Genomic DNA, 110,017 nt, shown 5'->3' on the forward strand with positions numbered 1-110,017 from the left:
GACCTGGCCCATGGCATGCACGCCGGAATCGGTGCGCCCGGCGCCGCGGATGGAGACGGTTTCTCCAGTCAGCGACAGGATCGCCTGCTGCAGGGCCGCCTGCACAGATTGGCCGTTTTCCTGCATTTGCCAGCCGACATAGGGCGTGCCGTCATATTCAATGGTCATCCGAAAACGCGGCATCAGAACCTCGTCCCGGCAGCCAGAGGCGTGCCACGAAGGAACTCTGCTGCGGCGAGCGGTTTGCCGCCCGCCTTCTGGAGCTTCGTCAGCCGGACAGCGCCCTCGGCGCATGCCACCGTCAGCCCGTCGTCCAGCACGGTGCCGGCTTGGCCGCTGCCGTCCGAAAGCTCGCTGCCAAGCACTTTGATACGCTCCTGGCGGCCGTTGATCTCGGCCTCAAACCAGGCGCCCGGGAAAGGCGACAGGCCGCGAATGTGGTTGTGAACATCGCGAGCCGGCCTGGAGAAGTCGATGCGCGTCTCGCCCTTGTCGATCTTGGAGGCGTAGAGAACGCCTTCCTCCGCCTGCGGCGTCAACGGCAGGTCGTCGGCCTCGAGCTTCTCCATCGCCTCGACCATGGTGCGGGCGCCGACCAACATCAGCTTGTCGTGCAACTCGCCAGCGGTCATGTTCGCGCCGATCTCGACTTCTGCCGTGAGCGCGACAGGGCCGGTGTCGAGGCCCTTCTCCATCTGCATCACCATCATGCCGGTCTTTGCATCACCCGCCATGATGGCCCGCTGGATGGGTGCAGCTCCCCGCCAGCGGGGCAGAAGCGAAGCATGGCCATTGTAGCAGCCAAGCCGCGTACCGGTGAGGATCGCTTCGGGCAGCAGCAGGCCATAGGCCACAACGACGGCCACATCTGCCTTAAGAGCCCGGAAGGTTTCGCGGTCCTCCTCCGCCTTGAAGTTCAGCGGCGTGAGAACGGGAATGCCGAGGAGTTCGGCTGCCTGGTGCACCCGCGACTTGACGAGATCGAGGCCACGCCGCCCGCCCGGCCGCGGCGGCTGGGTGTAAACCGCGACGATCTCATGGCCGGCGTGCTTGAGGCTTTGCAGCGTCGGCACGGAAAAGTCGGGCGTGCCCATGAAGATGATGCGAAGTGACATGGACCATCAGCGCCCTGAAGCGCCCCTCATTCGTCGGACAAGCGCGGGAAAGGCTTAAACAGCCTTTGCCTTGGCAGCCTTCGTGAACTTCTTGATCACCATTTCGCGCTTCAGGCGCGAGATGTGGTCGATGAACAGGACACCGTTCAGATGGTCGATCTCGTGCTGCAGACAGGTCGCCAGCAGGCCATCCGCTTCAACAAGGTGCTCCTTGCCGTCGCGGCCGATATGCTTGACAGTGACCGTCGCCGGGCGCTCCACCTCGGCGTAATATTCCGGGATCGACAGGCAGCCTTCTTCATAAACCGAGCGCTCGTCCGAAGACTTCACGATCTCTGGATTGATGAAGACCTGTGGCTGCTTTTCCTCGTCCTCGCGGGCAACGTCGATCACCAGGATGCGGCGAGGCACGCCGATCTGGATGCCGGCAAGGCCGATGCCCGGCGCATCGTACATCGTTTCCAGCATGTCGTCGGCCAGCTTCAGAAGCTCGTCGTCCACCCGTTCAATGGGTGCCGATACCTGGCGCAGAATGGGGTCGGGAAGAATGATCAGCGGCTTTATCGTCATGGCCTCCCCATAACGCATCTTTATTTTTGAAGAAACAGAAAAGACCAAACACTCCCGCCTCGTGTTCACGTTTTGATCTTTCCAATCCAGCCATTTCTGATAGCTTGCGCACCATGACCGATCTCCTAGACCGCGTATCGCTTGTTCTCAGCAACCAATCCGCCCTTGCCATCGCAGGGATCCTCGCGTGCGTTCTGTTGTTGATCGTCCTCCTCTGGCTGCGGTCCAGTGCAAGCCGGCAGGAGGAGATGAGGCAAGCGGCGCTCGATTCGGAGTCGCGGCTGGCGGAGCTTATCCGGGCGCAGAACGAGATGCAGGGTCGCCTCGCTGCGATGACCGAGGCGCTTTCTGCGCGACAGGCCGAACTCAACCACGCTGTCGGCCAGAGGCTCGATGGCATGACGCACCGCATCGGTGCGACGCTGACCGAGCAGACGAAAACGACGCACGAAAACCTGCGTCGCCTGCAGGAGCGGCTTGCGGTGATCGATGCAGCGCAGAACAATATCCAGACCCTTGCCAAGGACGTCGTGGGGCTGCAGGCGATCCTTTCCAACAAGCAGACGCGGGGCGCTTTCGGCCAGGGACGCATGGAGGCGATCGTTGCCGATGGCCTGCCCCTCGGCGCCTATGAGTTCCAGGCGACGCTCTCGAACGGCAACCGCCCGGACTGCACCGTGAAGATGCCGAACGGCGCTCCGCCGCTGGTGATCGACGCCAAGTTTCCGCTGGAAGCGTGGAACCGGTTCCGGGAGGCTGCGGCACCCGAGGCACGACGCGCCGCAGCGCAATCCTTCAAGCGCGATCTGGAAGTTCACATCCGCGATATATCCGAAAAATATTTGATCCCAGGCGAGACGCAGGAGATGGCCTTCCTGTTCGTGCCGTCGGAATCGATCTTCGCGGAGATCCACGAGCATTTCGAAGCGGTGGTGCAGAAGGCGCAACGGTCGCGGATCGTCATCGTCTCGCCGTCGCTGCTGATGCTGTCGATCCAGGTCATCCAGGCGGTGCTGAAGGACCAGCGCATGCGCGAGCAGGCTCACCTGATCCAGGGTGAGGTAGCGCTGCTGATGGACGATCTTGGTCGCCTGGATGACCGGACCCGCAAGCTGCAGGCACACTTCCTCGCGGCTCAGAAGGATGTCGAGCAGATCGTCACCTCCAGCGAAAAGCTTGGCCGCCGTGGGGCGAAGATAGCCGCGCTTGAGCTGGAAGCTCCACCAGAGCCGGAAAAGCCAAGCCATTCGTCAAGTAGTCACTATGCCGAAAGCCGGACGGGGCTTCTGAAGCTGCGAGTGGTTGACGAGGAATGATCTGGGCGGCAGTGTCGCGCCACTCCAGATCAGGAACAGGCTTGTCATGATTACTATACTCGGCTCCATAAACATGGATCTCATTGCCACCACGGCGCGCTTGCCGGAGCCGGGGGAAACCGTGCCGGGCACCGGCTTTGCAACGGCAGCCGGAGGCAAGGGCGCCAATCAGGCGCTGGCAGCGCGTCGCGCCGGAGGCGAGGTCGCCATGGCTGGCGCCGTCGGACGCGATGACTTTGCAGCGCCTGCGCTGGCACTTCTGGATGAAGCCAAGGTCGACCTCTCGGCCATCGCTCGGGTCTCGGATCCGACGGGCACCGCGCTCATCCTGGTCGGCGGCGACGGCGAGAACATGATTGCCGTCGTTCCGGGCGCCAACGGCACCGTCAGCGAAGAACAGGCAAGACAGGCTGTCGGCAAGATGAGCCCCGGCGACATCCTGATGCTGCAGCTTGAGATCCCGACGGCCACCGTTCGGACCGCGCTGGAAGCTGCCGGGCAGCGTGGCGTCACCACCCTGATCAATACGGCGCCGCTTCTTCCCGAAGCCGCTGAACTCGTGGCGCTCGCCGATATCGTAGTGGCGAACGAAACGGAGTTTGAGCTTCTGTCGGGCCAGACGATCTCTGATAATGCCGGGCGGCTCGACGTGATGAAGGCGATGCACACCAAGACAGGCCAGACCTTCGTGGTGACGCTGGGGGAAGAGGGCGTCGTGGCGATCCGCGATGGCGAGGTGTTCGAAGCGAAGGGCCTGAAGATCGAGCCGGTCGATACCGTTGGTGCCGGCGACACGTTCTGTGGTTACCTCGCCGCCAGCCTCGACCAGGGGCTCGATTTCCGCTCTGCCCTGCGTCGCGCGGCGGTCGCAGGTTCGCTTGCCTGCCTGACGCCGGGCGCACAGCCGTCCATCCCGCATGCGCAGGCGGTCGACAGCCAGATCTAGCCTGTCTTCACCTGCCTAGTGTTCTTGCGCGCGCGGCCGGATATCCCCATATAGAGTTACCAGTCGGCGCGCCGTTCGTGGGCACCGACATAGTCGCTTGTTTCAAGGACTGGACGATGACTCGAATGACGCCGTTCGCGAGCCCGCTTCTTCTGGGGTTCGACGCCATGGAAAAGACCCTCGAGCGCCTGGCAAAGGCGAATGATGGCTATCCTCCTTACAATATCGAACGCCTGGCGCCGCAGGACGGCGCTCCGGAGCGGCTGCGAATCACGCTCGCGGTTGCCGGTTTCTCTGAATCGGAGCTCGAGGTCACCACGGAGGAAACGCAGCTCATCATCCGTGGCCGCCAGCAGGAGCAAACCGAGCGGGAATATCTTTACCGTGGCATCGCAGCGCGCCAGTTCCAGCGGATTTTCGTGCTTGCCGATGGCATGCAGGTGTCCGGCGCCTGCTTGAGAAACGGTCTTCTTTCGATCGACCTCATTCGCCCCCAACCGGAACGCATGGTGCGAAAAATTAACATTTCCGTCTCAGAGTAGGTCAACGGCGCCAATGCCGTTGCATCCAAAACTGGAGGCTGGAATGCTGCTGAAAGAAGCGAATACGCGTTTGACGCAATCCGAACTGGCTCATCTCGGAACGGGGGAAGTTGGTTATATTCGCAAAATGCGGTCTGACGAAGTGTCCCGCTGTTTCCCCGAAGCGCCCGATGTCGATCCGACGCTTGATCTCTGGGCTCTGTTCGGTGCGGACGGCACCCCAATCCTCCTGACGGACAATCGCTCCAGCACCTTCTTCAAGGCTGCCGAAGACGACCTCAAGACAGTTACCGTACACTAAGTGCTTTCAGGCCTTCCTGAACGTCAGGTAGGCCGAAGAACGACCTTCCCGCCGGGCCTTGTTCTCGTATCGCGTACCCGGCCAGTTGGCGAAGGGCGTCAGCCAGTCCGATGACTGTGCAGCCTGCCATTCGAAGCCGCCATGGTCGCGGCAGTGCTGCAGCGTCCAGTTGACATAAGTGTCGATGTCGGACGCAAAGCAGAACAGGCCGCCCGGCTTCAGCACGCGGTGAAAGCGCTGCAGGTTGACCTGCGAAACAAAGCGCCGCTTCCAATGCTTCCGCTTCGGCCACGGATCCGGATACAGCAGGTCGATGTGATCGATCGAGCCCTCCGGCAGCCAGTCCAGCACCTGCGTGGCGTCGTCATCATAAACCCGCACATTGCGCAGCCCGACATCCTCAACCCGCGACAACAGCTTCGCCATGGAGTTGACGAAGGGCTCGACGCCGATGAAGCCCGTCTGGGGGTTCTCCTGCGCCCGGTGGACGAGATGCTCCCCTCCCCCGAAACCGATCTCCAGCCGCAACTGCTTCACCTCGTCCGGGAATAGCTCGGCGAGCGAAGCGGGTGCCGGCGACTGCAGGTCGAGCTTCAGCGCCGGCAGCAGCGACGCCATGCCTTCAGCCTGCCGCTCGCGAAGGGCCTTACCCTTGCGGCGTCCAAAAAAGGCTTCGGTAGCCCGGCTCGGGCGCTGTTCTGTCATGTCGGTCTCGTCTTAAAGCAAAAGCGGGTGCCAATGAGGCACCCGCTTTACAGTTGTCGGAAGCGGTTCGTAAAGGCCGATCAGGCGGCCTTCAGCGTTTCCTCTTTCAGGGCGTCCTTGAGCGGCTTCACCAGGTCGGTCTTTTCCCAGGAGAAGGAACCGTCGCGGCCGGCCTTGCGGCCGAAGTGACCATAAGCCGAGGTCTTGGCATAGATCGGCTTGTTGAGGTCGAGGTGGCGGCGGATGCCCGAGGGCGACAGGTCCATGACCTTGCGGATCGCGGCTTCGACCTGGTCTTCGCTCGTGCCGTTGCTGGTGCCGTGCAGGTCGACATAGATCGACAGCGGCTGGGCGATGCCGATCGCGTAGGAGAGCTGGATGGTGCAACGGTCGGCGAGGCCGGCGGCAACCACGTTCTTGGCAAGATAACGGGCGGCATAAGCGGCCGAGCGGTCTACCTTGGTCGTGTCCTTGCCGGAGAAGGCGCCGCCACCGTGTGGGGCCGCGCCACCGTAGGTGTCGACGATGATCTTGCGGCCGGTCAGGCCTGCGTCACCATCCGGGCCGCCAATGACGAACTTGCCGGTCGGGTTGATGTACCACTTGCAGTCCTTGTCGATCGGCAAGTCGCCGAGCGCCTCACGGATGTAGGGTTCAACAACCGCGCGGACCTTCTTGGAGTCCCAGCTTTCATCAAGATGCTGCGTGGACAGGACGATCGAGTCGACGCCCGCCGGCTTGCCGTCCACGTAACGCACGGTCACCTGGCTCTTGGCATCGGGACCGAGCTTGCCGGCATCGCCTTCGCCCTTCTTGCGGGCGGCAGCAAGCAGTTGCAGGATCTTGTGGGAGTAATAGATCGGTGCCGGCATGAGATCCGGCGTTTCCTTGCAGGCGTAACCGAACATGATGCCCTGGTCGCCCGCGCCTTCGTCACCCTGCTTGTCGGCAGCGCTGTCGACGCCCTGGGCGATATCGGCAGACTGCGAGTGCAGCAGCACGTCGATCTTCGCAGTCTTCCAATGGAAGCCGTCCTGCTCGTAACCAATGTCACGAATGGCCTTGCGCGCAGCGGACTTGAACTTCGACGGGTTGATGACGTCGTTGCCGTTCTTGTCCTTCTTCATCAGGCTCGGCGGAAGGCGAACTTCGCCGGCGATGACGACGCGGTTGGTGGTCGCGAGAGTTTCGCAGGCAATGCGCACAGTCCACGGATCAACGCCGGTCTTGGCAGCCTCGCGGTAAACGAGATCGACGATCTCATCGGAAATACGGTCACAAACCTTGTCGGGATGGCCTTCGGCAACCGACTCGCTGGTGAACAGGTAACTTGCGCGCATTACGGGATTCCCCTCAAAGAAATAGACGAGCTTGTTTAGTGCTTCGCCCCGTCAAAGACAAGCACACAACGACATAAATATATCTTTATGTCTACAAGTTAGCAATCTGGAACAGACGCGCAGGCATAAAAAAAGCGGCCCGCAGACCGCTTGATCGGTACTTGCGGCGCTTATTCCGCCTCTGCGTCAGCCGCCAATGCCTTGACCAGGTCGACCAGCCGGCGGCGCACCTTTGGATCAGCGATCTTCACGAAAGCGCGGTTGAGCTGCAAACCTTCGGAAGACGACAAGAAGTCGACCACATAGTTGGAGCTTGAGGCTTCCGCCATGCCGGCTGCAGCACCTGCCTGTTCGCCTGGCGCATCTTCGAAGAAGAACGAGACCGGCACGTTGAGGATGCTGGAAATGTTCTGCAGGCGGCTCGCACCAACGCGGTTGGTGCCCTTTTCGTATTTCTGGATCTGCTGGAAGGTGATGCCGAGGCTTTCGCCCAGCTTTTCCTGGCTCATGCCCAGCATGGTCCGGCGAAGGCGAATCCGGCTGCCGACGTGGATGTCTATCGGGTTCGGCTTCTTCTTGTTCTCAATCATCATGTTGTCCTGCGAAATTCTCTATTGTTTATGCTCACAACCCGGGTCTGCGTGTGGAGATACTTCGCGTGGTTGGGTCACAACAGGCTCAACGTAGGAAGCATGTGGCGCGACTAGAGGCTGAACCACTATGCATTTTTAGGGGTTTTTGGTCAATTCTCCCCGAAATTAAAACCCATGCGCGAAATCGCTGCAATCAAGAACGCTGCGCCGACGAGAAACCAGAAGTTATTCTGCCGAGAAAAGCTATCAGAGTGGGCCACACTTCCGCCCCTCCAAGTTGCATCTATCACACCTTTTTGATCAAATGCTAACCCGATCATAGTGCGACCAAATGGGTCTATGAGCGCGGAAATTCCGGTGTTGGCCCCGCGAATCATGAAGCGGCCGTTCTCTACGCTCCGGACGCGCGCCTGCTGGAAGTGCTGGTAGGGGCCAGGGGTTGCACCAAACCACCCGTCATTGGTGACGTTGAGCAGCGCGGACGTTCCTTCTATCTGTTCACCGATCTCGTCGGCGAAAATCGCCTCGTAACAGATCAGCGGATAGAAGCTCTGTCCGCTCGGCAACGTCAGCATCGTCTGCGAGGGGGCGGCGCTGAAGCCGCCCGGCATGGCGATGGCTTCCGGAATGCCGAGATTGCGCAGCAGGTCCTCGTAGGGGACATATTCGCCGAAGGGCACGAGATGCACCTTGTCGGACGCGGACACGATCTGGCCCTGGCTGTCGATGACATAGATCGAATTGTAGAAGCGTGGCGCCATTCCCGGCCCCGCCTCTTCCGAGCGCACGGCGCCGGTTACCAGCACCTGACCGTCCTCCAGTACATCGGCAATGCGCGCCAGCGCATCCGGGTTCTGCGTCAGGATGAAGGGAACGGAGGTTTCCGGCCAGACAATCATGTCAGGGCGCTTGCCACCTTCGTTCGGAGGCTGGGCGGAAAGGCTCAGGTGTTCTTCAAAGATCGCTGTGCGCTCGGCATCATCGAGTTTTCTCGCCTGGTCGATCAGCGGCTGGACGATGCGCACCGTCGTTTCCTCGCCCGGGATCTGCGCCAGCGCGGTATCGGCGCCGTTCAGCCGCCAGGCGCCATATCCGACGTGAGCCGCAAAGAGGAGCAGTGCGAGGCTCAAGCCTACCCGCATTCCCTTTTTAGTGCCAAGCAGCGCCGGCGCCGAGAAAACGAAGACGGCGAGCACTGTGACGCCGGAAATGCCGATCATCGCCGCCGACTGCATCATCAGCGGAACCGGCATGGCGCCATAACCGATCGCGTTCCAGGGAAAGCCGGTTGCGACGAAACCGCGCAGCCATTCGCCAATGCCAAAGCTGAAGGCGAGGGCAGCGAGCCTGCCCATGCCGTCCGACCAGAACAGCCGCGCCACGGCGGCGGATAGCCCATAGAAGATGGCGAGATAGGCCGGCAGGCCCAGCACAGCGAGCGGCAGCGCCCAGGCGAACTCATCCGCCTCTACCAGCAGGGCATTACCCAGCCACCACAGACCCGCCACGAAATAACCGAAGCCGAACAGCCAGCCGATCCAGAACGCAGAGCGGAACCGCCCGAACCAGCCGGAGTCAGGATCGCTGGTGATGCCGTCCAGCAGCCAGACGAGCAGCGTAAACGAGATGAAAAGCGTCGCGAAGAAGCCGAAGGGCGGCAGGGCGAGCGCGCCGATAGCACCTGCGAGAATGGCGATGGCCGCTCGAGGAAATCCCCAGAGAAGCATGATCCTGCCCGCCAGCCGCTCCATTGAATCCCCTTCCGCGCCCCGAATCACCGGGGGCAGTCTTCCAAAAATGCGCGGCGTTGTCGCGCGTCCAAACGACGCGCGAATTTTCAGCCCTTGCGGCGGCTAGTGGTTGGGGCGCTCGCCATCCTGGCCGGGTGGCGGCAGGAGGATCTGGGGCGTCTGGTCGGTAATGGCCATGTCGCCCTCACCCCGCGTTGCCCGGCGGCGGGCCAGGGCACGTTTGCGCATGATCCGGACGCGCTTGATGCGACGCGGATCGGCATCCAGGATCTGGAATTCAAAGCCAGGCACGGCCTGAACCACCTCGCCGCGGACCGGGATGCGGCCGAGTTCGGAGAAGATCAGTCCGCCGAGCGTATCGACGTCTTCGAGGCGCTCCTTGATGTCGAAGTCCGGGCCGATCGCCTTGGCGATCTCTTCCAGTTCGATGCGAGCATCGGCAACGAAGACGTCCTCGCTGGTACGCGAGAACATCACCTCGTCATTGTCGTGCTCGTCCTCGACGTCGCCGATCACCATCTCGACGATGTCCTCATGCGTGACGAGGCCGTCGGTGCCGCCGTATTCGTCGATAACCAGCGCAAGCTGTGTGCGCGCCGCCTGCATGCTCTGCATCAGGTCGGACGCCAGCATGGACGGCGGAACGAACAGGATCTTGCGGATGAGACCGGCCTCTTCAACCGTCTGCTCGAGATCAACGCGGCCAAGATCGAATGCCGGCCGCGGCATGCGAACCACCTTCTCGGACTTCTCGGTCTTCTCGTTGGCAAGCGGCATCGGCTGGGCGGCAGAAGCGCGCGATGTCGCGGCCCGTGCGCCGGTGCGCCGTTTGTTGCGGGCCTGTTTGGCAAGGTAGGACAGCAGGTCGCGGATATGGACCATGCCACGCGGGTCATCCAGCGTGTCGCTGTAGACCGGCATGCGCGAACGGCCGGTTTCTTCGAAATGGATCAGCAGTTCGCCGATCGTCATGTTCATGTCCACGGCTTCGATATCGGCACGCGGCACCATGATGTCTTCGACGCGGATTTCGCGGAAGCGCAGGATGTTGTGCAGCATCGCGCGTTCCTCAGGCGAGAAGGCGCTGCTGACATTGGTGTCTGCCATCAAGGCATCTGCCAGGTCTTCGCGAAGCTGTTCACCCTGCGAAGGCCGAAGCAACCTCAAGGCGCGCGACCAGAATGAATGGTGGGATTTGGAGGTTTGTTCCGGTCGTAAAGGACTATTTCCCTCGTCCGACGAGGAGGTGTCCGAACCATCTTTGCCCTCGCGGGCAACACTGCTCGACATATCGTTCATGAAACCATCTTACACTATCGGGTCTTGCCCTGCATAGGGGTCAGATAGGCCGAGCTTCGCCAAAATACGAGTCTCGAGCGCTTCCATTTCTTCCGCTTCGTCGGTTTCCATGTGGTCATAACCGAACAGATGCAGGAAACCATGGACGAGAAGATGGGTCAGATGTTCGTCAAAAGGCTTCTCAAGATCACCCGCTTCGCGCTCCACGGTCTCCCGCGCTACGACGATATCACCCAGCATCGGGCCTGGGTTGCCACCTGGCTCAAGCGGGAATGCCGGGAATGACAACACGTTGGTCGGCTTGTCCTTGCCGCGCCATTCCGCATTGATTTCGCGGATCGCTTCGTCGTTGGTAAAGACCAACGAGAGTTCGGGCGCCATCTTCGGGAAGGGTTGGTCCTCCTCGGCGGCGAGATAATCGGCTGCAGCAGCAAGAACTTTGGTCGCAAGCTCGGTGAGGCGGGCTTCATCCGCCCAGCCTTCGTCTTCGACGCTGATCTGGATATCAAGGTCCGGCATGGTAACGGTCGACCGCCTTTAGCGGTCGTCCTCGCTTTCCTCATGAACGGCATATTGCGCGTCATAGGCACGCACGATACGGCCGACCAACGGATGGCGCACGACGTCGACATCCTTGAACTGCACGACCGAGATGCCCTCGACGCCCTTCAGGATCTGCAGCGCTTCCACAAGACCCGACTTGACGCCCCGCGGCAGGTCCACCTGACTGGGGTCGCCGGTGACGATCATACGGGCGTTTTCGCCAAGACGCGTCAGAAACATCTTCATCTGCATCGAGGTGGTGTTCTGCGCCTCGTCGAGAACGACGGCGGCGTTCGACAGCGTGCGGCCACGCATGAAGGCAAGCGGTGCAATTTCGATCACGCCGGCGGTAATGGCGCGATCGACCTTGTCGGCGGGCATCATGTCGTAAAGTGCATCATAGAGCGGCCGGAGATAAGGGTCGACCTTCTCCTTCATGTCGCCGGGCAGGAAGCCCAGACGCTCGCCGGCTTCCACGGCGGGGCGGGACAGGATGATCCGGTCTACCGCGCCGCGTACCAAGAGAGCGGCTGCATGGGCGCAGGCGAGATAGGTCTTGCCCGTTCCGGCTGGGCCGACCCCGAAAACGAGTTCGGCCCGCTCCAGCGCGCGCATATAGGCGTCCTGCGTCGGCGTGCGGGCGACGATCGTCTTCTTCTTCGTCGAGATCTGGCTCATCGTGAGCTTTGCCTTCTTCTCCAGGGTGGGCAATTGAAGCTGGTCATCTGCCGCCTGGGCCATGCGGATGGCGCCTTCGACATCCGACGCCTCGACAGAGCCGCCCTTCTGGAGCCTTTCATAAAGAAAATCGAGCGCACGACGCGCCTGGTTGGTGGCCGTGACATCGCCGGAGATTGCGACGGAATTCCCACGCGGACGGGCATCGATGTGCAGCCGCTCCTCGATGAGCTTCAGATTCTGGTCGAATTGGCCAAAGAGTTCGCTTGCAAACCTGTTGTTCTCGAACGTCAGGACGAAATGATTGGCATCGGTCGCAGCGGATCGCGGTTGGCGCGCGGATGAAGAAACCGATTCACGTCCGTTCAAGTAGGCAAGCTCCCAACTGCAGTTCAGGCCCTCATTAAACGCTCTGCCGGTTCGGCAAACAAGCTGTTTGGGCCGGTTCCGATGATTCGTACCGGGATAATGTCACCGATTTGCGATGTTTTCGCATCAACATTGACCGACTGCAGCCACGGCGACCGACCAATGACCTGCCCCGGCATGCGACCCGGCTTTTCCAACAGCAGGTCGATGACTTTTCCAACGCAAGATTTGGCGAAGTCGGCCTGCTGTTTCAAGAGCAGCGCCTGCAATCTTTCTAGCCGCTCCGACTTTACGTCCTCGGGCACCTGATCACCCAGTTCAGCGCCGGGCGTGCCCGGGCGGGTTGAATACTTGAAGGAGTAGGCCGAGGCGTAGCCCACTTCCTCGACCAGGCGAAGCGTGTCTTCGAAGTCTGCATCGGTCTCCCCCGGAAAACCGACGATGAAATCACCCGACATGGCGATGTCTGGCCGGGCCGTGCGGATCCGCTCGATCAGGCGCAGATACTCGGCTGCCGTGTGGCGCCGGTTCATGGACTTCAGGATCCGGTCAGAGCCTGCCTGCACCGGCAGGTGGAGATACGGCATCAGGGATCGCAGGTCGCGATGCGCCTCTATCAGCTTGTCGTCCATGTCCCGCGGATGGCTGGTGGTGTAGCGCAGGCGCGCCAGACCCGGCACGTCCGCAAGCCGGTAAAGAAGGTCGCCGAGGCTCCATTCGCGGCCATCCGGTCCCTCAGAGCGCCAGGCGTTGACGTTCTGCCCGAGCAGGGTGATCTCGCGCACGCCAGCATCCACCAGGCGATGCGCCTCATCGAGGATCTGGGCGAGCGGCCGGGATACTTCCGAGCCACGCGTATAGGGCACGACGCAGAAGGTGCAGAACTTGTCGCAACCTTCCTGCACGGTCAGGAACGAGGTGACACCGCGGGCGCGAGTCGCAGCCTTCTCCGCCTTCGGCAGGTGCTCGAACTTGTCCTCGACGGCATATTCGGTGTCGACAACCCGCCGCCCGGTCCGCGCTGATTTCAGCGCCTGCGGCAAGCGGTGGTAGGTCTGCGGCCCGATGACGACGTCGACGGCCGGCTCGCGGCGGACGATTTCCTCGCCCTCGGCCTGCGCCACGCAGCCGGTCACGCCGATCATGAACTCGCGGCCTTCGGCAGCACGCGTCTTCTTCATCTCGCGCAGGCGTCCCAGCGCCGAATAAACCTTGTCGGCAGCCTTTTCGCGGATATGGCAGGTGTTGAGGAGCACGAGATCGGCGTCCGCCATCTCTTCCGTCGTCACATAACCTTCGCTCGCCAGCGCATCGCCCATGCGAACGGAGTCATAGACGTTCATCTGGCAACCATAGGTCTTGATGAAGACCTTGCGGCTGTTGGGACGCTGGGTAGCCTCTTCGGCCGGGACGGGAAGCGAGACGTGTTCGTTCATGGCGGCCTGCATACTCCAAGATGTCCCGGAAATGAAGCTTTTCCTAAAGCGCCTCGTAGCTGCGACCCCGCAGGTGATCGATCAGCATGCGGCGAATGCGCATCGTGACGGTCAGGCTGAGTTGCTTGCGGTTGTCACCGGTGCGGAATTCGACGGCCTCGCCGAAGGCCACGACGACATCGAGCGCTCCCTCCTTGAGCACGCCCATGAGATGCGGCACGAGCTCGATATCGCCCGGCCAGGCTGCGATCGGCCGATGGTAACGGCCCATGGCCATGCCATGCACGCGGGTGTAGGCAAGCGCTACCGGCTGGACATGCACGACACCATCCGGCGTATGCGGGACGGCTGCAGCAGCCGCGCCGAACAGCGACGACTTGATTTCCAGGAGCCGGTTACCGTCCGATGTCGTCCCTTCCGGGAACAGCACGACGATCTCGCCGGCCTTCATCCGCTCGGCGATCTCGTTGACCTGTTCGCCCGCTTTGCGCTTCTGCTCGCGCACCACAAAGATGCTCTTCTGCAGCTTGGCCAGCGTGCCAAAGATCGGCCAGTTCGCAACCTCCGCCTTGGCGATGTAGACGACATCGGCAACGGCGCCGAGAACAAGGATATCCTTCCAGGAAACGTGGTTGGAGGCGAGCATCAGCGGCCGGCGCCGGTCAAGCTCACCATATACACGGATGCGGATGCCAAGCAGGAAGCAGGCGGTTTTGTGCCAATAACGCGGGATGTAGCGGCGGATCTTCAGGTCAAAGGCAAGGCCGATCAACTGGAACGGCAGAAGAACCAGTGTGACGACCAGCAGCAGGACAACGATCAGCGCAATCCTGATCCAGGTGATCACTGATCATCCTTCGAAGACTTGGCGTCCTTGCCTTCGACATCGTCCTTGTCGAGCGGGATGCCGTAAAGCTCCAGCCTGTGACCGACGAGGCGGAAGCCATGCTCGCGCGCGATCCGCTCCTGCAGGGCCTCGATCTCGGCCGAGCGAAACTCGACTACGTTGCCGGAGCTGACATCGATCATGTGGTCGTGATGCTCTTCCGGCACGGTTTCGTAACGGGAGCGGCCGTCGCGGAAATCGTGCTTCTCGATGATGCCTTCGTCTTCGAAAAGCTTCACCGTGCGATAAACCGTCGAGATCGAAATACGCGGATCAACCTTTGAGGAGCGGCGATATAGCTCCTCAACATCCGGATGATCGTCAGAATCCTGGAGAATGCGCGCGATCACCCGGCGCTGGTCGGTCATTCGCATGCCTTTTTCGGCACACAGCTCCTCCAGGGTTTTGGAAAGCTCTGTCATGTCGTATCGGCCTCGAATATCGCGTATAAGGAATGGGACTAACGAAGAACGCGGCGCATGACAAGCGCGGAGGTCTTCTTGCCATCCGGACCTGCATAATATGCCGGGCGTTCTGCGACCTTCTGGAATCCCAACTTGGTGTAGAGATCCACTGCCGGCCGGTTCTGTGCCTCGACCTCCAGGAACATGCTCTCACCGCCGCGCGCGCCGGCTTCGCGCAACGCCGCCTGCATCAATCGCCAACCGAGCCCCTGTCGCCCGAACTTCTCGCTCACCGCAATCGTCAGGATCTCCGCCTCGCCTGCCGCCTCCCGCGACAACACGAAGCCGCCGAGCGGCCTTGAGAAAAAGGCATTGGTCTGGCGCGCGACGAAGCCGAAGACGCCTTCCTGCGTAAGGAGGCCCTGAAACTCCTCATCGCTCCACTGGCGCGGGAAACGCTGGCCGTGCAGTTCCGAGATATCCACGCAGTCGGCCAACTCCATCGGCACGACTTCGAAAAAAGGTTTCCAGCTGAGGTAGTCGTCAAACATCGTCGTCAGGCGCGGGCAAGCGCGAATCCGGTCTGCGGCTTCGCATCGGGACCACGAAGATACAACGGCTTCGGCCGCTGTCCATCCACCGTTTTTTGCGCACCGAGGCGTGCGACGGTGGGGATGTCGAACCTGTCGCGCCCTTCAAAAGCGTCCCGCAGCCTCTCTTCAGGCGACGTTGCCCAGGAGCCCGTCAATGCTGCACCGAGCTTCTCGGCGAGCGCGGATACTTCGTCTGGCGACAGAGCGGCGGGCTCCGTCAGCGGTTCGCCAGCGCTCGAGAATGCCTGGGTGTAGACCTCGTTGCGCTTGGCATCCATCGCCGCCAGGACGGGCTTGCCGGGATGGTCTGCGAGGTAGCGTTGGGCCAGCGTCTCCAACGCCGTGACGCCGACGCAGTCCACGCCGAGTGCCAGAGCAAGCCCTCGTGCGGCAGCAACGCCGACCCGGATGCCGGTAAAGGAGCCAGGCCCGATGACCACGGCCACCCGCTCGATGGATTGAAGGGCGAGACCGGCTTCTTCAAGCGCCTCGTCGATAACGGCCATCAGCCGCTCGGCGTGCCCCTTGCCGATTGCGTCCGTGACAGCCGACAGGACTTGCCCGTCGGCGCTGTCATAGAGCGCCGCCGAGCAATCCACACCGGCAGTATCGATAGCGAGGACGATCATGAAGCGAGCGGGCCCCGAGCCTCAGAGGGCTTCGACGGCCTGCACTTCCGGAACGAAATGCTTCAGGAGGTTCTGGACGCCGTGCTTCAGCGTCGCCGTCGACGACGGGCAACCGGAGCATGCGCCCTTCATGTTGAGGTAAACCGTGCCGTCGCGGAAGCCCTTGAAGGTGATATCGCCGCCATCCTGGGCAACCGCCGGACGCACGCGCGTTTCCAACAGTTCCTTGATGGTCGCGACCACGGTCACGTCGTCTTCGTTGAAGAACTCACCATCAACATCAAGATCTTCGGCAAGCGTCGAGGTGCCGCCCATGACCGGCTGGCCGGACATGAAATGCTCCATGATCGAACCGAGGATCGCCGGCTTCAGGTGCTGCCACTCGGCATTGTCCTTGGTGACCGTGATGAAGTCATAACCGAAATAGACGCCGGTGACGCCGCTGACAGCAAACAGGCGCGAGGCGAGCGGAGACGCTTCAGCCTCCTCGGCATTGCGGAAATCGGCGGTGCCGCGCTCCATCACCACCTTGCCCGGCAGGAACTTGAGGGTCGCCGGATTGGGCGTGGTTTCCGTCTGAATGAACATCTCGTTGCTCCCGGGACGAAACCGCCCCAATTTAGAATTCTTCAAAAGAAGATAAGCTTTCTCAGCTTATCGTTCAAGTGCGCTCGCGCGGCACCAAGGTCAAGAACAACCTGGAGCCTAGCTCAGGCCAGCGCGTCAATTTCTTCTCCTGTCAGCGTGTCAGGCAGCACGGTGACAGGGATCGGGAAGGCCGCGCCTCGGCCGGCCACCGCGGAAACCAGTGGTCCCGGCCCTTCCTTGGTCGAGCTCGCCGCGAGGACCAGGATTGCGATGTCACGGTCTTCCTCGACCAGTTGGTTGATCTGCTCGGTGGCGTTGCCCTCGCGGATGACGATCTCGGGGTCAATCCCGATCGTGTCACGTACGCGCTGGGCGGCCTTGGCCATGATCGCTTCGGCTTCTTCCTGCGCTTCGGCCCGCATGATCTGTTCGACGCCGAGCCATTGCTGGAAGTCGCCTTCCGGAATGACAAACAGCAGGACCAGCCCGCCATTGGAGTTCTTCGCGCGGCGACCGGCGTAATGAACGGCCATTTCGCATTCGGGCGTGCCGTCGATGATTGCCATGAACTTGCGCCGGTGGCCCTCAAGCCGCGAAAGTCGCTTCGAAACCATTCAGCCCCCTCTGATCATCCCGACGGACGCGGTCGGGCTGCGAACTTAATGCCTGCTTCCTAAAATGAAAACCCGCCACTCGTCGTAGCGGGTTTTGTTCTTTTTGCCACTTCTGGCGGTTTTCCCTTAGCGCAGGAAGCCGATGATATCGAAGACGTCGCCCATTACCTTCTCGGCGCGGGCACGGGCGCGTTCACCACCGTCCTTCAGGATCGCGTCAATATGGGTGGTGTCATCCATCAGGCGGCGCATCTCAGCCGTGATCGGCGAGAGCACATGGACGGCGAGATCGGCGAGCGCCGGCTTGAAGACCGAAAACTGCTGACCGCCAAACTCTGCCAGGACATCTGCCTTGGTCTTGTCGGCCAGGGCAGCGTAGATGCCGACGAGGTTTTCGGCTTCGGGGCGACCTTTCAGGCCTTCGACTTCGCTCGGCAGGCCTTCCGGATCGGTCTTGGCCTTGCGGATCTTCTTCAGGATTTCGTCCTGGTCGTCCATCAGGTTGATGCGCGACAGGTCCGACGGATCCGACTTCGACATCTTCTTCGTGCCGTCACGCAGGGACATGACGCGCGGCGCCGGCCCCTCGATCAGCGGTTCGACAAGCGGGAAGTAGCCATGGATCGGTTCTTCGCCGACAACCATGTCAACGCCGGTGCCGGTGGCGCGGATCTTTTCCTGGAAGTCGATATTGAACTTCTGGGCGATGTCGCGGGCAAGCTCCAGGTGCTGCTTCTGGTCGTCACCGACGGGCACATGGGTCGCGCGGTACACGAGGATGTCGGCAGCCATCAGGCTCGGATAGGCGAGCAGGCCCAGCGAAGCGTTTTCACGGTCCTTGCCGGCCTTGTCCTTGAACTGCGTCATGCGGTTCATCCAGCCAATGCGGGCGACGCAATTGAACACCCAGGCAAGCTCGGCATGCTGCGGCACGGCCGACTGGTTGAAGACGATATGCTTCTTCGGGTCGATGCCCGAAGCTATGAAGGCGGCAGCGATCGAGCGGATCTGGTTGCGCAGGTCATCATGCACGAGTTGGGCGGTGATGGCGTGCAGGTCTACGACGCAATAGATGCAGTCGTTGTTTTCCTGGAGTGCGACGAACTTGCGGATCGCGCCGAGATAGTTGCCAAGATGAAGGTTGCCGGTAGGCTGTACGCCCGAAAAAACAAGCGGCTTGAAGGAATTCATATCGTCCTCGAACAGGCTGGTGGAAGGCCTCAGGCCTTGAGGCATGCGCTGCTCCGGCAGGTGTGAACGTCTCCGGAAACTGCGCCCCGCGGGCCATGTAGCTACGGGCGCGCTTATGCACTCGCTACGGGATGCAATCAAGGTCCCGCAATCAATCAAGCCACATGATCTTTGGGTCCGCGATCACGGCCAGGAGGGCCTCCTGGCGGAAGCACGCAAAGAATATCCGGCAGCACCAGAGTCTAACGATTCAATAGCGTGAATCGGACGCAAGTATTTGATTCCAATACTTTCGCGCAAAACCATTCCCCGGCCAAAGCTAATATGTTAACGTCCGTTAGCCATTAAGGCACCCACATTCCTCGCGTTTGAGCAAAAGCCTCCTTATTCGCGCCTCTTTTAGGAAAGAAATACCCAGACCAGAGCCTAGACAGCCTGCCATGAGGGCAGGTTCATTCTCGGGGGATACCATGCGCAATTTTTATCGCGTCGCGCTTGCTTGCCTTTTGACAGTAAGCTCCGCCCTGCACGCAGCCGCTGCAGATGACCAAAAACGCCGCGGCACGTCGTTCAAACATAAATATTCAGCCTATTATACAGTCCAACGCGTCAGTGTAAAAACCGCCTGCTTCCCGGAAAAGCTTGGGGCTATTCTTGCGCATATTGCCAAGAGGACCGGCAAGAAGCCGGTTGTGACCTCAGGCCACCGACCACGCTCCGGCACCTCGCAGCACAGCAGCTGTTATGCCGCGGACATCCGCGTTCCGGGTGTTTCGGAAAAGACCATCCTGGCTGCGGCGGCAAATGCGCCCGGCATCGGCGGCATCGGCCGTTATTGCAACGGCATCGTGCATGTGGACATCGGCCCGAAGCGCACCTGGGCACATTGCGGCAAAGGTCGGGTCAAATCGGCAAAGTACAAGCGCCGCGGCAAGTCCTGAGACGCGAAGGCTGTCACTCGGTCGGCGGTGCAGCCGGCTTGCGCCTGCCCTTCAGGTTGCGGCGGATCATGCCGAGATCGGCGCCACCAATGGCGAACGCGGTCGCGAAATAAACGATCATGGCCAGCGCCAACAGGCAAGAGAGCGCGAGCACCTGTTGGAGCAGATGCGCGCCGGGTGAGAGCCACGGCATCGCATATGGCAGCGCGTAATAAAGCGCGCCGGCCATGACCGCGGTTGAAACGACCAGCAGCGCCGTTCGACGCGCCAGCGCCCATTCCCACTGCAGATGGCCGCGCCAGACGAGCGTGCCAAACAGCAGCAGCACGTTTGTCCAACCGGCTGTTGCTTCCGCCGTGGCAATGCCACGCTCCGCAATGAGCGGGAAGAGTGTGATCGCCAGGCCCGAGTTGATGACCACGGAGATCATCGTGAATCGCATCGGCGTGCGGGTGTCCTCGCGCGCGTAAAAGCCTGGCTGCAACGCCTTGATAAGCACGAAACCGGGCAAGCCAATGCCATAGATCGCCAGGATCGATGCAACGACAGCGGTATTTTCAGCCGAGAACGCGCCGCGCTCGTAAAGGACACGGATAATCGCGTCGGAAAGCATCCAGAGGCCGGCCGCAGCCGGCAGCGTCAAAAACAGCACGAACTCGATCGAACGGTTCTGGGTATTGGCCGCTTCCTTCAGATGCCCCCCTTTCAGGGCCCGCGACAGTTCCGGAAGAAGCACGACACCCACCGCGACACCGACTACACCCAGCGGCAGCTGGTAGATGCGGTCCGCATATTGAAGCGCGGCGATCGCGCCTTCCTTTCCGGATGCGATCGCCTGTCCGATGATCTGGTTGATCTGGGTGATGCCTCCGGTGATCGCAGCCGGTACGGCAAGCCACAGAAGGCGCTTGACGTTCGGCGTCATGCGCGGGCGGCGAAAGCCGATATTGATACCTGCGTGCCGCACGCCGACATAAACCACGGAAAGCTGCAGCACGCCCGCCACCAGCACGCTCCAGGACAGGTACCAGGCGATGAGTTCGGGACCTGCGCCGATCCACATGCCGTAAAACAGGGCCGCGATCATCACCACGTTGAGGAATACTGGTGCGATGGCTGCCGCAAAGAAATGATGCAGCGAATTCAGCATGCCGCTCATCATCGCTGTCAGCGACATGCACATGAGGTAAGGGAACATCACCGCCGCCATGCGGATGGTGAGCGAGGTCTTCTCCGCATCATCCGCAAATCCGGGCGCAATGATCCATTGCACCAGCCACGGCATCATCAGTTCCATGGCAATAGTTATGATCAGCAGCGCGGAGAACAGGACCCCGAACACCTCTTCGGAAAAGCGTTTGGCGCCCTCCACCCCGTTGGCCTCGATCTCCTTCGAAAATAGCGGCACGAAGGCAGCATTGAATGCGCCCTCGGCAAACAGCCGGCGAAAGAGGTTGGGAAAGCGGAAAGCCGCGTAAAACACGTCGGCCATGGGGCCGGTGCCGAGTGCCGCGGCCATGAAGGTTTCACGGGCAAAACCGAAGATGCGGCTGCCGAGCGTGGCGCCGCCGACGGTGGCGAATTTCTTGACGAGGCTCATGGGCGGCAGCTCACGCGCTGGCCTTCGTCTTGCGCGAAGGTGTGGGTGTTGGCGCAGGTGCGATGATGCCGGACGGCATGCCGCTTCTCAACTCGTCCTCCTGCTCGGCCATGACGGCCTTCAGCCGCGCGGAAATGTTCGCCTGCCGATTTTCGTTGACGACCTTCTGGCCAACGAGATCCGTCACGTAGAAGGTGTCGATGACCTTTTCGCCAAATGTGGTGATGTGGGCGGAATGGATATCAAGCGAGAGGTCCGCCAGCACCGCCGTGATATCCGCAAGCAGACCGGTGCGATCGAGGCATTCGACCTCGATCACCGTGAACTTGTTCGACAGCGTGTTCGACAGCGTGACCGAAGGCGGTAGCACGAAGGTCTTGTTGCGCTTGCGGGACTTGGCCCGCGTGGCGATCACCTCCGGCAGGCGCTTCTTGCCCGACAGCACATCCTCGATCATGCGGCTGATCGTGCCGGCACGCCGCAGTTCGTCTTCGTCCACCGGAAATTCGCGATTGATGAGGATCGTATCCAGTGCACGCCCGTCCGACGTGGTGAAGATCTGCGCGTCAGCAATGTTGGCGCCGGCCGCAGCGCAGGCGCCGGCGATGATCGACAGGAGGCGCGGATGGTCCGGCGCCAGCACCGTGATTTCGGTAATGGCGTGGAAGTTATCGGTGCGCACCATGGTGGCAAGCGCCTGGCCTGCCTTGTCCGTGTCGCGGATGAAGGTCGCGTGGCGAACCTGGTCCTCGAGCGAGACCGACAGGAGATATGGCTGGTAGTGGAGCTTGGAATAGGTGCGCCGATCCTTCTGGCTCCAGTCGCCAAGCGCCTGGAACAGCTCTTCCTCAGCCAGCTTTGCGCGCTCCTTGCGCGACACTTCCGAGAAACCGCCGGAAAGCAGCAGCTCGGTTTCGTAATACAGAGTGCGAAGCAACTGGCCCTTCCAGCCGTTCCAGACACCCGGCCCGACTGCACGGATATCGCAGATGGTCAGCACGAGAAGCAGCTTCAGCCGGTCCATCGACTGCACCTTCTCGGCGAAGTCGGTGATGGTCTTGCGGTCGTGAAGGTCGCGGGTCTGCGCCGTCATCGACATCAAAAGGTGCTGCTCGATCAGCCAGACGACGAGTTCGGTCTGCTTCGGGTTGAGGCCGAGCCTCGGGCAAAGCTTGCGAGCGATGCGCGCGCCGGCAATCGAATGGTCTTCCTGACGGCCCTTCGCAACGTCATGCAGAAGCACCGCCACGTAAAGCACGGTGCGCTCTTCGATGCCCGGCATCAGCGTATTGGAAAGCGGATGGATCTCGGCCGACCTGCCCTGGTCGACTTCCGACAGCGCTTCGACGGAGCGGATCAGATGCTCGTCGACAGTGTAGTGGTGATACATGTTGAACTGCATCATCGCCACGACCTTGCCGAACTCGGGAATGAAGCGGCCGAGCACGCCCGCCTCGTTCATTCGCCGCAGCATCAGCGCCGGATCCCGACGCGAGGTGAGCATGGAGATGAAGAGCCGGTTGGCTTCGTCGTTCTCGCGCACGGTCTGATCGATCAGCGACAGCGACCGCGTCATGCGCTTCAGGGCATCCGGGTGCAGTTCCAGCCCGTTGATATCGGCCACATGGAAAAAGCGGATGATGTTGATCGGGTCGCGCTTGAAGACATCGGGATCAGCAAGGTTGATGCGTCCGCGGTCTTCGACGAAGTCTAGCGTGCCGGGGATCTTGTGAAGCCGCTTGGTAAAACGGGAAATGACGCGGCGGGTGAGACCGGGTGCTGCCTTCGCCTGCTGTTCTTCGAGAGCGGCACACAGAATGCGGGTCAGGTCGCCGACATTTTTCGATACCAGGAAGTAATGCTTCATGAAGCGTTCGACGGCCGAGAGACCCGGGCGCGACTGGTAACCCAGGCTTTCGGCGATCTCCCGCTGGATATCGAAGGACAGCCGCTCCTCCGCCTTCCCGGTGAGGAAATGCATGTGGCAACGCACCGCCCAGAGGAAGTCGTCGGCCTTCTCAAACAGCCGCGTTTCCTCGCGCGACAGGACGCCGAATTTTACAAGCTCGGCCGGGTCGCGGACGCGGTAATAATATTTGGCGATCCAGAACAGGGTATGAAGGTCGCGCAGGCCGCCCTTGCCTTCCTTGACATTCGGCTCGACGAGATAACGCGTATCGCCCGCCTTCTGGTGGCGCGCGTCGCGTTCAGCAAGTTTGGCAGCGATGAATTCCGGGCCGGTATCGGCGACGATCTCCTTGTCGAAGCGGGTCTCGAGATCTGTCACCAGCGGCGCGCTGCCGCAGATATAGCGGCTTTCGAGGATCGCCGTACGGATCGTCATGTCACCCTTGGAGAGGCCGATGCACTCTTCCACGGTGCGGGTGGCGTGACCAACCTTGAAGCCCAGGTCCCACAGGACATAAAGCAGGAACTCGACCGCCTTTCGCATGGCATCCGAGTTCTTTTCCGGCAAAAGAAACAGCAGGTCGATATCGGATCCTGGCGCCAGCGTGCCGCGGCCATAACCGCCGACGGCTGCAACCGCGATATCCTTGCCCTCGGGATGAAAGCCCGCGACGACAATATCATGGAGCACGGTGATGATCTGGTCTTGTAGCCAGGAAATGCGACGTGCACAGGCAAGCCCGCTGCCATCCTTGGCGAGAAGTTCGCGCGCCTTCTTGCGCCCCTCGACGCTTGCTTTGCGCAACACCGGCAGGAGCGCGCCGCGCGCCTCCAACTGCTTGAGCGCGCCATCCTTGACGATCGCCTCGCAATCGGTGCGAAGACGAGCAAGATCGAGAAGTTCAGAGAAGTCGATTTCGTTTTTGGCCATGGTGTCCTGCCGCTGCCCCGGCATGCCTCATAAAGTCTCGCGGCATTCCGGACAACGTTTATAAGCACGCGACGTTTCGAAGTCGTTGCCTGTCAACCTGGCAGAAACGTGTCATTAAAGACCACGGCGCCGGTCAGCCCAACTGCTTCTTCAACGCATACAGCGCGTCGAGTGCCTCGCGAGGTGTCATGTCGTCCGGATTGATGGCGCTCAGCGCCTCTTCCACCTTCGAAGGTCCGGCACGCTTGGCTTCTTCCTTGCGCACCGCCACCTGGAAGAGCGGAAGATCATCAATCAGCTGGCTGGCCGGGTTCTTGCGGTCGGAATCCTCAAGCTTTGTCAGCACATCGCGGGCGCGGGCGACCACGCTGTCGGGCAGGCCTGCAAGACGTGCGACCTGGATGCCGTAGGAACGGTCGGCGGCACCGGGGCCAACCTCGTGCAGGAAGATCACCTCGCCATCCCATTCCTTGACCTTCATCGTGGCATTGGACAGCCGGTCGAGCTTTTCGGAAAGCACCGTCAACTCGTGGAAATGGGTGGCAAACAGGCCGCGGCAGCGGTTTGCCTCATGCAGGTGCTCGACCGCCGCCCAAGCAATCGAAAGGCCGTCGAAAGTCGCTGTGCCACGCCCGATTTCATCCAGGATGACGAGCGAGCGGTCGGTCGCCTGATTGAGGATGGCGGCGGTCTCGACCATCTCCACCATGAAGGTGGAGCGGCCGCGCGCGAGATCGTCGGAGGCGCCGACGCGCGAGAAAAGGCGGTCGACGATGCCGACATGTGCGGTCGCCGCCGGCACGAAGGATCCCATCTGGGCGAGAATGGCGATCAGCGCATTCTGGCGCAGGAAGGTGGATTTACCACCCATGTTGGGGCCGGTAAGCAGCCAGAGCGCACCATAGCCTTCGCGCGACTGCGGACCATCATGGGGAGAGAGATCGCAATCATTTGCTATGAACGGCCCGGCAGACTGCTTGCGCAGCGCCTGCTCCACCACCGGGTGGCGGCCGCCTTCGATGTGGAACATGCGGCTGTTGTCGACGAGCGGACGGCGGTAGTCCCATTCTTCCGCCAGCATGGCGAGACCCGCCGCGACATCCACGACGGAAAGCGCACGAGCACCTGCCTTGATGACTTCCGCTTCGTCGGTTACCGCCTTCACCATGGTATCGAAGGCTTCAAGCTCGATGGTCAGCGCCTTGTCCGCGGCATTGGCGATCCGGGTTTCGAGATCCGCAAGCTCAGTCGTGGTGAAGCGCATGGCGCTTGCCATGGTCTGGCGGTGGATGAAGCGCGCCCTTCCCTCCGGCGTGTCGGTCATGGCGCCGGCGTTTCCGGCCGTTACCTCGATGAAGTAACCGAGCACATTGTTGTGCTTGATCTTCAGCGACTTGATGCCGGTCTCTTCGGCATATTGCAGTTGCAGGCCGGCGATCACCTTGCGCGACTGGTCACGGAGGGCTCTCACTTCATCGAGTTCGGCATTGGCACCCTCCGCAAGGAAGCCGCCGTCGCGCTTCAGCAGGGGCAGGTCCTGGGCAAGCATGCCGCCCAGCATGGTTTCGAGCTGCGCCGGCAGCGCTTTCAGGTCTGCCAGCGCCTCGCTCAACTCCTCCGGCAGCATTGCCTTGTCGAGGAAGGCTGTGACACCGCGCGCAGCTTCAAGACCCGCCAGAATGGCGCCCAGATCACGTGGTCCGCCGCGATCAAGCGCGAGGCGCGAAAGGGCGCGCGGCATGTCCGGCACGTGCTTCAGCGATGAACGAAGCTCGGAACACAGGCCCGGCTCATCGAGCAGGAAGGAGATGGAGTCGAGCCGCCGGTTGATGCGGTCGGGGTCGGTCAGCGGCGACATCAGTCGCTCGGCCAGCAGGCGGGCGCCGCCGCCGGTCACCGTGCGGTCGATTGCCTTCAGCAACGTGCCTTCGCGATCTCCCGAGAGTGTCCGCGTCAGCTCCAGGTTGCCGCGCGTCGCTGGGTCGATGAAGAGCGTCGATGCGCCGCTTTCGCGCTCGGGCCGGCCGAGCGGCGGGCGTTCGGCGATCTGGGTTTTCTCGACATAGGCAACGGCCGCGGCTGCCGCCGCAAGCTCGGAGCGGGAAAAGGTGCCGAAGCCATCCAGCGTGCCGACGCCGAAATAACGGGCGATGCGACCTTCGGCGCTCGCGCTGTCGAAGAGAACGGCCGGCTGCGGCACCGCCACCTTGCCGAGCACGTCGAAGACCGGCTTCAGTTCCGGATCATGGAACATTGTATCCGGCAGGATGAGCTCGCGCGGATCGATGCGCAGGATATCCGCAAGCAGGCGCGACTGGTCGGTTTCCGCCAGACGGAAGACACCGGTGGAGATGTCGATCCAGGCAAGCGCCATCTGGGCTTCCGACGAGCCGCGGATGCGTGCAAGCGCCATCAGGTAGTTGGACTCGGACGCGACGAGGAGCTTCTCCTCGGTGATCGTGCCGGGTGTGACGAGCCGTACCACGTCGCGCTTCACAACCGATTTCGAGCCGCGCTTCTTTGCCTCGGCGGGATCTTCCACCTGCTCACAGACGGCGACGCGGAAACCGAGCGCGATCAGCTTCTGCAGATAGTCGTCGGCTGCATGGACGGGCACGCCGCACATGGGGATGTCCTGGCCCATATGCTGGCCGCGCTTGGTGAGCGTGATGCCGAGCGCGCGCGACGCATCCACCGCGTCCTGGAAAAACAGCTCGTAGAAATCGCCCATCCGGTAGAAGAGCAGCGAACCGGGGTTGTTCGCCTTGATCTCGATGAACTGCTCCATCATCGGCGTTGCCGAAGCACGGCTTTCCTCAGTGGCAAGCTCGGCCGCGTTCAATGCTTCGGTGGAGAATCGTTCGTACTGGGTCACGGGACCGTTTTTTGTTGCGTGCTCGAACCTGCGACACTATCGATTATGACCCTTGAAAGACAACATCTGCAGCAGCCCCGGGGACGGCTGCCCACAAAAAAGCTGGAGGAGACATGGCCGCGAACGACACAGCGTCGAAGGGCGCAGCGCAAACGCGTGCATCGGTGACGGAGCAGGAGGCTCTGGATTTTCACTCGGAGGGGCGGCCGGGCAAGCTGGAAATCAACCCGACAAAACCCATGGCAACCCAGCGCGACCTTTCGCTGGCCTATTCTCCCGGCGTCGCCGTGCCGGTGAAGGCGATCGCCGCCGATCCTGCCACGGCTTATGACTATACCGCGCGCGGCAACATGGTGGCGGTCATTTCCAACGGCACGGCCATCCTCGGGCTTGGCAATCTCGGTGCACTCGCCTCCAAGCCTGTCATGGAAGGCAAGGCGGTGCTGTTCAAGCGCTTTGCCGATGTCGATTCGATCGACCTCGAGGTCGATACCGAGAATGTCGACGAGTTCATCAACTGCGTCCGCTACCTCGGGCCCTCCTTCGGCGGCATCAACCTGGAAGACATCAAGGCGCCGGAATGCTTCATCATCGAAAGCCGGCTGCGCGAACTCATGGACATCCCGGTCTTCCATGACGACCAGCATGGTACGGCCATCATCGCCGCCGCGGGGCTCATCAACGCGCTGGAACTGACGGATCGCGACCTGAAGACCACCAAGCTCGTCTGCAACGGCGCCGGTGCGGCAGCGATTGCCTGCATCGAGCTCATCAAGGCGATGGGCTTCAATCCTGAAAACATCATCCTGGTCGATACCAAGGGCGTCATCTACCAGGGCCGCACCGAAGGCATGAACCAGTGGAAGTCGGCGCACGCGGTCAAGACCGACAAGAGGACGCTGGCGGAGGCGATGAAGGGCGCGGACGTGGTATTCGGCCTGTCGCAGAAGGGCGCCTTCACCGAAGACATGATACGCTCCATGGCGGACCGGCCGATCATCTTCGCCATGGCCAATCCGGATCCGGAAATCACGCCGGAGGAAGTGGCGCGCATCCGCGAAGATGCGATCATGGCGACCGGGCGCTCGGATTATCCGAACCAGGTCAACAACGTGCTGGGTTTCCCTTACATCTTCCGCGGCGCGCTCGATGTGCGGGCAAGCCAGATCAACGACGCCATGAAAATTGCCGCCGCCCGTGCGCTTGCCAATCTGGCGCGCGAGGACGTGCCCGACGATGTTGCCGCTGCCTACCAGGGAAATCGCCCGCGGTTCGGGCCGCAATACATCATCCCTGTTCCCTTCGATCCGCGGCTGATCTCGGCCATTCCGGTCGCGGTTGCGGAAGCCGCGATGGAAAGCGGCGTGGCGCGCAAAGCGATCCCGGATCTTGCCGCCTATGCGCGCGAGCTTTCAGCCCGTCGCGATCCGATCGCCGCGACCACGCAAGGCATCTACGAGCGGGTGCGCCGGTTCCCGAAGCGGGTTGTCTTCGCGGAAGCCGAAGAAGAGCAGGTAATGCGGGCGGCAATCTCGTTCACCCACCAGAAGCTTGGCACGGCGATCCTGCTCGGGCGCGACGACGTGATCCGAGCCACGGCCGAAAAGGCCGGCATTGATCTCGACCGCCCGGGCATCGAGATCGTCAACGCCCGCCTGTCCAACCGCGTCGATGCCTATGTCGACCACCTTTACGCGCGGCTGCAGCGCCAGGGTTTCCTGCTGCGCGACGTGCAGCGACTGATCCACAACGACCGCAACCATTTCGCCGCGACCATGGTGGCCGTGGGTGACGCGGACGCCATGGTGACCGGCACGACACGCAATTACGCCACCGCCCTTTCGGATGTGCGCCGCTGCATCGACGTAAAGCCGGGGCACAAGGTGATCGGGGTGTCGCTGGTGATCGCCCGCGGGCGCACGATCTTCGTCGCCGACACTGCCGTGCATGACATGCCGAACGCCGAGCAGATTGCCGATATTGCGGTTGAAGCGGCAAGGGTCGCCAAGCGGATGGGCTACGAGCCACGCGTGGCGCTGCTTGCTTATTCCACATTCGGGCAGCCGACCGGCGAACGCTCGGAACGGGTGAGGGAAGCGGTGCGGATCCTCGACCAGCGCCGCGTGGACTTCGAGTTCGACGGTGAAATGGGCGCCGATGTGGCGCTCAATGCGCATCGGATGGAGCAGTATCCGTTCTGCCGTTTGTCCGGCACCGCCAATGTGCTGGTGATGCCGGCCATCCATTCGGCCTCGATCTCGACGCGGATGCTGCAGGAGCTTGGCGCCTCGACGGTGATCGGCCCACTGCTGGTCGGCCTGGACAAGTCCGTCCAGATCACCCAGATGGGCGCCAAGGACAGCGACATCGTCAACATGGCGGCGATTGCCGCCTACAACGCGGGTACGTGACAGCATTGAAGCAGTGTGCCCGGTGGATTAGAGTTCATCTCAACGAGGTCCACCGGCGCAGCCTCATGAAGGTCATCGAATAGCTAAACGCTCGAACTAGCTTTCGACCACCAAGGCTTAAGCACTTCCGTCCAGAGCAACCGCTGGAGAGCATGCTGCTCCTCACGGCAAACGAGACGATCGAGTACCGGGGTCTGATCCGGCTGATGCGTTAGCCGGCGAACCGGCCGGCGTCTGCACCGTAATAATTGATGTAGCGGTTCGAGATCGAGGCGATCGGCAGCACGATCAGCACGTCGGTCGTGTTAAAGGCGCGATCGACAACGGCGCCGTCTCCAACCATGGCGCCGAGGCGCAGATAACCCTTGATCAACGGCGGAAGGGCGCTCAAGGCCTGTCGCGTATTGATGGTCTCGAGCGGCATCAGGTCCATGTTGTTGTAGAGTTCAGGCCGCGCCGAAACCGCCCATTCGCCCTTGGCCGACACCGTGTGGTGGAGGAAGGAGAGAGCGACGGCATGCTCTTCCGGCTTGACACCGGAGAAGGACGCGCAGCCGAACATGGCGCTCATGCCATGCTTCAGCGAATAGGCCCAGTTGCCCTGCCACAGGAGCTCGACGGTACGCTTCGTGCGATAATCGGGCAGCACGCAGGACCGGCCGAGTTCCATGAACTGCTTGTCCGGGTGGCGGGCGAGCAGTGGTTCGATGTCGTATTCCGAGGCCGAGTAGAAGCCGCCATTGGCGCGCGCTACGTCCTGGCGCAGCAGCCGGTAGGTGCCGACGATCTGGTCTTCGATCTCGCCGGGGATGGAATGGTCGATAACCAGCAGATGATCGCAGAAGGCATCGTAGGAATCCATGTCGCGTTTGCTGCTCATCGCCTCCGGGCTGAGCTGCGCATTCATCTCTTCGACGAAAACGCGATAACGGACGGCCTGGGCCGCCTCGATCTCGCGCGCGTTGCGGGCCAGCCGGGTTTCGAGCTGCCCAATGCGGCCGAATGTATCGCCGCTTGCCGGAACAGGGGCCGGCGCCTGGTTTGAAGACACGGTCACTTCGCGTTTCAGGAGTTCGGTTGCCATGGTGATTTCCCCGCCCGGGTTGGACCACCATCGTTAATCACGCTCCTGCGACAGAAACGTGACAGCCGCGGGCACAATAGGTCCCGCCATCCAATCCGTCAATGTGACTGCTGTTGCCGGTGGAAGAGGTGCAAGGCCTCAATCTCCTGCAGGAGCCGTGTCGGGTCTACGGGTTTTTCGAGAACCATGCGGGCACCCATGCGCAGAGCCTCGCGCTTGAGATCCTCGTTGCTGTCACCGGTGAGAACAATCACCGGCAGCGAGGCGGTGTGGCTCCGCTCGCACATCGCCGAGAAGAGATCTCCAAGCTCGCCGCCTGGCATATGCATGTCGGACAGGATGAGATCGGGAACGGCCACTTCGTCGGTTACGGCTTCGACCAGCGCCGCAAAGTCGTCGCAGCGATGCACCCGATGGCCAGCCTTCGTCAGCGTTGCGCGCAGAAGCAGGGCGTTCACCGGGTCATCCTCGCCAAGCAGGATGTCGAGGCTGCGCTTTGCCGGTGCGGTCGCCGCCAGTTCAACCTGCGAGGTGACACTTTCCTGCAGCGCATCCTTGGTCCGGAAGCCACGCATGCGGCCGCTCAAAACGTCGATCAGTGACTTTTCCCGAAGCGGGCGGATCAACCAGGCATCGAAGAAGTCCTGCGGCTGGGAGGCCCGCTCTTCCGGATTAACGAGCAGGATCCGGTGAAGCGGGGCATGCGCCTTCTCGTTGGCATAGTCCGAAGCGAGCCGATGATCGACGATCAGGTCGGTATAGGGAACCGGGCCGGCCGCAGCGCGATCGATCAATGCCTGAGCCTCGGCGGTGCCAGAGACATGCCGGCATCGGCCGCCCAGCGTCTCGATCGTCGCAACGGTTGCCTTGGCCGCGGGGCCTTCGGGCGCCAGAAGCAGGACCCGCGAATTGGCAAGCAGCCGGTTGCGTTCGATCAGGCCTGCCTGCGCGGCTTCTGCAAGCCGCAGCGGGAAGCGGATCGTAAACGTGCTGCCGGAGCCGCGGGTGCTTGCAACCGAAAGCGAGCCGCCGAATTCGGCCAGGATGCGCGACGCAATGCCGAGGCCAAGGCCCGAACCGCCGCTACGAGTTTCCGCGCTGCCTGCCTGTTCGAACTCGCCGAAGACCTTCTGCTGGTCCTCGTGCGTCATGCCCGGGCCGGTATCGACAACTGCAATGGTGACGTCGGCACCTTCTGGCTTCTCCTCAAGGAAAACGTGAACAAGCACGCCACCTTCGCTGGTGAACTTCACCGCATTGCCGATGACGTTGAACAGCACCTGGCGGATACGGGCCGGATCGAAATCGAGCAGGTCCGGTACGTCGGCCGCAACCGTGGCCGCGATCTCGATGCGCTTTTCATGTGCTCGTGGCGCCAACATCTCAACGACGCTTTCGATGGTCTGGCGCAGGTTCTCGGCGCGGTTGTTCAGGCGGAAGCGCCCGGCCTCCAGCGTCGAATAGTCGAGCAGGTCCTCGACAAGCTGGGCCAGCGCGTGGCCGGACTGGCGAATGCCGCTCAGGTAATTCTGCTGCTCGGCCGTCAGCTTCGTCTGGCCCAGAAGATGGGTCATGCCGAGGATGCCGTTCAACGGCGTGCGGATTTCGTGAACGACGGTGGCGATCTGGCGAGCCTTGGCTGCACCGGCCGTTTCCACTTGATGGGGATCGCGTCCCTTGCGTCGGCGCCAAGCGGCGAGCCGGGAAAAGAGACCGCCGAAAGGGCCCGAAGGTGGCGTTTGTTCGGAGCTTATTGGGCGCAGTTGATGGGGCGGGACAAACCGCTCCGGCGGGGACTCATTGTCCTCGTCCCTCACCGACAAGGAGAAGGCTTTGGCAATGCGCTCGTGGATGTCAGCAATATCCCGCATGTGCCCAGACTAGCGCGGGTTCTTTGCAGATCCTTGGAGCAATCCGATAAAATTCTAATGATCGGCGGGATTCTGCTTGTCCTTCGGGCTGACCAGTTCGTCGAGGATCACAAGCCCCGCGCCGACGGTGATGAAGCTGTCTGCGAGGTTGAAGACAGCAAACGACCAGGTCGCTGTATGGAACAGGATGTAGTCGATCACATGACCGTAGGCAAAACCGTCGATGAGATTGCCGATCGCGCCTGCGATAATCAGCATGAAGCCGCCATGTGCGAAAGCACGATCGTTCGGGGTGCGCCGCCAGAGCCAGATCACGAAGGCGATGATGATGACCCGCATGCCGACAATGAACTCGCGCTCCATGCCAGACAGGAGCGAGAAGGCAACGCCGAGGTTATAGGTGCGGTAAAGCGCCAGGAAGGGCATCACCGGCACCGCTTCGTGCATAGGAAGATAATTCTCCACCGCCAGCTTGATGGCCTGGTCGAGAAGGACCGCAACGACGATCACGATCACCGCCGTCAGCGGGCGCGACAGGAAGGCAGCGCGTGCTGTCATTTCGTCTCATCCAGGCTGAGGAGATGGCGCCGCGCCTCAAACAGCATTACCGCTGTTGCGACAGCAAGATTGAGCGAATCCGCCCTTCCCTGCTGGGGGATGCGAACCGTGCGGTCGGCCGCATTGGCAAGAACATCCGGCAGGCCGGATCGCTCGTTGCCCATCAGCACGATGGTCGGCTTTTTCTTGTAGTCCACGGTGCGGTAGTCGACGGCACCGGCAAGATGCGTCGCAACGACCTGCGCGCCGGACCGCTTCTGCCAGGCAAGGAACTCATCCACGCTGCATTTCACGACAGGCATGGCGAAGACCGAGCCCATCGTCGCGCGCACCGTTTCCAGCGAGAAGGGGTCGGTCGATTCCCCCACGAGGATGACGGCCGAGGCCCCAGCCGCATCGGCAGTGCGGATGATCGTGCCGAGATTGCCCGGATCGCGAACCCGGTCCAGTGCAACGAGAGTTTCGTTCTGGCTGGGTTTGAGGTCATCGAGCCGCTTCCAGCGCTGCTCGAAAATCCCGACCACCATCTGCGGATTGTCGCGACGGGTGACGGAGGAAAGAACCTTTTCACTCACCTCCAGAACCAGGCCGCCATGTGCAACGGTCTTGGCGGCAACCTGCTCGACCAGCGGCTTGCCCTTGGCAGCCTTGGCGTAAACAAGGGTGCGGATCGACCAGCCAAGCTCCAGCGCGTCGATGACGAGCTTCAAGCCTTCGGCCATGAAGGTACCGCTTTCCTCGCGGTCCTTCTTGTTGGTCAGCGCCTTGATGTCCTTGATGATCGGATTTGCGAGGGAGGTGACTTCCTTCACCTGCCCGACCCGGCGTGCGCCCGGTTTCTGGTAATGATCTGTCATGCCGGCACCCAACGACTGAAAAGGGATGTGGAAAGCGCGCGGCCATGGTCCTTGCCCTCAAGGCCTGCCTCGCGGATGACGAGCTCGCCGGACTCGACGACGCCGCCGGCGCCGCGCATGGTCTCGCGCATCAACTCATGGATCGAATAGAAGCTCGCCCGGATCGAATAAGCCGTCAGCACAAGGCCCACCGCCTTCTCCGACAGAAGCTGGCGGCAAATGTCGAGCATCAGCGGCAGGTGGTCGAAGAGATGCCAGACTTCACCATTCGGACCGCGGCCGAACTTCGGCGGGTCAGTCAGGATGATGTCATACGTGTTGCCTCGGCGCTCCTCGCGCAGGATGAACTTCATCGCATCCTCGCAGATCCAGCGGATAGGCGCCTTGTCCAGACGTGCAAGCGACTGGTTTTCGCGGGCCCAGCCAATCGCCTTCTTGGATGCATCCACATGGGTGACTTCGGCACCGGCCGCGGCAGCAACCAGCGAGGCGACACCGGTATAACCAAACAGGTTCAGCACCTTCAGCGGCCGTTTGGCATCTTCAACCTGCTTCTTCATCCATTCCCAATGGACGATCTGCTCCGGGAAAACGCCGACATGGCGAAAGGCGGTAAAGCGGCCAAGGAAATCGACGTCGAGCAGCGAGAGCGGCCAGGTTTCGCCGAGCGCCTGCTTGGGAAACCGCCAGCGGCCCATGCCATCCTCGTCGGTGTCACCCGTGAAGACGGCATCCGCGTTTTCCCAGACATGCGCCGGCAGGGCCGGCCGCCACAGCGCCTGGGCTTCCGGACGGACAATCCGGTAAGGGCCGTATTGCTCGAGCTTCAACGCGTTGCCGCTGTCGATGAGGTGGAAATCACCGGCGCCTGCCGATTCCAGGATCACCGGGACGCGTTCGGGCGGGCGATCACCGGCGCGGGTAAGAAGCGGTCGGGTTTCTGCCGCCGGCACGGCAGCAGGGCGCTGCGCCTTGTCTGCAACCGGCTTGCTCTCGGATTTAGGACCCGGCCTGCCGCCTTGGCTGTAGGCGCGCGGCGCAGACTTGGGCGACATGGGTCTTGCAGCCTTGGCTGCGCCACGCTGCGTGCGCTGCGCCGCTGCGGGCTCACCCTTTTTCCCCGGTCGCCTTTCCTTGTTCTTCAATGCCTGTATCCGCTCGATTGTCGTTTGCGCCAGCAGATAACACTTGCCGCCGCATTCTCAAAGCCGCCCTGCCCGGCACGGCTCGGTTTTCTTGCGCCCCTTGGCAAAGAACGTCCTGCTTGCAATATGATCCCTGTCGTTCGGATGGAGGAGCATCACATGGACATGGACGGGGAAGAGCGGATCGCCGCACCGAGAGACGTGGTTTGGGCGGCGTTGAACGATCCGGAGGTCCTTCGCCAGTGTATTCCGGGCTGCCAGAGCCTGGAGATGAAGTCGCCGACGGAACTGACGGCGGCGGTGAAGCTGAAGATTGGTCCGGTATCTGCCAATTTCACCGGTGACGTGACGCTGTCGGACGTCAATCCCCCCGAAAGCTACACGATCTCGGGCGAAGGCAAGGGTGGGATCGCAGGTTTCGCCAAGGGCTCAGCGCAGGTCAATCTGGTCGAGGATGGGGCTGAAACCCTGCTTCGATACAATGCCAAGGCGCAGGTAGGCGGCAAGCTTGCCCAGCTTGGCTCGCGGCTGATCGATTCCTCTTCGCAGAAGCTCGCCAAGCAGTTCTTTTCGGATTTCAACGCCGCAGTCGTAGCGAAATACGGCGCCGCCTGAGTGGCTACTTCGCCGGCAGCCGTGACGGTGTCGCGGCGCCGGACACCACAGTCTTGTGCTCGTTCTGCCACTTCACCGCTTCACGTGCCTCGACGCGCGCCTGGCGGCGATGTTTGCCTTGACCAACCCAGGTCACGCACCAGCCGATCAACAGGCCAAGCAGGACCGCAAGGAAGAGGAACAGGAAGAATGGTGCCGTCACCGACAGCACGCTGTCTTCCGGACGGAAAGGATTGAGTGCCAGCGTCACCGGCTGACGGTTTGCGACGGCAAGTACCACCAGAACGATGCCGAGCGGCACGAAAACCACCAGGCTGGCAATCCTCTTGAACTTGTTCATGGCATTCTCCTGCAACGCATCGTCAAAGCACAGCCGTCCTGGCATCTGTTGCAGGATAGGTGCGGCCCGATTGGTTTCAAGCCTTCAGGCCGCGTGTTCGGCATCACTATCCGTATGCCGGGCCGGAAAGAATCAATCGTCCTCCTCGGCCAGACCCGGGTTCAGCCGCTCGCGCAGCTCCTTGCCGGTCTTGAAGAATGGCACCCACTTTTCTTCAACAAAGACGCTTTCGCCGGTGCGCGGATTGCGGCCCGAACGTGAGGGCCGGTTCTTTACCGAAAAGGCACCGAAACCTCGCAGCTCGACGCGGTTTCCAGCTGCAAGGGCATCGGTGATCTCGTCGAGAACCGCGTTGACGATGTTCTCGACGTCGCGGTGGTAGAGGTGCGGATTGCGAGCGGCGACGATCTGCACCAATTCTGATTTGATCACGGTTGCCCCCTGAAAAAACTGGATATTCAGCCGCGGCTAACCTGCCAAACCGAGACAAGACCGTCAAGGAACAACTTCTCGGCGCCGAAGCTGCGCAACACATCCGGGGCGATAAGCTGGTCCATGCCGGTGAGCTTCAGCAGTGTCGCCATGGCGCTTGCGAACCAGAAGGGCGAAGACGAACCCTTGTCCTTCCAGTCCACCACGGGAAGATCCTTCGAGACCCCGCGCGACTCGAGGTAGGCGCGAATATCGTCGTCGTCGCCCAGCTGGTCGACAAGCTTGACGCCAAGCGCCTGGCGTCCGGTAAAGATCGAGCCGTCCGCGAGCTTCAACACCTCGTCGCGCGGCATGTTGCGGCGTTCGGCAACGAGATCGACGAACCAAGCATAGCTGTCCATGACCATGTTGCGGATCATCGACTTGGCTTCCTCGCTTGCCGGATGGAAGGGTGATGGCTCGGCCTTCAGCGGTGCCGATTTGATCTCCTCAAGCGAGACACCGATCTTCTTCATCACCTCATCGACCTGCGGATACTGGAAGATGACGCCGATGGAGCCGGTAATCGAGCTTTCGCCGGCAACGATCTGGTCTCCAGCCGTCGCGACCATATAGCCTGCGGATGCTGCCAGCGTGCGGATGTCGGAGACGACGGGCTTCTTTTCCGCCACGTCGCGGATCGCCTTGAAGATGCGCTCGCCGCCATAGGTCGTGCCGCCCGGCGACGAGATCGACACGATCAACGCCTTCGCCTGGCTGCTTTCCTTGATGCGTTCAAGCCGCTCGAGCAGTTCCTTGTTGTCGGTAATCATGCCGGTGATTTCGATGCGCGCCACATGCGGCACTGCAGAGCCTGCGCCGCCACCTCCGGCGACCTGGTAAAGCGCAAAGCCGATCCCCACGAGGAAGATCAGCGCGACCACCCGCCAAAAGCTCAGCTTCCGGCGCAGGCTGCGCCGATCTGCGATTGCCAATTGATCCATGCAAGGGCCCTTCAGAAGCTTGTGTCGGTTGCTAGATAGGGTCTCTAGCCGGTTTTACAGGCACGTTCATCACGTTTTTATGTTGTCCGTTATTGTTTGTTGATGGATATAAACCATATGACGGACAACGCCGACCTGGAGAGCCGGGTTTGCTTGATGATGCCCGGCTGCCGGGCAAGAGGACGCCCAGCCTTCATGCTGCAACAGATCCGAAAAACTGCTGGTTTCGCTATGGCGATCGGACCCGATGCGGATGCTTATCAGGCAGCGCTTGCCCATTCGGCACTGGTGCGCAAACTGAAGATCCTGCTGCCGATCGTGGCTGCGTTGATTTCTGCGGCGTTCATTGGCGTGTCGATCATCCGCGCCTACCTGCCTGAAAACCTGTCGATCGAGAATGCCCGCATCGAGAACGGCAAGATCGTCATGGAGCGCCCGGCCATCTCCGGCCGCAACAGTGATGGCATCAGCTATTCGATGACCGCGACGCGCGCGTTGCAGGACATCGAAAACCCGAACATGATCACGCTGGAAGACGTGAAGGCTGCGGTGCCCGTCAATGACGACGTCATTGCCCGCGTGACCGCCATGGCCGCCGACTTCGATCGCGGCACCGACAACCTCAACCTTACGCATCCCTTCAACGTCAATCTGTCGAACGGCATCACCGCGCGTTTTCAGTCTGCGCACCTCGATATCGACGGCGGCGTCATGGAAACCCCGGACCACGTCGATATATCGATGAAGGAAGGTTCCATTGTTGCAGACTCCTTAAAGATAACGGATAAGGGGCGCATCATCACATTCAAAGGACAGGTTCGCCTTCATCTCGACCCTGCCACCATTCGCAACCAAGGCAACTAGAGCCCGGCCCATGACCCATCGCCGCTTTCTTTCCCGGAATACCGCAGTTCTGATCGCGGCAGGCATGGTTTCCTGCCTTGGCATTGTGACCGCCCCTTCCATGGCTCACGCCCAGTCGACCACGCAGATGGAAGGCTTGAAGCTTTCCGGCGACCAGCCGATACAGATCGGCAGCGACCAGCTGGAAATCCGTGAGCAGGAGAAGAAGGCGTTCTTCACCGGCAACGTCCAGGTGGTGCAGGGCAACACCACGATGAAGGCCGGCAAGATGACCGTGCTCTATACCGGTGAAGGTGGCGGCTCGGTGACCTCCGGCAATGCCAATATCGACAAGATCTTCCTCGACGACACCGTGTTCCTGACGTCGGGCACGCAGCAGGCAACCGCGGACAAGGGCGAGTTCGACATGGCCTCGCAGACCTTCATCCTGTCCGGCAAGCAGGTCGTGCTGTCGGAAGGACCCAATGTCTTCAAGGGGTGCAAGCTGACGGTGCAGATGGCGACCGGCCAGGCAAAGCTCGATCCATGCGGTGGCGGGCGCGTCGAGATCATGCTCGACCCGAAGTCGCGCCCGAAGCAGTAACAGACCAGCAACGTGAAAATACCGTTCCTTTCCAGTCTGTCGGCCAGGAAGCCGGCCGCTCCCGAGCCTTTCGTGGCACGCGACAAAGCGCGCTACGAGGGGACGCTCGTGGCGCACGGACTTTCCAAGACCTACGACACACGGCGCGTCGTCAACGGCGTGTCGCTCGTCGTGCGTCGCGGCGAGGCTGTTGGCCTTCTGGGACCGAACGGTGCGGGCAAGACCACCTGTTTCTACATGATCACCGGGCTTGTTCCGGTTGACGAAGGCATGATTGCAATCAACGGCAACGAAGTGACGCGGATGCCGATGTATCGGCGCGCCCGGCTTGGCGTGGGTTACCTGCCCCAGGAAGCCTCGATCTTTCGCGGACTGACAGTTGAAGACAATATTCGCGCGGTCCTCGAAGTGCACGAGCCGGACAAGGACAAGCGCGAGCGCAAGCTGGATGAACTGCTGGAAGAGTTCCACATCAGCCAGCTGCGCAAGTCGGCGGCCGTTGCCCTCTCCGGCGGTGAAAGACGCCGCCTCGAAATCGCTCGCGCCTTGGCGACCGATCCCGCCTTCATGCTGCTCGACGAGCCCTTTGCCGGCGTCGACCCGATCTCGGTTTCCGACATTCAGAACCTTGTACGTCACCTGACGGCGCGCGGCATCGGCGTCCTGATCACCGACCACAACGTGCGCGAAACGCTTGGCCTCATCGACCGGGCCTACATTATCCACGCGGGCGAAGTACTCACCCATGGCCGGGCGAACGATATCGTCAACAATCCAGACGTACGCCGGCTCTACCTGGGCGACAAATTCAGCCTCTGACGAGGGCGCAAGAAGTTTACCTTTTGCCCGCGCATCGCTTGACCAAACCCCTCAAAAAAGCAATTCTCGTGCCAAGTGAAGTTGGGGCCTCAGGGGCTGGTCCTGACGTCGGGGTCATCTCGCTTTGAGATGACGGGGGTTTTGAAGGTTTCGCGTTCGATATGGCTTTATCCGCCAGTCTTTTCCTGAAGCAGACGCAGTCGCTGGTGATGACGCCCCAGCTGATGCAGTCGATCCAGCTTCTGCAGATGACCCATCTCGAGCTCAACCAGTTCATCGCGCAGGAAGTCGAAAAGAACCCGCTGCTCGAATTGGCATCCGGCGAGGCCGATAGCGGCGCGGAAACAGGCGCCGAGAGAGAGGCCGACTACGCCGGCGTGCATAGCGCGGACGCGGCCGATGCTCCCGAAACATCCCGCGATGACTGGAACGGCAACTCCGCCACGGCCGAACGGCTCGGCGAAGGTCTGGATACCGGATACGACAACGTCTTTCCGGATGATGGACCGGCACCACGTGCGGATGCACCGGAACTGCGCGGGCAGTGGAAGTCCATGCCGGGCGGCGGCGAGGCGGGCGACGATTACGATCTTGAAGACTTCGTGGCAGGCCAGACCACACTGCGCGATCACCTGAACCAGCAGGTGCCATTCCTGCTGACGAAAGCCGCCGACCGGCTGGTCGCCCAGGTACTGGTCGATCAGCTGGATGAAGCCGGTTACCTGCAGGGAGACCTCGATGAGGTTGCCAGCCGTCTCGGCAAGAGCATGGCCGAGGTGGAAGCCATTCTTGCCTCCTTGCAAACGCTTGACCCGCCCGGCGTCTTCGCCCGAACTTTAAGCGAGTGCCTTGCCATCCAGCTTCGGCAGCGCGACCGGCTCGATCCGGCCATGGATGCGCTCGTCCGCAACCTCGAACTGCTCGCCAAACGCGACTTTGCCTCGCTCAGAAAAATCTGCGGCGTCGATGACGAAGACCTGCTCGACATGCTGTCGGAAATCCGCAAGCTGAACCCGAAGCCGGGTGCCGGCTTTGAAAGCGGCGTTTCCGAAACCATTGCACCCGATATCGTGGTGCGCCCGGCGGCCGATGGGAGCTGGATCGTCGACCTCAACCCCGACACACTGCCGCGGGTCCTGGTCAACCAGAGCTATTACCAGACAGTCTCCAAGACCTGCCGCAAGAACAGTGAAGACCACACCTTCCTGTCGGAATGCATGCAGAACGCCAGTTGGCTCACCCGCAGCCTCGACCAGCGCGCAAAGACCATCATGAAGGTGGCGACCGAGATCGTCCGCCAGCAGGACGCTTTCCTTGTGCATGGCGTTGACCATCTGCGGCCGCTGAACCTGAAGACGGTGGCGGAAGCCATCAAGATGCATGAATCGACCGTAAGCCGCGTCACCTCCAACAAGTACATGCTGACGCCGCGCGGGCTGTTCGAGCTCAAATACTTCTTCACCGTATCCATCGGCTCGGCAGAGGAAGGCGGCGACAACCATTCCGCCGAGGCCGTTCGCCACCGGATCCGGCAGCTGATTGCCCAGGAAACACCGGATGCAGTGCTTTCCGACGACGACATCGTCATCAGCCTCAAGAAGGGCGGCGTCGATCTTGCCCGCCGCACCGTCGCGAAATACCGTGAGGCGATGAACATCCCCTCCTCCGTCCAGCGACGTCGTGAAAAGCGGGCGCTGGCAAAGGTGGCGGCCTTCTGAAGTAACGCCATCGTCCAACGTGGTTTAGCGGTCGTTAATTTTCCGCGTCCTTGCAGTTGTTGACATTTCGTGAAGGCGGCATTAGAAGCCCGCCGCAACAGCACGGGTACCGGACACAGCAATCCTCCCAACCCATCAGGAACGAACGCAGCTATTTCACCTTGTGGCGAGCGAAGAGCTTGGATGAGGCGGCGGCTTGGCGTAGACTGGAACACGCAAGTCACGACAAGAAGGAAGAACTCCATGAGTGTGCGTGTATCCGGTAAACATATGGAAATTGGTGACTCGTTCCGTCAAAAGATCGAGGACCACATCGGAGAAGCGGTAACAAAATACTTCGACGGGGGGTATTCTAGCCAAGTCGTCGTGGTCAAATCGGGATCACGATTTTCTGCCGACTGCAAAGTACATCTCGATACTGGGATCGTTTTGCACGCTGCAGGAGAGGCAAACGACCCCCAGGGCAGCTTTGATGCCGCAGCTGAGCGGATCGAAAAGCGGCTTCGCCGCTACAAGCGCCGCCTGAAGGACCATCACGCCGGTAACACGCAAGCAAATGGCTCGGCCGAAGTGGCCTATACGGTTATGGACGGCGTACCGGATGAAGCAGACGAAGTGCCGGAGGATTTCGCGCCGACGATTGTGGCCGAAAGCTCCAGGCCGCTGAAGACCATGTCGGTGGCAAGTGCCGTGATGGCGCTTGATATGACCGATGAACCTGTTCTGCTTTTCCGCAGCCCCGGCAAGGAGCAGCTGAACATCGTTTACCGCCGCCCTGACGGCAATATTGGCTGGATCGACTCCGCCAATATCAAGAACTGAGAGATCTACCGGAAAGCGTCGGTAACGGCGCTTTCTATTCGCCTGAGGCGCAAGCCCTTGCGGCACGAAGGATGATGAGAAATGGCTTTGGCAGATTTGCTGCAGCAAGATGCAATTATTCCTGCCCTTAAAGTGAATTCCAAAAAGCAACTCCTGCAGGAACTGGCGGCCAAGGCCTCCAAGCTGACAGGCGTTGCCGAACGGGAAATCTTTGACGTGATCCTGCAGCGGGAACGGCTCGGCTCGACTGGCGTCGGCCATGGCATTGCCATTCCGCATGGCAAGCTGAGCAGCATCACGTCCATCAAGGGGATCTTTGCGCGCCTTGAGGCGCCGGTCGATTTTGAAGCGCTGGACGACGAACCCGTCGACCTCGTATTCCTGCTGCTGGCACCGGAGGGTGCTGGTGCCGACCACCTGAAGGCCCTGTCGCGCATTGCCCGCGTGCTGCGCGACCAGGAACTGGTTGCCAAGCTGCGCAAGACCGACTCCGCCTCGGCCATCTATGCCTTCCTCAACGAGGAACAGGCAAACCACGCGGCTTAAAAGCCGCCTCTAAGTTTTCGTGGGGACGAAACGGAACCGCCCGGCAGCTGGAAAAGCGCCGGGCGGTTTTGTATTTCCATTGGCAGCCCTGGTCTCAGAGGCCGCCGCTATTCATGCGATGATCAGTTCTGCTGTTCGCCGGCAGCTTCCTGCGCAGGCGCCGCATCGGCCTTCGGGCCGCCCTTGGCAACGCCGACCATGGCAGGACGCAGCACACGCTCACCAATGGTGAAGCCTGCCTGGACGACCTGGACCACCGTGTTGTTCGGCACGTTCGGGTTCGGGATCTCGAACATGGCCTGGTGGAAGTTCGGATCGAACTTCTGGTTTTCAGCCTCGATCTTCTTCACGCCGTGACGCTCGAGCGCCGAGAGCATGGAGCGCTCGGTCATCTCCACGCCTTCAAGCAGCGCCTGAAGCGTTGCATCGGCGCCTTCGCGGTTTTCGGCCGGAACGGCATCAAGCGCGCGACGAAGGTTGTCGGAAACGGCGAGCATGTCGCGGGCGAAACCGGCAATCGCATAGGACTTGGCATCCTTCACGTCGCGTTCGGTGCGGCGACGCAGGTTGTCCATTTCAGCGGCCAGCCGCAGGAAGCGGTCGCGCAGGTCGTTGTTTTCGTTCTTCAGCACTTCAATCGGATCGGGCTCGTTCGGTGCAGCCTGCGCGGCGGCGGCCGCCTCGGCGGCATGACGCTCCGCCGCTTCCTCAAGAGCAGACGCCACGGCTTCCGCCGTATTTTCGGCGGCAGTTGCGTCAGGTCCGTTCTTCTTGGTTTCGTCGGTCATGACGGTCTCCGGTTATTGCTTGGGGTGTATCAGGGGGCCGTGCGGCCTGCCGCTGGATTGTGCCCGATATCGAGGTTTAGGTCGAAAAAATCAAGGCTTTGGAAAAACTTGGGAAAGTGTTGCGGCTGCGCGCCTAGCGCGACAGCCTGGCCAGGAGCTGGGCGGTATAGTCCACCATCGGCACGATCCGCGAATAATTGAGCCGTGTCGGGCCGATAACACCAACGGCACCCACAATACGCTCCTCGCCATCGCGATAAGGGGCGACAATCAGCGACGAGCCGGACAAGGAGAAGAGCTTGTTCTCCGAGCCAATGAAGATCCGCACGCCCGGGCCTTTTTCAGCGAGATCCAGGATTTCGATCAGGCTGTCCTTCTTTTCGAGGTCGTCGAACAGCAGGCGCAGGCGATCGAGATCGGCCGTGTCTTCCAATCCCTGCAGGAGATTGGCTCGGCCGCGCACGATGAGCTGGCTCGGCTTGCCATCCTCCGCATCGCCCGACCAGACTGCCAAGCCTCGTTCTACAAGATCCTGGGAGAGCGCATAAAGCTCGCCCTGCACCTTGTCCTTGAGCTGCGCCAGTTCGCTGCGCAGTTCCACCAGCGTCTGGCCGGCAAGATGCGCATTGAGGAAATTGGCTGCTTCCGTCAGCTGCGACGAGGTCACGCCCGCCGGCAGCTCGATGATACGGTTTTCGACCTGGTTATGGTCGCCGACCAGCACCGCAAGCGCCTTGGTGGGCTCCAGCCGGATGAACTCCACATGCTTCAGCACCGGATCGCTCTTGGCCGTGATGACGATGCCGGCCCCACGCGACACGCCCGACAACATCAGGCTCGCTTCGGCCATCAGGCTCTCGAGCGGTTGGTCACGGTTGGCTGGCCGGATCTGCCGGTCGATGCTGGCGCGGTCGTCTTCCGAAAGGCTGCCGACCTGCATGAAGGCATCAACGAAGAAACGCAGCCCAGTCTGGGTGGGCAGGCGGCCGGCGCTGATATGCGGCGAATAGATAAGCCCAAGCTCCTCCAGGTCGCTCATGACATTGCGAACAGAGGCCGGAGAAAGCGACATCGGCAGGAGGCGCGACAGGTTGCGGGAACCCAGCGGCTCTCCCGTTTCCAGATAGCTTTCCACAATGCGTCGGAAAATTTCCCGCGAACGATCGTCCAGTACAGAGCCGGTGTCCCTGCCCGTCGGTGCCGAAAACGCCATTTACTTCCTTCACCTACCAATCATGCGTGGGTGAAAATATAATCATTCCAATCGTCCAGCAAAAGGGGAAACCAACGCTTCCTCGCCCTCATCCGGAGGCTTTCCCTTTGCAAATGACCCGCCAGCGCCTTAGAAGGCTGCAAAAGCGATAGGAGTAGGGCATGCGGCCTTCAGGCAGACAGTTGAACCAGATGCGCAAGGTTTCATTCGAGCGCAATTTCTCCAAGCATGCGGAAGGCTCCTGCCTCGTCAAGTTCGGCGACACGCACGTGCTGTGCACCGCAAGCCTTGAAGAAAAGACACCGCCGTGGCTGCGCAATTCCGGCAAGGGTTGGGTAACGGCCGAATACGGCATGCTGCCGCGCGCCACCGGCGACCGGATGAAGCGGGAAGCGGCTGCCGGCAAGCAGGGCGGACGCACCCAGGAAATCCAGCGCCTGATTGGGCGATCGCTTCGTGCGGTGGTGGACCTGGAAGCGCTTGGCGAAAAGCAGATCACTGTGGACTGTGACGTCATCCAGGCTGATGGCGGCACACGTACCGCCTCCATCACCGGCGGCTGGATTGCCCTATACGATTGCCTGAAGTGGATGGAAGCCCGCTCGATGATCAAGGTCGAGAAGGTGCTGAAGGACCATGTTGCAGCGATTTCCTGTGGTATCTTCGCCAACCAGCCGGTGATCGACCTTGATTACTTGGAAGACTCGGCAGCTGAAACCGACGCGAACTTTGTCATGACCGGTTCCGGCGGCATTGTTGAAATCCAGGGAACAGCCGAAGGCGCCCCCTTCAGCCAGGAGGAATTCCTGAAGCTCCTGGCGCTCGCCCAGGACGGCACCCAGGAACTGGTGGCGCTGCAGAAGCAGGCCATCGCCTGAAACGACGGAGGGGCCCTTGATCGACGGCATTCTTGAAACTGCGCTTTATGCGGCTGACCTTGATGCCGCCGAAGCCTTCTACGGCGGCATCCTCGGGCTTGAAAAAGTGCTGCGGGCGGGAGAACGACATGTCTTCTTCCGCTGCGGCAACAGCATCCTGCTGATCTTCAATCCGGCGGAGACGATCAAGCCTTCTCCAGTCGATGGCCTGCCGGTTCCAGCGCATGGCGCCACCGGCCCCGGCCACGCCTGCTTCCGGATGAGCGGCGAGGCAATTGACAGGATGGTCGAAAAGCTGAACAAGGCGGGCATCGCGATCGAAAGCGACTTCCGCTGGTCGAACGGCGCGCGCTCGATCTATTTCCGCGATCCGGCCGGCAACAGCCTGGAATGCGCTGAGCCCAAACTCTGGAATCTCGAATAGGACCGTCATGCGAAAGCTCGACACGAAAACCATTGTCGTTGCCAGCCACAATGCTGGCAAGATCCGCGAGATTGCCGAACTTATCGCGCCTTTCGGCTTCTCGGCGAAATCTGCCGCCGACCTGAAGTTCGAGGAGCCCGATGAAACGGGCACGACATTCGAGGAGAATGCCGCAATCAAGGCGCTCGCCTCTGCCAAGGCATCCGGCCTGCCGGCGCTGTCGGATGACAGCGGCATCGTCATTGACGCGTTAGATGGCGCTCCGGGTGTCTACACGGCCAACTGGGCCGAGCGCGAAGACGGCAGCCGTGACTTTGCCATGGCGATGGAAAAGGTGGAGAAGGCGCTGCAAGACAAAGGCGCCACGACGCCGGAACAGCGCAGCTGCCGTTTCGTCAGCGTGCTCTGCCTTGCCTGGCCAGATGGACACACCGAGCTCTTCCGCGGCGAGGTCGAAGGCACGGTCGTCTGGCCGCCGCGCGGCACCGATGGTTTTGGCTACGATCCCATCTTTCAGCCACAGGGCTTCGATACTACATTCGGGGAAATGAGCAGCGATCAGAAGCACGGCTGGAAGCCGGGCGACGCCCAGGCCCTGTCGCACCGGGCGCGCGCCTTCAAGCGCTTCGTCGAGACCTGCCTGGAAACGTGAGCCCAACTTGAACCCTGCTGCCCCTCTCCTGCCCGATACCGGTGAACCCGGCTTCGGGGTTTACGTGCATTGGCCCTTTTGTGCGGCCAAATGCCCGTATTGTGACTTCAACAGCCACGTCCGACATCAACCGGTCGACCAGCCGCGCTTTACCGCCGCATTCCTGAGGGAAATGGAGGTGATGCGGCAGTTGAGCGGGCCAAAGACCGTAACCAGCATCTTCCTTGGCGGCGGAACGCCCTCGCTGATGGATCCCGCCACGGTGGCCGCGATCCTCGACGGCATCTCCAGCTATTGGCACGTTCCGGATGGCATCGAGATCACCATGGAGGCCAACCCGTCCAGCGTCGAGGCAACCCGCTTTCGCGGCTACCGCTCAGCCGGCGTCAATCGTGTGTCGCTCGGCGTCCAGGCGCTCAATGACACCGACCTGCGGTTCCTCGGGCGCCTGCACGACGTGGCGGACGCCCTGAAGGCAATCGGGTTGGCGCGCGAGATCTTTCCGCGCATGAGCTTCGACCTCATCTATGCGCGCCCCGGCCAGACGGTGGAGGCATGGGAAGCCGAGCTGAAGCAGGCAATCTCCTACGCAGTCGACCACCTTTCGCTCTACCAGCTGACGATCGAGGAGGGCACGCCCTTCTTCGGCCTGCACAAGGCGGGCAAGTTGATCGTTCCCGATGGGGATCAATCCGCATTGCTTTATGAGGCAACACAGGAAATCACCGAAGCGCATGGCATGCCGGCCTACGAGGTCTCCAACCATGCAAAACCGGGTGCTGAAAGCCGCCACAACCTCACCTACTGGCGTTATGGCGATTATGCCGGTATCGGCCCCGGCGCGCATGGCCGGCTGACGCGCGGCCGCAACAAGATCGCCACCGCCACGGAGCGCCGCCCGGAAACCTGGCTAGAACAGGTGGAGAGTATCGGCCACGGCATGCTCGACCAGGAGATCCTCGACGACGAGGAGCAGGCCGATGAACTGCTGCTGATGGGCCTTCGCCTGCGCGAAGGCGTCGATCTGGCGCGCTGGCAGCAGCTTTCCCGTCGCGACCCGGACCCGGTGCGCGAGGAACGGCTGCTCGAGCACGGCTTTATCGAGCGGCTTGGCAATTCCCGTCTCCGCTGCACGCCGTCCGGCATGCTGATCCTGGACGCGGTTGTCGCAGATCTCGCCTGCTGACGCTTTCGCGCCTCACCGGTGCGACAGAAGCAGCCTGGTGCCGAAACCGACAAACACCATTCCGACACCAAGGTCGATCTTCTTCTTCGCCTTGAGATAGGCAGCCGCGACCCTGCGGTGGGTGATGAGCCCTATCAGCACCGTGTAATAGATGGTCGAGACGGATATCATCACGGCGATTGCCGCCAGCCCGTACAGGAACGGCGTGCCGGCCGGCATGGTGGCGGCAAACAGCGAGGCGACAAACAGCGCCGTTTTTGGATTTGCGAGATTGGTGGCAAGCCCCATGCGGTAGGCTGTCTTCAGCGAGATATCCGCCCTCACCGCATCAAGATCGGCCGTCTGGCGGGCCTTGCGCACATCCATGAATATCTTGAAGCCGAGCCAGACCAGGTAGGCGCCGCCAACGATCTTCAGCGCGAGATAGGCAAAGGGTGCAGCCTGGAAGAGGGCGTTGATGCCGAGCCAGCCGGCAAGGCCCCAGCAGAGCGTGCCGGTAATGGTGCCGCAGGCGCCGAGGATGGCGACCTGGCGCGGCGCCGTCAGCGCATACCGCATGATGAGCAGCGTATTCGGCCCCGGCGTGACGCAGGCCACCGCCCAGATCATTGCGACTGACAGAAGAAACATGGTGTGGCCCCGAACGCGTCCATCGCGTTCATGAGCCTGCGCCAGTCGCCGGTCAAGGAGATTCCATTGCGGCGACCGGTGGCGTTGGGGCTACCACCACCGTCCGAAAAGCATTGTGCCGCCTCGAAGGGCGGCACAAGCGGTATCAGGCGTTGTTTTCGTTGATGAGCCGCTTCAGCAGCTCGATCTCGTGGCTGAGCTTGTTGTCGCCCGAGATCAGTTCTTCGATCTTGCGCACCGCATGTAGGACCGTGGTGTGATCGCGGCCACCGAACCGACGGCCGATCTCCGGGAAGGAGCGCGGCGTCATGGTCTTCGACAGATACATCGCCACCTGGCGCGGCTTGACGATGACGCGGGTGCGACGGTTCGACACCAGTTCCTGGCGCGATACGTTGTAGTGGCGGGCAACAATGCGCTGGATGTCTTCGATGCGCACCCGCCGGGCTTCACCGGCACCCACGAGGTGCGCCAGAAGCTCGTCGACGCGTTCGATCGTGAGGTTCGGTTCAAACGAGCGGCGGAACAGGAGCTGGTTGAAGGCGCCTTCCAGCTCGCGGCCGCTTGCCGTTACGCTGCGGGCCACGTGATTGAGGATTTCCGCCGGAATGTCGAGCGACGGATCTTCCTGGCGTGCGGCTTCCAGACGGCCTTTCAGCATCTCGAGGCGCATTTCGTAATCGGGCGCTTCCACCTCGATGGCGACACCGCCCTGGAGGCGCGAGCGAACACGCGGATCAAGCGATTCCAGCTCCCACGGCGCGCGGTCGGCAGCAACCACGACCTGCTTGGCGCTGTCGAGCAGCATGTTGAGCAGGTGACAGAACTCGTTCTGGATCATCTTGCCCTGCAGGAACTGCATGTCGTCGATGATCAGCAGGTCGATGTTGCGCAGCGAGTCCTTCAGGGTCAGGGCGTCGTTGTCGCGGATGGCGGTCGCAAACCGCCACATGAAATATTCGGCCGTCAGGTAGACGACGCGCGGCATGCGGTCGCTGGCAACCGCCGCGTTGGCGATCGCCTGCAGCAAGTGCGTCTTGCCGAGGCCGACACCCGAATGGATGAAGAGCGGGTTGAAGCGCACGGCGCCTGCACCGGCTTCCGCTATGGTCTTGGCGGCGGCAAGTGCCACGCGGTTGGACGAGCCTTCAATAAAGGTGTCGAAGGTGAAGCGGGTGTCGAGCGGCGAGCCGAACAGCGGGCTCGGCGCCTGCTGCGAGCGAACGGGCGTGGATGCGGCGGTCGGGAATACGGCGATCTTGCCGATTTCGCGCGGCGCGTTCGGCGTGCGGCTTGCCGTCGGCGTGCTGGTCGGTTCGGATCCGGCGGCGCGATCTTCGGTCGCGGCCGAGGCACGCGGCCCACGACTTGCGCTGCGCACCAGGATCTCGACCTTCAGGATCTCAGGGTCTTCCGCCTGGAGAATGGTGGTGATGAGCTCGAGATAGCGGTTGTTGATCCAGGACTTCAAGAACGTCGTCGGAACCGTCAGGCGAACGACACTTTTCGAAACCGAATGAAGCTTGAGCCGTCCAAACCAGCTTGCATAAACGTCCTGACCAACTTGAGCCTTCAGACGTGCACTGAACCGCTCAAAAAGCGCATCATGCTTCATTTCGGATGTTTCCCCTGCCGCTTCGGAGCACACTGAATCGAATGCCTGCCGCGCGTGGTCCCCATTACCTGCACGGGCCGGTACGGTAGTCACTTGCATTGGTCGCCGCCTTCCACATTTTCATTGCGTCTGGCGGACACTGTTGTCGCCGCCAGAACAAACCTCGACTGAGGCGGGCAGAGCTTCCACTCATTGGTCACCCTGCCACCCTTCTCTCTGATCATTTTACCCTCAGGTGCCTCGTTGCACCTGAAAGCACATCCGGCTGCCTCGTTCGCCTGCCGGATCCACGGAAGCCACTCCGCGTTTTGCAGAAGAACCCATCCTCGTCATGGGCCTTCCGCCTTCTTCATCCCTCCTAAGCCGCTGCTCACCTGCGTGAACCTCGCATAATCCATCGATCTCCGGAAATGCCCCATTTCCGAATTGCAACCCCTGGTTATCTGGGAGACGGGTAAGAAAGCCCGTGACAAGAAGCAGAAAGTATCCGCCCCGTCCGGTAAGGACGGGCCATCGACAGCTTTCTGAGTAGACCCCTGCGCCTCTTGCTGAAAAGCATTTAGGCAGGATCGAAAGCTGAGATCAATGGTGAATTTTCCGCAAAATCACACGTCGGGCGTTGACTCTTGGGACGTCATTTAAATGACGCAAACAGGGGGTTGGAGAATCGCTGTTGAATCAATGGGATTCAAAAATGACAGATGTTCGGCGGGCTTTTTCACAGGAAAAATAAAAATTTCCTTGACTCGTTTTGAGAGCATCGGCCGCGCCCAAAACCTTCCAACCAGCGCCGCCACCTTCGACAAGCCATTGGAAATGTTCAGCTATTGCTGTCACCTTGCCGACATGGTCGATCAGGCAGGATGGTTAAGAATATTCGAATTTAGGCAGAATCAGAAAAAGCCCGGCACGCGGCCAGGCTCCTTCATGAAATCAATTGTGTCGCTGATTAGGCCGACAGAGCCTTCACGCGAGCAGCCAAGCGAGACACCTTCCGGGACGCCGTGTTGCGGTGAAGAACGCCCTTGGTCGCAGCGCGCTGGATTTCCGGCTGAGCGACCTTCAGAGCTTCGGCTGCTACACCGATATCGCCCGATGCAATCGCTTCCTCAACCTTGCGGATGAAGCCGCGAACGCGCGAACGGCGAGCCTTGTTGACTGCGGTACGGCGAGCGATCTTGCGGGTCGCCTTTTTCGCCGAAGTTGTATTGGCCATTGATGCCTCTCTACGAATTCGAACCAAAACTCCGCCGTTGCCGCGCCGGTCCTGCGACCATCGATCCAGCAATTTGGGAGCAATAGAGGAAGCCGTGATCAGGCTTTCCCAACTGTGGGCGGGCATATAGCTGGAATACCCGCTCCAGTCAACGCGCAATTTGCAGCAAAGCGCCGGTTCTCAGCGGTTGGAGAAGCTCGGTTTGCGCTTTTCGACGAATGCCGCCATGCCTTCCTTCTGATCGGCGGTGGCAAACAGCGAGTGAAACAGGCGGCGCTCGAAACGCAAACCTTCGCCAAGCGTGGTCTCGAACGAGCGGGCAACCGCTTCCTTGCCCATCAGCACGGCCGCGCGCGGGAAGGAGGCAATCTTGGCCGCCGCTTCCACAGCCTCATCGATGAGACGCTCCGGTGCGACAATGCGCGACACCAGCCCCGCACGCTCGGCCTCGGCCGCATCCATCATCCGGCCGGTCAAAACGAGGTCCATGGCCTTGGCCTTGCCGACGGCGCGGGTGAGGCGCTGCGAACCGCCCATGCCGGGAATGACGCCAAGCGTGATTTCAGGCTGGCCGAACTTTGCCGTTTCGGAGGCAATGATGAAGTCGCACATCATGGCGAGCTCGCAGCCGCCGCCGAGCGCAAAGCCGGATACGGCCGCTATGACAGGCTTGCGGGTGGAGGCGATCGCCTCCCAGCCGGAGATGAAGTCGTTCACATAGGCATCAACGAAATCGAGCGACTGCATTTCCTTGATGTCGGCGCCTGCCGCGAAGGCCTTTTCCGAGCCCGTCAGAACAATTGCGCCAATCGCATCATCCTTGGCGAAGCCGGCGAAGGCATCGGTGAGTTCCGTCATGACGGTGGAGTTCAGCGCATTCAGCGCCTTTGGCCGGTTCAGCGTGACGATGGCAACGGCACCACGTGTTTCAGTCAGCAGGGTCTCGTAGCTCATGCGGATAAAACTCCTCTCCTATTTCTGGCAGCGGGGGCAAAAGAATGTCGAACGGCCCGCCTGGGTGATGCGGGCGACCGTACCGCCACATCCGGGCGTGCGGCAAGGCTTGCCTTCCTGGTCGTAGACGGAGAAGGAATGCTGGAAATAACCGAGCGATCCGTCCGTCTGGATGTGGTCGCGCAAGGACGAGCCGCCGGCGGCGATTGCATCGGCGATCACGTCGCGGATGGCATCCGTCAGCAGCAGCAGTTCCTTTTTCGGCCTGCCTGTCGGGGTGACGAGACTGCTGGCCGCACGCTTCGGTGACAGGTGCGAACGCCACAGCGCCTCGCAGACATAGATATTGCCGAGCCCGGCAATCACCGTCTGGTCAAGCAGCGCGCCCTTGAGCGGCTGCGTCTTGCCGGCAAACCGGGCGGCGAGATAGCCGGCGTCCAGCGCATTCCCGGTCGGCTCAGGCCCGAGCCCCGCAAAGGCAGGATAAAGATCAAGTTCGGAACGCTTCCACAGATGCATGAAGCCGAAACGGCGCGGATCATTGTAGATCACCCGCAGCGGCGCCCCCTCCCGTACCAGGTGAAACACGACATGGTCATGCTTGCCATCCTTGGAACGCGGGTAATGGAAGTCGCCCAACGTTTCGTCAGCGATGCGGAAGGAGCCGGACATGCCGAGATGGCTGATGATCGTCCGGTCGTCCTCAAGCTCGATCAGCAGATATTTGGCGCGCCGACCGAGCGAAACGATCCGCCGTGCCTCGACAGCAGAGGCAAAATTCTCGGGCAGCGGAAAACGCAGGTCGGGCCGATTGAGCTCCAGCTTTGCGATCACCGCGTTCTCCATGGCTGGAGCGAGGCCGCGCCGGACGGTTTCGACCTCTGGCAATTCCGGCATTGTCTACCTAACTTCCTGTTTCAACCGGCCCGGCCCTGCTCTATAGACCAGCCAAGGGCCACGCCATTGATGATGAGTGAGCCACAGATAGCGAGAACAGACCGGTTTCGCTATGGTCGACGCTGAGGCCAGCGCCATAAAAGAAGAGTTGAGGAGTTCATCGATGACCGAAGCCCGCCGCACCAGTGCCGAAGGCGGCATGGAAACCTCCTACGGCTTTCGTCAGGTCGCCGAGGACGAAAAGCAGGGACTGGTCAACGACGTCTTCCACAAGGTGGCCAAGCGCTACGACATCATGAACGACGTGATGTCGGCGGGCATGCACCGCGTGTGGAAGGATGCCATGATTGCGGCGCTCAACCCGCGCAAGGATGCCAACTACCGGACGCTGGACGTGGCGGGCGGCACCGGCGACATCGCTTTCCGCATCGTTGAAGCCTCGGACCGCAAGGCGCATACGACGGTGCTCGACATCAACGGCTCGATGCTGGAGGTGGGCGCAGAACGGGCGCGGAAGAAGAACCTCACGTCCAATCTCGATTTCGTCGAGGCGAATGCCGAGTCCCTGCCCTTCGAGGATAACTCTTTCGACGCCTATACGATTGCCTTCGGCATTCGCAACGTGCCGCATATCGACGTGGCGCTGAAGGAAGCATATCGGGTGCTCAAGCGCGGTGGCCGCCTTCTGGTGCTCGAGTTTTCGGAAGTCGAGATGCCGCTTCTGGAGCGCTTTTATGAAGAATGGTCGTTCAAGGCGATCCCGCGTTTCGGCAAGATGATCACCGGCGAGGCTGAACCCTATCAGTACCTGGTGGAATCGATCCGCAAGTTCCCGAACCAGGAGAATTTTGCGGCGATGATCCGCAATGCCGGGTTCTCGCGCGTGACCTATACCAACTATACGGGCGGCATCGCCGCGCTGCATTCCAGCTGGAAACTGTAAGCGGATGAGCACCATTGGCGCTTATTTCCGGCTTGCCCGGGTCGGCTGGGTTCTTGTGCGCGAGGGCGTGGTTTCCGCCCTTCCCACGCAGGACATGCCGCCGTCGATCGGCCTCCTCAAATCGCTTGTGGAGCCGCTGGCGCGCTTCCGGGCCAAGAAGCAGGCCCGCAGCGAACGCCTGACGCGGGCGGTGGACCGGCTTGGACCCTCCTACGTCAAGATCGGTCAGTTCCTGGCCACCCGGCCGGATGTCGTCGGTGTCGACTGGGCGGTGGATCTTGCACTCCTGCAGGACCGGATGGCGTTTTTCCCGACGCAGGCCGCCAAGGCCGCCATCGAAGCCTCGCTCGGCCGCCCGGTGACGGAGCTCTACACCTCCTTCTCCGAACCGATCGCGGCCGCCTCCATCGCCCAGGTGCATCCGGCCGAGGTGAACGGCAAGCGCGTGGCGGTGAAGGTTGTCCGGCCTGGCGTGCGCCAGCGTTTCGCCAATGATATCGAGAGCATGTATCTCCTGGCGCGCCTCCAGGAACGCTTCGTACGCTCCAGCCGTCGCCTGCGCCCGATCGAGGTGACGCGCACGCTCGAGCAGACCACCAAGATGGAGATGGACCTGCGGCTTGAAGCGGCAGCACTCTCCGAGATCGCCGAAAACACCAAGGAAGATCCCGGCTTCCGCGTGCCCCAGATCGACTGGGAGCGGACCGGCCGCGATGTCATCACCATGGAATGGATTGATGGCATCAAGATGAACAATGTCGAAGCCCTGCGGGCCGCGGGCTACGACCTTGAGAAGCTTGCCGAGGTGCTGATCCAGTCCTTCCTGCGGCACACGCTGCGCGACGGCTTCTTCCATGCCGACATGCATCCGGGCAACCTGTTCGTCGATCCGGCCGGAACCATCGTTGCCGTCGACATGGGCATCGTCGGGCGGCTCGGAAAGAAGGAACGGCGTTTCCTCGCCGAAATCCTGTTCGGCTTCATCACCCGCGACTACATGCGCGTGGCCGAGGTGCATTTTGAAGCCGGTTATGTGCCGGCACACCACGATGTCGCGGCCTTTGCGCAGGCGATCCGTGCGATTGGCGAGCCGATCCATGGCCAGCCGGCCGAAACCATCTCCATGGCGCGCCTGCTGGCGCTGCTGTTCGAGGTGACCGACCTCTTCGAGATGCAGACGCGACCAGAGCTGATCCTGCTGCAGAAGACCATGGTCGTGGTGGAGGGTGTGTCGCGCATGCTGAACCCGCGGTTCAACATGTGGAAGGCGGCGGAACCCGTGGTTGGCCAATGGATCCGCGACAACCTTGGTCCGAAGCGCGTGGTCTCCGACCTCAAGGATGGCGTCAAGGCGGCCGTGAAGCTCGCCGAGGCGCTGCCGGAAATCGCGACAAAGACCGAGACGCTGCACAAGGAGCTCGTTCACATGAGCCAGCATGGACTACGTTTCGATCCGCAGACGGCGGAAGCGATCGGCCGCGCCGAAGCGCGCCATACCCGCTCGGGCCGGATTGCACTCTGGATCATTGCCCTGTCGCTGCTCTACCTCGTCTTTGCCATCGGCTGATGCCGGTGGCTGGGGAAAGCCCCGAAGGCCCGGCCTTTATTCCGCCCGCTTCTTCATACTCTCTTGAGGAATACATTCCTTTTCGAGGTTTTCCATGGCGTTAGGCGCATCCAGACGATTGCAGGACGGCGTCATCGCCGTCGAAACGATGACCCGGTTTGCACTCGCCGTGCTTGCGCTCGCGTCAGGCGTCTATACCTACCTTGGCGCCCGCACGATCCTCGACGGTTCACCGACAGCGGTGTTCTTTGCAGCCGTCATCTACTCCGCCTCGGTCTCGGTCGGCATCTACGCCTTCTGGTTCTACATGGCCCGGTTTTACCCGCATGTGACGTCGCGCACTGGGCGCGGCGCCTTGCTCCTTGTCATGGCCGTGGGTGCGGCGATGATCATGGCCATGTCCAGCTGGCTGAACGCTGCAGCACTCGCCGGATCGGCTGCCGTGGAGCAGCATCTTTCTGAAAGCGTCGAAGACTATACCGCCGATCTCAACCGTGCGCACCAGAACGCTCTTGCTGCCCAGAGCTTGCTTCCCGACATCCAGCGCGCCTCCGAACGCTTCGCCCAGCTTGCCGGCGTCGAACGACAGGCGGGCTCGCTGACGGGGACGACAGGTTCGGGCAGCGTCGTGCAACTGCTCAGCCAGATGTCCGCACAGATGAAGTCGCTCGAGGCCAGCATCAACGCCTCGCGCGACCAGGTAACCGACCTCTTCGAACAGGGGAAGAAGCGACTTGAGACCATGCGCTCCTTGGTTTCGGCCCCCGGGCTCATTGACCCGCGCGCCGACCAGTTCTCGAACGAGGCCGTGGCGCTCACCGGCATCATCACCTCGCTCACCCAGACCTCTGTTGCGCCTTCCATCCGCCGCGCCGCCGATGACCTGTCGCTTGGCTTCATCGCCCCGGTTCCGGATGGGGGGCTGCCGGATCTCGTGAACCGCCAGAACCAGGTGATGGAGACGGTGCGCTCCTCTGTCGCGGCACAATCCAAGGCGCTTGCCAAGGCTGCCGACGAGCTTCTCGCGCGCCCACCGGTTCAGGAGCGACGTTTCGTGCCGATGGCGCCGGCGGAAGCCGTACTGCATTATGCGTCGGAATTCATACCCGCCTGGGCCGGTGCAATCTCGATCGACCTCCTGCCAGGCGTGATGGTCTTCATCCTTGCCGTCGTGCACGGCGCGATCCGGCGACAGGACGAGAAACTGGCCTTTGCCGACACCATCACCGCTGGCGAACTGCTGCGGGCGCTGGAGGTGCAGCGCGCTATCAATGCAACCAGCAGCGTGCCGGAGCGGGTCCCAACGGCCGCGGCCGAAGCGCCAGACGAGGAGCGCCAAGAGCAGGACGTGCCCCTCGAAGAGCGCCCTGCCGGCGAACCGGAACCCAACAACATCACCAGCCTTGAAGCCCGCAGCCGCAGGGATCGCAGCCATGAGGATTGGTGAGGCGATCCGCAGGATCGATGACGGCGCGATCATGAAAGGCGCCTTCTACCTCCTGCTCTGCGCTTCTGCCGTTTTCATGGTGGTCGATATCCGCGAGATGGCGACGTCCGAGACGGAGCTCCCGGGGTTCGACCCGATGCACGAAGATCAGCCCGTCCTGCCGCCGGCGCTGACGGATGGCGTACCGGCCGCTCCGCCCGTGCAGCCTTCAAGCCCCAGCGAAGTGCTGCGCCAGCCGATGGTCTTTGACCTGAAGCCGGGTGGGGTCCTCCTGGCGGAAGGCACCATCGATCTCGGAGCCGCCGGCCGTTTTGCCGAGGAGATCGAGGCGCGCGGCGAGTATGTGAAGGTGGTGGCGCTGAACTCCCCCGGCGGCTCGGTCGATGATGCCCTGGCGATGTCGACACTGATCCGAGACAAGAAGCTCGATACGCGCGTTGAGACCAGGGCGCTCTGCGCCTCCTCCTGCCCGATCGTGTTTGCCGGCGGTGTTGCCCGCACGGCAGAGAAGGATGCGGTAATCGGCGTGCACCAGGTCTTCAACGGCAGCAAGAACCGCCCGAGTGCCGAGCAGGCCATGTCGTCCGCGCAATCGACCACGGCGCGGGTGGCGCGGCATCTCGATGCGATGGGCATTGGTGTCGGCTTGTGGATCAACGCGCTCGAAACGCCGCCAGACCGGCTCTACTACCTGACGCCGAAGGAAATGAGCGAGTTCAAGCTGACGACCACGGCGGTCCCGACTGCTGCGAAGAAGAGCTAGCCGGCGCGCTGCGCAAAGTGCTTCGACAACAGCGCGGCGAGAAGGCATGCGAGCAGCATCGTCCCGGTAAAGGCAACAACCGCCCACCATCCATCCGCAACCCAGAAATGCCCGCCGGCCGAACCTGCGACGCTCGAGCCGAGGTAATAGGCGAGCAGGTAAAGCGAGGAGGCATGGCCCTTGTTACCCTTGGCGAGCTTGCCCACCAGCGCGCTTGCCACCGAATGGGCCATGAAGAAACCGGATGTCAAAAGCACGATTCCGAGGATGATCACCCACAGAGGTGCGGCGAGCGTGATGGCGACGCCGATGAGCGCGATGCCGATGCCGACCGGCATGACCAGGAAATACCCGAAACGATCGCCAAGATGGCCGCCGGCCCAGGATGCGGCCATGCCGAACAGGTAGACCGTGAAGATCAGCCCAAGCTCCGTCTGGTTGAGGCTGTAAGGCTCGGCCACCAGCCGAAAGCCGGCATAGTTGTAGATCGTCACGAAGGAGCCCATGGCGAGGAAGGCGATCGCAAACAGCATGGCGAGCGACGGGTTGCGCAAATGTCCGACCCAGGCATCGACATGGTATCGGGCCGACGACTTGTGTTGCACGAAGTTGCGCGACGGTGGCAGGAGGATGAGGAAACCGGCGGCGGCCGCCATGCCCATCAGGCCGATGCTGCCAAGCGCCCAGCGCCACGAAAGATATTCGGCGAGGATGCCGGTGAAGACGCGCCCCGCCATGCCGCCAAAGGCATTGCCGGCGATATAAAGGCCCATCGCCGAGCCGAGCGAGCGCGGCTCGATTTCTTCCGAAAGATAGGCCATCGCGACGGCCGGCACGCCACCGAGCAGAAAACCCTCCAGCGCCCGGATGAGGAGGATGGCGTTCCAGCCTGGCGCGATCGCGCAGGCAACCGTGCAGACGGAAGCGCCGAGCAGCGACACGAACATCAGGCTGCGGCGCCCGAAGCGCTGCGACACCGCTGCGGCCAGAAAGATTGCCACCGCAAGCAGCCCGGTGGAGAGCGACAACGACAAGGAGCTTGCGGCAGGGCTGACGCCGAAATCGTGCGAGAAAATCGGCATCAGCGGCTGCACGCAATAAAGCAGCGCGAAGGTGGAGAAGCCTGAAAGGAAAAGCGCGAAGCTCGCCTTGCGGTATCCCGAGCTGCCGCGGACGAGATACTGTCTGGCTGCGCCTGTGGCATTTGAGGGAGGGGCCGGATCGGCGGCTTCGGGCATGGCATGAACCTTGGTGATCAACTCTAACTAAGCGGCCGTTCAATCCATTCCAACCCGCAACGATGCTCGCCGTATCCCTTTTCGCTCGCGATTGAACATCTCCCCCCGATGGCTTAGCTTCCGGCCACAGTTATCGCAGGTCCGGATATGGAACTCTCAAACAAGCGCATTCTTCTGATCATCTCGGGCGGTATCGCCGCCTACAAGAGCCTCGACCTGATCCGGCGGCTTCGCGAGCGCGGCGCGCTGGTGCGGCCGGTGATGACGAAGGCGGCGCAGGAGTTCATCACGCCGCTCGCCGTCGGTGCGCTTTCCGCAAGCCATGTCTATACCGACCTTTTTTCGCGCGAAGACGAGCAGGATGTCGGCCATATCCGGCTGGCGCGGGACACGGATCTCGTCGTGGTCGCGCCTGCCAGCGCCGACCTGATGGCAAAGATGGCGAATGGGCTCGCCGACGATCTGGCAAGCGCCGTCCTGCTTGCCACGGACCGGCCGGTCTTGATTGCGCCGGCGATGAACCCGAAGATGTGGGAAGCGCCGCCGACGAGGCGCAATGTCGCGACGCTGAAGGCGGACGGCATCCATTTCATTGGGCCAATGGCCGGCGAAATGGCCGAGCGCAATGAAGCGGGCGTCGGGCGCATGGCCGAGCCGCTGGAGATCGTCAAGGCGATCACGGCCCTGCTTGCTCCCGGCGACAGGCCTCTTGCCGGCAAGACCGCGATCGTCACCTCCGGGCCAACACATGAGCCGATCGATCCCGTGCGCTACATCGCCAACCGCTCCTCCGGCCGCCAGGGTCATGCCATCGCCGCGGCACTCGCGCGGCTTGGCGCCGAGGTCACGCTTGTTTCCGGGCCCGTGACCATTCCTGACCCGCAGGGCGTGTCGACGGTGCATGTGGAGCGGGCCGAGGAGATGCGGGATGCCGTGGTCTCCCGCCTGCCCGCGGATATCGCCGTGATGGTGGCCGCCGTTGCCGACTGGCGCGTCGCATCTTCGGCTGGCCACAAGATCAAGAAACAGCCGGGCGAGGCCCCGCCGCCGCTGCAGCTTGCTGAAAACCCGGACATCCTGAAGACGGTCGGCCATCACGAGAACCGCCCGAGGATCGTCGTTGGTTTCGCCGCCGAAACACAGGACGTGGTCGCCAACGGAAGCTCGAAGCTGGAGCGCAAGGGCGCCGACATGATCGTCGCAAACGATGTATCGCCCGAAACGGGTGTGATGGGCGGCACCCGCAACCGGGTGAAGATCATCAGCGGCGGGGGTGTCGATGAGTGGCCGGATCTCGACAAGGACGAGGTGGCGGAGCGCCTGGCGGCGCTGATCGCTCAGAAGCTCGTCGGCTAGCTCAGGCAGCCTGCGGCAAGGATTGCGGCTGGAAGATGGACGCCTGCATCCCCTCGGCGCAGACCTTCACGGCGCTGCCATCCGGGATCTCCACCCAGGTATCGACGTCATCGTTCAGCGGCTCTGACACGAGGCAATAGCCGGTGCGGCCGCCCATCGGCGCGGCGTACAGCGTCGGCGGCTTGTGGTCGGTTGCGTAGCGCACAGCGTAAAGCTGCTTGCCGTCGGAGAAGGCGGCGGTAAACCGCACCAATGCCTCGCCCTGTTTCTGGTGCGACAATTCCTCCACCGTGGCGATCGCCTTCTCCATCGCGCCGAACGGATCGGCATCCATGCCGAACTGGAGCGCCAGCAGGAACAGCAGCTCGGAATCGGTGGTGCCGGTGCGGGCATGAAACAGTTCGTCGGAGAGCAGAGCCTCCATCGGCCGGCGAATCGCCTCGAAGCCGGAGATCTGGCCGTTATGCATGAAGGACCAGGTCCCATGCACGAAGGGGTGGCAGTTGTCGCGGCGCGTGCCGCCATTCGTCGCTGCCCGGACATGCGCCAGGAAAAGCGGCGAACGGATCTGCCGGGCAAGGCTCTTCAGGTTGCAATCCGACCAGGCGGGCAGGATGTCCCGGTAGCGGCCGGGCTCCGGCCTTTCGCCATACCAGGCGATGCCGAAACCGTCGCCGTTGGTGGCGGTCTTGGCGCGGGTGGCGCAGTGGGACTGTTCGATCAGCGAATGAGCCGGCGAAGATACAAGCTCCTCCAGATAAAGAGGTTCGCCACGATAAGCTGCCCAACGGCACATGGATTCCAGCTCTCCCGGTTGCCGCAGACGCGGCTCGTCCTGCAATGACCTGAGGGTCGCGAATTATGGTTAACGACCCGTAAATCCGGGCCCTTCATGGCATGAATCGAGGTCGGCGCGGTTCAAATTTTGCGACAGTCTGTTGCCTTGTGCGCTTGTCGAACGACATATGAATCCTAGATTGGGGAACATGTCTCGTCAGGAACACGCGAATCCTCCAACCGAAGGCGCCGGATCTGCGGGCGACCAGGTTCTCGAAGAGCTCATGCAGGATCCTTCGCAATGGGCTCTTTTTCTCGACATCGATGGCACACTGATCGACCTTGCCGAAACGCCCGAAAGCATTGTCGTGCCGGCTGGGCTGCCGGCTGACCTTCACCGCCTTTCCGCCAGGCTTGGTGGCGCGCTGGCGCTGGTCACCGGCCGCGCCCTGCCCTTCGCCGACGAGCTTTTCCAACCTTATGTCTTTCCGATCGCCGGATTGCACGGGTCCGAACGCCGCGATGCGACCGGCATGACAACCCGTGTGGAAGTTGGCGCCGAGTTCGAAACGCTGAAGGCCGCGCTGGCCCGCGAGGCCCAGCAATGGCCGGGCGTGCTGATCGAGAACAAGGGAGCGGCTGTTGCCGCGCATTACCGTCGCGCGCCCGAGCAGCGCGAGGTGGTGGAAGCGGCCATGGAACGTTACCTCGATATGGCGGGCGAAGACTTCACCCTGCAGCACGGCAAGATGGTCGTGGAGATCCGCCCCGCGCGCGCCAGCAAGGGTCACGCGCTCATGGCCTATCTGAACGAGGCGCCGTTCCAGGACCGCAAGCCCATCGCCATCGGCGATGACGTGACCGACGAAGCGATGTTCCGTGTCGTGAACGAGCTTGGCGGCCATTCGATCCGTATCTCCGAGACACCTGCCGAAACGGTGGCACAATCCACCCTGCCTTCCGCTTCTTATCTACGCTCTCTCATCCATCGATTTGCTGCCGAAACCGTTCGGCCTGAGTGAAAGGAACCACCGTGAGCCGTCTTGTGGTCGTTTCGAACCGCGTCACCCTGCCGCAAAAAAGTGGCGACGCCCCGGCGGGCGGCCTCGCCGTTGCCCTGCAGGCGGCACTTGAAGAGCGCGGCGGCATCTGGATGGGCTGGTCGGGCAAGTCCAGCGGTTCGAAAGAGCCGCAGCCACTCGACATGCGCACGCATGGCAACATCACCTATGCGCTGACTGACCTCACCAAGACCGATGTCGAGGAATATTACCACGGCTTCGCCAACCGGGTGCTCTGGCCGATCTGCCATTACCGCCTCGACCTTGCTGAATACGGCCGCAAGGAGATGGCCGGTTATTTCCGAGTCAACCGCTTCTTTGCCCAGCGGCTTGCGCCGCTCATCAAGGAAGATGACGTCATCTGGGTGCATGACTACCACCTGATCCCGCTTGCCGCGGAACTGCGCGAGATGGGGCTGAAGAACAAGATCGGCTTCTTCCTTCATATCCCCTGGCCGCCGGCCGACGTGCTGTTTGCCATGCCGGTCCACGAACAGATCATGCGTGGCCTTTCGCAATACGATCTCGTCGGCTTCCAGACCGAGCACGACCTCGACAATTTCGGTGGCGGGCTGGTGCGCGAAGGCATTGGGGAGCGACTGGAAGGCAACAAGTTCTCAACCTACGGCCGAACCTTCAAGGGCGGTTATTATTCAATCGCCATCGAAACCGAGGAATTCGCCAGATTCGCCAAGAAGGCCTACAACAACGCAATCGTGCGCAAGGCCCGCCAGAGCGTCGAAGGCCGCGACCTGATCATTGGCGTCGACCGGCTGGACTATTCCAAGGGCATTACCCAGCGCATCGATGCTTTCGACAAGTTCATCACGCTCAACCCGGCCTACCAGAACAAGGTCACCTATCTGCAGATCACCCCGAAATCGCGATCGGAAGTGCCCGAATACGAGCAGATGCAGCGTACGGTCGCCGAACAGGCGGGACGCGTGAACGGCTCGGTCGGCACCGTGGACTGGGTGCCGATCCGTTATGTCAACCGGTCGGTGGCGCGGCCGGTGCTGGCAGGGCTCTATCGCCTTGCGAGAATCGGGCTCGTGACGCCGCTGCGTGACGGCATGAATCTCGTTGCCAAGGAATATCTCGCCGCACAGGATCCGGAAGATCCCGGCGTGCTCGTTCTTTCCCGCTTTGCCGGGGCTGCACGTGAACTGACCGGCGCCCTGCTGGTCAATCCTTATGATATCGAAGGCACTGCGCATGCGATCGCACGCGGCCTGACCATGTCGCTCGACGAGCGCAAGCAGCGTTGGGAAAAGATGATGGAGCACCTGAAGGTCTACGACATCAACCGCTGGTGCGACGACTTCCTGAAAGATCTCGCTTCGGCCTGATCGGCCTGATCGGCGAGCTTCAGGGCTTTCCAGAAACCCGCTTCCGCGTTAGGCAACATGCCTCACCATCAAGAGGGTCCGCATGTCCGATCTGTCTGCCGTCACACCCGAACGTATCGCCGAGACCGAAAAGCTGATCCGGCCGTTCATTCGCCACACGCCAGTCATGCGCGTCAACCTGAAGGATTTTGGCGCCAAGGCGCGTTCGGTCGACCTGAAGCTCGAACTGGTGCAGCATTCCGGCTCGTTCAAGGTGCGCGGCGCGTTTGCAAGCTTGTTGTCCCAGGAACTGCCGGACGCCGGCGTGGTCGCTGCATCGGGCGGCAACCACGGCGCGGCCGTGGCTTATGCCGCGCGTGAACGCGGTGTGCCGGCGCACATCTTCGTGCCGAGCGTTTCTTCGCAGGCCAAGATCGACCTCATCCGCTCCTACGGCGCCGACCTCGTTGTTGGCGGCGACCGTTATGCCGACGCGCTGGCCGCCAGTGAACGGTTCGCCGCGGAAAGCGGTGCCTTGCCCATCCACGCCTATGACCAGCCCGAAACGCTGATCGGCCAGGGAACGCTCGGCAAGGAGATCGAAGAAGACCTGCCGGAGATGACGACGCTGCTGGTGGCGGTTGGCGGTGGCGGCCTGATCGGCGGCATTGCCTCCTGGCTGCGCGGACGCGTGAAGATCGTGGCGGTGGAATCCGATGGCGCGCCCACCCTTTACGAGGCGTTCAAGGCCGGCAAGCCGGTGGATGCTCCCGCTGGCGGCATCGCAGCGGACTCGCTTGCGCCAAAACAGGTCGGACAGTTGATGTTCCCCGTGGCCAAGCAGTTCGTCGAGCCACCCGTACTGGTGTCGGACCAGGATATTCTCCACGCGCAGAAGGCACTCTGGTCCGGCGCGCGGCTTGTTGCGGAACCCGGCGGCGCGGCGGCGTTTGCGGCTCTCCTGTCCGGTAAATATGTGCCGGCGCCCGATGAACGGGTTTGCGTGCTGGTTTGCGGCTCCAACACCACGGCCGTCAAATTCGCCTGATGATGCTGTTCGCCTCGATCCGCCATGCTTGAACTGCAGCAGCCTGCAACCTTCGAGCAGGTCGTCAAGAAGAGCCGGTTTCTTGCCACCGCGCTACCCGTCGCAAGCGAGGAGGAGGCCAAAGCCGCCATTGCCGCGCAGTCGCATGCGGACGCGAACCACAATTGCTGGGCATGGCGGATCGGCCAGGCCTATCGCTTTTCCGATGACGGGGAGCCGAGCGGCACGGCCGGCAAGCCGATCCTGGCCGCCATCAACGGCCAGAACATCGACAAGGTCGTGGTGATCGTGACCCGCTGGTTCGGCGGCATCCTGCTTGGCAGCGGCGGCCTCGTGCGGGCCTATGGCGGGACTGCCGGTCAGTGCCTCAAGGGCGCGCAACTGGCGGAGGTCAGGCCTACGGTCGAAGGTGCCGTCCACCTGGAGTTCTCCGACCTTGCCCGGGTGAAGGCGCGCCTCCAGTCCCACCCTGACCTGTCCATCACGGACGAGCGGTTTGGAGGCACCGGCGCCGAGCTCATCATCCGCCTCGCGGAAGCGGACGTCGAAACCGTCTCGACGATGATTACCGACCTGACGAGCGGCCGGTCACAGCTGAAGCTCGACTAGCCGCAGAAATAACCGCAGGTCACGCCGCCTTGGCGACGTGATATTCCTTGATCGCGACCATCTTGATCGCCGGATAGCGCTCAGCCTCATAACGCAGCGAGAAGGCATCCTGCGCCAGGAAGACGGGATCACCATCGAGGTCGCGGGCGATATCGCCACGCTTTACCGTCAGGAATTTTTCAAGATCGGCAGGATTGTCGGACGAGATCCAGCGGCAGACCGAGAAACGCGACATTTCAAACGAGACCGGCAGCGTATATTCCGCCGACAGGCGCTCCTTCAGCACGTCGAGCTGCAGCGCACCAACGACCCCGACGATGGCCGGCGAGCCGTCTTCCGGCGAAAAGAGCTGGACAACGCCCTCTTCCGCCATCTGCTGCAGGGCTTCCTTCAGCTTCTTCGCCTTCATGGCATCTTCGAGCCGCACGCGGCGAAGGATTTCCGGCGAGAAGTTCGGCACACCCTGGAACACCAGCGCCTCACCTTCCGTCAGCGTGTCGCCGATGCGCAGCGTGCCATGGTTCGGGATGCCGACCACATCGCCCGCATAAGCCGTATCGGCAAGCTGCCGCTGGGAGGCGAAGAAGAACTGCGGTGCCGTCAGACCCAACAGCTTTCCGGTGCGCGCGAGCCGCGCCTTCATGCCGCGTTCCAGCTTGCCGGAACAGATGCGCGCGAACGCGATGCGGTCGCGGTGGTTGGGGTCCATGTTGGCCTGGATCTTGAAGACGAAGGCCGTCATCTTTTCTTCGTCGGCATGCACCTTGCGCACATCCGCCACTTGGTCGCGCGGCGGCGGAGCAAATTCACCCAGCGCCTCGATCAGGTCACGAACGCCGAAGTTACGGAGCGCCGAGCCGAAGAAGACCGGCGTCAGGTGGCCTTCCAGGAAAGCCTGCTTGTCGAACGGCTTGCAGGCCTCGATCGCCAGCTCGGTTTCCTCGACAAAGCTGTCGCGCTCGTTCTCAGGCAGACGGTCGGCAACCGACTGTGGGCCGTTGACCTTCGTCCGCTGCACTTCCGTATCGGAGCCGCGCACCGCGTTGTCAGCCAGATGATAAGAGCCGCAGAAGGTCTTCGAGCGACCGATCGGCCAGGTCACCGGCGCGCAATCGAGCGCCAGCTTTTCCTCGACCTCATCGAGGATCTCGAAGGGGTCCCGGCTTTCGCGGTCCATCTTGTTGACGAAGGTGATGATCGGGATGTCGCGCATGCGGCACACTTCGAAGAGCTTCAGCGTGCGCGGCTCGATACCCTTGGCGGCGTCGATCACCATGACGGCAGCATCAACGGCGGTCAGCGTGCGGTAGGTGTCGTCGGCGAAGTCTTCGTGGCCGGGCGTATCCAGGATGTTGAACACATTGCCTTCGTATTCGAAGGTCATCACAGAGGTGACCACCGAGATGCCACGCTCGCGCTCGATCTTCATCCAGTCGGAGCGCGTCTGGATGCGGTCCTTCTTCGCCTTCACTTCGCCCGCAAGCTGGATGGCGCCGCCGAACAGAAGCAGCTTTTCGGTGAGCGTCGTCTTACCAGCGTCCGGGTGGGCGATAATCGCGAATGTGCGACGGCGGGAGACCGCCTCGGCAATCGTTTCGGGCATATGTAAAGCGTCCTTTGAGTTGCCGCGTATCTAGCGACTCAAGGGCCAATATGCAATCAACCGCCGCAAAAGAAGGATACCGCATGCCCGACGTTCTCGGCCCTTTGCTCAATCTCGTCCGCCTGCCGAATGGCGCCGGGCTCGACCTGCCAGCCTACGAGACCGCGGGTGCCGCCGGCATGGATATTCGCGCCGCCGTCGAGGCCGATGCACCGCTGACGCTCGCGCCGGGCAAGCGGGCGCTCGTGCCCACCGGCTTCATCTTCGAAATCCCGCAAGGTTTTGAGATGCAGGTGCGCCCGCGCTCCGGCCTTGCCTTCAAGCATGGGATCACCTGCCTCAACACCCCCGGCACGATCGACAGTGATTACCGCGGCGAAGTGAAGGTGCTCTTGGTCAACCTTGGTGATGAAGACTTCATAGTGACCCGCGGCATGCGCATTGCCCAGTTGGTCGTGGCACCGGTGACGCAGGTCCAGGTCGCCGAGGTCTCCGAGGCCGGAACCACCGCCCGCGGAGCAGGAGGATTTGGCTCAACCGGCATTTGAGAGCAGTCTGTTTTCCGGATCTGGCGTGAGCGGGAACAAATTTGCGTAATTGAGCAGGCGCGTGCGCGCGCTTTGCTGGCATTCGAGGCCAACTCGCCCTAGTTTCCTCTCCAAACAAATGGAGATCAGCATGACAGACAGCCGGAAGCCGGGCCGCGGCAAAATCTATTCCTCCATCACCGAAGCCATTGGCGATACGCCGATCGTGCGGCTGGACAAGCTGGCGCGCGAAAAGGGCGTGAAGGCGAACCTGCTCGCCAAGCTCGAGTTCTTCAACCCGATCGCCTCGGTGAAGGATCGTATCGGCGTTGCGATGATCGAGAGCCTCGAAGCACAGGGCAAGATCACCCCCGGCAAGACAACGCTCGTTGAGCCGACCTCGGGCAACACCGGCATCGCGCTCGCCTTTGCCGCTGCCGCCAAGGGCTACAAGCTCATCCTCACCATGCCGGAGACCATGTCGATCGAGCGCCGCAAGATGCTGGCGCTTCTCGGTGCGGAACTGGTGCTGACCGAAGGCCCCAAAGGCATGAAGGGCGCCATCGCCAAGGCGGAAGAACTCGCCGCAAGTCTGTCGGACGCCATCATTCCGCAGCAATTCGAAAACCCGGCCAACCCGGAAATCCACCGCAAGACGACGGCCGAGGAGATCTGGAACGACACCAATGGCGAAGTCGACATCTTCGTTTCCGGCATCGGCACCGGCGGCACGATCACCGGCGCAGGCCAGGTTCTCAAGAGCCGCAAGCCCGGCGTGAAGGTCATTGCCGTCGAGCCGGAAGAGTCCCCGGTTCTGTCAGGCGGCCAGCCGGGTCCGCACAAGATCCAGGGCATTGGTGCCGGCTTCGCACCGAAAATCCTCGACACGGACGTTTATGACGAAGTCGTCACCATCAACAGCGCCGACGCGATGGAAACCGCGCGGCTCGTTGCCAAGCTCGAAGGCGTGCCGGTCGGCATTTCTTCCGGGGCCGCGCTGGCGGCGGCAATCCGCGTCGGCAGCCGCGAGGAAAATGCCGGCAAGAACATTGTCGTGATCATCCCCTCCTTCGCCGAACGTTACCTGTCGACGGCGCTCTTCGAAGGCCTCGGCAACTAATCTCGCCTACTGGCGGACATGATCCTTCCCGAGGATCATGTCCGCACTTACCGCGATGCGAGGCCCGCGATGCCGGGCCTCCTCACGCCGTCGCCATGGCGAGCCGCTCCCCTGCCATCCGGTAGGAAATGGCCTCGGCGATGTGGATGCGGCCGACGGTGTCACGATCATCAAGGTCGGCAAGCGTGCGCGCCACCTTCAGCACCCGATGATAGCCGCGGGCCGAAAACTTCATCTTTTCTGCTGCATCACGCAGCAACTGCAGCCCGCCCGCATCCGGCTCGGCGATCGTTTCGATCAGCGCTGTCGAGCACCGCGCGTTCGTTGATACGCCCAGGGCGCCCGCATTCTCGAACCGCTCCCTTTGCCGCTCGCGTGCCGCCGCAACCCGACGCGCCACATCCGCACTTCGCTCCGCAGGCGCCGGCCGAATGAGATCGGCCGCCGAAACCGCCGGCACATCGATGCGGATGTCGATGCGATCCATCAGCGGACCGGATATGCGCGCCTGGTAGTCGGCAGCGCATCTTGGCCCGCGTGCACAGCTATGGCCCGGTTCGCCTGCCATGCCGCATTTGCAGGGGTTCATGGCTGCGACGAGTTGGATGTTGGCCGGATAGGTGACGCGGTGGTTGGCGCGGGCAATGATGCATTCGCCGCTTTCCAGCGGCTGGCGCAGCGCGTCGAGCACCTGCGGCGAGAACTCGGGGAACTCGTCGAGAAACAACACGCCGTGATGGGCAAGCGAGGTCTCGCCCGGCTTTGCACGCAGCCCGCCGCCGATCAGCGCCGCCATGGTCGCCGAATGATGCGGCGTACGGTAGGGGCGGCGATCCGACAGCTTGCCGCCCGAGAGCTGACCAGCGATCGAGTGGATCATCGACACCTCGAGAAGCTCGGAGGCCGAAAGCGGCGGCAGGATCGACGGCAGGCGCGCCGCGAGCATGGATTTCCCTGACCCTGGAGGCCCGACCATCAACAGGTTGTGCCCACCAGCCGCCGCGACTTCCAGCGCCCGCTTGGCGCTTTCCTGTCCCTTGATATCCACGAGGTCCGGCAGGTTGGACGGCAGGGCGCGTACCGCGGGCTGTGGCCGCGAGATGACCTGGGTGCCGCGAAAATGGTTGGCGAGCGCAATCAGGCTGCGCGGCGCGATGATGTCGATATCGGCTCCCGCCCAGGCGGCTTCCGCCCCGCTGTCGGCCGGGCAGATCAGGCCCTTGCCCAGCGCGTTGGCGCCGATCGCCGCCGGCAAGGCGCCCGCCACAGGTGCCAGCGTGCCATCAAGGTTCAGCTCGCCCAAAACGACATAATCGGCAACGGCATCACCCGGTATGGCACCGAGCGCCGCCATCAAACCAAGCGCGATGGGGAAGTCGAAGTGCGAGCCCTCTTTCGGCAGATCTGCGGGCGCGAGATTGACGGTGACCTTCTTGGGCGGCATCGCAAGCCCCGAGGCATGAAGGGCCGCCTGGACCCGCTCGCGGCTTTCCGCCACCGCCTTGTCCGGCAGGCCCACGATATGCATGCCCATCTTGCCGGGCCCGACCATGACCTGGACATCGACGGGAACGCCCTCAATGCCCTGGAATGCCACCGTGCTCACACGCGCTACCATGCTTCCCGCTCCCAAACATCATGTCCGGAACGTCGGCGTGGGTCGCTTTCCGTGCCAGCGACGACAATCTGGCACAGAAGAACTTCCAGTTCAAGAACATTGCATGAACATCGGCCACGATTTTGCACGCAAAACGCGCAGCCGGTTGCAACCGGAGAACAGGTGCGAACGCGTCAGCCGGCGCGCTTGGCGTCGATCGCGTCCCAGAGCAGGCTGGCCACGTCGGCACCGCCGAACTTCTTCACTTCACGAATGCCGGTCGGAGAGGTGACGTTGATCTCCGTCATGTAGTCTCCGATCACGTCTATGCCGACGAAGATGAAGCCGCGCTCGCGCAGTGCCGGCCCGATCCGGGCGCAGATTTCCTTTTCGCGCGTCGTGAGTTCGGTCGGCTCGGCGCGCCCGCCGACATGCATGTTGGAGCGGCTGTCGGTTTCGGCCGGCACTCGGTTGATCGCGCCCACCGGCTCGCCGTCGACAAGCAGGATGCGCTTGTCGCCCTGGCGCACCGCCGGGAGATAGGCCTGCGCGATATAGGGTTCGCCGCGATACATCTGCGCAAACATCTCAAGCAGCGAGGTGAAGTTGCGGTCATCACGGGCGGAATGGAACACGCCGGCCCCACCGTTGCCGTAGAGCGGCTTCAGGATGATGTCACCGAGTTCATGGCGGAAACGGGCAATCTCGGCGGCATCGCGCGAGATCAATGTCGGCGGCATCAGGTCCGCGAACTCGGTCACGAAGATCTTTTCCGGTGAATTGCGCACCCAGGCGGGGTCGTTCACCACCAGTGTCTTCGGGTGGATGCGCTCCAGCAGATGCGTCGAGGTGATGTAGCCCATGTCGAAGGGCGGATCCTGGCGCAGATGCACCACGTCCATGGTCGACAGATCAACGCGCTCCTTTTCGCCGAGCGTGAAGTGGTCACCCTTGATGTCGCGAACCTGCAGCGGCTCAAGCGCCGCGAATATCTTGCCGTCGCGCATGGTCAGCCGGTCCGGCGTGTAGTGGAACAGCTCGTAGCCGCGCGACTGCGCCTCGAGCGCCATGGCGAAGGTGGAGTCACCGGCAATCTTGATGCCGGAGATGTGGTCCATCTGGAATGCGACCTTGCGGATTTTCGCCATGACATGAGCCCCCTGAATTTGGCTCGCCTGATGTAGGATGAGCCGCCACCAAAGGCAACCCAAACAGGCTGCGAGACCTCCGTGACCGAGGCAGCCTAGAAGGCGTCGGGAAAATGCCGAGGCAGACGGCCCGGCAGCACTGCGACCACATCGTAGCGGTACGACAGGCGCCCGCCGTCCCGGCGCCTGGAAAGCCAGACCTCGCTTGCCGCCCGGATGCGGTGCTGCGCACCATAGGAGACGGCATCGAGTGCCGCCCCCTCGTGCTTGCGGGCCTTGACCTCGACGAAAGCAATAAGGTCACCCTTCCTGATGATCAGGTCGATTTCACCGCGCCTGGTGCGATAGCGCATGGCGAGCACCCGATAGCCCTTGGCCATCAGCCAGGCGGCGGCGAGATATTCTGCGAAATGGCCACGGCGCTCGGCGCGCTGCCGCTTTTCCGTTGCCTGGGGCGGGCGGGCCTCAGGCCCCCTCACCCGCTTCACCCTTCAGATCGAGAAGCCGCTGGTAAAGATCCTTCTTCGCCAGCCCCGTTGCGCGCGCCGCCTCGGCCGCAGCCTTGGATGCCGGCATCTGGCTTGCCAACTGCCGCAGCATGGCATCCACCTCCAGCGCGCCCGGCGCTTCTTCCGCTTCCGGTGGCGCGATGAGCAGCACGATCTCGCCCTTCACCGTTTTCTGCTCGTCATAAAAGGCGGCAAGTTCCTCCAGCGTGCCGCGCCGGAATTCTTCGAACGTCTTCGTCAGTTCCCGGCAGACCACGGCGCGGCGGGTTCCGCCCAACACCTCGGCTGCCGCCGTCACGGTTGCGCCGATCCGATGCGGAGACTCAAAGAAGATCAGCGTCGCCGGCACCTTGGCGAGTTCGGCCAGCCGGTCGCGGCGGCCCTTGTCCTTCGCCGGCAGGAAACCCGCAAACATGAAGGCATCGGACGGCATGCCGGATCCGACAAGGGCTGCGAGCGGCGCCGAGGCCCCGGGGATCGGCACCACCTTGTGGCCGGCTTCCAGCGCCATCTGCCCCAGCCGATAACCGGGATCGGATACGAGCGGCGTGCCGGCATCCGAGACAAGCGCCACAGACTTGCCTTGCTCCAGGGCGGCCAGAAGCCGCGGGCCCGCTTCATCGGCATTGTGTTCGTGGTAGGCATAAGGGCGGTTGACGATGCCGTAGCGGTCCAGAAGCACGCGTGTGACGCGGGTATCCTCACAGGCGAGAACATCTGCGCCGGAGAGCGTTTCCAGCGCCCGCAGAGTTATGTCGCCGAGATTGCCGATCGGGGTCGCAACGAGATAAAGTGCCGGCTCGAGCGGCCGTGCCGGCACGAAGGTATTGGCAACGCGGTAGCCGCGCTGGCTTTTGGGGTCATCGGTCACGGGGCATCACGGCAAGTCGATCTGGTCATCTCTCTTTATCATTCAGCCGGCGCCCTTCCACAAGGGACAGTGCCTGCTGTTTTCTGTGCGCAAGTCACCGCTTCCGGCGTCGCCCGCGGCAGGAACAAGGCATCCACCCCTTGCTTTTCCTCTGACTTTGCTGCCATTTTGCCGATCCACATCATCCGGTTGAAACCACCGGCAGAATATCAGGCTCCGGCCCGTCCGGGCCGACACGGTCGAAAGCGATAGCGTCCATGCGTATTACTCTTGAGCGGTCCAACCTCCTTAAATCGCTGAACCACGTGCATCGCGTGGTCGAGCGCCGGAACACGATCCCGATCCTTTCCAACGTGCTGCTGCGTGCCTCGGGGGCCAATCTCGACCTGAAGGCGACGGACCTGGACCTCGAGATCACCGAAGCCGTTCCGGCCATGGTGGAAACCGCTGGCGCCACGACCGTGCCGGCGCACCTGCTTTATGAAATCGTCCGCAAGCTTCCCGATGGCTCGGAAGTCCTGCTCGCCACCAGTCCGGATGGCGGCTCCATGACTGTACAGTCGGGCCGCTCGAAGTTCTCGCTGCAGTGCCTGCCGGAAGCCGACTTCCCGGATCTGACCGCTGGCAGCTTCAGCCACACCTTCAAGCTGAAGGCGACGGACCTGAAGATGCTGATCGATCGCACCCAGTTTGCGATCTCGACGGAAGAAACGCGTTATTACCTGAACGGCATCTTCTTCCACACGATCGAGGCAGGCGGCGACCTGAAGCTGCGCGCCGTTGCGACGGACGGGCACCGCCTGGCGCGTGCGGATGTCAGCGCTCCTTCGGGTTCGGAAGGCATGCCGGGCATCATCATCCCGCGCAAGACGGTTGGCGAGTTGCAGAAACTGGTCGATGATCCGGAAGCGGTCGTCACGGTTGAGGTTTCCGACGCCAAGATCCGCCTGACGATCGGCTCGATCGTCATGACCTCGAAGCTGATCGACGGCACCTTCCCGGATTACCAGCGCGTCATCCCGACCGGCAACGACAAGGAAATGCGCGTCGATTGCAACAGCTTCACCAAGGCTGTGGACCGCGTCTCGACGATTTCGTCCGAGCGTGGCCGCGCCGTGAAGCTGGCGCTCTCGGACGGCCAGTTGATGCTGACGGTCAACAACCCCGATTCCGGTAGCGCCACGGAAGAAGTCGCCGTCGGCTACGACAACGACCCGATGGAAATCGGCTTCAACGCCAAGTACCTGCTGGACATCACCGCCCAGCTTTCCGGCGATGACGCGATCTTCATGCTGGCGGATGCCGGCTCGCCGACGCTGGTGCGTGATACCGCTGGCGATGACGCGCTTTACGTCTTGATGCCGATGCGCGTCTAACCGACCCAAGGCGGCAGGCTACCAAAGCCTCGCCGCCTTTTTCAGCGGCAGCAGGTCTTACGACATTTTTTTGCCTTTCTGCGCCATCAACTTGGGCGCAGTAGCGGCAGCTTCGGGAGAGGATCCAAGGTGGAATTGCGGCTTAAGGAGCGGCTTGGCCGCAAGTTCGATGAGGAGATCCGCTTTTTCAAGGGCTGGATGGACGGGCCGAAACAGGTGGGCGCGATCTGCCCCACATCCTCCATCACCGCCAGGCGGATGGCGAGCGTCATCAACCCGAAATCCGGCTTGCCCGTGCTGGAACTGGGCCCCGGCACAGGCATCATCACCAAGGCGATCCTGCAGCGCGGCGTGGCCCCGAAGGATCTCGTCTCCGTCGAGTACTCGACTGGCTTCTACCAGCACCTGGTGCGCAGCTTTCCCGGCGTGAACTTCATCAATGGTGACGCCTTCGATCTGGACCGCACGCTCGGCGCCTTCAAGGACGCGACCTTCGACAGCGTCATCTCCGCCATTCCGCTCCTGAGCTTCCCGATGGACCAGCGCACGGCGTTGATTGAAGACCTGCTCGACCGCATTCCCGCTGGCCGGCCGGTGCTGCAGATCACTTACGGCCCCGTCTCTCCCGTCATCGCGCGGCCGGATCGCTACAAGATCAAGCACTACGACTTCGTGATGCGCAACATCCCGCCGGCGCAACTCTGGACCTATACCCGCGCCTGAGCGATAAATCGGGACCAATCCTCAGCAGGTGATCCCGGTCCATGACCTTCGGCCTTTACATCACGCATCCGCAAGTCCGGATCGATCCGAACATCCCGGTGCCAAAATGGGGGCTGTCAGAGATCGGCCGCGCCCGGACTGAACAGGCCGCCGGGTCAGATTGGGCTCCGCGCCTCGGGCGGATCATCTCCAGTGACGAGACGAAGGCGATCGAAACGGCGGAAATTCTGGCCGCTGCCGCGGGCGTTTCCGTCGAGATCGCTGCCGACACCCATGAGAACGATCGCTCCGCCACCGGCTTCCTGCCGCCGCTGGAATTCGAGAAGGCGGCCGACTGGTTCTTCGCCAACCCAACCGAGAGCTTCAAGGGCTGGGAACGCGCCGTCGATGCGCAAGCCCGCATCGTCGCGGCCTTCAACCGTGTGCTCGCGGACCATGACCGGAACGTGCCGATCGCCTTTGTCGGGCATGGCGGCGTTGGCACGCTGTTGAAGTGCCATTTGGCCAAGCGACCCATCGGGCGCGACCGGGACCAGCCGGGTGGCGGTGGAAATCTCTACTGCTTCAGCCTTGCAGATCTGTCGCTCTCATGCGACTGGACCCCCATCGAAACATGGAAGGGAGTTCAGCGCGGATGAATGCACGTGACAGATTGATCGTGGGCCTCGATATCCCGACCATTGCGGAAGCCGAACGCATGGTGGCGACACTGGGCGACACTGTCTCCTTCTACAAGATCGGCTATCAGCTGGCATTCGCCGGCGGGCTCGATTTCGCCCGCGACCTTGCCCGCGACGGCAAGAAGATCTTCCTCGACATGAAGCTGCTCGACATCGACAATACGGTGGCGAAGGGCGTCGAGAACATCGCGAAGATGGGCATGACCATGCTCACCCTGCACGCCTATCCGAAGGCGATGCGCGCCGCCGTCGAAGCGGCCCGCGGCTCCGATCTCTGCCTGCTCGGCGTGACCGTGCTTACCTCCATGGACGGAGCGGATCTTGCAGATGCCGGCTACGACGTCGACCCGCATACGCTGGTGCTGCGCCGCGCGGAACAGGCAAAGTCGGCAGGCATGGGCGGCATCGTCTGCTCGGCCGAGGAATCGGAAGCCGTCCGCAAGATCATCGGCTTGGACATGGCGCTCGTGACGCCTGGCATCCGCCCAACCGGATCGGATGCGGGCGATCAAAAGCGCGTCGTCACGCCGGGAGATGCGATCCGCAACGGCTCGAGCCACCTCGTCGTCGGCCGCCCGATCGTCAAGGCCGCCGACCCGAAAACCGCCGCCGAAGCGATCCTTCAGGAAATGCAGGCCGCGCTCTAGCGATTGTCGGTGACGGTGTTGTTCTCATCCTGGTCGAGGATGAGGCCCAGGCTCGCGCCATGCAGCCGGTTGCCCGTCACTACGTTATTCTGCGCAAAGTCCCTGGGGCTCAAACCGCTGCCGAACCCGCCGCGCGTCCGGTAAAGGCAATAAAAGCGGTTGCCCTGGCGGCTGCCGAGCCAGATGGCCGGCCGGGCGCCAACCGTCGTGCTGTAGCGGAAGCTGTTATCCTTGATGACATTGCGCTGCGGTGCCTGATGGCGGATCGTTCCGCCCTCACCGCAGTTGCGATACAGGAAAATGCCGCCGCCGATCGGGTTTTCAAAGCGGTTGCCTTCGATCCGGTTGTCGGCTGAACCATCCACGGCCAGCACCTCCCGAACCGTCGTGCGGATATTAAAGACGTTACCCCGGATCTGATTGCGCGCCGATTCCGCGTCGAGATAGATCCCGACCGAGCCGGATTTGCCGGTGAAGGTAGAGTTTTCGACCACCAGGCCCGTCACCCCGGGCGCGGCATAAAACGGGATGCCGCCCTGCGCCACGAAGGTCACGTTCTCGATGCGGATATCGCGCGGTGCCGCGGCTTGCGCCCGCTCGGTATGTCCCGGCGTCAGCGACGACTTGCGCACATTTTCCGCCTCGCCATTGCGACCAAGTCCACGGATATGGAGCCCGCCCTTGATCGTGCAGTTGCGGATGGTGATGTCGCGGGGCACGTCCCAGCTGCCATCCGGCTGCCGTTTCGACCGGATCAGGACCGTCATCGCAGACGGGACCGTTCCATCCAGCGTCGCGCCATTACAGTCCAGCACGCGGCCGGACCCTGCCGAACCAGTGAAGGACAACGGCACCGCAATGACGTCGCCCTTCTTCAAGGTGAGATCGCAGTCGATCGCCACCGCCTTGGTATTCTTCGTGACCTTGGCCTTCAGCCGGCGATGAATATCCGCGCCACACGCTTTCGTCGCGGCATCGGCCGGCGCCATCGGCGTAAACAGGAGCATGGAAGATATCACAGCACCAGCCATGAGTCCGAATTGTCTAGTCATGTTGACTTGCCCGGTTTATTGCTCGAAGTCATCTTCATCGAAAACATCTTCTGGAGGAGACGGCATGGCAAAAGGATATTGGATCGCTCGCATGGATATCCATGACCCGGAGCGCTACAAGGACTATGTTGCCGCCACCAAGGCGCCTTTCGAGAAGTTTGGTGCCGTCTTCCATGTGCGCGGCGGTGAAGCCACGGCGCTTGAAGGCAAGGCCCGCGCCCGCAATGTCGTCATCGAGTTCGCCTCCAGGCAGGTTGCGCTTGATTGCTACAACTCCCCCGAATACCAGGCCGCTGCGAAAATCCGCCAGGAATGCGCCGAAGGCGAACTGTTGATCGTGGACGGCGTTTAAGGCTTGAAACTGCGACAGTAGAACCACTTCCACCCGGAAGGCGATTCGGCTAAACAGCGTCCAACACAAGACCCATCTGGCTCCCGGAGCATCATATCATGACTGTCACTAACCTGCCGCCACTCGTCACCGTATTTGGAGGTACAGGCTTTGTCGGTCGGCATGTGGTCCGGGCGCTTGCCAAGCGCGGTTACCGCATCCGCGTCGCGGTCCGCCGTCCCGACCTCGGCGGCTTCCTGCTTCCAGCCGGCTACATTGGCCAGATCACGCTGACGCAGGCGAACCTCCGCTACCGCCAGTCGGTCTTCAAGGCGATCGAAGGCTCGTCCTACGTGGTCAACTGCGTCGGCATCATGTTCGAGAGCGGCCGCAACACCTTCGACGCGGTTCAGGATCTCGGCGTTCGGTCTATCGCCGAAGCGACCCGTGCAGCCGGTGCGCGCCTCGTCCATATTTCGGCCATCGGCGCCGATGCCAATTCCGACTCCGCCTATGCCCGTTCCAAGGGCCGCGCGGAAGCAACCATCCAGTCGATCCTGCCGGACTCGGTCATCCTTCGCCCGTCGATCGTCTTTGGCCCGGAAGACAGCTTCTTCAACAAGTTCGCCTCGATGGCCCGCCTTGCACCCGCCCTTCCGCTCGTTGGCGGCGGCGAAACGAGGTTCCAGCCGGTCTATGTCGAGGATCTCGCGGAAGCTGTCGCGCGCTCCGTCGACGGCACCATCGAGATGGGCCGCACCTATGAGCTCGGCGGCCCCGAAGTGCTGACCTTCAAGGAGTGTCTCGAGACGATGCTGCGCGTCATCAATCGCGACAACAAGCTCGTTTCGCTGCCCTTCGGCATCGCTTCGCTGCTCGGCAGCATCGCGTCTCTCATCCCGTTCCTCACGCCGCCGATCACCAGCGACCAGGTGAAGCTCCTGAAGAAGGACAATGTCGTTTCGGAGGATGCCGTGCGCGAAGGCCGCACGCTGCAGGGGATGGGCATTCGCCCGACGCTGCTTGCGTCGATCCTGCCGTCCTATCTCGTGCACTATCGCCCGCAGGGCCAATACACGGGCACCGGCCGCGCCGCCTGACAGAACATCTTTTTGAGCCGCCCGGTCACATGGATCGGGCCGCCTCCTCCCTTGCCGGGACCTGTTTCAGCCCGCTTGATGGCCGATGATGTGGCACAATAGTCGCAGTCGGAAACACAGTGCTGTTAACGGCCAGTTCAGCAAGATCATTTATTGAAAACTTCTAATGCGAGCAATAAAGCTCGCCGCCAACCAAGCACCACATGTCCACCAGATCCTCTTCCGAAAGGCGTATTCCTATGGGCAAGCCCATTGCACTCTTTTTCGCGTGTGCAGCTTTGATCGTCCTCGCTGGCTCCTTCATGGCGCCGCGCACGGATGCCGCGGGAAGGGTTGAGTGCACGTCCGCTTATGGCGTTGATCCCTGCAGCACTGCATCGGTCCGCCGCTGATTTCCAGCGAATAGAACAAAAGAAAAAGGCGGCTCATCAGCCGCCTTTTTCTTGTCTGAGGTTGGCTTAACTTCAGAAAGCGGGCGCTAGGGCCGCTACCGCGGTCGCATCCTGCGACGGCCAGAACAATAGCCCCAGCAGGCCGACGACGCCGATCACGATCCGCCAATAGGCAAACGGCGCGTAACCGCGGCTCGACACGAAGTCGAGAAGCGAGCGGACAACGAGGATCGCGGTTACGAAGGCGGCGATGAAACCGACGGCGATCACCGCGCCATCGTCAAAGCTTATCAGCTCGCGGTTCTTGTAAAGGTCGAGCACGAAGGCGCCAAGCATGGTCGGCATTGCGAGGAAGAACGAAAACTCCGCCGCAGAGCGCTTGTCGGTCCCCATCAGCAGCGAGCCGACGATGGTGGCACCCGACCGCGATGTGCCTGGGATCATCGCGATGCACTGGAAAAGCCCGATCTTGAACGCAAGCGACAGCGGGTAGTCCATCACGTCGTGGTATTTCGGCTGGAACTTCATCTTGTCGACGGCAAGCAGGATGATGCCGCCGATGATCAGCATGATGCAGATCAGCATTGGCGTTTCAAACAGCACCGACTTGATGAAGCCATGCGCCAGCGCACCGATGACCGCGGCCGGCAGGAAAGCGACCAGCACCGTCAGCACGAAATGACGTGCCTTCTCGCTGTTCGGCAGCGCCAAGGCGATGGATGTCAGGCGATGCGCATAAACAAGCAGGATGGCAAGGATCGCGCCGAGCTGGATCAGGACTGCGAAGGTATTTCCGGGGGAATGGAAGCCGAGAAACTGGCCGGCCAGGAGAACGTGTGCGGTTGAGGAAACGGGAAGAAATTCAGTGAGCCCTTCGATGAGGCCAAGTACGAGCGCACTGACGATGGACTGATCCGCCATTCTTAATCCTTTATTGAGCAGATAAGCGCAATTTGACGAGCTTACGAGCCGTTGCTTGTGCTGGCCCTACCAAATCCATATAGCTGCGATATGTCAGCCGGCGCCGGACGCAGCCTGTCTATATGTCTTCACAAAGTTAAAAAATATCGATGCCCACTCTTTATCATCATCCTATGTCGTCGACGTCGCGGTTTGTCCGGCTGATCCTGGCGGAATACGGCTTCCAGGCCGATCTCGTTGAGGAACAACCGTGGGAAAAACGCCGCGAATTCCTGACGCTCAACCCGGCCGCGACGCTTCCGGTTTATGTTGATGACAGCATGCGGGTACTTTGTGGCCCTTCCGTGCTCATGGAGTTTCTCGACGAAACCCATGGTGTGCTGAAACGGGACAGGCGGCTCCTGGCGGAAGATCCGTGGCAGCGCGCCGAGATCCGTCGGCTGACGGAATGGTTCCTCCAGAAGATGGAACAGGACGTTACCCGGCCGCTCACCCGCGAGCGGATCTACAAGCTGCAGATGACGGCGGCACAGGGCGGCGGCGCCCCGGACTCCAAGGCGCTGCGCACCGCGCGCGCCAACATCCGGCAGCATATGAAATATCTCTCCTGGCTTGCTGGTTCGCGACAGTGGCTTGCCGGCGAGCGGATGAGCTATGCGGATCTTGCTGCCGCGGCCGCCATCTCCGTGCTTGATTATCTCGGTGAAATTGACTGGGCGGAAACGCCCGTTGCCAAGGAATGGTACCAGCGCATCAAGTCGCGACCATCCTTCCGGCCGTTGCTTGCAGAGCGCGTGCGCGGCCTTACCCCGGTATCACATTATGCGGACCTTGATTTCTGAACCCGTCGATCGGGAGGAGGAAAAGGCTTTACGGCGGCGGGCAAAACTGACCGCCTTCATTCGCGAGGAAGCGGCGGCACAGGGTTTCGACCTCTGCCGCATCACAAGCGCCGACAGCATTCCGCAGGCCCCGGAACGCTTGGACATGTTTCTCGCCGAGGGCCACCACGGCACGATGGAGTGGCTGGCGGAAACCCGGGATCGTCGATCGGACCCGCGGGTTCTCTGGGACCAGGTGAATTCCGTCGTCATGTTCGGCCTGAACTACGGGCCCGATGAAGATCCCCGCACCCTCCTCGACAAGCCTGGTTCTGCAGCGATTTCCGTTTACGCGCGCAACCGCGACTACCACGATGTCATCAAGGGTCGCCTGAAGGAAATCGCTACCCGTTTTGCGGCCCGCGCCGGCGAGGACGTGAAGGTCTTCGTCGATACGGCGCCCGTGATGGAAAAGCCGCTCGCGGAAGCGGCGGGCCTCGGCTGGCAAGGCAAGCACACCAATCTCGTCAGCCGCAGCCATGGATCCTGGCTGTTCCTCGGCAGCATCTTCACCACGGCCGACCTTGAGCTGGACGCGCCGGAAACCGATCATTGCGGTTCCTGCCGCGCCTGCCTCGAAGCCTGCCCGACGGCAGCCTTTCCGGCACCCTACCGGCTCGATGCGCGCCGCTGCATCTCCTACCTGACCATCGAGCACAAGGGACCGATCGAGCCGCATTTCCGGCCGATGATCGGCAATCGCATCTACGGCTGCGACGATTGTCTCGCCGCCTGCCCATGGAACAAGTTTGCCGCCAGCGCTTCCGAGATGAAGCTGAAGGCGCGCGAGGACCTGAAGGAACCGTCGGTCGCCTTCCTGCTGACGCTGGATGACCCGACCTTCCGCAGTTTCTTCAGTGGCTCGCCGGTAAAGCGCATTGGACGCGACCGGTTTGTGCGCAACGTGCTGATTGCCGCCGGCAACTCCGGTGACCGGGCGCTCATCCCGCAGGTGGAGAAGCTTGCAAGCGATCCCTCGCCCGTCGTGCGCGGCATGGCGGTCTGGGCGCTGAAACGCCTGATGCTCGATGAAGAATTCCTGTTGTTTGCGCAACGGCGCCCGACGGAGACGGATCCCGAGGTGCAAGAGGAGTGGAAGCTCGCTGGAGTAAGCTGATGCGCGTGATGATTTTCGGTTGCGGTTATTCCGGCCAGGCGATCGCGAACTCCTACCAGGCGGCGGGCGCCACGGTTTGCGGCACGGCCCGGTCGGCTGAGAAGGCATCACAGCTGACGCAAGCCGGCATCAACGGCTTCATCTTCGATGGCACCGAGTTCAGCCCGGAACTCCTGGCGGAGCTAAAGGAGATCACGCATCTCATCCAGTCCATTCCGCCGGGCAAGGACAGCGACCCGCTGCTGAAACTGATCAACGGGCGCCTGTCCGCGCTTTGTCCGAAGCTCGAATGGATCGGCTACCTGTCCACCGTCGGCGTCTACGGCGATCATGGCGGCGGCTGGGTGACGGAGGAAACGCCTGGCAGCCCGATCCTCGGCCGGTCCATCGACCGGATCGATACGGAAGAGGCGTGGACGCATGAGGCTGAGCAGGCGGACGTGACGGTCGCAGTTTTGCGCCTTTCCGGCATCTATGGTCCCGGCCGCAACGCTTTCGTCAACCTTGCCCGCGGCACGGCGCGCCGCATCATCAAGAAGGATCAGGTGTTCAACCGCATCCGCGTGGAGGACATCGGCGAGGCGGCGCTTTTCCTCGGGCGTGGACGTACGGGGGGCATCTTCAATGTCACCGATGACGAACCCGCTCCGCCGCAGGATGTGATCGTCGAGGCCGCACGGCTGATGGGTGTCGAACCTCCACCGGAGCATGACTTCGAGACCGCCGAGATGACGCCGATGGCGCGCTCGTTCTATGGCGCCAACAAGCGTGTTTCCAATGCCAAGATCAAGGAGGCCGGCCTCCGGTTCCGCTTCCCCAACTACCACATGTCGCTTGAGCAGCTCTGGCGCGATGGCATCTGGCGAGGATAAAATTCCCAGCCTCTTCGGGTGAAAATTCCTACTTACCCGGCCTGGCCGGTTAAACTTTCTTTACTGTTGCGGCAGCGCGCCACAAAAATTTCGCCGATGTGGCGGAAATTGCCGTAACGCAATATATTTTTTTCGTTACATTTCGTGAGCAGCGGTCAGGCCAATTGGAAGCAGAATCAGATTCTTCCGATCCCCTGATTCTCAACGATTTCTTCTCCGAATCGTTAGCCGGCCACTTAAAAATATCGCTCGAAATATAATCACGAATGTTTCAGTCTGAAATATTCCGTGATCGCGAATCCCACTTTTCCGCCACTTTTCGCCCTGCTTAGCCGCTTTTGCACGCAACGTGCAGACCAAACGAACGGGGACGACCGACTTGACAACAAATCGACGCTCGACATTCGCCGCGGCCTCCATTGCTGCTTTTGCAATCTTCGCCTCAGCGCAGTCCAGTGCGGCTGCCGGCTGTGGCCACGCATCCTGGTATGCTTTGGGCAGCAAGACTGCCTCCGGGGAACGGATGAATGCATCCCTTCTCACCGCCGCCCACCGCACGCTGCCGTTCGGCACCAAGGTGATGGTCACCAACAAGCGCAACGGCAAGAGTGTCGTCGTGCGGATCAATGACCGTGGCCCCTTCATCCGCGGCCGTGTGCTTGATGTTTCCAAGGCTGCCGCCAAGAACATCGGCATGGTCAAGTCCGGCACTGCGCAGGTCTGTTACCAGATCGTCGACGGCGGCAACGGCAAGATCGCCGGCAAGGGCCTGAAGAACATCGACGGCTGATCCGACATAAGTGGACATCGCCTTCCCGACTTGCCCTTGCTCCTGATCCCGGCTAGGACCCACAGGTATACGGGTTCAACCGAACGGAGACGGACATGCGACTAGGCGGGCGACTGGCGGGAGCCATCGAGGTTCTTGCAGATATCGAGGCTCGCAAGCGACCTGTCGCAGACGCCTTGAAGGACTGGGGCCTTGCGCACCGGTTCGCTGGTTCGGGCGACCGCGCTGCGATCGGCAACATCGTGTATGACGCGCTCCGCATGCGCCTGTCGCATGCTTGGCTCATGGACGACGAAAGCCCGACTGCGCTGGCCTATGCCGTACTCATCCGCCAATGGGGCCTTTCCCAGGACGACCTCCAGGCAGATTTCGCCGATGATCGTTTCGCGCCGCCGGCCCTGACCGAAGCCAATCTTTCCGCCTTCAACTCTCGATCCCTTTCGGATGCGCCAGCACACGTGCAGGCCGACATTCCGCAATGGGTGCAGCCGTCCTTCGAATCCAATTTCGGCGAGGACTGGCTGGTCGAGGCACAGGCGCTTGCCGGCCGTCCGGCGCTCGACCTGCGCGCCAATACGCTGAAGGCGTCGCGCGACAAGGTGCTCAAGGCACTCGAGCGGGTCGGCGCAAAGGCCACGCACCTTGCTCGCAACGGCATCCGGATTGCCGCTGGCGAGGGCGCTTCCCGCCAGCCAAACGTCACTGCCGAACTTTCGTTCCAGAAAGGCTGGTTCGAAGTTCAGGACGAAGGTTCGCAGGTGGTGGCCGACCTGGTGCAGCCCGGTGAACACGACCAGGTGCTGGATTTCTGCGCCGGCGGTGGCGGCAAGACGCTCGCCATGGCCGCAGCCATGAACAACAAGGGCCAGGTCCACGCCTATGACGCGGACCGCAAGCGGCTGGCGCCGATCATCGAGCGCCTGCGCCGTGCCGGTACGCGCAATGTCCAGGTGCATGATGACCCGCGCCAGCTCGACGCGATGAAGGCAAAGCTCGACTGCGTGCTGGTTGACGCGCCCTGCACCGGCACCGGCACATGGCGCCGCCGCCCCGATACGAAGTGGCGCCTGACGCAGAAGAACCTCGAGGAACGTGTTGCCCAGCAGCAGGAAGCGCTGGCGGAAGCGGCGGCCTTCGTCAAACCCGGCGGCTCGCTCATTTACGTCACCTGCTCTGTTCTGCCGGAAGAAAACGATGCCCAGGTGCAGCGCTTCTGCGCCGACAATCCGCAGTTCTCCATTGCGCCCGCGGTTGAAGACTGGTCGAAGCTTTTTGGTGCCGATGCACCAAAGCCCCGTTCGCGGGACGGCAAGACCGTGACCCTGACACCAGCGGCGACCGCCACGGACGGCTTCTTCTTCTGCCGCATGCGCCGCGCCGTCTGAGGCCGGCTCCCCGGGTTTCAAGAGATGAGGCAAGAGTTCGGTCGGGATGATCTGGCCGAACAAAACCTGCCGCCCTATCTGCCCCGGTCATGAACCGCACAGTTATCTATCTCCTCTTTATCATCGGCGTTGTCGGCATCGGCTCGCTGGTCGGCCTCTTCACGCCTACCGGCGACTGGTACCAGGGCCTCCAGAAGCCGTCCTTCAATCCGCCCGGCTGGATCTTCGGTCCCGTCTGGACGGTGCTCTACATCCTCATCGGCATAGCCGGCGCGCGTACCTGGATCGAGGCGCGCAACTCTGCCCGCATGAAGACCTGGTTCGTCCAGATGGTGCTGAACTTCCTCTGGTCGCCCGCCTTCTTCGGACTGGAAAGCCCGTTGCTGGCGCTGATCGTCATCGTGCCGATGCTGGTGTCGATCATCGTCTTCATCCGCCAAGCCTGGCAGCCGGACAGGGTATCCGCCCTCTGCTTCCTGCCTTATGCCGCCTGGGTATCGTTTGCGACCGTACTTAACCTGTCGATCCTGCTGCTGAATTAAGGATCAGGCTCTCCGCGCGCTTGCGGAACCCGCCCGTGCATGCGAGTTTCGCAACTGCGAAAGGGACACGGCATGAACGGGCGGGACATCGGCGATTTCAGCGAGCGCGTGCGCCAGAGCTTTTCACGCCAGGGTGCGATGAGCATGCTCGGCGCGGAACTGACCCGGGTCGAGCCGGCCATGGTCGAGATCGAGCTTCCCTTTGACCCGAAGTTGACGCAGCAGCACGGTTTCCTGCATGCCGGCGTCATTTCCGCGGCTCTCGACACCGCCTGCACCTATGCCGCCTATGGCGTCATCGAGCCGGATGTCTCCATCCTCACCATCGAGTTCAAGGTGAACATGATGTCGCCCGGTCGTGGCGACCGCTTCTTGTTCCGCGGCGAGATCACCAAGCCCGGCTCCACGATCATCGTCGCCGATGGCCGCGCCTATGCGATCGGTGACGGTCCCGCCAAACTCATTGCCTCCATGACCGGCACGATGATGGTGATCCGCGGCCGCGAGGATGTCATCGAATGACAGTCGCGCTGCCCCTCGGTGAGCCGGTGCTGGCTGATGGCAGGCGCATCCTCTTCGTGATGGCGGTTGATGCCGAGTACGGTCCAGCGCTGCGCGCTCGCTTCACACCGTTGATGACCGGCGTCGGCCCGGCCGAGGCGGCTGTCGCCCTTTCCCACGCTCTGACCCGCATGCAGGCGGCGGGGGAACTTCCCGATCTCGTCGTCTCACTCGGCTCTGCCGGCTCGCGGGTGCTGGAGCAGACCGAGGTCTATCAGGCCTCCTCGGTTTCCTATCGCGACATGGATGCCTCGCCGCTCGGTTTTGAGAAGGGGCGCACGCCGTTCCTTGAGCTTCCTGCCGTGGTGCCGCTGCGGCTCACCATTCCGGGCATCCCCAAGGCGTCGCTGTCGACCGGCGCAAACATCGTCTCGGGCGCGGCCTATGACCTGATCGATGCCGAGATGGTCGACATGGAAACCTTCGCCATCCTGCGCTGCTGCCAGATGTTCGACATTCCGCTGATCGGCCTGCGCGGCATCTCCGACGGCAAGGAAGAACTGAAGCACGTCAGTGACTGGACCGAATACCTCCACGTGATCGACGCCAAACTCGCCCAGGCGGTGGATCGGCTGCTGGAGGCGCTGGAATCCGGCGATGTGACGCTCTAACGCAGTTGCACAAAATCCAAGATTTCTTTAAAGGCTCGGCATGACCCAGATAGCTCATCCCGACAGCATTCTTATTATCGATTTCGGCAGCCAGGTGACGCAGTTGATTGCGCGCCGTATACGCGAAGCCGGGGTCTATTGCGAAATCCATCCCTTCCAGAGTGCTGCCGCAGCGTTCGAGAAGCTCAGCCCCAAGGGCGTGATCTTTTCCGGCGGCCCGGCCTCGGTCACGGCGGAAGGCAGCCCGCGCGCTCCGCAGGCGGTGATCGACAGCGGCGTGCCGATTCTTGGCATCTGCTACGGCCAGCAGACGCTCTGCACCCAGTTGGGCGGCGTCGTTGAAGGTGGCCATGCTGCCGAGTTCGGTCGCGCCGATCTTGAGGTGAAGAAGGCAAGCCCGCTGTTTGAAGGCTTCTGGGAAGAAGGCGGACGTTACCCCGTCTGGATGAGCCACGGCGACCGCGTCACGCAGCTGCCGGAAGGCTTCGAGGTCATCGCGACGTCGGAGAACGCACCCTTTGCGATCGCCGCCGACGAAAGCCGCCGCTACTACACGACGATGTTCCACCCGGAAGTGGTTCACACGCCGGATGGCGCCAAGCTGCTCTCCAACTTCGTGCACAAGATCGTCGGGCTGAAGTCCGACTGGACCATGGCAGCCTATCGGGCGGAGATGATCCGCAAGATCCGCGAGCAGGTCGGCTCCGAGCGCGTCATCTGCGGCCTGTCCGGCGGGGTCGACTCCTCCGTTGCAGCCGTGCTGATCCACGAAGCGATCGGCGACCAGTTGACCTGCATCTATGTCGACCACGGCCTGATGCGGCAGGGCGAGAGTGAGCAGGTCGTGGGCATGTTCCGCGACAACTACAACATCCCGCTCGTGCATGTCGACGCGTCCGACCTGTTCCTCACCGAACTTGCCGGCGTCACCGATCCGGAGGTCAAGCGCAAGACGATCGGCCGCCTGTTCATCGAAGTCTTCGACGCCGAGGCCTCGAAGATTGCCGAAGACGGCAAGGGCGCACCGAAATTCCTAGCGCAGGGCACGCTTTACCCGGACGTCATCGAAAGCGTTTCCTTCTCCGGTGGCCCGTCGGTCACCATCAAGAGCCACCACAATGTTGGCGGCCTGCCCGAGCGCATGAACATGCAACTCGTCGAGCCGCTGCGCGAGCTCTTCAAGGACGAAGTCCGTGCGCTTGGCCGCGAACTTGGCCTGCCGGAAAGCTTCATTGGCCGCCACCCGTTCCCGGGCCCCGGCCTCGCGATCCGCTGCCCCGGCGCGGTCACCCGCGAAAAGCTCGACATCCTGCGCAAGGCAGATGCGATCTATCTCGAAGAGATCCGCAAGGCTGGCCTCTACGACACGATCTGGCAGGCTTTCGCCGTGCTGTTGCCGGTGCAGACCGTCGGCGTCATGGGCGATTATCGCACCTATGACTTCGTTTGTGCCCTGCGCGCCGTCACCTCGGTCGACGGCATGACCGCCGACTTCTATCCCTATGACATGAACTTCCTCGGCCGCACGGCCACCCGCATCATCAACGAGGTGCGTGGCATCAACCGCGTTGTCTACGACGTTACGTCGAAGCCGCCGGGCACGATCGAGTGGGAATAGTCTGAACAAGGCTCCCGGAGCCGGATCACCCATCCGGCTCCGGAATATCGATACCGGCTAGACCAGGCCGATGATGGCGGATGCCGTCGTGCCGCTCGACATGACGCGCGTAACGCGCAGCGGCAGCAGGCTTCCTGCCGAAAGGTTCGAGAGCGTCAGCGTCTCGCCTGACAACATGCGCACCGCCATGTTGCCGCCTATCCCGACATAAAGAGCCCGCGTCGTCTCCGGCAGGTCGGTTGCGTCATTGGGCGTTACGGCAAATCCCGACGCGGCAGGACCGGACAGGGAAGGCTGGGTATTGGCAAAACGATCGGGCATGGCAGGTTCTCCTTGGTTTGAACGTCGCGCCATTCTCCGCCACGGCCCATAGCTGTGGAAAAACAAGCCGCCAGAAGCCCCTTCCACGGCAAACCATCAAGAAATCTGCGCGCATCTTGAATGGCTTAGCCTGCACTTCCATTTTCCGGTTTCCCAAGAACGTCCACGTGCCCGCCGGCGAGAGATGATGAATTTCCGGGCCGCTTGCTTTAGAAAGACAGGATGACCCCATTCCCGGCCCCTGATTCCCAGTCAAACCTCACCGAGTTTTCGGTGTCGGAATTGTCGGGCTCGATCAAGCGCACGGTCGAGAACGCTTTTGACCACGTGCGGGTGCGCGGCGAAATCTCCGGCTATCGCGGCCAGCATTCCTCCGGCCATGCCTATTTCTCGCTGAAGGACGACAGGGCCCGCATTGATGCGGTGATCTGGAAGGGAACCTTTCCGCGCCTGCGTTTTCGTCCTGAAGAGGGCATGGAAGTCATCGCCACGGGCAAGGTGACCACCTTCCCCGGATCGTCGAAATACCAGATCGTCATCGAGAACATGGAGCCTGCGGGCGCCGGCGCCCTGATGGCTTTGATCGAGGAGCGCCGCCGGCGGCTCGGTGCCGAAGGCCTGTTCGACCCGGCGCGCAAGCGGCCCCTGCCCTATCTGCCGCATGTCATCGGCGTCGTGACCTCGCCGACCGGCGCCGTCATCCGCGACATCCTGCATCGTATCTCGGACCGCTTCCCGGTGCACGTGGTCGTGTGGCCGGTCAAGGTGCAGGGCGAAGGATCGGGTGACGAGGTGGCGGCTGCCATCCGCGGCTTCAATGCCTTTGAGGCCAATGGTTCGATTCCGCGACCCGACGTGCTGATCGTTGCGCGTGGCGGCGGCAGCCTGGAAGATCTCTGGAGCTTCAACGACGAGGCCGTAGTTCGCGCCGCGGCTGAAAGCCAGATCCCGTTGATCTCCGCCGTCGGCCACGAGACCGACTGGACGCTGATTGACCACGCGGCCGACGTGCGCGCACCGACCCCGACGGGTGCTGCCGAAATGGCCGTGCCGGTGAAGGCGGATCTCGACGCCCAGATCGCCAACCTGACCGCCCGGCTGCGGCACTGCTCCAGCCGTCACATGGACCACCGCCGCCAAACGGTGCGTGCACTGATGCGCGCCCTGCCATCGCTGGACCAGTTGCTGGCGCTGCCGCGCCGCCGCTTCGATGAGGCGGCCGCCGGCCTGGGTCGTGGCCTGGAGCGCACGACGGTGGTGAAACGTCGGGCGCTGGAGCGATCTTCTTCCGGCCTGCGCCTGGAGCTTCTCACAAACAGGCTTGCCCAGCAGCGTCAAGCGCTTGCTGACAGGTTGACCCGCAGCGAGCGTTGCCTGGAGCGGCAGTTGCTGAAGGGCCAGAACCGCGTCGATACCGCTGCCGCCAAGCTTGCGGCGCTGCCGGCGCGCCTTGCCGGGCATCTGCAGCGAGAACGCCAGCATCTCGCGTCGCTTTCCCGCCATTCCGATACCGCGATCAGCCATGCGCTGAGCCGCAGCCGCGCCAACGTGATGGCGCAGGATCGCGTCCTGCAGTCGCTCGCCTATACCAACGTCTTGAAGCGTGGCTACGCCGTCATTCGCGGCGAGGACGACAAGCCGCTGACGCGCGCCGCCGATGTGGATGCCGGACGCGCCATCAGCATCCAGTTCGCGGATGGCCGCGTTGCAGCGGTGACAGGAGAAGGGGCACCGGAGGTGGACAAACGCCCGGCACCTGAACCCAAACGCCGCCCGACAACGAAAGCCGAACCGCCTGCCGACCCCCCGAAACAAGGCAGCTTGTTCTGAGGCAGGACGCTCGGCCCTGCCTCGTTAGCTAGTTTCCCGCCAAGAACGGTTAGGCCCATTCGCCCTTGCGCATGACTGGCACGCTCGATCCGTCGGCGCGGATGCCGTCGATGTCGACCTTGTCGGAGCCGATCATCCAGTCGATGTGGATGAGGCTGGAATTGCCGCCCTGCGCCTTGATCTGTTCCTGGCTGAGAGATGCGCCATCAAGGAAGCACTTCGAATAGCACTGGCCGAGCGCGATGTGGCAGGAGGCGTTTTCATCGAACAGCGTGTTGTAGAACAGGATGCCGCTCTTGGAGATCGGCGAGGAATGCGGCACCAGCGCCACTTCGCCCAGCCGCCTTGCGCCCTCGTCGGTGTCGAGCACCTTGTTGAGCACTTCTTCGCCGCGGCTCGCTTTCGCTTCGACGATGCGGCCGTCTTCGAACTTCACCTGGATGTTGTCGATCAGCGTGCCCTGGTGTGACAGCGGCTTGGTGCTGGAAACATGGCCTTCCACCTTCAGCGCATGCGGTGTGGTGAAGACTTCTTCCGTTGGGATGTTCGGGTTGCAGGTAATGCCGTTCTTGGCGGTCGAGGCGCCCCCATGCCATTCGTGTCCGTCGGCCAGCCCCACCGTCAGGTCGGTGCCGGGACCGGTGAAGTGCAGCGCCGAGAAGCGCTCGCCGTTGAGCCAGGTCGACCGCTTCTTCAGGTTGGCGTTGTGCTCGGCCCAGGCGCCAATAGGATCGGCGACATCGACGCGCGACGCGGCAAAGATGGCATCGGCAAGCTTGCCGACCGCGACGTCCTCGGGAACGTCCGGGAATACCTGCCGCGCCCAGGACGGGTTTGGATAGGAGATGATGTTCCAGTTGATGTCGAAGTTGGCGATCTTTTCCAGCGCCGGCTTGTAGGCCATGGAATTGGCCTTGTTGGCGCGCGCCACCTTTGCCGGGTCCTGCCCGGACAGCAGCATGGGGTTGTCGCCGGCGATCGCAAGGCGCGCCGCACCGTTGGCATAAGCCTTTGCCATGCCCTCGTAGAGCCAGTCGGAAGCCTTGTCGAAGCTGCCGTTCGGCGCGTGCTGGTAGCGGGCAAGCGTGGTCTCTTCGTCGGAATAGAAGGCCAAGACGATTCCCGCGCCGGCGATATAGGCATGCTTGGTGATCAGGCGCACAAGCGGCAGCGCCGCGATCGGCGCCGTTATCACGAGGTCCTGCCCCTGCTCGAGCCTCAGGCCCACCTTCACGGCCACTTCGGCCAGCTTGTCGAGCTTCTGCGGATCGACGGCGGTTTGAAAGTTCGGCACGATTGTCATGGTTGACCTCAAATGTTTCGGCTGTATCACGCCAGACTTAGAGAGGTTTGCGGCGGAATTGAAGTCCGCTCAGCCTTTCGCTGCGGTTTTAACGGCTGCGATATTGCTTGCGTGAACCGCTTCATAGGGCCCGAAATAGATCACCGATCCGCGTGCGATCTCCTCGCCCACGAATGCCTTCAGCGACGGGTCGATCTCCTGGCCGGAAGCGGCTGCGGCGGTCATTGCTTCGAGATAGGCGAGGTTGGCGTCGATAAGGCTTGCATCATAGCCACCGGAGGCGATGCGGTCCGGATCACCGTGCGCGGGCAGGATCTTCTCGATCGGCCACGTTTGCATGCGGGCAAGTTCGGCCTGGTGAGTCGCGATCTCGCCTGCTTCGGAAATGTAGGTGACGGTGTCTTCCAGCGTATCCCCGGCCAGCAGCAGCTTTTCCTCCGGCAGCCAGATCACGTTGCCATCAGCGCTATGAATGGCGAAATGGTGAAGCTCGACCCTGCGGCTGCCAAGCGTGAGCTCGAGCCGCTTTTCGAAGGTTGTGGTTGGCATCACCACCGGGTTGATCGGCGGGTTGGCCGCTTCAATCTTCGCCCGGTTCTCGGCCATGCGTTCGGCCGTCAGCTTCAGCGCAATGATTTCGCAATCGGCAAAGACCGCGTTGCCGGCAATGTGGTCCTTGTGCCAATGGCTGAGCACAACGCGGATCCGTTTGACGCCCACGCCTTCCAGATGCGCCCGGATGGCACGGGCATGGCCGAGCGAGATATGCGTGTCGTAAACCAGCGCCTCATCCCCATCGACCAACGCATAGGACGCCACGCCCAGCGAATAGGCGCCGTCGTCCAGCCAGTTCGGCGCGGCATCATGCAGGCGCTTGCCGGCAACACGCCCATCGTAATAGGCGAAGATGCCGGGCTGGGGCTCAAGGATGCGCAGCGTCGCAGTCATGTCCGGCATCGGATCACCTCACGCAACCAGTGCAGCGGCAACGGCGCGCAAGGCTTCCTGCGCCTGGCGCGGATCGACGCGGATCTGCAGGCCCCGCTGGCCGCCGTTGATATAGACATAAGCCTCTTCGAGCGCGGTGATCTCCATCGCCGTTGGCACCGTCTTTTTCTGCCCGAAGGGGCTGATGCCGCCGACATGGTAGCCCGTGGCACGCTCGGCATCGGACGGCTTCATCATATGCGCCGACTTGCCACCAAAGGCCGCCGCGAGCTTCTTCATCGAAACCTCGCGGTCAGACGGCACGACAACACAGACGGGCTTGCCATCGACTTCTGCCATCAGCGTCTTTAGCACCCGTGACGGGCTTTCGCCGATCGCCTCGGCCGCCGCCAGTCCGATCCGGTCCGCGTCGGGATCATAATCATAGGTGACGGTGGTGAAGGAGACGCCCGCCTTTTGCAGCGCCTGGGTGGCACGAGTGGTTTTCGACATGGGAGCAACCGGGGTTAGACTGCGGCAAAAGCCTCTTCGTAAAGGTGGGGCTTGAAGCCGATCAAAAGCTTGCCGTCCGCTTCGAGCACCGGCCGCTTGATCATCGACGGCTGGGCCAGCATCAGTTCGATCGCTTTCTCGCGGTCAATATCCGCCTTTGCAGCATCTTCCAGCTTCTTGAAGGTCGTGCCGGCGCGGTTCAGCACAGTTTCCCAGTTTGCGCGTTCCGTCCAGGTCTCCAGATGCGCCCGGTCGATGCCATGCGCCTTGTAGTCGTGGAAGCTGTATTCGATGCCGCGCTCATCCAGCCAGGCGCGCGCCTTCTTCATCGTGTCGCAGTTCTTGATACCGTAGATCGTGACCGTCATCGGGAACTCCAGGAGTGATCGTCCAGCGATAGCAACATGCGGACGAAATGTGCAAGCCACGGATCGGAACTCGCCGATGATATGCCGGATCTGCATGGCTCCCGTGCTCCCTTGTGCGTTGCACAATAACCACCTGCTCACCATATTCAGCACAACGAGAAGGAGACGAGAATATGTCTGTAAATACCATGAAGCGTGGCAACAGCTTTACCCGTGCATTCGCCGTTGTTGGCGCTGCAATCGCCGTTTCGGCTGCCGTTGAAAACCGCCGCCGCCCGGCTGGCCGCGACCTGGAAACGCTCGGCATCGACCGCGACGCGTTCAACCGGATCCTCTAAAGCCAACACGATGCATGACGCTGGGACAGCAGTCTGCCTGTCTCAGCCGGGCCGAGCTCGACAGCTGCCGATATCTTGCTGCTTAACGCCGGTTTAACCGGCTGCAGCGCATCGTGGGCCTATCTTGCGATCAACGGCTGGCCCATCTCCCGTGCTTCTGCGCCCGCGCATCATCATCCTGAGCCTTCTGCTTATCGCTCTCGACGCAGCGCTTCTTCACATCCTCACCACGGTCTTCAGCTTAGCGCCGCCTGTCGCCCGCCTGCTTTCGCTCGGCGGCGCCATTGCCGTTTGCGCCATCATCCAGCGCGTCACGCGTCCATCTGATGCACCACCCTCCCCTCCCGAACTGCGGCCGCTTGTCAGTGTCAGCCTGCTGCTGAGCTTCAGCCTGTTTGCGCTGCTTGCAACACGGGCCCCGCAGGTGCAGCCGCTGCTGCACCTTTCCCTCTCATGGGTGGCGGCACTCCTGTTCTGGCTGCTCGGTTATCTCCGCCTGCGCCGTCGCGCCCGCTAGATCGCTTCCCAGCCGCCGTGTTCGCCGGCGCGCTAGATCGCTTCCCAGCCGCCGTGTTCGCCGGCGCGGTAGATCGCGTCAATGAAACGCTGGTTCTTCAGCGAGTTTTCGAGCGTCACGAATTCCACCGCCTCGCCCTGCGTTGCACGGGCAAACGCTTCGGCCTGACGCTTGTATTGGCGGCTGTCCTGGAAGCGGAAGATCTGCGACTCTCCGTGGTTCTGGTTGGTCACCTCGATCTCCTCGGCACCCCAGCGCACCGCGTTGAACGGCGACTTCACCTCGATGTATCCTTCGGTCCCGTGGAATACCATGATCTGCCGCGCTGCCATCTGGGTGGCAATGTAGAAGGTAAGCTTGAACGAACCAAAGTCCGCCTTCACGTTGGAGAAGATGTCGGTGCCGAACGTCGGATCACGCTCAACCTCGGCCTGCACGCGCTGCGGCTCGGCTTCCGTCGCAAAACGGGTGACGATGGTGGGATAAACGCCGATGTCCGGCAGCCCACCGCCACCGAGTTCCGGGATGTTGCGCATGTTGGAGGGGTCGCGGTTGAAATAGGTGAAGGCGCCCTGCACGTGTTTCAGTTCGCCGATCGCCTTTTCGCGCAACAGTTCGCGCACCTTCAGCCAGACTGGCGAATAGGTCACCATGAAGGCTTCGGTGATGAGCTTGCCGGTGCGGTCGCGCACCTTGATCAGTTCCTCGATCTGGCCCGCGTTCAACGCGATCGGCTTTTCGGAAAGCACATGCTTGCCTGCCTCGGCCGCCTTGATAGACCATTCGACATGCTGGCTCGTCGGCAGCGGGATATAGACCGCGTCGATCACGTCAGACGCCAGCATCTCCTCATAGGAACCGAATGCATGCGGCGCGCCGAAGCGATCCGCCAGCTTGCGGGCCTTGCCGAGGTCGCGGCTTGCGAAGGCGGTGACGACGCAGTTTTCGGCGTCCTGGATCGCCGGCACAACCTGCTCATGGCCAATCTTGGCAGTCGACAGAATTCCGAAACGCAGCATGAACTTCTCCCTTGATTTTGCGTCGGCACCTTATTGGGGAGGTCCAGGTGGCGCAACGGAGGCCGCGGGCGAGGCTTGAAAAAATGCGTCCCGACGCGAAATTGCTGCTGGCCGCCAACGACGCTTCGGCTAATCTCAACTTCCTTCATTTGGACGATTCATCCGCTGACCTAAGACTTTGGGAGAAAGATCAATGGAATTGCGCCCGCTCGGCCGTACCGGCCTGTCCGTTTCGCCTGTTGTGCTCGGCTGCAACGTCTTCGGCTGGACGGCGGATGAAAAGACTTCGTTTGCGGTTCTCGATCGTTTCTTCGACGCCGGCTTCAACACGCTGGATACGGCGGACTCCTATTCCCGCTGGGTGCCGGGTCACCAGGGCGGCGAGTCGGAGACCATCATCGGCAAGTGGCTGAAGGGGAGCGGCCGCTCGCGCGACGCGGCGATCATCGTCACAAAGGTCGGTTCCGACATGGGCCAGGGAAAGAAGGATCTCTCGGCCAAATGGATCCTGGAGGAGGTCGATAACTCGCTGCGCCGCCTGCAGACCGACTATATCGACCTTTACCTCGCGCACTGGCCCGATGACACGGTGACCCACGAGGAAACGCTCGGTGCCTTCGCCAAGCTCAAGGAGCAGGGCAAGATCCGCGCGATGGGCTGCTCCAACTATGATGCCAAGCTGTTGCAGGAAAGCTTCGATGCCGCCGCCAAGGCGGGCCTGCCGCGCTACGACGTCCTCCAGCCGCAATACAATCTCTACGATCGCGACAGCTTCGAAGGGCCGCTCGCGGAGCTGTGCGTCAGGGAAGAGATCGGCGTCATCAACTATTACGGCCTCGCCTCCGGCTTCCTCACCGGCAAGTACCGCGACAAGGCCGATACCGAAGGCAAGGCACGTGGCGCTCGCGCCCTCTCCTACCTCAACGACAAGGGCTACCGGATCCTCGCCGCACTGGACGAGATCGCGGTCGAGACGAATGTCGAGCCGGCCTCGATTGCGCTTGCCTGGCTCATCCAGTCGCGCGGCATCACCGCACCGATCGCCAGCGCCACCAGCCCTGCCCAACTCGATGCCATCATCGCCGCCGGTAGCCTGAAGCTCTCCGACGACCAGATGAAGATGCTGAACGAAGCCGGCGCCTGACCATCCTGAATAGCAAAGCCTGAAGGAGCCTCCCATGAAGATGCGGCAGTTAGGACAAGAACTTACGGTTTCGGCGGTCGGGCTCGGCTGCATGGGCATGAGCCATGCCTATGGCGGCCAGGAGGAGGCGGAATCCATCCGCACCCTGCATCGGGCGGTCGAACTCGGCGTCAACTTCTTCGATACCGCGGAAGTCTACGGGCCGTTCAAGAACGAGGAGCTTGTCGGTAAGGGGTTGAAGCCCTTCCGCGACAAGGTTGTGATTGCCACCAAGTTCGGCTTCAAGATCGACCCGAATGCCTCCGACAGCCGCGCCATGTCCGGCCTCGACAGCCGGCCGGAGCATGTGCGCGAGGTGGCCGAAGCCTCGTTGAAGCGCCTCGGCATCGAGGTGATCGACCTCTTCTACCAGCACCGCGTCGACCCGAACGTGCCGATCGAAGATACGGTTGGGGCCATGGCGGATCTCGTGAAGGAAGGCAAGGTGCGGGCGCTTGGCCTGTCGGAAGCGGACGCCGCCACCATTCGCCGCGCCCATGCCGTTCATCCGATCTCGGCGCTACAGAGCGAATATTCGCTTTGGACGCGAGATCCGGAAGGCGAGATCCTCGATACGTGCCGCGAACTCAACATCGGCTTCGTGCCCTTCAGCCCGCTTGGCCGCGGCTTCCTCACCGGCAAGATCCAGAAGCCGGATGATATCGCATCCGATGACTTCCGCGCCGGCCTGCCCCGCTTCAGCGCGGAAAACATGGCGGCCAATGCAGCGCTCGTGAAGCTGCTGGAGGACATGGCCGCCGAGAAGGGCGTCACCGCCGCGCAACTGGCGCTTGCATGGGTTCTGGCCCAGGGCGATTTCATCGTGCCCATCCCCGGTGCCCGCAAGATCCCGCATCTGGAGCAGAACGTCGCGGCCGCCGACATCACGCTGTCACCCGAAGAACTCGCCAATCTCGGCGACCTGCTCGCCCCGGAAAAATTCTCCGGCGCGCGTTATGCCGCGCAGGCTGCGGCCTGGACGCCAAAGAAGTAAGGGAACATTTGCCTCGACGCGAACGTTTGAAGAACAAAACACAGAGGCAAATGATGACAGACCAGCACAACCCGAAAGTCGATCCGGACAATCTATCCAACACGGAAAAGGATCCGGACGACTGGGTGACGGGCGACGAACCGATGACCGGCGCCCAGACCTCCTACCTGAAGACGCTGACGGAGCAGGCGCACGAACCGGACGCCTTTGCCGACAATCTTTCCAAGGCAGAAGCATCGAAGCGCATCGACGCGCTGAAGTCCAAGCTGAAGCTCTGAGCGTCAGCAACCGGCCGGCGGGGGAAACCCCGCGTAAAACTCAGCATGGTCACCTTCGTGGTTGGCCATGCCGCGCTTGGTCAGCACGCCACGTGGCGCGACGTAACTCATGATCCGCCGCGCCGGCCGTTCATGCCATTGGATGTTGAAGGCCCAGAGCTTCGGGAAAAAGCACAGCGACGCATACGGCAGGTGGTCGTGGATCCACCAGGCCATCTTCTGCCAGTCGCCCTCCCCGCGGTAACGATCGATCAGCCAGGGCACCACGACGCAGGCGGTGGCGCCGATACAGCCATCGGCATCGCGCCTGTCCCAGATATGGTCGGCCGCCGTCGCCGCACTGGTAGAGCAGTTCAGGTTGTTGCGGTTGCCGAAGGCGTTCACCTCATCGGAGCGATAGCCGGAGCGGATATGCAGCCGCCCGAAGGTCCGCTGCAGGGGCTCCAGCAATTCCTCGCACAGATGCCGCCCAGCCTCGATCGCAAGATCAGGGTCATCCGGAATGTTGGGGATGCGGTAGAAGTCGGCGATCTCCGAATGCAGGAAGTCGCGAAAGAAGAAGTTTTCAGACAGCCGGACGCGGCCGAGGTGTTCCAGGCCCTTCATGGAATTTGGCTTGCGCAAACCCACCTCCCTCGTCTGCTGCAGTTGCTTCCCCGCCGTCTGCCCCCGCGCACAAACAAAAAAGCCTGCTTCCAGAGAAGCAGGCTAGCTCTTGAGGAGTGGTCTCGCCACCCGAAATCAGCCGCGCAGCGTGCCGCCGGTGGCCTTCTGGACATTGGCAACGATCTTGCCGGTCAGCGCCTCGAAGTCCTCGTCCGTCAGCGTGCGTTCGACGGGCTGAATGACAACCTCGATCGCCACCGACTTCTTGCCTTCGCCGAGCGACGCACCTTCGAAAACGTCGAAGACATTGACGCCGGTGATCAGCTTGCGGTCTGCCGTGAGGGCCGCCTTGACGATCGCGCCGGCTTCAACGTCGCTTCCTACCACGAAGGCGAAGTCGCGCTTCACCGCCTGGAGAGCCGAAAGATCGAGGCCCGGCTTGGTGCGGGTTGCTTTCTTCTTCGGGTCCGGCATCGCGTCGAGATAAACTTCGAAACCGCAGAGCGCGCCGGAAACATCGAGCGCCGCCAGCGTCTTCGGATGGAACTCACCGAAATAACCGAGCACCACCTTGGGCCCCATCTTGATCGTACCGGAGCGGCCCGGATGGTACCAGGACGGTGCACCCTGCTCGACCTGCACATTGCTCATCGGCAGGCCGCAGGCTTCCACCACGGCCAGTGCATCGGCCTTGGCATCGAAGACATCGACCGGCTTGCCGCCGCCCTTGGCATTGTTGGACCACAGGCGGCCTGCGCCATGGATCGACGCCGTGCCGCGACGAACACCGCCGGCGACGCGACGCTGGCCTTCCGGCGTATCCGTCTCATAGGTGCCGGAGACTTCGAAGATCGCGACGTCGCCGTAACCCTTGTCGGCGTTGCGCTGGGCTGCGGTAAGCAGGCCCGGCAGAAGCGAGGGGCGCATGTCAGACATGTCGGCCGCGATCGGGTTCGCGAGCTTCAGTGCGGCGCTACCGCCGCCGAAGAGCTTGGCCTGCTCCTCGGAAATGAACGACCATGTGACGGCTTCAAGCATGCCGCGCGCGGCAAGCGAGCGCTTGGCCGTGCGGGTGCGAACCTGCAGCGTCGTCAGGATGCGGCCGTTGACCGCCGACAGCTTTTCGATCGGCTCAGGCTTGATCTGGTCAACGCCGTAGATGCGCATGACTTCTTCAACGAGGTCGGCCTTGCCATCGACGTCGGGGCGCCAGGACGGGACCTTTACCGAGACCCGTTCGCCCTCGCCCTCAACGGTGAAGCCGAGGCGGGTGAGGATCGTGCGGCTCTCCTGCGTCGAGACTTCCAGACCCGTCAGGCGCTTCACTTCCGAGAACGGGAAGTCGACGACCTTCGGCTCAAATCCCTTGTAGCCGACGATCTTTGCTTCCGCGGGCGTGCCGCCGCACAGTTCCAGGACCAGTTCGGTTGTGCGGTCGAGGCCAGGCTCCATGTATTGCGGGTCGACGCCGCGTTCGAACCGGTAGCGTGCATCCGTGATGATGCCGAGCACACGGCCGGACTTTGCGATGTTGATCGGGTCCCACTGTGCCGATTCGATCAGCACGTCGGTGGTGTTCTCATCACAGCCGGAGTGCTCGCCGCCCATGATGCCGCCGATCGACTCCACGCCGTTCTCATCGGCGATGACCACGTTGTTCGGGCCGAGCTTGTATTCGCGCTGGTCGAGCGCCAAAAGCGTCTCGCCATCCTTGGCCCGGCGCACGGTAAGGTCGCCCTTCACCTTGGCAGCGTCGAAGACGTGCATCGGGCGACCCTGGTCGAAGGTCATGTAGTTGGTGACGTCGACAAGCGCGTTGATCGGACGAAGGCCGATCGCCTTCAGCCGCTGCTGCATCCAGACCGGGCTCGGGCCGTTCTTGACGCCTCGCACGAGGCGCAGGCCAAAGCCCGGGCACAGGCGCTCGTCATCCAGATCAAGCGTGATGCCAATGGAGGTCTCGCCCTGCGTGGTGAAGGAAGGCTTGGCCATCGGCTTCAGCGTGCCCAGGCCGGACGCGGCGAGGTCTCGGGCGATACCGTAGATCGAGGTGCAGTCCGGGCGGTTCGGCGTCAGGTTGATCTCGATGACCGGATCATCAAGGCCGGCATAGGACGCGAAGGACTGGCCGACCGGTGCATCCGCGGGCAGGTCGATGATGCCATTGTGGTCCTCGGAAATGTCAAGTTCCTTTTCCGAGCACATCATGCCGTGGCTTTCGACGCCGCGGATCTTGCCGACGGCAAGCGTCACGTCGATGCCCGGAACATAGGTGCCCGGCCGCGCCAAGGCACCAACCAGGCCGGCACGCGCGTTCGGCGCACCGCAAACGATCTGCACGGGCTTGCCGTCTCCGGCATCGACCATCAGCACCTTCAGCCGGTCGGCCTCCGGATGTTTTTCAGCCGACAGGACCTTGGCGATGACGAAAGGCTTGTAGGCCGACTTGTCGTCGACATCCTCGACCTCAAGGCCGATCGCGGTCAGGCGCTCGCAGAGTTCTTCCAGCGTTGCATCGGTCTCAAGATGATCCTTGAGCCAGGAAAGCGTGAATTTCATTGTCTCTCTCCCCCTACTGGCTCAGGCCGCCGAACAGCGTCGGCATGTCGAGCGGGCGGAAGCCGTAGTGGTTCATCCAGCGGACATCGGCGTTGAAGAAGTCGCGCAGGTCCGGCATGCCGTATTTCAGCATGGCAATGCGGTCGAGGCCCATGCCCCAGGCAAAGCCCTGGTACTCGTCCGGGTCAAGGCCGCCGGAGCGCAGCACGTTCGGATGGACCATGCCGCAGCCAAGGATCTCCATCCAGTCATTGCCTTCGCCGAACTTGACGATCGGGCCGGAGCGGTCGCACTGGATGTCGACCTCGAAAGACGGCTCGGTGAACGGGAAGAACGACGGGCGGAAGCGCATCGTCACCGACGGCACCTCGAAGAAGGCCTTGCAGAACTCTTCCAAGATCCAGCGCATGTGGCCGACATGGCTCTTCTTGTCGACAACCAGCCCTTCAACCTGGTGGAACATCGGCGAGTGGGTGGCGTCGGAATCCTGGCGGTAGGTCTTGCCCGGAATGACGATGCGGATCGGCGGGTCCTGCGCTTCCATGGTGCGCACCTGCACCGGCGAGGTATGCGTGCGCAAAACCTTGCGCTCACCCTTTTCGTCCGGCTGGAAGAAGAAGGTGTCGTGCATTTCGCGGGCGGGGTGACCTTCGGGGAAGTTCAGCGCCGTGAAGTTGTAATAGTCCGTCTCGATATCCGGCCCTTCGGCGATCGAAAAACCCATGTCGGCGAAAACGGCGGTGATCTCGTCGATGATCTGGCTGATCGGGTGGATCCGGCCACGCTCGGCGGGCGACGAGCGCACCGGCAGCGAAACATCCACCGTTTCCGCCTTCAGCCGCGCTTCGATTGCCGCATCCTTCAGCACCGTCTTGCGAGCGTTGATGGCTTCGGTGACTTCGTTCTTCAGCGCGTTGATTGCAGCGCCGCGGGTCTGGCGCTCTTCCGGCGTCATCGTTCCAAGCGTCTTCAGGAGCTCGGAAACGGAGCCCTTCTTGCCAAGCGCGCCGACGCGCACGGCTTCGATCGCCGCTTCGTCGCCGGCGGCGCCGATTTCGGCCAGCAGCGATGTTTTCAGGTTTTCCAGATCGGACATGGTGTCTTCCGTTGATGATCGGAGAGATATTTCAGGCGGATGCCGTAAACGAAAAACCCGCGCCAGCCCAAGCCAGCGCGGGTTTCCCAAAATTCTATAAGCTCAATGAGCCTGGGAAGCGCTGGTCTTAGCGAACCGCGCCTTCAAACTCGCCGGCCGTGCCGGTTTCCTTGAGGTACTCAAGGGCCTTCTTGGAGGCAGCAACCAGGGCGCCGAATGCTTCCGGCTCATGGATGGCCATGTCGGAAAGAACCTTGCGGTCAACTTCGATCCCAGCCTTGTTGAGACCGTCGATGAAGCGGCCGTAGGTCAGGCCGGATTCGCGGACAGCAGCGTTGATACGCTGGATCCACAGGGCGCGGAAATTGCGCTTCTTGACGCGACGGTCGCGGGTAGCGAACTGGCGCGAACGATCAACAGCAGCCTTTGCGGCGCGGATCGTGTTCTTGCGGCGGCCGTAGAAGCCCTTGGCTGCCTTGAGGGTCTTGGTGTGCTTGGCGCGGGAAGTGACGCCCCGTTTTACGCGTGCCATGTCATGATCTCCTTAACTGATCCAAAAGTGACGAGAGGTCTCAGAGACCGTTCGGCAGGTAGTTCTTGATAACCTTCTTGCCGTCTGCTTCGGCAAGGATCATCGTACCGCGAGCGTCGCGGATGAACTTGTTGGACCGCTTGATCATGCCGTGGCGCTTGCCAGCAGCAGCTGCAACGACCTTACCGGTCGCCGTTACCTTGAACCGCTTCTTGGCGGCCGATTTCGTCTTCATCTTGGGCATTTTGCTACTCCGTATTTGTATCGAAACCGGCAGACGACGCCTGTTTCAAGCATTTGGAACGGCCACGGCATGCCCTGCCGGACCGTTCGGACGCGCGCTTATAACCGCAGTCTGCGGGAAGCGCAATGAAAAAGAAGGATTGATTGAACACCGGCTTTGCCGAGCGGCGAACCGTGGCAAACGGGGTGATGCGGCGCTTATTTCGGCGCCAGCACCATCATCATCTGGCGGCCTTCGAGCTTGGGCTCTGCTTCCACCTTGGCGATCTCGGTCGTATCGTCCTTCACCTGAAGCAGAAGCTTCATGCCGAGTTCCTGGTGGGCCATTTCACGACCGCGGAACTTCAGCGTCACCTTCACCTTGTCGCCATCTTCGAAGAAACGGTTCATCGCCTTCATCTTCACCTCATAGTCATGGGTGTCGATGTTGGGACGCATCTTGATTTCTTTGATTTCGACGATCTTCTGCTTCTTGCGAGCTTCGGCCGCCTTCTTCTGGTTCGCATATTTCAGCTTACCGAGATCAAGGATCTTGCATACCGGCGGATCGTTGTTCGGCGAGATCTCGACGAGATCGAGGCCGGCTTCTTCTGCCATGCGGAGAGCCTGGTCGGTCGGAACTGCACCGAGGTTCTGTCCTTCGGCATCGATAAGCTGGACCCGGGGAACGCGGATTTCCCTGTTTGAGCGCGGCCCCTCTTTGACGGGAGCATCGGCTTTGAATGGTCTGCGAATGGTCGTATTCTCCTTGAAGTTTCTCCGGCGCGAGCGACGACTTAAGCTCGCCCGGCCGCGGCCGAGCGGAATGTCGTGACCGCTTGCGCGAAGTCAATAGCATAGGCAGATGAAAAAATCACCTGCTGTTATCGGCAATCGAATCTGTTTTATAAGCGCCAAAACGCGAGGAAACCCATGACAGACGCGGCGACGAACAGCATCGAAAAACGGATCACGGTCGGCAATGGACCGGCTGCACGCGAGATCGCGGTGATCCATCGCCTGCCGACCCGCCCGAATACTCCAACCCTTGTCTGGCTCGGCGGATACCGGTCCGACATGACGGGCACGAAGGCACTCGAACTCGACAAACTCGCCGCCGAACTTGGCATTGGCGCCCTGCGGTTTGACTATTCCGGACATGGTGCATCCGGCGGCGCCTTTCAAGACGGTACCATCTCCCGCTGGCTGGAAGAGGCGCTTGCCGTCCTTGACGATAGCAAGGCCGAAAGCGTCGTGCTCGTCGGCTCGTCCATGGGCGGCTGGGTCGCACTTCGGCTGGTCCAGGAACTGCGCAAGCGCGCAAGCGGTCCCAACGTGCTCGGCATGGTCCTCGTCGCACCCGCACCCGATTTCACTGCCGACCTTGTCGAACCGCACCTGACGGCGGAGCAACGCCAATCGCTCGCCGAGCGCGGTTATTTCGAAGAACATTCGGAATACAGCCCCGAGCCGAACATCTTTACCCGCGCGCTCCTGGAGGATGGCCGCAACAACATCGTCCTGACCGGGATCATCGAAACCGGCTGCCCGGTTCATATCCTGCAGGGCATGCAGGATCCCGACGTTCCATATTCCCACGCGCTGAAGCTCGTGGAGTTCCTGCCGGCCGATGACGTGGTGCTGACCCTCATCCGCGACGGCGACCACCGGCTTTCCCGCCCGCAAGACCTTGAAAAGCTTAAGGCCGCAGCCGCAGCCCTAATAATTGCATGATTAAATTTTGGGCTGAGACCAAAAAGCAGCAGCCTTAACCATAATGCTCGCTATGAGTCGTTAACAGAAACCAACAGATTGACTCTCACATGAACCCAATCTTAACGTTTCGTTAGGATTTTAAGGGACGGGTCCATGATGAAAGCTCTGCAGGCACGGCTTGCCGTGATCCTAGTCAGCGTATTGGTGCCAGTGAGTACCGCTGTGCCGGCACCGAGGCCAATGGCCGCAATGATCACGGGCGCCGTGACGTCGCAACCGATCGGCCACTACGAGTTCTGCCAGAAATATGCCGCCGAATGCGCGATCAAGAGTCAGCCGGCTCCGGCGCGCCGGATGAGCGAAAAGGACTGGGCCACCGTCCGACGCATCAATCGCAGCGTCAACGCACGCTACATTGCCAAGACCGACAAGGAAGCCCACGGCGTCGAAGAGGTCTGGAGTTATCCGGTCAATTTTGCTGACTGCGAAGATTTCGCGCTGCAGAAGCGTCGCGAACTTGCCGCGCGCGGCTTTTCCCTCTCCGACCTGCTGATGACGGTCGTCCGCAAGGCCGATGGCGAAGGCCATGCGATCCTGACGCTGCGCACCGCTGAGGGTGATTTCGTTCTCGACAATCTCGATAACGAAGTGCGTCCCTGGTACGCGACGACCTATACCTTCCTGAAGCGCCAGGCCACGTTCAACACCGGCCGCTGGGTTTCCATCGAAGATGGTCGCGACCTTCTGGTTGGCGCGCTTCGATAAAAACCCGGTCGTTTTGTCCGACAATGATCGCCCGCAGTCACCCTGCGGGCGTTTTATTTTCCGCTCCTGCCTGCCGTTTGTTCCCTATCCTCCATTCTCCTGCTACGAAGTTGCTTGCAGCGAGTTCGAACCTGGGTGATGCGTAAGCGTGGCTGAACCGGCGAAGGCAGATCAAAAGCTGATGCGGGCGGCGCGCCCGGCCCTTCCGATCTGGCTGGCAGCCATTTTCCTGGCGGCCCTGACGACTGTCGCTGCCTTCATCGTGGTGGAAAACTACCGCACCGCCCTGCGTGATGGCGAAACGCGTGCCCTTTCCTCGGCCCATGTGGTTGCAGCCCATCTGCAATGGATGATCGAGGCTAGCGACCAGGCGCTGCAGCGGATCGAGGCGGAAGTCGCCGATCGGCCAATCGCATCAGTCCATGAATATGCCGATGAACTGACGCGTGCGGTCGGCGAGATGCCGGACGGTTTCCAGTACACGCTCATGGATGAGACCGGTCGCGTCGTGTTCTCCAGCGGACCCGTCACACCAGGGATCAACCATAGCGACCGAACCTATTTCACCATGCTGCGGGATGGGCAGGAACTTGCCTTCTCAAGCGCGCTCATGGATGAATTCTCCGGCAAACCATCTTTCCTCGTCGCCCGGCGCATCGACCGAAACAACACCTTCGCCGGCGTGGCCAGCATCAACATTCCAAACGAGAGCCTCGACCGGTTCTGGGCGTCATTGGACCTCGGACCCGACTCAACCATTTCAGCCGTTCGTGACGATGGCTGGCTTGTTGCCCGTCGCCCCGCTGCCGCGCGCGCCGTCGATATCAGCACCACGGACTGGTTCCCGCTCACCCGCGAGCAGGACAACGGCGTCTACCACAGCGCAGTTTCGCCGATCGATGGCCATGCCCGCATCGTCGCCTTCTGGAAGGTTTCCGGAGCACCCCTGATCGCGCTGGCCGCCATCGAACGACAGGAAATGCTCGACCAGTTCTGGCGCAACCTCTGGTCCGACGCAGTCATCATCTTGCCGCTGATGGCGGTGCTGATCTTTGCCGCGGCATGGATCAACCGCCTGCTTTACCGTACCGCGGCGCGCAACGAGGCGCTCGAGGAAGCGCTGGAACGCAACCGTTTCCTCCTGCGGGAAATCCATCACAGGGTGAAAAACAATCTCCAGGCCGTGCTCGCGCTCATCCGGCTGCAGCCGATGCCGGTCGAGGCCCGGGAGGACATGTCGCGGCGGGTTGCGGCGATGATCGCCGTGCATGAACAGATCTACCGGACCGACCAGTTCGAGCGTGTCGAGGTTGCGCCTTATGCCGAGAGGCTGGTGCGGGAGATTGCCTCGTCCTACGACCTGCCCGTCGCAATCGAGCTCAAGCTTGAGCCCCTGACGGTCGACCGCGAACAGGCGCTGCCGCTTGGGATGATCATCAACGAGGTGGTGTCGAACGCCTTCAAATATGCCTTTGCCGGCCGCACCGACGGCAGGCTCGGCGTCGAGCTTCATCAGGACGGCGAAGACTTCCGCCTCGTCATCCGCGACAATGGCCCGGGAATGGACGTGACCGCCGAGGCGAGCGGCGGCATGGGCAGCCGCCTCATCGCAAGTTTCGTCAGGCAGATCGGCGGGGAATACTCCACCCTCACCAATGGCGGCGCCGTGTTCGAGATGACAGCACCGCTGAGACAGGACGAGGAAGAGCCGGCCTAGCCGTTGCCGATCAGGATGCCGGCGGCAAGCACCAGCGATCCCCCGAACACCACCTGGAAGACGGCGCGCAGGAAGGGTGTCTCCATGTAACGGTTCTGGATGAAGGCGATCGCCCAGAGCTCGAAGAAAACCACGATGGCGGCCACGGTGGTGGCAATCCAGAAATGCGGGATGAGATAGGGCAGCGCGTGCCCCAGGCCGCCGAGCGCGGTCATGATGCCCGATGCTAGGCCCCGCTTGACCGGTGAGCCGCGGCCGGAAATCTTGCCGTCGTCATGCGCCGCCTCGGTGAAACCCATGGAGATGCCGGCACCGACGGACGCCGACAGGCCGATCAGGAAGGTGGACCAGGTATCGCCGGTGGCAAAGGCTGCCGCGAAGATCGGCGCCAGCGTGGACACCGACCCATCCATCAGGCCCGCTAGGCCCGGCTGCACATAGGTCAGGATGAACTGGCGCCGCTCATCGGCATTTTCCTCCGCCTTCACATCCTCCGGCAGGTGCTTGTCGGTCAGCATGTGGGCGATGTCCTCATGCCCCTGCTCCGCGAGCGCCAGGTCGCCCAACAACTGCCGGGTCGAGGCATCCGAAACGCGCCTGGCCGCCTCCTCGTAAAAGCGTGCCGCCTGGCGCTCCATCGCCTCCACCTGCCCGCGCACGGCATCCAGCGAGAGGTTCTTGCGCAGCCAGTCGGGCTTGCGCTCGTAGAAGCCCCGCACATGCTCACGCCGGATCAGCGGGATCCGTTCGCCGAAGCGGGAGCGGAACATGTCGATCAGCATGTTCTTGTGGGTTTGCTCCACCTCCGCCATGTCCTCGAACACCTTGGCCGAGGCGGGATACTGCACTCTCAGCCCATCGGCATATGCGAGGTAGATGCGCGCATCCTCCTCCTCCGCGCCGATCGCGAGCGCCAGGATTTCTTCTTCGGAAAGGGTATCGAAGGGCCGCTTCGATGAGGGAAACAGATGGCCAAACATGCGCAACAACCTAGTTTAGAATTATTCTAAACTAGGCGAACTGGCGGTGGTTTCAAGTCCTGTTTCCAGTGAGAACGAATTTTCTGCATCGCGGCTGTCAGGCGCAACATTTTAAAAGCGTTGCTGCGGTGCAGCGTAACTTTCCTACTTTTCTTCTTGCCGATTCTGAAATGAATTGATTATGACCAAGCATCGGGAATTCAAACGCAGAAGGCTCTATCATGAACCGCAGAAATTTCTTCCGGCAGGCAGCCACCGCTGGCGTAGGCGCCGCCGCTGCAACCGCGCTTGCCGCGCCGGCAATCGCCCAGGAAAATCCGAAGATCACCTGGCGCATGACGTCGTCGTTCACCAAGAACACCGACATCCTCTGGGCAGCCGGCACCGATATTGCCGAAAGCGTCAAGGAAGCGACCGACGGCAACTTCACCATCCAGACCTTTGCGGCCGCTGAAATCGTTCCCGGCCTGCAGGCCATGGATGCCGTTGCCGACGGCACGGTCGAAATGGCCCACACCTGCTGCTACTACTACATCGGCAAGGATCCGACCTTCGCGCTCGGCACGGCTGTTCCGTTTGGCCTCAACGCCCGCCAGACCAATGCCTGGTTCTCGGTCGGCGGCGGCAACGAGATGCTCAACGAGTTCCTCGCGCCCCACAAGATCTATGCGATCCAGGCCGGTAACACCGGTGCCCAGATGGGCGGCTGGTACCGCCAGGAAATCAATACGATCGAAGACCTCAAGGGCCTGAAGATGCGCATCGCCGGCCTCGCTGGCCAGGTCATGCAGAAGCTCGGCGTCACCCCGCAGCAGATCGCCGGTGGCGACGTTTACGCCGCGCTTGAAAAGGGCACGATCGACGCAACCGAATTCGTCGGCCCGTATGACGACCAGAAGCTCGGCTTCGCCAAGGTCGCCAAGTACTACTACTACCCGGCCTGGTGGGAAGGTGGCCCGGCGGTTCACGCCTTCTTCAACCTCGAGAAGTTCAACGGCCTGCCGAAGTCCTACCAGCGCATCCTCAAGGATGCCTGCGCCAACGCCACGCAGAACATGCTGTCGCGCTACGACACGCATAACGCAAAGGCGCTGAAGCAGCTCGTATCCGAAGGTGCCGTCCTGAAGCCGTTCAGCCAGGAAATCCTCGAAGCCAGCTACAAGGCCGCGCAGGAAGTCTATGCCGAACTCAACGGCAAGAACGAAGCGTTCAAGAAGATCTACGAAAGCCAGCAGGCCTTCAAGCGCGAAGGTTACCTCTGGAACCAGATCGCCGAATACAGCTACGACACCTTCATGATGATGCAGCAGCGCAAGGGCACGCTGTAATCGCGACGGTATCTGAAATCGAAAACAGCCCGGGTCTCGTCCCGGGCTGTTTTTTTGCCAGCCTCCGGCACTCAGGTTGTGCCGGCTTGCAATTGCTTTTGAATTTGGCTTGCTGTTGCGCAAAACTCGGGATTACCAGCAGGTAGACCCGACACTGGTTGGACGCACTTTTCGCTTCTCTTTGGGAGGATAACATGGATCGCAGACGTTTCTTCAAAACCGCAGCCACGGCCGGCGTTGGTGCCGCCGCTGCAACGGCGCTCGCCGCCCCGGCCATCGCACAGGAAAACCCGCAGATCACCTGGCGGCTCACTTCCTCCTTCCCCAAGAGCCTCAACATCATCTTCGACGCGGCCGACCAGATCGCCGCCAGCGTCAAGAACGCCAGTGACGGCAAGTTCACCATCCAGACCTTCGGCGCCGGCGAAATCGTTCCGCCGCTGCAGGCCGGCGATGCGGTTGCCAGCGGCACCGTCGAGATGGCCCATACATGCTCTTATTATTACATCGGCCAGGACCCGGCCTTTGCGCTCGGCACCGCCATCCCCTTCGGCCTCAACGCCCGCATGACCAATGCCTGGTTCCTCAACGGCGGCAACGAGCTGATCAACGAGTTCCTGGCGCCGCGCAACCTCTACGCCATCCCGGCCGGCAACAGCGGCACCCAGATGGGCGGCTGGTTCCGCAAGGAGATCAACACGATCGAAGACCTCAAAGGCCTGAAGATGCGCATCGCCGGCCTTGCTGGCCAGATCATGCAGAAGGTCGGCATCACCCCGCAGCAGATCGCTGCTGGCGATGTCTATGCCGCGCTCGAGAAGGGCACGATCGACGCCACCGAGTTCGTCGGCCCGTATGACGACCAGAAGCTCGGCTTCGCCAAGGTCGCCAAGTACTATTACTATCCGGCCTGGTGGGAAGGCGGCCCCGCCATGCACGCCTTCTTCAACCTCGAAAAGTGGAACAGCCTGCCGAAGAGCTATCAGCAGATGCTGACCGACGCCTGTGCTGCCGCCAACATGAGCATGC

Annotated in this window: 112 protein-coding genes (1 of these 112 cut by a window edge); 54 read left to right on the forward strand and 58 right to left on the reverse strand. The window is 61.9% G+C overall.

Annotated features, from left to right (window positions below):
* The 3 genes in view from truA to def are tightly spaced (at most 54 nt apart) and all read right to left on the reverse strand, a layout consistent with a single transcriptional unit that may run on beyond the window.
* Positions 1–183, reverse strand: partial view of a tRNA pseudouridine(38-40) synthase TruA gene (gene truA / locus M0654_RS09990; RefSeq protein WP_248682962.1) — the beginning only. The gene continues 573 nt to the left of window position 1, outside the view; 183 of the gene's 756 nt are visible here — the first part of the coding sequence; it begins with the start codon at positions 181–183; the stop codon falls past the left edge of the window.
* Complete coding sequence (gene fmt / locus M0654_RS09995) at positions 183–1,115, reverse strand: methionyl-tRNA formyltransferase (protein ID WP_248682963.1); 933 nt, start codon at positions 1,113–1,115, stop codon at positions 183–185. Before fmt ends, truA begins: the two co-directional genes overlap by 1 nt.
* Positions 1,116–1,169: 54 nt before the next feature.
* Entirely contained in the window at positions 1,170–1,685 is a 516-nt protein-coding gene (gene def / locus M0654_RS10000; protein ID WP_118851398.1) for a peptide deformylase, read from the reverse strand.
* A 113-nt stretch (positions 1,686–1,798) separates the two neighbouring features.
* On the opposite strand from def, the gene M0654_RS10005 reads away from it, so the two are divergent.
* From M0654_RS10005 to M0654_RS10020, 4 genes are all read left to right on the forward strand, one after another.
* Entirely contained in the window at positions 1,799–3,001 is a 1,203-nt protein-coding gene (locus M0654_RS10005; protein ID WP_248682964.1) for a DNA recombination protein RmuC, read from the forward strand.
* Positions 3,002–3,047: 46 nt separating this feature from the next.
* Positions 3,048–3,947, forward strand: coding sequence for a ribokinase (locus M0654_RS10010; RefSeq protein WP_248682965.1), 900 nt, complete (start codon positions 3,048–3,050; stop codon positions 3,945–3,947).
* 116 nt (positions 3,948–4,063) lie between these two features.
* Positions 4,064–4,489 (forward strand): Hsp20 family protein, encoded by a 426-nt coding sequence (locus M0654_RS10015; RefSeq protein ID WP_248682966.1) that lies wholly within the window; start codon positions 4,064–4,066, stop codon positions 4,487–4,489.
* A 43-nt stretch (positions 4,490–4,532) separates the two neighbouring features.
* Positions 4,533–4,790 (forward strand): BQ00720 family protein, encoded by a 258-nt coding sequence (locus M0654_RS10020; RefSeq protein ID WP_118848546.1) that lies wholly within the window; start codon positions 4,533–4,535, stop codon positions 4,788–4,790.
* Positions 4,791–4,796: 6 nt separating this feature from the next.
* Here the strand turns inward: M0654_RS10020 and trmB are convergent, their stop codons facing one another.
* From trmB to trpS, 15 genes are all read right to left on the reverse strand, one after another.
* Entirely contained in the window at positions 4,797–5,495 is a 699-nt protein-coding gene (gene trmB / locus M0654_RS10025) for a tRNA (guanosine(46)-N7)-methyltransferase TrmB (RefSeq protein WP_248682967.1), read from the reverse strand.
* A gap of 80 nt (positions 5,496–5,575) precedes the next feature.
* Positions 5,576–6,835 (reverse strand): methionine adenosyltransferase, encoded by a 1,260-nt coding sequence (gene metK / locus M0654_RS10030; RefSeq protein WP_118848544.1) that lies wholly within the window; start codon positions 6,833–6,835, stop codon positions 5,576–5,578.
* 170 nt (positions 6,836–7,005) lie between these two features.
* On the reverse strand, positions 7,006–7,425 hold the full coding sequence (locus M0654_RS10035; RefSeq protein ID WP_118851397.1) for a helix-turn-helix domain-containing protein: 420 nt from the start codon (positions 7,423–7,425) through the stop codon (positions 7,006–7,008).
* 152 nt (positions 7,426–7,577) lie between these two features.
* The gene (gene lnt, locus M0654_RS10040) at positions 7,578–9,179 is read right to left on the reverse strand and encodes an apolipoprotein N-acyltransferase (RefSeq protein ID WP_248682968.1); all 1,602 of its coding nucleotides are present in this window, start codon (positions 9,177–9,179) and stop codon (positions 7,578–7,580) included.
* A gap of 102 nt (positions 9,180–9,281) precedes the next feature.
* Positions 9,282–10,478, reverse strand: a complete 1,197-nt coding sequence (locus M0654_RS10045) for a hemolysin family protein (RefSeq protein WP_248682969.1) — start codon at positions 10,476–10,478, stop codon at positions 9,282–9,284.
* 9 nt (positions 10,479–10,487) lie between these two features.
* On the reverse strand, positions 10,488–10,997 hold the full coding sequence (ybeY, locus tag M0654_RS10050) for an rRNA maturation RNase YbeY (protein WP_248682970.1): 510 nt from the start codon (positions 10,995–10,997) through the stop codon (positions 10,488–10,490).
* Positions 10,998–11,015: 18 nt separating this feature from the next.
* A complete protein-coding gene (locus M0654_RS10055; RefSeq protein WP_248682971.1) occupies positions 11,016–12,068 on the reverse strand; it encodes a PhoH family protein in 1,053 nt (350 codons plus the stop codon).
* A gap of 23 nt (positions 12,069–12,091) precedes the next feature.
* Positions 12,092–13,504, reverse strand: a complete 1,413-nt coding sequence (gene miaB / locus M0654_RS10060; protein WP_248682972.1) for a tRNA (N6-isopentenyl adenosine(37)-C2)-methylthiotransferase MiaB — start codon at positions 13,502–13,504, stop codon at positions 12,092–12,094.
* Positions 13,505–13,547: 43 nt separating this feature from the next.
* Complete coding sequence (locus M0654_RS10065) at positions 13,548–14,351, reverse strand: lysophospholipid acyltransferase family protein (RefSeq protein WP_248682973.1); 804 nt, start codon at positions 14,349–14,351, stop codon at positions 13,548–13,550.
* Positions 14,348–14,812, reverse strand: coding sequence for a Fur family transcriptional regulator (locus M0654_RS10070; protein ID WP_248682974.1), 465 nt, complete (start codon positions 14,810–14,812; stop codon positions 14,348–14,350). The genes M0654_RS10065 and M0654_RS10070 overlap by 4 nt, the downstream gene beginning before the upstream one ends.
* Positions 14,813–14,850: 38 nt before the next feature.
* Positions 14,851–15,345 carry a GNAT family N-acetyltransferase gene (locus M0654_RS10075; RefSeq protein WP_248682975.1) on the reverse strand — a complete coding sequence of 165 codons (495 nt, stop codon included), beginning with the start codon at positions 15,343–15,345 and terminating at the stop codon, positions 14,851–14,853.
* Positions 15,346–15,350: 5 nt separating this feature from the next.
* Positions 15,351–16,016 carry a tRNA (adenosine(37)-N6)-threonylcarbamoyltransferase complex dimerization subunit type 1 TsaB gene (gene tsaB, locus M0654_RS10080; RefSeq protein ID WP_248682976.1) on the reverse strand — a complete coding sequence of 222 codons (666 nt, stop codon included), beginning with the start codon at positions 16,014–16,016 and terminating at the stop codon, positions 15,351–15,353.
* A gap of 21 nt (positions 16,017–16,037) precedes the next feature.
* Positions 16,038–16,604, reverse strand: a complete 567-nt coding sequence (locus tag M0654_RS10085; RefSeq protein ID WP_118848535.1) for a NifU family protein — start codon at positions 16,602–16,604, stop codon at positions 16,038–16,040.
* Positions 16,605–16,726: 122 nt separating this feature from the next.
* Positions 16,727–17,218, reverse strand: coding sequence for a universal stress protein (locus M0654_RS10090; RefSeq protein ID WP_248682977.1), 492 nt, complete (start codon positions 17,216–17,218; stop codon positions 16,727–16,729).
* A 126-nt stretch (positions 17,219–17,344) separates the two neighbouring features.
* Positions 17,345–18,409: a tryptophan--tRNA ligase gene (gene trpS, locus M0654_RS10095; protein ID WP_248683062.1), complete on the reverse strand. Its 1,065-nt coding sequence runs from the start codon at positions 18,407–18,409 to the stop codon at positions 17,345–17,347.
* Positions 18,410–18,879: 470 nt separating this feature from the next.
* Between trpS and M0654_RS10100 the strand changes: the two genes are divergently transcribed.
* Positions 18,880–19,350: a YcbK family protein gene (locus M0654_RS10100; protein WP_118851394.1), complete on the forward strand. Its 471-nt coding sequence runs from the start codon at positions 18,880–18,882 to the stop codon at positions 19,348–19,350.
* A 13-nt stretch (positions 19,351–19,363) separates the two neighbouring features.
* Here M0654_RS10100 and murJ read toward each other — a convergent pair whose 3' ends face one another.
* From murJ to mutS, 3 genes are all read right to left on the reverse strand, one after another.
* Positions 19,364–20,950 carry a murein biosynthesis integral membrane protein MurJ gene (gene murJ, locus M0654_RS10105; protein ID WP_248682978.1) on the reverse strand — a complete coding sequence of 529 codons (1,587 nt, stop codon included), beginning with the start codon at positions 20,948–20,950 and terminating at the stop codon, positions 19,364–19,366.
* Positions 20,951–20,960: 10 nt separating this feature from the next.
* Entirely contained in the window at positions 20,961–23,789 is a 2,829-nt protein-coding gene (locus M0654_RS10110; protein WP_248682979.1) for a [protein-PII] uridylyltransferase, read from the reverse strand.
* Between the two features lie 133 nt (positions 23,790–23,922).
* A complete protein-coding gene (gene mutS / locus M0654_RS10115) occupies positions 23,923–26,580 on the reverse strand; it encodes a DNA mismatch repair protein MutS (RefSeq protein ID WP_248683063.1) in 2,658 nt (885 codons plus the stop codon).
* Positions 26,581–26,777: 197 nt separating this feature from the next.
* Here mutS and M0654_RS10120 point away from each other — a divergent pair, with 197 nt between their 5' ends.
* Positions 26,778–29,075: an NADP-dependent malic enzyme gene (locus M0654_RS10120; protein ID WP_248682980.1), complete on the forward strand. Its 2,298-nt coding sequence runs from the start codon at positions 26,778–26,780 to the stop codon at positions 29,073–29,075.
* 211 nt (positions 29,076–29,286) lie between these two features.
* Here the strand turns inward: M0654_RS10120 and M0654_RS10125 are convergent, their stop codons facing one another.
* The 5 genes from M0654_RS10125 to M0654_RS10145 form a co-directional block, all read right to left on the reverse strand.
* Positions 29,287–30,159 (reverse strand): GNAT family N-acetyltransferase, encoded by an 873-nt coding sequence (locus M0654_RS10125; protein ID WP_248682981.1) that lies wholly within the window; start codon positions 30,157–30,159, stop codon positions 29,287–29,289.
* 98 nt (positions 30,160–30,257) lie between these two features.
* Positions 30,258–31,817: a hybrid sensor histidine kinase/response regulator gene (locus M0654_RS10130; protein ID WP_248682982.1), complete on the reverse strand. Its 1,560-nt coding sequence runs from the start codon at positions 31,815–31,817 to the stop codon at positions 30,258–30,260.
* Positions 31,818–32,084: 267 nt separating this feature from the next.
* Positions 32,085–32,588 (reverse strand): signal peptidase II, encoded by a 504-nt coding sequence (lspA, locus tag M0654_RS10135; RefSeq protein WP_248682983.1) that lies wholly within the window; start codon positions 32,586–32,588, stop codon positions 32,085–32,087.
* On the reverse strand, positions 32,585–33,445 hold the full coding sequence (locus M0654_RS10140; RefSeq protein ID WP_248682984.1) for a TrmH family RNA methyltransferase: 861 nt from the start codon (positions 33,443–33,445) through the stop codon (positions 32,585–32,587). The genes lspA and M0654_RS10140 overlap by 4 nt, the downstream gene beginning before the upstream one ends.
* Complete coding sequence (locus M0654_RS10145) at positions 33,442–34,500, reverse strand: class I SAM-dependent methyltransferase (RefSeq protein ID WP_248683064.1); 1,059 nt, start codon at positions 34,498–34,500, stop codon at positions 33,442–33,444. Before M0654_RS10145 ends, M0654_RS10140 begins: the two co-directional genes overlap by 4 nt.
* 249 nt (positions 34,501–34,749) lie before the next feature.
* On the opposite strand from M0654_RS10145, the gene M0654_RS10150 reads away from it, so the two are divergent.
* A complete protein-coding gene (locus tag M0654_RS10150; protein WP_248682985.1) occupies positions 34,750–35,205 on the forward strand; it encodes an SRPBCC family protein in 456 nt (151 codons plus the stop codon).
* A gap of 4 nt (positions 35,206–35,209) precedes the next feature.
* Here M0654_RS10150 and M0654_RS10155 read toward each other — a convergent pair whose 3' ends face one another.
* The 3 genes from M0654_RS10155 to sppA all read right to left on the reverse strand — a co-directional run bounded on the left by M0654_RS10155 (position 35,210) and on the right by sppA (position 36,960).
* Positions 35,210–35,545, reverse strand: coding sequence for a lipopolysaccharide assembly protein LapA domain-containing protein (locus M0654_RS10155; RefSeq protein ID WP_248682986.1), 336 nt, complete (start codon positions 35,543–35,545; stop codon positions 35,210–35,212).
* Positions 35,546–35,677: 132 nt separating this feature from the next.
* A complete protein-coding gene (locus M0654_RS10160) occupies positions 35,678–36,001 on the reverse strand; it encodes an integration host factor subunit beta (RefSeq protein ID WP_313791078.1) in 324 nt (107 codons plus the stop codon).
* Between the two features lie 2 nt (positions 36,002–36,003).
* The gene (gene sppA / locus M0654_RS10165) at positions 36,004–36,960 is read right to left on the reverse strand and encodes a signal peptide peptidase SppA (RefSeq protein ID WP_248682988.1); all 957 of its coding nucleotides are present in this window, start codon (positions 36,958–36,960) and stop codon (positions 36,004–36,006) included.
* 195 nt (positions 36,961–37,155) lie between these two features.
* Here sppA and lptC point away from each other — a divergent pair, with 195 nt between their 5' ends.
* The 6 genes from lptC (at position 37,156) to ptsN (ending at position 42,312) form a co-directional block, all read left to right on the forward strand.
* Entirely contained in the window at positions 37,156–37,824 is a 669-nt protein-coding gene (lptC, locus tag M0654_RS10170) for an LPS export ABC transporter periplasmic protein LptC (RefSeq protein WP_248682989.1), read from the forward strand.
* 10 nt (positions 37,825–37,834) lie between these two features.
* Positions 37,835–38,407 carry an LptA/OstA family protein gene (locus M0654_RS10175; protein WP_248682990.1) on the forward strand — a complete coding sequence of 191 codons (573 nt, stop codon included), beginning with the start codon at positions 37,835–37,837 and terminating at the stop codon, positions 38,405–38,407.
* Between the two features lie 36 nt (positions 38,408–38,443).
* Positions 38,444–39,226, forward strand: a complete 783-nt coding sequence (gene lptB / locus M0654_RS10180) for an LPS export ABC transporter ATP-binding protein (RefSeq protein ID WP_118851392.1) — start codon at positions 38,444–38,446, stop codon at positions 39,224–39,226.
* A 161-nt stretch (positions 39,227–39,387) separates the two neighbouring features.
* Positions 39,388–40,944 carry an RNA polymerase factor sigma-54 gene (rpoN, locus tag M0654_RS10185; RefSeq protein ID WP_248682991.1) on the forward strand — a complete coding sequence of 519 codons (1,557 nt, stop codon included), beginning with the start codon at positions 39,388–39,390 and terminating at the stop codon, positions 40,942–40,944.
* Between the two features lie 243 nt (positions 40,945–41,187).
* On the forward strand, positions 41,188–41,766 hold the full coding sequence (gene hpf, locus M0654_RS10190) for a ribosome hibernation-promoting factor, HPF/YfiA family (protein ID WP_118848519.1): 579 nt from the start codon (positions 41,188–41,190) through the stop codon (positions 41,764–41,766).
* 81 nt (positions 41,767–41,847) lie between these two features.
* Positions 41,848–42,312 (forward strand): PTS IIA-like nitrogen regulatory protein PtsN, encoded by a 465-nt coding sequence (gene ptsN, locus M0654_RS10195; protein WP_118848518.1) that lies wholly within the window; start codon positions 41,848–41,850, stop codon positions 42,310–42,312.
* A gap of 122 nt (positions 42,313–42,434) precedes the next feature.
* Here ptsN and grpE read toward each other — a convergent pair whose 3' ends face one another.
* A complete protein-coding gene (gene grpE, locus M0654_RS10200; RefSeq protein WP_248682992.1) occupies positions 42,435–43,100 on the reverse strand; it encodes a nucleotide exchange factor GrpE in 666 nt (221 codons plus the stop codon).
* 133 nt (positions 43,101–43,233) lie between these two features.
* Entirely contained in the window at positions 43,234–44,313 is a 1,080-nt protein-coding gene (hrcA, locus tag M0654_RS10205) for a heat-inducible transcriptional repressor HrcA (protein ID WP_248682993.1), read from the reverse strand.
* 161 nt (positions 44,314–44,474) lie between these two features.
* On the opposite strand from hrcA, the gene rph reads away from it, so the two are divergent.
* The 4 genes from rph to hemW are packed head-to-tail and all read left to right on the forward strand — an operon-like array spanning position 44,475 to position 47,453.
* Complete coding sequence (gene rph, locus M0654_RS10210) at positions 44,475–45,191, forward strand: ribonuclease PH (RefSeq protein WP_248682994.1); 717 nt, start codon at positions 44,475–44,477, stop codon at positions 45,189–45,191.
* A 16-nt stretch (positions 45,192–45,207) separates the two neighbouring features.
* Positions 45,208–45,615: a VOC family protein gene (locus M0654_RS10215; RefSeq protein WP_248682995.1), complete on the forward strand. Its 408-nt coding sequence runs from the start codon at positions 45,208–45,210 to the stop codon at positions 45,613–45,615.
* Between the two features lie 7 nt (positions 45,616–45,622).
* Positions 45,623–46,267, forward strand: coding sequence for an RdgB/HAM1 family non-canonical purine NTP pyrophosphatase (gene rdgB / locus M0654_RS10220; RefSeq protein ID WP_118848513.1), 645 nt, complete (start codon positions 45,623–45,625; stop codon positions 46,265–46,267).
* A 7-nt stretch (positions 46,268–46,274) separates the two neighbouring features.
* Positions 46,275–47,453 (forward strand): radical SAM family heme chaperone HemW, encoded by a 1,179-nt coding sequence (gene hemW, locus M0654_RS10225; protein WP_248682996.1) that lies wholly within the window; start codon positions 46,275–46,277, stop codon positions 47,451–47,453.
* A gap of 12 nt (positions 47,454–47,465) precedes the next feature.
* Here the strand turns inward: hemW and M0654_RS10230 are convergent, their stop codons facing one another.
* From M0654_RS10230 to mutM, 5 genes are all read right to left on the reverse strand, one after another.
* The gene (locus M0654_RS10230; protein WP_248682997.1) at positions 47,466–48,083 is read right to left on the reverse strand and encodes a LysE family translocator; all 618 of its coding nucleotides are present in this window, start codon (positions 48,081–48,083) and stop codon (positions 47,466–47,468) included.
* A 145-nt stretch (positions 48,084–48,228) separates the two neighbouring features.
* Positions 48,229–49,797: a chromosomal replication initiator protein DnaA gene (gene dnaA, locus M0654_RS10235; protein WP_248682998.1), complete on the reverse strand. Its 1,569-nt coding sequence runs from the start codon at positions 49,795–49,797 to the stop codon at positions 48,229–48,231.
* Between the two features lie 850 nt (positions 49,798–50,647).
* Positions 50,648–50,914, reverse strand: coding sequence for a 30S ribosomal protein S20 (gene rpsT / locus M0654_RS10240; protein ID WP_118851391.1), 267 nt, complete (start codon positions 50,912–50,914; stop codon positions 50,648–50,650).
* Between the two features lie 180 nt (positions 50,915–51,094).
* Positions 51,095–51,868, reverse strand: a complete 774-nt coding sequence (locus M0654_RS10245) for an enoyl-CoA hydratase (RefSeq protein ID WP_248682999.1) — start codon at positions 51,866–51,868, stop codon at positions 51,095–51,097.
* A gap of 18 nt (positions 51,869–51,886) precedes the next feature.
* Positions 51,887–52,765, reverse strand: a complete 879-nt coding sequence (gene mutM / locus M0654_RS10250) for a bifunctional DNA-formamidopyrimidine glycosylase/DNA-(apurinic or apyrimidinic site) lyase (protein WP_248683000.1) — start codon at positions 52,763–52,765, stop codon at positions 51,887–51,889.
* A 163-nt stretch (positions 52,766–52,928) separates the two neighbouring features.
* On the opposite strand from mutM, the gene ubiE reads away from it, so the two are divergent.
* The 4 genes from ubiE (at position 52,929) to M0654_RS10270 (ending at position 57,485) form a co-directional block, all read left to right on the forward strand.
* Complete coding sequence (ubiE, locus tag M0654_RS10255) at positions 52,929–53,708, forward strand: bifunctional demethylmenaquinone methyltransferase/2-methoxy-6-polyprenyl-1,4-benzoquinol methylase UbiE (RefSeq protein WP_248683001.1); 780 nt, start codon at positions 52,929–52,931, stop codon at positions 53,706–53,708.
* A gap of 4 nt (positions 53,709–53,712) precedes the next feature.
* A complete protein-coding gene (gene ubiB / locus M0654_RS10260; RefSeq protein WP_248683002.1) occupies positions 53,713–55,275 on the forward strand; it encodes a 2-polyprenylphenol 6-hydroxylase in 1,563 nt (520 codons plus the stop codon).
* 94 nt (positions 55,276–55,369) lie between these two features.
* On the forward strand, positions 55,370–56,722 hold the full coding sequence (locus tag M0654_RS10265; protein WP_248683003.1) for a hypothetical protein: 1,353 nt from the start codon (positions 55,370–55,372) through the stop codon (positions 56,720–56,722).
* Positions 56,709–57,485, forward strand: coding sequence for a COG3904 family protein (locus M0654_RS10270; RefSeq protein WP_248683004.1), 777 nt, complete (start codon positions 56,709–56,711; stop codon positions 57,483–57,485). Before M0654_RS10265 ends, M0654_RS10270 begins: the two co-directional genes overlap by 14 nt.
* Here the strand turns inward: M0654_RS10270 and M0654_RS10275 are convergent.
* The gene (locus M0654_RS10275; RefSeq protein WP_248683005.1) at positions 57,482–58,723 is read right to left on the reverse strand and encodes an MFS transporter; all 1,242 of its coding nucleotides are present in this window, start codon (positions 58,721–58,723) and stop codon (positions 57,482–57,484) included. The genes M0654_RS10270 and M0654_RS10275 overlap by 4 nt on opposite strands.
* A 147-nt stretch (positions 58,724–58,870) precedes the next feature.
* On the opposite strand from M0654_RS10275, the gene coaBC reads away from it, so the two are divergent.
* Positions 58,871–60,079: a bifunctional phosphopantothenoylcysteine decarboxylase/phosphopantothenate--cysteine ligase CoaBC gene (gene coaBC, locus M0654_RS10280; protein WP_248683006.1), complete on the forward strand. Its 1,209-nt coding sequence runs from the start codon at positions 58,871–58,873 to the stop codon at positions 60,077–60,079.
* Between the two features lies 1 nt (position 60,080).
* Here coaBC and M0654_RS10285 read toward each other — a convergent pair whose 3' ends face one another.
* Positions 60,081–60,875 (reverse strand): class II glutamine amidotransferase, encoded by a 795-nt coding sequence (locus tag M0654_RS10285; RefSeq protein ID WP_248683007.1) that lies wholly within the window; start codon positions 60,873–60,875, stop codon positions 60,081–60,083.
* A 190-nt stretch (positions 60,876–61,065) separates the two neighbouring features.
* Between M0654_RS10285 and otsB the strand changes: the two genes are divergently transcribed.
* The 4 genes from otsB to M0654_RS10305 all read left to right on the forward strand — a co-directional run bounded on the left by otsB (position 61,066) and on the right by M0654_RS10305 (position 64,902).
* Positions 61,066–61,878 (forward strand): trehalose-phosphatase, encoded by an 813-nt coding sequence (gene otsB / locus M0654_RS10290; RefSeq protein ID WP_390919947.1) that lies wholly within the window; start codon positions 61,066–61,068, stop codon positions 61,876–61,878.
* Between the two features lie 11 nt (positions 61,879–61,889).
* A complete protein-coding gene (gene otsA, locus M0654_RS10295; protein WP_248683008.1) occupies positions 61,890–63,266 on the forward strand; it encodes an alpha,alpha-trehalose-phosphate synthase (UDP-forming) in 1,377 nt (458 codons plus the stop codon).
* A gap of 82 nt (positions 63,267–63,348) precedes the next feature.
* Positions 63,349–64,293, forward strand: a complete 945-nt coding sequence (locus tag M0654_RS10300) for a threonine/serine dehydratase (protein ID WP_248683009.1) — start codon at positions 63,349–63,351, stop codon at positions 64,291–64,293.
* 24 nt (positions 64,294–64,317) lie between these two features.
* On the forward strand, positions 64,318–64,902 hold the full coding sequence (locus tag M0654_RS10305) for an IMPACT family protein (protein WP_248683010.1): 585 nt from the start codon (positions 64,318–64,320) through the stop codon (positions 64,900–64,902).
* A 19-nt stretch (positions 64,903–64,921) separates the two neighbouring features.
* On the opposite strand, the gene M0654_RS10310 is transcribed toward M0654_RS10305, so the two are convergent.
* Entirely contained in the window at positions 64,922–66,505 is a 1,584-nt protein-coding gene (locus M0654_RS10310) for a peptide chain release factor 3 (protein WP_248683011.1), read from the reverse strand.
* An 83-nt stretch (positions 66,506–66,588) separates the two neighbouring features.
* On the opposite strand from M0654_RS10310, the gene dut reads away from it, so the two are divergent.
* Both dut and cysK read left to right on the forward strand, forming a co-directional pair.
* Positions 66,589–67,053: a dUTP diphosphatase gene (gene dut, locus M0654_RS10315; protein WP_248683012.1), complete on the forward strand. Its 465-nt coding sequence runs from the start codon at positions 66,589–66,591 to the stop codon at positions 67,051–67,053.
* A gap of 130 nt (positions 67,054–67,183) precedes the next feature.
* On the forward strand, positions 67,184–68,152 hold the full coding sequence (cysK, locus tag M0654_RS10320; RefSeq protein ID WP_248683013.1) for a cysteine synthase A: 969 nt from the start codon (positions 67,184–67,186) through the stop codon (positions 68,150–68,152).
* An 82-nt stretch (positions 68,153–68,234) separates the two neighbouring features.
* Here the strand turns inward: cysK and M0654_RS10325 are convergent, their stop codons facing one another.
* The 4 genes from M0654_RS10325 to rsmI all read right to left on the reverse strand — a co-directional run bounded on the left by M0654_RS10325 (position 68,235) and on the right by rsmI (position 72,277).
* Entirely contained in the window at positions 68,235–69,770 is a 1,536-nt protein-coding gene (locus tag M0654_RS10325; protein WP_248683014.1) for a YifB family Mg chelatase-like AAA ATPase, read from the reverse strand.
* Between the two features lie 173 nt (positions 69,771–69,943).
* On the reverse strand, positions 69,944–70,897 hold the full coding sequence (gene gshB / locus M0654_RS10330; RefSeq protein ID WP_248683015.1) for a glutathione synthase: 954 nt from the start codon (positions 70,895–70,897) through the stop codon (positions 69,944–69,946).
* 95 nt (positions 70,898–70,992) lie between these two features.
* The gene (locus M0654_RS10335; protein ID WP_248683016.1) at positions 70,993–71,376 is read right to left on the reverse strand and encodes a YraN family protein; all 384 of its coding nucleotides are present in this window, start codon (positions 71,374–71,376) and stop codon (positions 70,993–70,995) included.
* A complete protein-coding gene (gene rsmI / locus M0654_RS10340; RefSeq protein ID WP_248683017.1) occupies positions 71,363–72,277 on the reverse strand; it encodes a 16S rRNA (cytidine(1402)-2'-O)-methyltransferase in 915 nt (304 codons plus the stop codon). Before rsmI ends, M0654_RS10335 begins: the two co-directional genes overlap by 14 nt.
* Before the next feature lie 257 nt (positions 72,278–72,534).
* On the opposite strand from rsmI, the gene dnaN reads away from it, so the two are divergent.
* The 4 genes from dnaN (at position 72,535) to pyrF (ending at position 75,703) form a co-directional block, all read left to right on the forward strand.
* Complete coding sequence (dnaN, locus tag M0654_RS10345) at positions 72,535–73,653, forward strand: DNA polymerase III subunit beta (protein ID WP_248683018.1); 1,119 nt, start codon at positions 72,535–72,537, stop codon at positions 73,651–73,653.
* A gap of 129 nt (positions 73,654–73,782) precedes the next feature.
* Positions 73,783–74,376: a phospholipid N-methyltransferase PmtA gene (gene pmtA, locus M0654_RS10350; RefSeq protein WP_248683019.1), complete on the forward strand. Its 594-nt coding sequence runs from the start codon at positions 73,783–73,785 to the stop codon at positions 74,374–74,376.
* A gap of 41 nt (positions 74,377–74,417) precedes the next feature.
* Entirely contained in the window at positions 74,418–75,014 is a 597-nt protein-coding gene (locus M0654_RS10355; RefSeq protein WP_248683020.1) for a histidine phosphatase family protein, read from the forward strand.
* On the forward strand, positions 75,011–75,703 hold the full coding sequence (pyrF, locus tag M0654_RS10360) for an orotidine-5'-phosphate decarboxylase (RefSeq protein WP_248683021.1): 693 nt from the start codon (positions 75,011–75,013) through the stop codon (positions 75,701–75,703). Before M0654_RS10355 ends, pyrF begins: the two co-directional genes overlap by 4 nt.
* On the opposite strand, the gene M0654_RS10365 is transcribed toward pyrF, so the two are convergent.
* Positions 75,700–76,710, reverse strand: coding sequence for a right-handed parallel beta-helix repeat-containing protein (locus M0654_RS10365; protein ID WP_248683022.1), 1,011 nt, complete (start codon positions 76,708–76,710; stop codon positions 75,700–75,702). The two genes, pyrF and M0654_RS10365, sit on opposite strands and share 4 nt — an antisense overlap.
* Positions 76,711–76,819: 109 nt before the next feature.
* Here M0654_RS10365 and M0654_RS10370 point away from each other — a divergent pair, with 109 nt between their 5' ends.
* Together M0654_RS10370 and M0654_RS10375 are read left to right on the forward strand one after the other, a co-directional pair.
* Positions 76,820–77,107, forward strand: coding sequence for a DUF1330 domain-containing protein (locus tag M0654_RS10370; protein WP_118851368.1), 288 nt, complete (start codon positions 76,820–76,822; stop codon positions 77,105–77,107).
* A 98-nt stretch (positions 77,108–77,205) separates the two neighbouring features.
* Complete coding sequence (locus M0654_RS10375) at positions 77,206–78,186, forward strand: complex I NDUFA9 subunit family protein (RefSeq protein WP_248683023.1); 981 nt, start codon at positions 77,206–77,208, stop codon at positions 78,184–78,186.
* A 464-nt stretch (positions 78,187–78,650) separates the two neighbouring features.
* On the opposite strand, the gene M0654_RS10380 is transcribed toward M0654_RS10375, so the two are convergent.
* The gene (locus M0654_RS10380) at positions 78,651–79,499 is read right to left on the reverse strand and encodes an undecaprenyl-diphosphate phosphatase (RefSeq protein WP_248683024.1); all 849 of its coding nucleotides are present in this window, start codon (positions 79,497–79,499) and stop codon (positions 78,651–78,653) included.
* Between the two features lie 149 nt (positions 79,500–79,648).
* Between M0654_RS10380 and M0654_RS10385 the strand changes: the two genes are divergently transcribed.
* The 9 genes from M0654_RS10385 to guaA all read left to right on the forward strand — a co-directional run bounded on the left by M0654_RS10385 (position 79,649) and on the right by guaA (position 87,876).
* Complete coding sequence (locus M0654_RS10385) at positions 79,649–80,341, forward strand: glutathione S-transferase family protein (RefSeq protein ID WP_248683025.1); 693 nt, start codon at positions 79,649–79,651, stop codon at positions 80,339–80,341.
* Complete coding sequence (queG, locus tag M0654_RS10390) at positions 80,322–81,497, forward strand: tRNA epoxyqueuosine(34) reductase QueG (protein WP_248683026.1); 1,176 nt, start codon at positions 80,322–80,324, stop codon at positions 81,495–81,497. The genes M0654_RS10385 and queG overlap by 20 nt, the downstream gene beginning before the upstream one ends.
* On the forward strand, positions 81,497–82,369 hold the full coding sequence (locus M0654_RS10395; RefSeq protein WP_248683027.1) for an SDR family oxidoreductase: 873 nt from the start codon (positions 81,497–81,499) through the stop codon (positions 82,367–82,369). Before queG ends, M0654_RS10395 begins: the two co-directional genes overlap by 1 nt.
* Positions 82,370–82,748: 379 nt before the next feature.
* Positions 82,749–83,159, forward strand: coding sequence for a septal ring lytic transglycosylase RlpA family protein (locus M0654_RS10400; protein ID WP_248683028.1), 411 nt, complete (start codon positions 82,749–82,751; stop codon positions 83,157–83,159).
* A 95-nt stretch (positions 83,160–83,254) separates the two neighbouring features.
* Positions 83,255–84,544: an RsmB/NOP family class I SAM-dependent RNA methyltransferase gene (locus tag M0654_RS10405; RefSeq protein WP_248683029.1), complete on the forward strand. Its 1,290-nt coding sequence runs from the start codon at positions 83,255–83,257 to the stop codon at positions 84,542–84,544.
* Between the two features lie 89 nt (positions 84,545–84,633).
* Complete coding sequence (locus M0654_RS10410; RefSeq protein WP_248683030.1) at positions 84,634–85,086, forward strand: TspO/MBR family protein; 453 nt, start codon at positions 84,634–84,636, stop codon at positions 85,084–85,086.
* A gap of 72 nt (positions 85,087–85,158) precedes the next feature.
* On the forward strand, positions 85,159–85,608 hold the full coding sequence (locus M0654_RS10415; RefSeq protein WP_118851359.1) for a PaaI family thioesterase: 450 nt from the start codon (positions 85,159–85,161) through the stop codon (positions 85,606–85,608).
* The gene (locus M0654_RS10420) at positions 85,605–86,258 is read left to right on the forward strand and encodes a 5'-methylthioadenosine/S-adenosylhomocysteine nucleosidase (protein ID WP_248683031.1); all 654 of its coding nucleotides are present in this window, start codon (positions 85,605–85,607) and stop codon (positions 86,256–86,258) included. Before M0654_RS10415 ends, M0654_RS10420 begins: the two co-directional genes overlap by 4 nt.
* Positions 86,259–86,298: 40 nt before the next feature.
* Complete coding sequence (gene guaA, locus M0654_RS10425; protein WP_248683032.1) at positions 86,299–87,876, forward strand: glutamine-hydrolyzing GMP synthase; 1,578 nt, start codon at positions 86,299–86,301, stop codon at positions 87,874–87,876.
* Between the two features lie 57 nt (positions 87,877–87,933).
* Here guaA and M0654_RS10430 read toward each other — a convergent pair whose 3' ends face one another.
* Positions 87,934–88,197 (reverse strand): spike base protein, RCAP_Rcc01079 family, encoded by a 264-nt coding sequence (locus tag M0654_RS10430; RefSeq protein WP_118851356.1) that lies wholly within the window; start codon positions 88,195–88,197, stop codon positions 87,934–87,936.
* 222 nt (positions 88,198–88,419) lie between these two features.
* Here M0654_RS10430 and xseA point away from each other — a divergent pair, with 222 nt between their 5' ends.
* Positions 88,420–90,027, forward strand: coding sequence for an exodeoxyribonuclease VII large subunit (gene xseA / locus M0654_RS10435; protein WP_248683033.1), 1,608 nt, complete (start codon positions 88,420–88,422; stop codon positions 90,025–90,027).
* 49 nt (positions 90,028–90,076) lie between these two features.
* Here the strand turns inward: xseA and M0654_RS10440 are convergent, their stop codons facing one another.
* The 4 genes from M0654_RS10440 to M0654_RS10455 all read right to left on the reverse strand — a co-directional run bounded on the left by M0654_RS10440 (position 90,077) and on the right by M0654_RS10455 (position 93,138).
* Entirely contained in the window at positions 90,077–91,330 is a 1,254-nt protein-coding gene (locus M0654_RS10440) for an aminopeptidase (RefSeq protein ID WP_248683034.1), read from the reverse strand.
* Between the two features lie 69 nt (positions 91,331–91,399).
* Positions 91,400–92,287, reverse strand: a complete 888-nt coding sequence (locus tag M0654_RS10445) for an MBL fold metallo-hydrolase (protein WP_248683035.1) — start codon at positions 92,285–92,287, stop codon at positions 91,400–91,402.
* A gap of 9 nt (positions 92,288–92,296) precedes the next feature.
* Complete coding sequence (gene ybaK, locus M0654_RS10450) at positions 92,297–92,770, reverse strand: Cys-tRNA(Pro) deacylase (RefSeq protein ID WP_248683036.1); 474 nt, start codon at positions 92,768–92,770, stop codon at positions 92,297–92,299.
* A gap of 14 nt (positions 92,771–92,784) precedes the next feature.
* The gene (locus M0654_RS10455; RefSeq protein ID WP_248683037.1) at positions 92,785–93,138 is read right to left on the reverse strand and encodes an ArsC family reductase; all 354 of its coding nucleotides are present in this window, start codon (positions 93,136–93,138) and stop codon (positions 92,785–92,787) included.
* Positions 93,139–93,311: 173 nt separating this feature from the next.
* On the opposite strand from M0654_RS10455, the gene M0654_RS10460 reads away from it, so the two are divergent.
* Together M0654_RS10460 and M0654_RS10465 are read left to right on the forward strand one after the other, a co-directional pair.
* Positions 93,312–93,476, forward strand: coding sequence for a hypothetical protein (locus M0654_RS10460; RefSeq protein WP_248683038.1), 165 nt, complete (start codon positions 93,312–93,314; stop codon positions 93,474–93,476).
* Between the two features lie 151 nt (positions 93,477–93,627).
* Positions 93,628–93,993 carry a hypothetical protein gene (locus M0654_RS10465; RefSeq protein WP_248683039.1) on the forward strand — a complete coding sequence of 122 codons (366 nt, stop codon included), beginning with the start codon at positions 93,628–93,630 and terminating at the stop codon, positions 93,991–93,993.
* A 32-nt stretch (positions 93,994–94,025) separates the two neighbouring features.
* Here the strand turns inward: M0654_RS10465 and M0654_RS10470 are convergent, their stop codons facing one another.
* Positions 94,026–95,012: a Gfo/Idh/MocA family protein gene (locus M0654_RS10470; RefSeq protein ID WP_248683040.1), complete on the reverse strand. Its 987-nt coding sequence runs from the start codon at positions 95,010–95,012 to the stop codon at positions 94,026–94,028.
* Between the two features lie 193 nt (positions 95,013–95,205).
* Between M0654_RS10470 and M0654_RS10475 the strand changes: the two genes are divergently transcribed.
* Genes M0654_RS10475 through M0654_RS10485 form a run of 3 tightly spaced genes read left to right on the forward strand, consistent with a single transcriptional unit; the run spans position 95,206 to position 97,467 of the window.
* Positions 95,206–96,156, forward strand: a complete 951-nt coding sequence (locus M0654_RS10475; RefSeq protein ID WP_248683041.1) for an aldo/keto reductase — start codon at positions 95,206–95,208, stop codon at positions 96,154–96,156.
* Between the two features lie 34 nt (positions 96,157–96,190).
* A complete protein-coding gene (locus M0654_RS10480) occupies positions 96,191–97,189 on the forward strand; it encodes an aldo/keto reductase (protein ID WP_248683042.1) in 999 nt (332 codons plus the stop codon).
* Positions 97,190–97,242: 53 nt separating this feature from the next.
* Positions 97,243–97,467 carry a DUF3072 domain-containing protein gene (locus M0654_RS10485; RefSeq protein WP_248683043.1) on the forward strand — a complete coding sequence of 75 codons (225 nt, stop codon included), beginning with the start codon at positions 97,243–97,245 and terminating at the stop codon, positions 97,465–97,467.
* 3 nt (positions 97,468–97,470) lie between these two features.
* Here the strand turns inward: M0654_RS10485 and M0654_RS10490 are convergent, their stop codons facing one another.
* The 6 genes from M0654_RS10490 to infC all read right to left on the reverse strand — a co-directional run bounded on the left by M0654_RS10490 (position 97,471) and on the right by infC (position 103,238).
* On the reverse strand, positions 97,471–98,091 hold the full coding sequence (locus M0654_RS10490; protein ID WP_248683044.1) for a hypothetical protein: 621 nt from the start codon (positions 98,089–98,091) through the stop codon (positions 97,471–97,473).
* Between the two features lie 117 nt (positions 98,092–98,208).
* On the reverse strand, positions 98,209–100,632 hold the full coding sequence (gene pheT / locus M0654_RS10495; RefSeq protein WP_248683045.1) for a phenylalanine--tRNA ligase subunit beta: 2,424 nt from the start codon (positions 100,630–100,632) through the stop codon (positions 98,209–98,211).
* A gap of 13 nt (positions 100,633–100,645) precedes the next feature.
* The gene (gene pheS / locus M0654_RS10500; protein WP_118851345.1) at positions 100,646–101,728 is read right to left on the reverse strand and encodes a phenylalanine--tRNA ligase subunit alpha; all 1,083 of its coding nucleotides are present in this window, start codon (positions 101,726–101,728) and stop codon (positions 100,646–100,648) included.
* 127 nt (positions 101,729–101,855) lie between these two features.
* A complete protein-coding gene (rplT, locus tag M0654_RS10505; protein WP_118851344.1) occupies positions 101,856–102,260 on the reverse strand; it encodes a 50S ribosomal protein L20 in 405 nt (134 codons plus the stop codon).
* 40 nt (positions 102,261–102,300) lie between these two features.
* Positions 102,301–102,504 (reverse strand): 50S ribosomal protein L35, encoded by a 204-nt coding sequence (rpmI, locus tag M0654_RS10510; RefSeq protein WP_027487755.1) that lies wholly within the window; start codon positions 102,502–102,504, stop codon positions 102,301–102,303.
* A gap of 197 nt (positions 102,505–102,701) precedes the next feature.
* Positions 102,702–103,238 carry a translation initiation factor IF-3 gene (infC, locus tag M0654_RS10515; RefSeq protein WP_118851712.1) on the reverse strand — a complete coding sequence of 179 codons (537 nt, stop codon included), beginning with the start codon at positions 103,236–103,238 and terminating at the stop codon, positions 102,702–102,704.
* A 177-nt stretch (positions 103,239–103,415) separates the two neighbouring features.
* Between infC and M0654_RS10520 the strand changes: the two genes are divergently transcribed.
* The 3 genes from M0654_RS10520 (at position 103,416) to M0654_RS22880 (ending at position 106,680) form a co-directional block, all read left to right on the forward strand.
* Positions 103,416–104,216, forward strand: coding sequence for an alpha/beta hydrolase (locus M0654_RS10520; protein WP_248683046.1), 801 nt, complete (start codon positions 103,416–103,418; stop codon positions 104,214–104,216).
* A 135-nt stretch (positions 104,217–104,351) separates the two neighbouring features.
* Positions 104,352–104,963: a transglutaminase-like cysteine peptidase gene (locus M0654_RS10525; RefSeq protein ID WP_248683047.1), complete on the forward strand. Its 612-nt coding sequence runs from the start codon at positions 104,352–104,354 to the stop codon at positions 104,961–104,963.
* A gap of 148 nt (positions 104,964–105,111) precedes the next feature.
* Positions 105,112–106,680 carry a sensor histidine kinase gene (locus M0654_RS22880; protein ID WP_248683048.1) on the forward strand — a complete coding sequence of 523 codons (1,569 nt, stop codon included), beginning with the start codon at positions 105,112–105,114 and terminating at the stop codon, positions 106,678–106,680.
* Here the strand turns inward: M0654_RS22880 and mbfA are convergent.
* Positions 106,677–107,660: an iron exporter MbfA gene (mbfA, locus tag M0654_RS10535; RefSeq protein WP_248683049.1), complete on the reverse strand. Its 984-nt coding sequence runs from the start codon at positions 107,658–107,660 to the stop codon at positions 106,677–106,679. The genes M0654_RS22880 and mbfA overlap by 4 nt on opposite strands.
* Positions 107,661–107,881: 221 nt before the next feature.
* Here mbfA and M0654_RS10540 point away from each other — a divergent pair, with 221 nt between their 5' ends.
* Both M0654_RS10540 and M0654_RS10545 read left to right on the forward strand, forming a co-directional pair.
* Entirely contained in the window at positions 107,882–108,988 is a 1,107-nt protein-coding gene (locus M0654_RS10540) for a TRAP transporter substrate-binding protein (protein WP_248683050.1), read from the forward strand.
* Between the two features lie 194 nt (positions 108,989–109,182).
* Positions 109,183–110,017: TRAP transporter substrate-binding protein (locus M0654_RS10545; protein WP_248683051.1), on the forward strand; the 835-nt coding region annotated here is incomplete at its 3' end.

Source organism: Neorhizobium turbinariae, assembly GCF_023223505.1.
Lineage (GTDB): Bacteria > Pseudomonadota > Alphaproteobacteria > Rhizobiales > Rhizobiaceae > Neorhizobium > Neorhizobium turbinariae.

What these genes read in the sequence shown, in the direction of transcription:
- fmt (WP_248682963.1), bottom strand. Translation starts at nt 1,115, where the DNA reads ATGTCACTTCGCATCATCTTCATGGGCACGCCCGACTTTTCCGTGCCG.
- def (WP_118851398.1), bottom strand. Translation starts at nt 1,685, where the DNA reads ATGACGATAAAGCCGCTGATCATTCTTCCCGACCCCATTCTGCGCCAG.
- M0654_RS10005 (WP_248682964.1), top strand. Translation starts at nt 1,799, where the DNA reads ATGACCGATCTCCTAGACCGCGTATCGCTTGTTCTCAGCAACCAATCC.
- M0654_RS10010 (WP_248682965.1), top strand. Translation starts at nt 3,048, where the DNA reads ATGATTACTATACTCGGCTCCATAAACATGGATCTCATTGCCACCACG.
- M0654_RS10015 (WP_248682966.1), top strand. Translation starts at nt 4,064, where the DNA reads ATGACTCGAATGACGCCGTTCGCGAGCCCGCTTCTTCTGGGGTTCGAC.
- M0654_RS10020 (WP_118848546.1), top strand. Translation starts at nt 4,533, where the DNA reads ATGCTGCTGAAAGAAGCGAATACGCGTTTGACGCAATCCGAACTGGCT.
- trmB (WP_248682967.1), bottom strand. Translation starts at nt 5,495, where the DNA reads ATGACAGAACAGCGCCCGAGCCGGGCTACCGAAGCCTTTTTTGGACGC.
- metK (WP_118848544.1), bottom strand. Translation starts at nt 6,835, where the DNA reads ATGCGCGCAAGTTACCTGTTCACCAGCGAGTCGGTTGCCGAAGGCCAT.
- M0654_RS10035 (WP_118851397.1), bottom strand. Translation starts at nt 7,425, where the DNA reads ATGATTGAGAACAAGAAGAAGCCGAACCCGATAGACATCCACGTCGGC.
- lnt (WP_248682968.1), bottom strand. Translation starts at nt 9,179, where the DNA reads ATGGAGCGGCTGGCGGGCAGGATCATGCTTCTCTGGGGATTTCCTCGA.
- M0654_RS10045 (WP_248682969.1), bottom strand. Translation starts at nt 10,478, where the DNA reads ATGAACGATATGTCGAGCAGTGTTGCCCGCGAGGGCAAAGATGGTTCG.
- ybeY (WP_248682970.1), bottom strand. Translation starts at nt 10,997, where the DNA reads ATGCCGGACCTTGATATCCAGATCAGCGTCGAAGACGAAGGCTGGGCG.
- miaB (WP_248682972.1), bottom strand. Translation starts at nt 13,504, where the DNA reads ATGAACGAACACGTCTCGCTTCCCGTCCCGGCCGAAGAGGCTACCCAG.
- M0654_RS10070 (WP_248682974.1), bottom strand. Translation starts at nt 14,812, where the DNA reads ATGACAGAGCTTTCCAAAACCCTGGAGGAGCTGTGTGCCGAAAAAGGC.
- M0654_RS10075 (WP_248682975.1), bottom strand. Translation starts at nt 15,345, where the DNA reads ATGTTTGACGACTACCTCAGCTGGAAACCTTTTTTCGAAGTCGTGCCG.
- tsaB (WP_248682976.1), bottom strand. Translation starts at nt 16,016, where the DNA reads ATGATCGTCCTCGCTATCGATACTGCCGGTGTGGATTGCTCGGCGGCG.
- M0654_RS10085 (WP_118848535.1), bottom strand. Translation starts at nt 16,604, where the DNA reads ATGTTCATTCAGACGGAAACCACGCCCAATCCGGCGACCCTCAAGTTC.
- M0654_RS10090 (WP_248682977.1), bottom strand. Translation starts at nt 17,218, where the DNA reads ATGGTTTCGAAGCGACTTTCGCGGCTTGAGGGCCACCGGCGCAAGTTC.
- trpS (WP_248683062.1), bottom strand. Translation starts at nt 18,409, where the DNA reads ATGAATTCCTTCAAGCCGCTTGTTTTTTCGGGCGTACAGCCTACCGGC.
- M0654_RS10100 (WP_118851394.1), top strand. Translation starts at nt 18,880, where the DNA reads ATGCGCAATTTTTATCGCGTCGCGCTTGCTTGCCTTTTGACAGTAAGC.
- murJ (WP_248682978.1), bottom strand. Translation starts at nt 20,950, where the DNA reads ATGAGCCTCGTCAAGAAATTCGCCACCGTCGGCGGCGCCACGCTCGGC.
- M0654_RS10110 (WP_248682979.1), bottom strand. Translation starts at nt 23,789, where the DNA reads ATGGCCAAAAACGAAATCGACTTCTCTGAACTTCTCGATCTTGCTCGT.
- mutS (WP_248683063.1), bottom strand. Translation starts at nt 26,580, where the DNA reads ATGATGGAGCAGTTCATCGAGATCAAGGCGAACAACCCCGGTTCGCTG.
- M0654_RS10120 (WP_248682980.1), top strand. Translation starts at nt 26,778, where the DNA reads ATGGCCGCGAACGACACAGCGTCGAAGGGCGCAGCGCAAACGCGTGCA.
- M0654_RS10125 (WP_248682981.1), bottom strand. Translation starts at nt 30,159, where the DNA reads ATGGCAACCGAACTCCTGAAACGCGAAGTGACCGTGTCTTCAAACCAG.
- lspA (WP_248682983.1), bottom strand. Translation starts at nt 32,588, where the DNA reads ATGACAGCACGCGCTGCCTTCCTGTCGCGCCCGCTGACGGCGGTGATC.
- M0654_RS10140 (WP_248682984.1), bottom strand. Translation starts at nt 33,445, where the DNA reads ATGACAGATCATTACCAGAAACCGGGCGCACGCCGGGTCGGGCAGGTG.
- M0654_RS10145 (WP_248683064.1), bottom strand. Translation starts at nt 34,500, where the DNA reads ATGTCGCCCAAGTCTGCGCCGCGCGCCTACAGCCAAGGCGGCAGGCCG.
- M0654_RS10150 (WP_248682985.1), top strand. Translation starts at nt 34,750, where the DNA reads ATGGACATGGACGGGGAAGAGCGGATCGCCGCACCGAGAGACGTGGTT.
- M0654_RS10155 (WP_248682986.1), bottom strand. Translation starts at nt 35,545, where the DNA reads ATGAACAAGTTCAAGAGGATTGCCAGCCTGGTGGTTTTCGTGCCGCTC.
- sppA (WP_248682988.1), bottom strand. Translation starts at nt 36,960, where the DNA reads ATGGATCAATTGGCAATCGCAGATCGGCGCAGCCTGCGCCGGAAGCTG.
- lptC (WP_248682989.1), top strand. Translation starts at nt 37,156, where the DNA reads ATGCTGCAACAGATCCGAAAAACTGCTGGTTTCGCTATGGCGATCGGA.
- M0654_RS10175 (WP_248682990.1), top strand. Translation starts at nt 37,835, where the DNA reads ATGACCCATCGCCGCTTTCTTTCCCGGAATACCGCAGTTCTGATCGCG.
- rpoN (WP_248682991.1), top strand. Translation starts at nt 39,388, where the DNA reads ATGGCTTTATCCGCCAGTCTTTTCCTGAAGCAGACGCAGTCGCTGGTG.
- hpf (WP_118848519.1), top strand. Translation starts at nt 41,188, where the DNA reads ATGAGTGTGCGTGTATCCGGTAAACATATGGAAATTGGTGACTCGTTC.
- ptsN (WP_118848518.1), top strand. Translation starts at nt 41,848, where the DNA reads ATGGCTTTGGCAGATTTGCTGCAGCAAGATGCAATTATTCCTGCCCTT.
- grpE (WP_248682992.1), bottom strand. Translation starts at nt 43,100, where the DNA reads ATGACCGACGAAACCAAGAAGAACGGACCTGACGCAACTGCCGCCGAA.
- hrcA (WP_248682993.1), bottom strand. Translation starts at nt 44,313, where the DNA reads ATGGCGTTTTCGGCACCGACGGGCAGGGACACCGGCTCTGTACTGGAC.
- rph (WP_248682994.1), top strand. Translation starts at nt 44,475, where the DNA reads ATGCGGCCTTCAGGCAGACAGTTGAACCAGATGCGCAAGGTTTCATTC.
- rdgB (WP_118848513.1), top strand. Translation starts at nt 45,623, where the DNA reads ATGCGAAAGCTCGACACGAAAACCATTGTCGTTGCCAGCCACAATGCT.
- M0654_RS10230 (WP_248682997.1), bottom strand. Translation starts at nt 48,083, where the DNA reads ATGTTTCTTCTGTCAGTCGCAATGATCTGGGCGGTGGCCTGCGTCACG.
- dnaA (WP_248682998.1), bottom strand. Translation starts at nt 49,797, where the DNA reads ATGCAAGTGACTACCGTACCGGCCCGTGCAGGTAATGGGGACCACGCG.
- rpsT (WP_118851391.1), bottom strand. Translation starts at nt 50,914, where the DNA reads ATGGCCAATACAACTTCGGCGAAAAAGGCGACCCGCAAGATCGCTCGC.
- M0654_RS10245 (WP_248682999.1), bottom strand. Translation starts at nt 51,868, where the DNA reads ATGAGCTACGAGACCCTGCTGACTGAAACACGTGGTGCCGTTGCCATC.
- mutM (WP_248683000.1), bottom strand. Translation starts at nt 52,765, where the DNA reads ATGCCGGAATTGCCAGAGGTCGAAACCGTCCGGCGCGGCCTCGCTCCA.
- ubiE (WP_248683001.1), top strand. Translation starts at nt 52,929, where the DNA reads ATGACCGAAGCCCGCCGCACCAGTGCCGAAGGCGGCATGGAAACCTCC.
- ubiB (WP_248683002.1), top strand. Translation starts at nt 53,713, where the DNA reads ATGAGCACCATTGGCGCTTATTTCCGGCTTGCCCGGGTCGGCTGGGTT.
- M0654_RS10265 (WP_248683003.1), top strand. Translation starts at nt 55,370, where the DNA reads ATGGCGTTAGGCGCATCCAGACGATTGCAGGACGGCGTCATCGCCGTC.
- M0654_RS10270 (WP_248683004.1), top strand. Translation starts at nt 56,709, where the DNA reads ATGAGGATTGGTGAGGCGATCCGCAGGATCGATGACGGCGCGATCATG.
- M0654_RS10275 (WP_248683005.1), bottom strand. Translation starts at nt 58,723, where the DNA reads ATGCCCGAAGCCGCCGATCCGGCCCCTCCCTCAAATGCCACAGGCGCA.
- coaBC (WP_248683006.1), top strand. Translation starts at nt 58,871, where the DNA reads ATGGAACTCTCAAACAAGCGCATTCTTCTGATCATCTCGGGCGGTATC.
- M0654_RS10285 (WP_248683007.1), bottom strand. Translation starts at nt 60,875, where the DNA reads ATGTGCCGTTGGGCAGCTTATCGTGGCGAACCTCTTTATCTGGAGGAG.
- otsB (WP_390919947.1), top strand. Translation starts at nt 61,066, where the DNA reads ATGTCTCGTCAGGAACACGCGAATCCTCCAACCGAAGGCGCCGGATCT.
- M0654_RS10300 (WP_248683009.1), top strand. Translation starts at nt 63,349, where the DNA reads ATGTCCGATCTGTCTGCCGTCACACCCGAACGTATCGCCGAGACCGAA.
- M0654_RS10305 (WP_248683010.1), top strand. Translation starts at nt 64,318, where the DNA reads ATGCTTGAACTGCAGCAGCCTGCAACCTTCGAGCAGGTCGTCAAGAAG.
- M0654_RS10310 (WP_248683011.1), bottom strand. Translation starts at nt 66,505, where the DNA reads ATGCCCGAAACGATTGCCGAGGCGGTCTCCCGCCGTCGCACATTCGCG.
- dut (WP_248683012.1), top strand. Translation starts at nt 66,589, where the DNA reads ATGCCCGACGTTCTCGGCCCTTTGCTCAATCTCGTCCGCCTGCCGAAT.
- cysK (WP_248683013.1), top strand. Translation starts at nt 67,184, where the DNA reads ATGACAGACAGCCGGAAGCCGGGCCGCGGCAAAATCTATTCCTCCATC.
- M0654_RS10325 (WP_248683014.1), bottom strand. Translation starts at nt 69,770, where the DNA reads ATGGTAGCGCGTGTGAGCACGGTGGCATTCCAGGGCATTGAGGGCGTT.
- gshB (WP_248683015.1), bottom strand. Translation starts at nt 70,897, where the DNA reads ATGGCGAAAATCCGCAAGGTCGCATTCCAGATGGACCACATCTCCGGC.
- dnaN (WP_248683018.1), top strand. Translation starts at nt 72,535, where the DNA reads ATGCGTATTACTCTTGAGCGGTCCAACCTCCTTAAATCGCTGAACCAC.
- M0654_RS10355 (WP_248683020.1), top strand. Translation starts at nt 74,418, where the DNA reads ATGACCTTCGGCCTTTACATCACGCATCCGCAAGTCCGGATCGATCCG.
- pyrF (WP_248683021.1), top strand. Translation starts at nt 75,011, where the DNA reads ATGAATGCACGTGACAGATTGATCGTGGGCCTCGATATCCCGACCATT.
- M0654_RS10365 (WP_248683022.1), bottom strand. Translation starts at nt 76,710, where the DNA reads ATGCTCCTGTTTACGCCGATGGCGCCGGCCGATGCCGCGACGAAAGCG.
- M0654_RS10370 (WP_118851368.1), top strand. Translation starts at nt 76,820, where the DNA reads ATGGCAAAAGGATATTGGATCGCTCGCATGGATATCCATGACCCGGAG.
- M0654_RS10375 (WP_248683023.1), top strand. Translation starts at nt 77,206, where the DNA reads ATGACTGTCACTAACCTGCCGCCACTCGTCACCGTATTTGGAGGTACA.
- M0654_RS10380 (WP_248683024.1), bottom strand. Translation starts at nt 79,499, where the DNA reads ATGGCGGATCAGTCCATCGTCAGTGCGCTCGTACTTGGCCTCATCGAA.
- M0654_RS10385 (WP_248683025.1), top strand. Translation starts at nt 79,649, where the DNA reads ATGCCCACTCTTTATCATCATCCTATGTCGTCGACGTCGCGGTTTGTC.
- queG (WP_248683026.1), top strand. Translation starts at nt 80,322, where the DNA reads ATGCGGACCTTGATTTCTGAACCCGTCGATCGGGAGGAGGAAAAGGCT.
- M0654_RS10395 (WP_248683027.1), top strand. Translation starts at nt 81,497, where the DNA reads ATGCGCGTGATGATTTTCGGTTGCGGTTATTCCGGCCAGGCGATCGCG.
- M0654_RS10405 (WP_248683029.1), top strand. Translation starts at nt 83,255, where the DNA reads ATGCGACTAGGCGGGCGACTGGCGGGAGCCATCGAGGTTCTTGCAGAT.
- M0654_RS10410 (WP_248683030.1), top strand. Translation starts at nt 84,634, where the DNA reads ATGAACCGCACAGTTATCTATCTCCTCTTTATCATCGGCGTTGTCGGC.
- M0654_RS10415 (WP_118851359.1), top strand. Translation starts at nt 85,159, where the DNA reads ATGAACGGGCGGGACATCGGCGATTTCAGCGAGCGCGTGCGCCAGAGC.
- M0654_RS10420 (WP_248683031.1), top strand. Translation starts at nt 85,605, where the DNA reads ATGACAGTCGCGCTGCCCCTCGGTGAGCCGGTGCTGGCTGATGGCAGG.
- guaA (WP_248683032.1), top strand. Translation starts at nt 86,299, where the DNA reads ATGACCCAGATAGCTCATCCCGACAGCATTCTTATTATCGATTTCGGC.
- M0654_RS10430 (WP_118851356.1), bottom strand. Translation starts at nt 88,197, where the DNA reads ATGCCCGATCGTTTTGCCAATACCCAGCCTTCCCTGTCCGGTCCTGCC.
- xseA (WP_248683033.1), top strand. Translation starts at nt 88,420, where the DNA reads ATGACCCCATTCCCGGCCCCTGATTCCCAGTCAAACCTCACCGAGTTT.
- M0654_RS10440 (WP_248683034.1), bottom strand. Translation starts at nt 91,330, where the DNA reads ATGACAATCGTGCCGAACTTTCAAACCGCCGTCGATCCGCAGAAGCTC.
- M0654_RS10445 (WP_248683035.1), bottom strand. Translation starts at nt 92,287, where the DNA reads ATGCCGGACATGACTGCGACGCTGCGCATCCTTGAGCCCCAGCCCGGC.
- ybaK (WP_248683036.1), bottom strand. Translation starts at nt 92,770, where the DNA reads ATGTCGAAAACCACTCGTGCCACCCAGGCGCTGCAAAAGGCGGGCGTC.
- M0654_RS10455 (WP_248683037.1), bottom strand. Translation starts at nt 93,138, where the DNA reads ATGACGGTCACGATCTACGGTATCAAGAACTGCGACACGATGAAGAAG.
- M0654_RS10460 (WP_248683038.1), top strand. Translation starts at nt 93,312, where the DNA reads ATGTCTGTAAATACCATGAAGCGTGGCAACAGCTTTACCCGTGCATTC.
- M0654_RS10470 (WP_248683040.1), bottom strand. Translation starts at nt 95,012, where the DNA reads ATGCTGCGTTTCGGAATTCTGTCGACTGCCAAGATTGGCCATGAGCAG.
- M0654_RS10475 (WP_248683041.1), top strand. Translation starts at nt 95,206, where the DNA reads ATGGAATTGCGCCCGCTCGGCCGTACCGGCCTGTCCGTTTCGCCTGTT.
- M0654_RS10480 (WP_248683042.1), top strand. Translation starts at nt 96,191, where the DNA reads ATGAAGATGCGGCAGTTAGGACAAGAACTTACGGTTTCGGCGGTCGGG.
- M0654_RS10485 (WP_248683043.1), top strand. Translation starts at nt 97,243, where the DNA reads ATGACAGACCAGCACAACCCGAAAGTCGATCCGGACAATCTATCCAAC.
- pheT (WP_248683045.1), bottom strand. Translation starts at nt 100,632, where the DNA reads ATGAAATTCACGCTTTCCTGGCTCAAGGATCATCTTGAGACCGATGCA.
- pheS (WP_118851345.1), bottom strand. Translation starts at nt 101,728, where the DNA reads ATGTCCGATCTGGAAAACCTGAAAACATCGCTGCTGGCCGAAATCGGC.
- rplT (WP_118851344.1), bottom strand. Translation starts at nt 102,260, where the DNA reads ATGGCACGCGTAAAACGGGGCGTCACTTCCCGCGCCAAGCACACCAAG.
- rpmI (WP_027487755.1), bottom strand. Translation starts at nt 102,504, where the DNA reads ATGCCCAAGATGAAGACGAAATCGGCCGCCAAGAAGCGGTTCAAGGTA.
- M0654_RS10520 (WP_248683046.1), top strand. Translation starts at nt 103,416, where the DNA reads ATGACAGACGCGGCGACGAACAGCATCGAAAAACGGATCACGGTCGGC.
- M0654_RS10525 (WP_248683047.1), top strand. Translation starts at nt 104,352, where the DNA reads ATGATGAAAGCTCTGCAGGCACGGCTTGCCGTGATCCTAGTCAGCGTA.
- mbfA (WP_248683049.1), bottom strand. Translation starts at nt 107,660, where the DNA reads ATGTTTGGCCATCTGTTTCCCTCATCGAAGCGGCCCTTCGATACCCTT.
- M0654_RS10540 (WP_248683050.1), top strand. Translation starts at nt 107,882, where the DNA reads ATGAACCGCAGAAATTTCTTCCGGCAGGCAGCCACCGCTGGCGTAGGC.